At 41.1% G+C, this 115,343-nt stretch carries 98 protein-coding genes and 1 tRNA gene (2 of these 99 running past the window's edge); 39 read left to right on the forward strand and 60 right to left on the reverse strand.

Features of this window, described 5'->3' with window-relative positions:
• Nucleotides 1-146, forward strand: the end of a protein-coding gene (locus ACN20O_RS03220; protein WP_491637164.1) for a hypothetical protein. 454 nt of this gene lie to the left of the window's left edge; the window shows 146 of its 600 coding nt (coding positions 455-600); its start codon lies off the left edge, out of view; its stop codon occupies nucleotides 144-146.
• 34 nt (nucleotides 147-180) lie between these two features.
• Here the strand turns inward: ACN20O_RS03220 and ACN20O_RS03225 are convergent, their stop codons facing one another.
• From ACN20O_RS03225 to ACN20O_RS03235, 3 genes are all read right to left on the reverse strand, one after another.
• Complete coding sequence (locus ACN20O_RS03225) at nucleotides 181-459, reverse strand: Hpt domain-containing protein (protein ID WP_491637166.1); 279 nt, start codon at nucleotides 457-459, stop codon at nucleotides 181-183.
• 92 nt (nucleotides 460-551) lie between these two features.
• Nucleotides 552-881, reverse strand: a complete 330-nt coding sequence (locus tag ACN20O_RS03230) for a CsbD family protein (protein ID WP_491637168.1) — start codon at nucleotides 879-881, stop codon at nucleotides 552-554.
• Between the two features lie 143 nt (nucleotides 882-1,024).
• Nucleotides 1,025-2,428: a sigma-54-dependent transcriptional regulator gene (locus ACN20O_RS03235; protein WP_491637170.1), complete on the reverse strand. Its 1,404-nt coding sequence runs from the start codon at nucleotides 2,426-2,428 to the stop codon at nucleotides 1,025-1,027.
• Between the two features lie 175 nt (nucleotides 2,429-2,603).
• Between ACN20O_RS03235 and ACN20O_RS03240 the strand changes: the two genes are divergently transcribed.
• Nucleotides 2,604-2,786 carry a DUF1328 domain-containing protein gene (locus ACN20O_RS03240; RefSeq protein WP_102244451.1) on the forward strand — a complete coding sequence of 61 codons (183 nt, stop codon included), beginning with the start codon at nucleotides 2,604-2,606 and terminating at the stop codon, nucleotides 2,784-2,786.
• Nucleotides 2,787-2,936: 150 nt separating this feature from the next.
• Complete coding sequence (locus ACN20O_RS03245) at nucleotides 2,937-3,818, forward strand: phospholipase A (protein ID WP_491637172.1); 882 nt, start codon at nucleotides 2,937-2,939, stop codon at nucleotides 3,816-3,818.
• A 67-nt stretch (nucleotides 3,819-3,885) separates the two neighbouring features.
• Here the strand turns inward: ACN20O_RS03245 and ACN20O_RS03250 are convergent, their stop codons facing one another.
• From ACN20O_RS03250 to ACN20O_RS03265, 4 genes are all read right to left on the reverse strand, one after another.
• The gene (locus ACN20O_RS03250) at nucleotides 3,886-5,175 is read right to left on the reverse strand and encodes a hypothetical protein (RefSeq protein ID WP_491637174.1); all 1,290 of its coding nucleotides are present in this window, start codon (nucleotides 5,173-5,175) and stop codon (nucleotides 3,886-3,888) included.
• A gap of 20 nt (nucleotides 5,176-5,195) precedes the next feature.
• Nucleotides 5,196-6,716 (reverse strand): hypothetical protein, encoded by a 1,521-nt coding sequence (locus ACN20O_RS03255; protein WP_491637176.1) that lies wholly within the window; start codon nucleotides 6,714-6,716, stop codon nucleotides 5,196-5,198.
• Between the two features lie 28 nt (nucleotides 6,717-6,744).
• Nucleotides 6,745-7,899 carry a TolC family protein gene (locus tag ACN20O_RS03260; protein WP_491637178.1) on the reverse strand — a complete coding sequence of 385 codons (1,155 nt, stop codon included), beginning with the start codon at nucleotides 7,897-7,899 and terminating at the stop codon, nucleotides 6,745-6,747.
• An 82-nt stretch (nucleotides 7,900-7,981) separates the two neighbouring features.
• Nucleotides 7,982-11,113, reverse strand: coding sequence for a hypothetical protein (locus ACN20O_RS03265; protein WP_491637180.1), 3,132 nt, complete (start codon nucleotides 11,111-11,113; stop codon nucleotides 7,982-7,984).
• A 123-nt stretch (nucleotides 11,114-11,236) separates the two neighbouring features.
• On the opposite strand from ACN20O_RS03265, the gene ACN20O_RS03270 reads away from it, so the two are divergent.
• A complete protein-coding gene (locus ACN20O_RS03270; RefSeq protein ID WP_491637182.1) occupies nucleotides 11,237-12,460 on the forward strand; it encodes a M20/M25/M40 family metallo-hydrolase in 1,224 nt (407 codons plus the stop codon).
• On the opposite strand, the gene ACN20O_RS03275 is transcribed toward ACN20O_RS03270, so the two are convergent.
• The 11 genes from ACN20O_RS03275 to ACN20O_RS03325 all read right to left on the reverse strand — a co-directional run bounded on the left by ACN20O_RS03275 (nucleotide 12,429) and on the right by ACN20O_RS03325 (nucleotide 39,887).
• A complete protein-coding gene (locus tag ACN20O_RS03275) occupies nucleotides 12,429-13,676 on the reverse strand; it encodes a S41 family peptidase (protein ID WP_491637184.1) in 1,248 nt (415 codons plus the stop codon). The genes ACN20O_RS03270 and ACN20O_RS03275 overlap by 32 nt on opposite strands.
• 34 nt (nucleotides 13,677-13,710) lie before the next feature.
• Nucleotides 13,711-16,149 carry a hypothetical protein gene (locus ACN20O_RS03280; protein WP_491637186.1) on the reverse strand — a complete coding sequence of 813 codons (2,439 nt, stop codon included), beginning with the start codon at nucleotides 16,147-16,149 and terminating at the stop codon, nucleotides 13,711-13,713.
• Nucleotides 16,150-16,440: 291 nt separating this feature from the next.
• Entirely contained in the window at nucleotides 16,441-17,130 is a 690-nt protein-coding gene (locus ACN20O_RS03285; RefSeq protein WP_491637188.1) for a sugar transferase, read from the reverse strand.
• 259 nt (nucleotides 17,131-17,389) lie between these two features.
• Entirely contained in the window at nucleotides 17,390-18,355 is a 966-nt protein-coding gene (locus tag ACN20O_RS03290) for a cupin-like domain-containing protein (RefSeq protein WP_491637190.1), read from the reverse strand.
• Between the two features lie 118 nt (nucleotides 18,356-18,473).
• A complete protein-coding gene (locus ACN20O_RS03295) occupies nucleotides 18,474-18,812 on the reverse strand; it encodes a hypothetical protein (protein WP_491637192.1) in 339 nt (112 codons plus the stop codon).
• On the reverse strand, nucleotides 18,754-19,245 hold the full coding sequence (locus ACN20O_RS03300; RefSeq protein ID WP_491637194.1) for a hypothetical protein: 492 nt from the start codon (nucleotides 19,243-19,245) through the stop codon (nucleotides 18,754-18,756). The genes ACN20O_RS03295 and ACN20O_RS03300 overlap by 59 nt, the downstream gene beginning before the upstream one ends.
• Before the next feature lie 10 nt (nucleotides 19,246-19,255).
• The gene (locus tag ACN20O_RS03305) at nucleotides 19,256-22,429 is read right to left on the reverse strand and encodes a hypothetical protein (RefSeq protein WP_491637196.1); all 3,174 of its coding nucleotides are present in this window, start codon (nucleotides 22,427-22,429) and stop codon (nucleotides 19,256-19,258) included.
• A gap of 12 nt (nucleotides 22,430-22,441) precedes the next feature.
• The gene (locus ACN20O_RS03310) at nucleotides 22,442-31,264 is read right to left on the reverse strand and encodes an amino acid adenylation domain-containing protein (RefSeq protein ID WP_491637198.1); all 8,823 of its coding nucleotides are present in this window, start codon (nucleotides 31,262-31,264) and stop codon (nucleotides 22,442-22,444) included.
• Between the two features lie 31 nt (nucleotides 31,265-31,295).
• The gene (locus ACN20O_RS03315; protein WP_491637200.1) at nucleotides 31,296-38,024 is read right to left on the reverse strand and encodes an amino acid adenylation domain-containing protein; all 6,729 of its coding nucleotides are present in this window, start codon (nucleotides 38,022-38,024) and stop codon (nucleotides 31,296-31,298) included.
• A gap of 173 nt (nucleotides 38,025-38,197) precedes the next feature.
• A complete protein-coding gene (locus ACN20O_RS03320; protein ID WP_491637202.1) occupies nucleotides 38,198-38,875 on the reverse strand; it encodes a 4'-phosphopantetheinyl transferase family protein in 678 nt (225 codons plus the stop codon).
• Between the two features lies 1 nt (nucleotide 38,876).
• Complete coding sequence (locus ACN20O_RS03325; protein ID WP_491637203.1) at nucleotides 38,877-39,887, reverse strand: polysaccharide biosynthesis/export family protein; 1,011 nt, start codon at nucleotides 39,885-39,887, stop codon at nucleotides 38,877-38,879.
• Between the two features lie 103 nt (nucleotides 39,888-39,990).
• Between ACN20O_RS03325 and ACN20O_RS03330 the strand changes: the two genes are divergently transcribed.
• The 3 genes from ACN20O_RS03330 to ACN20O_RS03340 are packed head-to-tail and all read left to right on the forward strand — an operon-like array spanning nucleotide 39,991 to nucleotide 43,632.
• Nucleotides 39,991-41,094 (forward strand): glycosyltransferase family 4 protein, encoded by a 1,104-nt coding sequence (locus ACN20O_RS03330; protein ID WP_491637204.1) that lies wholly within the window; start codon nucleotides 39,991-39,993, stop codon nucleotides 41,092-41,094.
• Entirely contained in the window at nucleotides 41,091-42,524 is a 1,434-nt protein-coding gene (locus tag ACN20O_RS03335) for an oligosaccharide flippase family protein (protein WP_491637206.1), read from the forward strand. Before ACN20O_RS03330 ends, ACN20O_RS03335 begins: the two co-directional genes overlap by 4 nt.
• Nucleotides 42,508-43,632 (forward strand): glycosyltransferase family 4 protein, encoded by a 1,125-nt coding sequence (locus tag ACN20O_RS03340; RefSeq protein ID WP_491637208.1) that lies wholly within the window; start codon nucleotides 42,508-42,510, stop codon nucleotides 43,630-43,632. Before ACN20O_RS03335 ends, ACN20O_RS03340 begins: the two co-directional genes overlap by 17 nt.
• Here ACN20O_RS03340 and ACN20O_RS03345 read toward each other — a convergent pair.
• The 8 genes from ACN20O_RS03345 to ACN20O_RS03380 form a co-directional block, all read right to left on the reverse strand.
• The gene (locus tag ACN20O_RS03345; RefSeq protein WP_491637210.1) at nucleotides 43,622-44,827 is read right to left on the reverse strand and encodes a glycosyltransferase; all 1,206 of its coding nucleotides are present in this window, start codon (nucleotides 44,825-44,827) and stop codon (nucleotides 43,622-43,624) included. The genes ACN20O_RS03340 and ACN20O_RS03345 overlap by 11 nt on opposite strands.
• Nucleotides 44,828-44,843: 16 nt before the next feature.
• A complete protein-coding gene (locus ACN20O_RS03350; RefSeq protein ID WP_491637212.1) occupies nucleotides 44,844-45,992 on the reverse strand; it encodes a glycosyltransferase family 2 protein in 1,149 nt (382 codons plus the stop codon).
• On the reverse strand, nucleotides 45,992-47,455 hold the full coding sequence (locus tag ACN20O_RS03355) for an O-antigen ligase family protein (protein WP_491637214.1): 1,464 nt from the start codon (nucleotides 47,453-47,455) through the stop codon (nucleotides 45,992-45,994). The genes ACN20O_RS03350 and ACN20O_RS03355 overlap by 1 nt, the downstream gene beginning before the upstream one ends.
• A gap of 18 nt (nucleotides 47,456-47,473) precedes the next feature.
• Nucleotides 47,474-48,697 carry a GumC domain-containing protein gene (locus ACN20O_RS03360; protein WP_491637216.1) on the reverse strand — a complete coding sequence of 408 codons (1,224 nt, stop codon included), beginning with the start codon at nucleotides 48,695-48,697 and terminating at the stop codon, nucleotides 47,474-47,476.
• A 5-nt stretch (nucleotides 48,698-48,702) separates the two neighbouring features.
• Entirely contained in the window at nucleotides 48,703-49,284 is a 582-nt protein-coding gene (locus ACN20O_RS03365) for a nucleotide-binding protein (RefSeq protein WP_491637218.1), read from the reverse strand.
• A gap of 80 nt (nucleotides 49,285-49,364) precedes the next feature.
• Entirely contained in the window at nucleotides 49,365-50,336 is a 972-nt protein-coding gene (gene galE, locus ACN20O_RS03370) for a UDP-glucose 4-epimerase GalE (protein WP_491637220.1), read from the reverse strand.
• Between the two features lie 114 nt (nucleotides 50,337-50,450).
• Nucleotides 50,451-51,767: a hypothetical protein gene (locus ACN20O_RS03375; protein ID WP_491637222.1), complete on the reverse strand. Its 1,317-nt coding sequence runs from the start codon at nucleotides 51,765-51,767 to the stop codon at nucleotides 50,451-50,453.
• A 62-nt stretch (nucleotides 51,768-51,829) separates the two neighbouring features.
• Nucleotides 51,830-53,551, reverse strand: coding sequence for an extracellular catalytic domain type 1 short-chain-length polyhydroxyalkanoate depolymerase (locus ACN20O_RS03380; protein WP_491637224.1), 1,722 nt, complete (start codon nucleotides 53,549-53,551; stop codon nucleotides 51,830-51,832).
• Between the two features lie 57 nt (nucleotides 53,552-53,608).
• Between ACN20O_RS03380 and ACN20O_RS03385 the strand changes: the two genes are divergently transcribed.
• Nucleotides 53,609-54,532, forward strand: a complete 924-nt coding sequence (locus tag ACN20O_RS03385) for an alpha/beta hydrolase (protein WP_491637226.1) — start codon at nucleotides 53,609-53,611, stop codon at nucleotides 54,530-54,532.
• Here ACN20O_RS03385 and ACN20O_RS03390 read toward each other — a convergent pair.
• From ACN20O_RS03390 to ACN20O_RS03405, 4 genes are all read right to left on the reverse strand, one after another.
• On the reverse strand, nucleotides 54,529-55,533 hold the full coding sequence (locus tag ACN20O_RS03390) for a Ppx/GppA phosphatase family protein (RefSeq protein ID WP_491637228.1): 1,005 nt from the start codon (nucleotides 55,531-55,533) through the stop codon (nucleotides 54,529-54,531). The two genes, ACN20O_RS03385 and ACN20O_RS03390, sit on opposite strands and share 4 nt — an antisense overlap.
• Nucleotides 55,534-55,648: 115 nt before the next feature.
• Nucleotides 55,649-56,041 carry a hypothetical protein gene (locus tag ACN20O_RS03395; protein ID WP_491637230.1) on the reverse strand — a complete coding sequence of 131 codons (393 nt, stop codon included), beginning with the start codon at nucleotides 56,039-56,041 and terminating at the stop codon, nucleotides 55,649-55,651.
• On the reverse strand, nucleotides 56,038-57,198 hold the full coding sequence (locus ACN20O_RS03400; RefSeq protein WP_491637232.1) for a hypothetical protein: 1,161 nt from the start codon (nucleotides 57,196-57,198) through the stop codon (nucleotides 56,038-56,040). Before ACN20O_RS03400 ends, ACN20O_RS03395 begins: the two co-directional genes overlap by 4 nt.
• Complete coding sequence (locus tag ACN20O_RS03405) at nucleotides 57,195-57,989, reverse strand: hypothetical protein (RefSeq protein WP_491637234.1); 795 nt, start codon at nucleotides 57,987-57,989, stop codon at nucleotides 57,195-57,197. The genes ACN20O_RS03400 and ACN20O_RS03405 overlap by 4 nt, the downstream gene beginning before the upstream one ends.
• A 174-nt stretch (nucleotides 57,990-58,163) precedes the next feature.
• Between ACN20O_RS03405 and ACN20O_RS03410 the strand changes: the two genes are divergently transcribed.
• A complete protein-coding gene (locus ACN20O_RS03410; RefSeq protein ID WP_491637236.1) occupies nucleotides 58,164-58,733 on the forward strand; it encodes a hypothetical protein in 570 nt (189 codons plus the stop codon).
• Here ACN20O_RS03410 and ACN20O_RS03415 read toward each other — a convergent pair.
• Nucleotides 58,720-59,694: a hypothetical protein gene (locus ACN20O_RS03415; protein WP_491637238.1), complete on the reverse strand. Its 975-nt coding sequence runs from the start codon at nucleotides 59,692-59,694 to the stop codon at nucleotides 58,720-58,722. The two genes, ACN20O_RS03410 and ACN20O_RS03415, sit on opposite strands and share 14 nt — an antisense overlap.
• A gap of 8 nt (nucleotides 59,695-59,702) precedes the next feature.
• Nucleotides 59,703-60,095 carry a ketosteroid isomerase-related protein gene (locus ACN20O_RS03420; RefSeq protein WP_491637240.1) on the reverse strand — a complete coding sequence of 131 codons (393 nt, stop codon included), beginning with the start codon at nucleotides 60,093-60,095 and terminating at the stop codon, nucleotides 59,703-59,705.
• An 86-nt stretch (nucleotides 60,096-60,181) separates the two neighbouring features.
• Here ACN20O_RS03420 and ACN20O_RS03425 point away from each other — a divergent pair, with 86 nt between their 5' ends.
• Entirely contained in the window at nucleotides 60,182-62,191 is a 2,010-nt protein-coding gene (locus ACN20O_RS03425; protein WP_491637242.1) for an LTA synthase family protein, read from the forward strand.
• A gap of 2 nt (nucleotides 62,192-62,193) precedes the next feature.
• On the opposite strand, the gene ACN20O_RS03430 is transcribed toward ACN20O_RS03425, so the two are convergent.
• Nucleotides 62,194-63,501, reverse strand: a complete 1,308-nt coding sequence (locus ACN20O_RS03430; RefSeq protein WP_491637244.1) for a cytochrome-c peroxidase — start codon at nucleotides 63,499-63,501, stop codon at nucleotides 62,194-62,196.
• 69 nt (nucleotides 63,502-63,570) lie between these two features.
• Nucleotides 63,571-64,284, reverse strand: coding sequence for an SIMPL domain-containing protein (locus ACN20O_RS03435; RefSeq protein ID WP_491637246.1), 714 nt, complete (start codon nucleotides 64,282-64,284; stop codon nucleotides 63,571-63,573).
• 71 nt (nucleotides 64,285-64,355) lie between these two features.
• Between ACN20O_RS03435 and ACN20O_RS03440 the strand changes: the two genes are divergently transcribed.
• Nucleotides 64,356-65,489, forward strand: coding sequence for an agmatinase family protein (locus tag ACN20O_RS03440; protein WP_491637248.1), 1,134 nt, complete (start codon nucleotides 64,356-64,358; stop codon nucleotides 65,487-65,489).
• A 210-nt stretch (nucleotides 65,490-65,699) separates the two neighbouring features.
• On the opposite strand, the gene ACN20O_RS03445 is transcribed toward ACN20O_RS03440, so the two are convergent.
• Nucleotides 65,700-65,948: a hypothetical protein gene (locus ACN20O_RS03445; RefSeq protein ID WP_102244496.1), complete on the reverse strand. Its 249-nt coding sequence runs from the start codon at nucleotides 65,946-65,948 to the stop codon at nucleotides 65,700-65,702.
• Between the two features lie 226 nt (nucleotides 65,949-66,174).
• Here ACN20O_RS03445 and ACN20O_RS03450 point away from each other — a divergent pair, with 226 nt between their 5' ends.
• The gene (locus ACN20O_RS03450; protein ID WP_491637250.1) at nucleotides 66,175-67,092 is read left to right on the forward strand and encodes a hypothetical protein; all 918 of its coding nucleotides are present in this window, start codon (nucleotides 66,175-66,177) and stop codon (nucleotides 67,090-67,092) included.
• A 56-nt stretch (nucleotides 67,093-67,148) separates the two neighbouring features.
• Nucleotides 67,149-67,601, forward strand: coding sequence for a DUF3465 domain-containing protein (locus tag ACN20O_RS03455; protein ID WP_142409105.1), 453 nt, complete (start codon nucleotides 67,149-67,151; stop codon nucleotides 67,599-67,601).
• 28 nt (nucleotides 67,602-67,629) lie between these two features.
• Here the strand turns inward: ACN20O_RS03455 and ACN20O_RS03460 are convergent, their stop codons facing one another.
• Nucleotides 67,630-69,357, reverse strand: coding sequence for a mechanosensitive ion channel family protein (locus tag ACN20O_RS03460; RefSeq protein ID WP_491637252.1), 1,728 nt, complete (start codon nucleotides 69,355-69,357; stop codon nucleotides 67,630-67,632).
• A 185-nt stretch (nucleotides 69,358-69,542) separates the two neighbouring features.
• Here ACN20O_RS03460 and ACN20O_RS03465 point away from each other — a divergent pair, with 185 nt between their 5' ends.
• On the forward strand, nucleotides 69,543-70,637 hold the full coding sequence (locus ACN20O_RS03465; protein ID WP_102244500.1) for a M14 family zinc carboxypeptidase: 1,095 nt from the start codon (nucleotides 69,543-69,545) through the stop codon (nucleotides 70,635-70,637).
• Here the strand turns inward: ACN20O_RS03465 and ACN20O_RS03470 are convergent.
• The 3 genes from ACN20O_RS03470 to ACN20O_RS03480 form a co-directional block, all read right to left on the reverse strand.
• On the reverse strand, nucleotides 70,634-71,332 hold the full coding sequence (locus tag ACN20O_RS03470) for a hypothetical protein (RefSeq protein ID WP_491637255.1): 699 nt from the start codon (nucleotides 71,330-71,332) through the stop codon (nucleotides 70,634-70,636). The two genes, ACN20O_RS03465 and ACN20O_RS03470, sit on opposite strands and share 4 nt — an antisense overlap.
• 113 nt (nucleotides 71,333-71,445) lie before the next feature.
• Complete coding sequence (locus ACN20O_RS03475; protein WP_102244502.1) at nucleotides 71,446-71,949, reverse strand: YkgJ family cysteine cluster protein; 504 nt, start codon at nucleotides 71,947-71,949, stop codon at nucleotides 71,446-71,448.
• On the reverse strand, nucleotides 71,946-73,181 hold the full coding sequence (locus ACN20O_RS03480) for a TolC family protein (protein ID WP_491637257.1): 1,236 nt from the start codon (nucleotides 73,179-73,181) through the stop codon (nucleotides 71,946-71,948). Before ACN20O_RS03480 ends, ACN20O_RS03475 begins: the two co-directional genes overlap by 4 nt.
• 141 nt (nucleotides 73,182-73,322) lie before the next feature.
• Here ACN20O_RS03480 and ACN20O_RS03485 point away from each other — a divergent pair, with 141 nt between their 5' ends.
• From ACN20O_RS03485 to ACN20O_RS03500, 4 genes are read left to right on the forward strand one after another with little or no spacing between them, the layout of a single operon-like run.
• Nucleotides 73,323-74,324 carry a BMP family lipoprotein gene (locus ACN20O_RS03485; RefSeq protein ID WP_102245510.1) on the forward strand — a complete coding sequence of 334 codons (1,002 nt, stop codon included), beginning with the start codon at nucleotides 73,323-73,325 and terminating at the stop codon, nucleotides 74,322-74,324.
• Nucleotides 74,324-75,859, forward strand: coding sequence for an ABC transporter ATP-binding protein (locus ACN20O_RS03490; protein ID WP_142409099.1), 1,536 nt, complete (start codon nucleotides 74,324-74,326; stop codon nucleotides 75,857-75,859). Before ACN20O_RS03485 ends, ACN20O_RS03490 begins: the two co-directional genes overlap by 1 nt.
• Nucleotides 75,856-76,935, forward strand: a complete 1,080-nt coding sequence (locus ACN20O_RS03495; protein ID WP_102244505.1) for an ABC transporter permease — start codon at nucleotides 75,856-75,858, stop codon at nucleotides 76,933-76,935. Before ACN20O_RS03490 ends, ACN20O_RS03495 begins: the two co-directional genes overlap by 4 nt.
• On the forward strand, nucleotides 76,935-77,804 hold the full coding sequence (locus ACN20O_RS03500; protein ID WP_491637260.1) for an ABC transporter permease: 870 nt from the start codon (nucleotides 76,935-76,937) through the stop codon (nucleotides 77,802-77,804). Before ACN20O_RS03495 ends, ACN20O_RS03500 begins: the two co-directional genes overlap by 1 nt.
• Here ACN20O_RS03500 and ACN20O_RS03505 read toward each other — a convergent pair whose 3' ends face one another.
• The 6 genes from ACN20O_RS03505 to ACN20O_RS03530 all read right to left on the reverse strand — a co-directional run bounded on the left by ACN20O_RS03505 (nucleotide 77,805) and on the right by ACN20O_RS03530 (nucleotide 84,168).
• Entirely contained in the window at nucleotides 77,805-79,112 is a 1,308-nt protein-coding gene (locus ACN20O_RS03505; RefSeq protein ID WP_142409097.1) for a sensor histidine kinase, read from the reverse strand.
• A 3-nt stretch (nucleotides 79,113-79,115) separates the two neighbouring features.
• On the reverse strand, nucleotides 79,116-80,447 hold the full coding sequence (locus ACN20O_RS03510; protein WP_142409096.1) for a TldD/PmbA family protein: 1,332 nt from the start codon (nucleotides 80,445-80,447) through the stop codon (nucleotides 79,116-79,118).
• Nucleotides 80,447-81,877 carry a TldD/PmbA family protein gene (locus tag ACN20O_RS03515; protein WP_491637263.1) on the reverse strand — a complete coding sequence of 477 codons (1,431 nt, stop codon included), beginning with the start codon at nucleotides 81,875-81,877 and terminating at the stop codon, nucleotides 80,447-80,449. The genes ACN20O_RS03510 and ACN20O_RS03515 overlap by 1 nt, the downstream gene beginning before the upstream one ends.
• On the reverse strand, nucleotides 81,877-82,686 hold the full coding sequence (locus ACN20O_RS03520; RefSeq protein ID WP_491637265.1) for an SDR family NAD(P)-dependent oxidoreductase: 810 nt from the start codon (nucleotides 82,684-82,686) through the stop codon (nucleotides 81,877-81,879). Before ACN20O_RS03520 ends, ACN20O_RS03515 begins: the two co-directional genes overlap by 1 nt.
• 69 nt (nucleotides 82,687-82,755) lie before the next feature.
• Nucleotides 82,756-83,445: a hypothetical protein gene (locus ACN20O_RS03525; protein WP_491637267.1), complete on the reverse strand. Its 690-nt coding sequence runs from the start codon at nucleotides 83,443-83,445 to the stop codon at nucleotides 82,756-82,758.
• 156 nt (nucleotides 83,446-83,601) lie between these two features.
• Nucleotides 83,602-84,168, reverse strand: coding sequence for an energy transducer TonB (locus ACN20O_RS03530; RefSeq protein WP_491637269.1), 567 nt, complete (start codon nucleotides 84,166-84,168; stop codon nucleotides 83,602-83,604).
• 172 nt (nucleotides 84,169-84,340) lie between these two features.
• Here ACN20O_RS03530 and ACN20O_RS03535 point away from each other — a divergent pair, with 172 nt between their 5' ends.
• Nucleotides 84,341-84,862 carry a lysophospholipid acyltransferase family protein gene (locus ACN20O_RS03535; protein WP_491637271.1) on the forward strand — a complete coding sequence of 174 codons (522 nt, stop codon included), beginning with the start codon at nucleotides 84,341-84,343 and terminating at the stop codon, nucleotides 84,860-84,862.
• Here ACN20O_RS03535 and ACN20O_RS03540 read toward each other — a convergent pair.
• Complete coding sequence (locus ACN20O_RS03540) at nucleotides 84,859-85,149, reverse strand: cytochrome P450 (protein ID WP_491637273.1); 291 nt, start codon at nucleotides 85,147-85,149, stop codon at nucleotides 84,859-84,861. The genes ACN20O_RS03535 and ACN20O_RS03540 overlap by 4 nt on opposite strands.
• Before the next feature lie 451 nt (nucleotides 85,150-85,600).
• Between ACN20O_RS03540 and ACN20O_RS03545 the strand changes: the two genes are divergently transcribed.
• Nucleotides 85,601-87,559 carry a methyl-accepting chemotaxis protein gene (locus tag ACN20O_RS03545; RefSeq protein WP_491637275.1) on the forward strand — a complete coding sequence of 653 codons (1,959 nt, stop codon included), beginning with the start codon at nucleotides 85,601-85,603 and terminating at the stop codon, nucleotides 87,557-87,559.
• 32 nt (nucleotides 87,560-87,591) lie between these two features.
• On the opposite strand, the gene ACN20O_RS03550 is transcribed toward ACN20O_RS03545, so the two are convergent.
• A complete protein-coding gene (locus tag ACN20O_RS03550; protein WP_491637277.1) occupies nucleotides 87,592-87,906 on the reverse strand; it encodes a cupredoxin domain-containing protein in 315 nt (104 codons plus the stop codon).
• Between the two features lie 102 nt (nucleotides 87,907-88,008).
• Between ACN20O_RS03550 and ACN20O_RS03555 the strand changes: the two genes are divergently transcribed.
• The 8 genes from ACN20O_RS03555 to ACN20O_RS03590 all read left to right on the forward strand — a co-directional run bounded on the left by ACN20O_RS03555 (nucleotide 88,009) and on the right by ACN20O_RS03590 (nucleotide 93,873).
• The gene (locus ACN20O_RS03555) at nucleotides 88,009-89,634 is read left to right on the forward strand and encodes a hypothetical protein (protein WP_491637279.1); all 1,626 of its coding nucleotides are present in this window, start codon (nucleotides 88,009-88,011) and stop codon (nucleotides 89,632-89,634) included.
• Between the two features lie 59 nt (nucleotides 89,635-89,693).
• On the forward strand, nucleotides 89,694-90,089 hold the full coding sequence (locus ACN20O_RS03560) for a methylglyoxal synthase (RefSeq protein ID WP_491637281.1): 396 nt from the start codon (nucleotides 89,694-89,696) through the stop codon (nucleotides 90,087-90,089).
• Between the two features lie 2 nt (nucleotides 90,090-90,091).
• A complete protein-coding gene (locus ACN20O_RS03565; RefSeq protein WP_491637283.1) occupies nucleotides 90,092-90,826 on the forward strand; it encodes a methionine ABC transporter ATP-binding protein in 735 nt (244 codons plus the stop codon).
• Complete coding sequence (locus tag ACN20O_RS03570) at nucleotides 90,826-91,485, forward strand: methionine ABC transporter permease (RefSeq protein WP_102244530.1); 660 nt, start codon at nucleotides 90,826-90,828, stop codon at nucleotides 91,483-91,485. The genes ACN20O_RS03565 and ACN20O_RS03570 overlap by 1 nt, the downstream gene beginning before the upstream one ends.
• 9 nt (nucleotides 91,486-91,494) lie before the next feature.
• Complete coding sequence (locus ACN20O_RS03575; protein ID WP_491637285.1) at nucleotides 91,495-92,280, forward strand: MetQ/NlpA family ABC transporter substrate-binding protein; 786 nt, start codon at nucleotides 91,495-91,497, stop codon at nucleotides 92,278-92,280.
• A 131-nt stretch (nucleotides 92,281-92,411) separates the two neighbouring features.
• Nucleotides 92,412-92,696, forward strand: coding sequence for a hypothetical protein (locus tag ACN20O_RS03580; protein ID WP_491637287.1), 285 nt, complete (start codon nucleotides 92,412-92,414; stop codon nucleotides 92,694-92,696).
• 1 nt (nucleotide 92,697) lies between these two features.
• Entirely contained in the window at nucleotides 92,698-93,339 is a 642-nt protein-coding gene (locus ACN20O_RS03585) for a Rossmann-fold NAD(P)-binding domain-containing protein (RefSeq protein ID WP_491637289.1), read from the forward strand.
• Nucleotides 93,340-93,342: 3 nt separating this feature from the next.
• Nucleotides 93,343-93,873, forward strand: coding sequence for a hypothetical protein (locus tag ACN20O_RS03590; RefSeq protein ID WP_491637291.1), 531 nt, complete (start codon nucleotides 93,343-93,345; stop codon nucleotides 93,871-93,873).
• On the opposite strand, the gene ACN20O_RS03595 is transcribed toward ACN20O_RS03590, so the two are convergent.
• The 5 genes from ACN20O_RS03595 to ACN20O_RS03615 all read right to left on the reverse strand — a co-directional run bounded on the left by ACN20O_RS03595 (nucleotide 93,870) and on the right by ACN20O_RS03615 (nucleotide 99,466).
• Complete coding sequence (locus tag ACN20O_RS03595) at nucleotides 93,870-94,589, reverse strand: ABC transporter ATP-binding protein (RefSeq protein WP_102244535.1); 720 nt, start codon at nucleotides 94,587-94,589, stop codon at nucleotides 93,870-93,872. The genes ACN20O_RS03590 and ACN20O_RS03595 overlap by 4 nt on opposite strands.
• Nucleotides 94,582-96,420 (reverse strand): branched-chain amino acid ABC transporter ATP-binding protein/permease, encoded by a 1,839-nt coding sequence (locus ACN20O_RS03600; protein WP_491637294.1) that lies wholly within the window; start codon nucleotides 96,418-96,420, stop codon nucleotides 94,582-94,584. Before ACN20O_RS03600 ends, ACN20O_RS03595 begins: the two co-directional genes overlap by 8 nt.
• A 5-nt stretch (nucleotides 96,421-96,425) precedes the next feature.
• Nucleotides 96,426-97,322, reverse strand: a complete 897-nt coding sequence (locus ACN20O_RS03605) for a branched-chain amino acid ABC transporter permease (RefSeq protein WP_102244537.1) — start codon at nucleotides 97,320-97,322, stop codon at nucleotides 96,426-96,428.
• 3 nt (nucleotides 97,323-97,325) lie between these two features.
• Nucleotides 97,326-98,480 carry an ABC transporter substrate-binding protein gene (locus tag ACN20O_RS03610; protein ID WP_491637296.1) on the reverse strand — a complete coding sequence of 385 codons (1,155 nt, stop codon included), beginning with the start codon at nucleotides 98,478-98,480 and terminating at the stop codon, nucleotides 97,326-97,328.
• Between the two features lie 86 nt (nucleotides 98,481-98,566).
• Complete coding sequence (locus ACN20O_RS03615; protein ID WP_491637298.1) at nucleotides 98,567-99,466, reverse strand: LysR family transcriptional regulator; 900 nt, start codon at nucleotides 99,464-99,466, stop codon at nucleotides 98,567-98,569.
• A gap of 121 nt (nucleotides 99,467-99,587) precedes the next feature.
• On the opposite strand from ACN20O_RS03615, the gene ACN20O_RS03620 reads away from it, so the two are divergent.
• A complete protein-coding gene (locus tag ACN20O_RS03620; protein ID WP_491637300.1) occupies nucleotides 99,588-100,115 on the forward strand; it encodes a YceI family protein in 528 nt (175 codons plus the stop codon).
• 19 nt (nucleotides 100,116-100,134) lie between these two features.
• Here the strand turns inward: ACN20O_RS03620 and ACN20O_RS03625 are convergent, their stop codons facing one another.
• Together ACN20O_RS03625 and ACN20O_RS03630 are read right to left on the reverse strand one after the other, a co-directional pair.
• Nucleotides 100,135-100,872, reverse strand: coding sequence for a PHP domain-containing protein (locus ACN20O_RS03625; protein WP_491637302.1), 738 nt, complete (start codon nucleotides 100,870-100,872; stop codon nucleotides 100,135-100,137).
• 131 nt (nucleotides 100,873-101,003) lie between these two features.
• Complete coding sequence (locus tag ACN20O_RS03630; protein ID WP_491637304.1) at nucleotides 101,004-102,035, reverse strand: BON domain-containing protein; 1,032 nt, start codon at nucleotides 102,033-102,035, stop codon at nucleotides 101,004-101,006.
• Between the two features lie 391 nt (nucleotides 102,036-102,426).
• Here ACN20O_RS03630 and ACN20O_RS03635 point away from each other — a divergent pair, with 391 nt between their 5' ends.
• From ACN20O_RS03635 to ACN20O_RS03650, 4 genes are all read left to right on the forward strand, one after another.
• On the forward strand, nucleotides 102,427-103,413 hold the full coding sequence (locus ACN20O_RS03635; protein ID WP_491637306.1) for a metallophosphoesterase: 987 nt from the start codon (nucleotides 102,427-102,429) through the stop codon (nucleotides 103,411-103,413).
• A gap of 113 nt (nucleotides 103,414-103,526) precedes the next feature.
• Nucleotides 103,527-105,917 carry a S41 family peptidase gene (locus tag ACN20O_RS03640; RefSeq protein ID WP_491637308.1) on the forward strand — a complete coding sequence of 797 codons (2,391 nt, stop codon included), beginning with the start codon at nucleotides 103,527-103,529 and terminating at the stop codon, nucleotides 105,915-105,917.
• Between the two features lie 20 nt (nucleotides 105,918-105,937).
• Complete coding sequence (locus ACN20O_RS03645) at nucleotides 105,938-106,624, forward strand: FAD-dependent oxidoreductase (protein ID WP_491637310.1); 687 nt, start codon at nucleotides 105,938-105,940, stop codon at nucleotides 106,622-106,624.
• Nucleotides 106,625-106,666: 42 nt separating this feature from the next.
• A complete protein-coding gene (locus tag ACN20O_RS03650; protein ID WP_491637312.1) occupies nucleotides 106,667-107,860 on the forward strand; it encodes a MipA/OmpV family protein in 1,194 nt (397 codons plus the stop codon).
• Here the strand turns inward: ACN20O_RS03650 and ACN20O_RS03655 are convergent, their stop codons facing one another.
• Nucleotides 107,861-108,016, reverse strand: coding sequence for a hypothetical protein (locus ACN20O_RS03655; protein WP_491637314.1), 156 nt, complete (start codon nucleotides 108,014-108,016; stop codon nucleotides 107,861-107,863).
• 127 nt (nucleotides 108,017-108,143) lie between these two features.
• On the opposite strand from ACN20O_RS03655, the gene ACN20O_RS03660 reads away from it, so the two are divergent.
• Entirely contained in the window at nucleotides 108,144-109,088 is a 945-nt protein-coding gene (locus ACN20O_RS03660; protein WP_491637316.1) for a hypothetical protein, read from the forward strand.
• A 26-nt stretch (nucleotides 109,089-109,114) separates the two neighbouring features.
• On the opposite strand, the gene ACN20O_RS03665 is transcribed toward ACN20O_RS03660, so the two are convergent.
• Both ACN20O_RS03665 and nrfH read right to left on the reverse strand, forming a co-directional pair.
• Complete coding sequence (locus ACN20O_RS03665; RefSeq protein ID WP_491637318.1) at nucleotides 109,115-110,458, reverse strand: ammonia-forming cytochrome c nitrite reductase subunit c552; 1,344 nt, start codon at nucleotides 110,456-110,458, stop codon at nucleotides 109,115-109,117.
• A 9-nt stretch (nucleotides 110,459-110,467) separates the two neighbouring features.
• The gene (gene nrfH / locus ACN20O_RS03670; protein ID WP_491637320.1) at nucleotides 110,468-110,920 is read right to left on the reverse strand and encodes a cytochrome c nitrite reductase small subunit; all 453 of its coding nucleotides are present in this window, start codon (nucleotides 110,918-110,920) and stop codon (nucleotides 110,468-110,470) included.
• 119 nt (nucleotides 110,921-111,039) lie between these two features.
• Between nrfH and ACN20O_RS03675 the strand changes: the two genes are divergently transcribed.
• On the forward strand, nucleotides 111,040-111,396 hold the full coding sequence (locus tag ACN20O_RS03675) for a hypothetical protein (protein ID WP_491637321.1): 357 nt from the start codon (nucleotides 111,040-111,042) through the stop codon (nucleotides 111,394-111,396).
• Here ACN20O_RS03675 and ACN20O_RS03680 read toward each other — a convergent pair.
• A complete protein-coding gene (locus tag ACN20O_RS03680; RefSeq protein WP_491637322.1) occupies nucleotides 111,387-111,809 on the reverse strand; it encodes a bacteriohemerythrin in 423 nt (140 codons plus the stop codon). The genes ACN20O_RS03675 and ACN20O_RS03680 overlap by 10 nt on opposite strands.
• A 175-nt stretch (nucleotides 111,810-111,984) precedes the next feature.
• Between ACN20O_RS03680 and ACN20O_RS03685 the strand changes: the two genes are divergently transcribed.
• Complete coding sequence (locus ACN20O_RS03685) at nucleotides 111,985-112,113, forward strand: hypothetical protein (RefSeq protein ID WP_491637324.1); 129 nt, start codon at nucleotides 111,985-111,987, stop codon at nucleotides 112,111-112,113.
• 103 nt (nucleotides 112,114-112,216) lie between these two features.
• Complete coding sequence (locus tag ACN20O_RS03690; protein ID WP_491637326.1) at nucleotides 112,217-112,471, forward strand: GNAT family N-acetyltransferase; 255 nt, start codon at nucleotides 112,217-112,219, stop codon at nucleotides 112,469-112,471.
• Between the two features lie 169 nt (nucleotides 112,472-112,640).
• Here ACN20O_RS03690 and ACN20O_RS03695 read toward each other — a convergent pair.
• Nucleotides 112,641-112,717 (reverse strand) — tRNA-Arg (locus ACN20O_RS03695).
• A gap of 137 nt (nucleotides 112,718-112,854) precedes the next feature.
• Here ACN20O_RS03695 and ACN20O_RS03700 point away from each other — a divergent pair.
• Complete coding sequence (locus ACN20O_RS03700; protein ID WP_102244554.1) at nucleotides 112,855-113,733, forward strand: class I SAM-dependent methyltransferase; 879 nt, start codon at nucleotides 112,855-112,857, stop codon at nucleotides 113,731-113,733.
• On the opposite strand, the gene ACN20O_RS03705 is transcribed toward ACN20O_RS03700, so the two are convergent.
• On the reverse strand, nucleotides 113,717-114,340 hold the full coding sequence (locus ACN20O_RS03705) for an RluA family pseudouridine synthase (protein ID WP_491637328.1): 624 nt from the start codon (nucleotides 114,338-114,340) through the stop codon (nucleotides 113,717-113,719). The genes ACN20O_RS03700 and ACN20O_RS03705 overlap by 17 nt on opposite strands.
• A gap of 240 nt (nucleotides 114,341-114,580) precedes the next feature.
• Here ACN20O_RS03705 and ACN20O_RS03710 point away from each other — a divergent pair, with 240 nt between their 5' ends.
• On the forward strand, nucleotides 114,581-115,343 hold the beginning of the coding sequence (locus tag ACN20O_RS03710) for a DUF3943 domain-containing protein (protein ID WP_491637330.1). It continues 1,235 nt past the right edge of the window; only the first 763 of its 1,998 coding nucleotides appear in the window; it begins with the start codon at nucleotides 114,581-114,583; its stop codon lies beyond the right edge, outside the window.

Below are 115,343 nucleotides of genomic sequence, written 5' to 3' on the forward strand. Positions count from 1 at the left end.
ATGAGTTCTTCAGAGGTGATGACTACAAAACGAAAAAAGTTTTTGGTCAGCCTAACGCCGTTCCTGCAGGAACAGAGCTTAATGCCTTTATGAAAGACAAGGCCGGAAAAGCATTAATTATGGTGGATTATTCTGAAGTTGAATAAAAGAAAAAGGGTGGTTTAAAACCACCCTTTTTTTTTACGTATTTGTTAAACGGATATTTTCTTCGACCATGTCATCTAAAGTCTTCACGATTTCCTTAAGCTTTTCCATATTGCGGTCTTTAGCCGCTGTTTCCAGCGATACTCCAAGAGCGCTGATCTGGGGAAAACCAAAGGTATCACCATGTCCCTTAAGCCTGTGGCCGACAACCTGAGAGAACTCGAAATCATCTTTTGCAAGACTCTCCTTAAGCTGAGCAACTTCTGCCTGCCTTCTGGATAAATAGACGAGTTTTTGGTCTTTCATAATTTCCATGAAAAAGAATCTACACCTCTTTTACAAGTAATCAAGGTGCAAAACATTGGGTTCCATCTTAAATTTTCTTAAGACACGTATAACATTTGTTCTTAAAGCTTTTGCTTTGCACTTTCTGTAGCCTCAGCGACTGCTTCTTTAGCTTTTTCTGCTCCTCTGGCAATTCCACTTTTCACGTTGCCCCAGGTATCAGAGAAGTAATCGTTTAGTTTAGTCTGAATGGATTCTTTCGACTCACCATAACGTTTTTGAATAATCCCAGTTAGCGCCGTCAAATCACCTTTTGCCTGCTCCAGTTCATCATCTGTGAGCTTGCCCCACATTTTTCTAATCTCACCTTTGGCCTCAGTCCATCTCCCTTTAATTGTGTCTTCATTTAAGACGAAATCACGTTTTGTTTCTTTGTTTGTGTCAAAATGCATAAAGCCTCCCTATTGTTTTTTCCAATGATTTTCTCCGTTGGAGATCACTAATAAGAGAGCAAATGGCCTGCCAATTTTTTTGATGTAAATTTGAATTGTTAAAAAGAGAAAAAAGAAAGAAGGGGGTAATTTACCCCCTTCTTTTAGTTCAATTCATATGATTCGATTTCTTTTAATTTTCGATAAAGCGTTTTACGATCAATATCTAGTTCTTTCGCTGTTTGCTCTTTGGCAAAATTATTACGCTTAAAAATAAACTCAATGTATTTTTTGCAAACATCTTCCAAAGTCATTAGTGAGTTGATTGAGAAAAGGGCCCCATCAGCAACACCTTCCATTTTCTTTTCTTCGCCAGAATGATCTGTATTTGGCAGATCGTCCGGCTCGATAAAATCCGCCTGCGCTAGAACGACTGCTCTTTCAATCGCATTTTCCAGTTCGCGGACGTTCCCTTGCCATGGTAGCGATTCCAGTTTTTTAATTGCTTCTTTCGTAAATCCTTTAATGTTCACATTGTTCATTAGACTGAATTTTTTCAGGAAGTATTCAGACAGAGGAAGAATGTCTTCTTTTCTATCGCGAAGAGGTGGCATGTAAATCGGAATAACATTCAAACGAAAGTATAAGTCTTCTCTAAATCGCCCAGCTTCCACTTCTTTCTTTAAATTTTTGTGAGTCGCACAGATAATTCTTGCGGTGATATCTCTCGGTTGGTTTTCACCAATACGCTTAATTTTTCTTTCTTGAAGCACTCGCAGAAGTTTTGCTTGTAACGGCAGGGCTAAATCCCCGATCTCATCCAGGAACAATGTTCCGTTATTGGCCTCTTCAAAAAGACCAACTTTACTTCCCATCGCTCCGGTAAAGGCCCCTTTCGCGTAACCGAATAACTCTGACTCCAGCAAGTTTTCCGGAATAGCAGAACAGTTAATAGCAATAAATGGTTGATTTTTTCTCTCACCTAATTCATGAACTGCGCGAGCGACAACTTCCTTACCAGATCCACTTTCTCCGCTGATGATAATATTGGCCTGAGAACTTGAAACTCTTTTTGCCAGCTCCATCGCTTGTTTAAAACCCGGGCTTCTTCCGATCACACCTTTAAGCCCAAGGAAGTCTTGCTCGTTAAAAAGACTCTTCAGGTTACTGTTCTCAGTTTGCACCTGATTTAAGAAAAGAGCCCTTTGAACAGAAATTAATAATTGTGGAAAGTGAAGCGGTTTTAAAACGAAGTCATAGGCTCCGGCCTCAATGGCCTCAAGAGAAACTTCTAAACTTCCTTCTGCCGTCATCAGAATGATTGGCAGAACTAAATTAATTTTTCTAATGCGCTTGATGAAATCCACTCCCGACATTACCGGAAGTTTGAAGTCCGATAGAACAACATCGACTGCTACTTTTGAACTCTCAATATCGTCCAGTGCAAGTCGTGCATCTTCGTACGTAACAACGTTGTAGCCTCTTTGCTTAAAGAACGAGCAAAGCAGGTCTAAAAGGTCTTTATCATCATCGATAATCATGAGTGTTGATAGTTTTTTTGTTTTCATGGGGTTTTTTTTACTCTCTGGGGTTTTTAGTACCGTTAATGTGGCAAGTGTGGCATATTTCCCAAAACCTGTCAACCCCCATCTGCTAAGTGCATGTAATTTAATAATTCAAATATGGCATAAGTCCTGCTTTTAAATAGAATTAGAGTCGTGAACTTCTTAAAAGGAGATAGATATGTTGCGCGCAGCCATTATTTTTTTCGTATTGGGGCTTATTGCCATGCTTTTTGGGGCTTATGGAATCGCCGGGGTTTCAATTGAAGTTGGTAAAGTTCTACTGATGGTATTCATCGTTTTAGCAATCCTAAGCTTTGTTGTTGGCCTAATTAGAGGCGGTGGTGGAAAACACCTCCCTTAACTTTCAAACGACATTGTTTAAATAAGTTTGACGGGTCTTCAATCCTGCAAAATTGAAGGCCCTCATGCTTAAGGAAAAAAAAATCCAAAATGCAGTCACTCTTTTTATCTCTCATTCACTGATAAGAATTTATCACTGGAAGAAAAAAGCATGACTGCTTTTTTTATTTTAGGACACGGAATGTTTAAAGCACTTGTTTTCTATCTGGTCTTCACACTTTCACCTCAGGCCTTTTCGGCCACACCTGTTGAAGGAACCACCAGCAACGAAGAAAAAATTAACGAAGAAATTCAAAAGCACGATCCTCAAAAAGAGATTGAGGAGGCATCATCAGACGTCGTAGGAGTTAATCCAAGAGAGAAATTCTCTCTCTACCAGCCAACCTACTTTATTTTTGGGAAGGACGATTTAAAGCTGCAATTTAGCGGCAAATACAGAGTCGCCAAATCCTACAACCTTTACCTAGGTTATACCCAGACGATGTTCTGGAATATTTACGAGACCTCTGCTCCATTTGGTGACATTAACTACAACCCGGAAGCTTTCTACAGGCTGACGGAAAACGATACAAAGTTTATGCGCTCTTTAGACATTGGTATGCTTCATACATCAAATGGTGAAGATGGTGATACATCCCGCTCCATCAACCGCCTTTTCGCCAAAACAAATTTCGCTTCTCACATTGGACGAAACAATATCCTGGGAGAACTGAAACTTCAGCACATCTACAGTAAAGCAAGCAATAACCGCAATATCGTCGACTACATGGGGTACTGGGAACTCAAGATGATTATCACCCACATCCTGACTGTAGGAAAAGGGCGATTAGACCTGGAGTACAGAGTGTTTGCCGGAAAAAAAGTGATCAACTTCAGCAGCGGTGGACGCGAACTTGGGCTTATCTACCACTTCGGAAGCCCTAATTTTAACCCTTCAATCTATTTTCAATACTTCAGTGGATATGCTGAGAACCTGCTTAGCTACGACAAGAAACAAAGCAATGCCCGTCTTGGACTAATGCTTTTCTTTTAATTTATTCGCCAAAAATAAAAAGGCCACCCGAAGGTGGCCTTTTTTTTAAATCGTAAGTTGGCAGTTATTATTTTGACTGCACGCTTAGAATCTTAGCTTGAGCTGAGTTCAGGAATTGTCCTTTGAATACTGGAGAATTCGAGATGTCAGTTACACCAAGAGTAAGCTTTCTTTCATTCTTAGAGTCAACTAGAGAGATAATCCCTTTAGAAGAATCCAGTGATACTTTTGAGAAAGAGATAAGTGCGTTTTGGTTAACAAGAGCACCTTCATAAGTAGATCTATCGTCAGCTCTCTTGCCGATAACAAGAGTCATGTCGTATCCACCAACGTTTACAGCGTGCTTACCAACAAGTTGGTCGATTGAAAGACCTTCAACGTTGCCCTGTCCGTATACAGAGATATTTGACTGAGCAAGAGTTCCTGTGAAAGTTGATTTTCCGTAACGAGCTGTTGCGAAGTATCCTTTTACAGTTTTTGTTTCTCTATCAAGTTCCATTTTGAAGAATGGAGACTGGATTTCCTGGTTGTTGTCATTGTTGTAAACATCTTCGTTAGAGAAGAATGTGTTTCCAAGAAGACCTGCTTGTTTGAAAGAAACTTTGATGATTCTTGATTGAGATGCAACAAAGTTAACAACTAGAGCGTCACGGTCGTTAGACTCCATAACGATTACGTTGTCGATTCTTAAGTTTTTCGCCATTTCAGCGTTGTCGAAAGTTACTTTGTAAACACCTTCGTGTCCTGGACGTAATTTCATCGCAGCAAGAGTCATATCGCGAACGATAGCAACACCAGCTTGGTATAAGTAGTATTCATCTTTAATCGCACGAGAGTAGTCTTTTGCGAATTCAGCGAATTTTACCATTTCATCCATTTCTGAAACAGTCTTAGCTGTTAGAGCTTTGGTTGAAAGTGTCATAAGTAGGTTGTAACGACCTGACTGAACAGCTTGGGCCTTGTAAAGTGTGATGTATAGGCTTGAGTCGATTGGAGAAATTTTTACGTAACGAACTGATACGTCCCCAAGGAAGATCTTAAGGTCACGGCATGACCACTCAGAACATCCATCAAGTTTTTCATAAACAGGAACCAGGACTTGAAGTTCAGTGTAAAGATTCTTGATAACTGATTCAGTTTCATTTTTATTAACAAGGTCTTTTAAGTAGTAAACGAACTCACCTCTTGCATCAAGACTTACAGTCTTAAGGACTTCAGTGATTTCGCTGTTACATAGAAGAACGCCTTGCTCTGCTAGACACGCTTCTACCATTTTTACAGCTGGTTCAAGTTTCGCGTTTAGAGCGAAGGCCGGAACCGATGCAACAAGTGCCAGGATCAAAAGTAGTTTTTTCATATTATTAACCTCAGTTTATTTTAAAGCTTAAATTTAACGTTAAATTGGTGTCCGTTATTCAATGTCACGATAGCAACCCCTGACACAACTGAAGGCGAATTCTCTCCAGTTTGAAGTGTTACAGCAAAGTTACTGTTCTCATTGTCATTTGATCTGTTCGGGAAGCTCTTGCCTGTGAAGATATAATCAACCTCAGCAACTGCGTCTTTTTTGTCAGTATCAAGTGATAATGTGAATGAAGTGTATCCATCTTTCTTCACGATTCTGAAGTCAGACTCTTCCAATCTATAAAGAGGATTTGTCTCAATTAGAGACTGAGCTGATTTATTAGAAGCCAATTTTGGGTTAGCTGTAAAATCGTAGTTAGAAGCTGTTGCGAAGTCTTCGTATGAAGACCATGCAGAGTAATGGGCCACTACTTTACTTCTGTAATCACGGATAGCACCAAGAGCAGTTTCAATAACTGCGTCTTCGCTCATTTGTCCCATTTGGCTTGCTTCATAAGAGTCAGCAAACATTTGAAGTGAGTCTTCAGAGATTGAGCCGTAGTTAGCAGAAATATCCAGTGATGAATCTAGCTTTTGTAGTTGAAGTAAAACATTTGTCTTCACTTCTTCCCCTACTGATTCTTTTCTTAACTCTGCAATTGTTTCTTCATTCTTAGCTTCTTTAACTCTTCTTTTATAAGAGAAATTCAATCCTGAGAATGAAATGATTGACCACTTAACAGACTTAACGTTTGCCTGAGAAGCGCGCTCCATATTGATCGCCATTTTATGCTTATCACTGTTTAAAAGTGCGTAGCTCTGTAGGCTTCTTTGGTCAAGATCAGATGTTAGACCTTTATTAAGTCTAGCTTCTACTTGAGCAAGTTCATACTTGTTAGCGTCAGTTGTAGAGATCAGAGTTCTGATCGCTGCAAGCTCAGAAGTGTACATGTTGTAGATGTCCACTCTTTCCATGTTCAAACGAAGGATCCACTTCTTAAGGTCAGCGATTCTATCAGCTGAGAACTTTCTTTCGATCCATCTTTCTTGTTGGTAGCTCAGGATCTGAACTTCAAGATCGATTGTCTTAAGGATAACTTCGTGAGTAAGGATATCGTAGTAAAGGTGAGCTAGTTCGTTGTTAAGAACATCACGTGCATCGTATAGGTTATAAAGAGCGGCCTTTTCAAGGTACTTGTTCTTAGAAACGTTATAGATCTTAGTTGGGATTGATAGAACTGCTTCAACGGCAATTGGTGCCCAGAAATAACTCAGCCCCATTGCCATCCCTAATAGGTGACCAGTTGTAATTGGGTTGAATTGAGCTCTTGCTACTGAAACGTTTCTTTTAGCAATAATATAGTTCTCGAAAGCGATATCTACATCAGTGTTTCTGTCGTTAGCGATTTTCTTCATCTCGCTGATCGATTTTCTTCCTTCCGTAGTTTTTAACATTGCTTCAAGATTATCTCTGACATTTGGAAGCGGGTTTACGACGGCGGCGTTAGCCACACTCATCGATAAAACCAGCGCTGCTGCAATTAGTTTTTTCATATAAGTATTTCCTTTTACCTAGCCGTTATTATGAACGAGGGATCTCGTTTGTAATCATGTTTGCACCAATCAGACGCTTAAGCTTGATGTACTTAAGTTCTAGTTCGTACTTAAGTTTTGAAGCTTCTCTCTCTGCGTACATAACGTTTAGTTCCGCTTTTTTAGTCGCGATGAAAGAGTTTAAAAGGTCAGTTTGTGCTGCCTGAGCTTGAGCGTACTCTTCTCTGGCCATGTCTAATAACTGCGCTTGGTAAGCGATTTTTTGTTTTTGAGATTCGATTTGTGAGTATTGAGCTACTACTTGGTTTTTGATTTCGTAGATAGCTTTTTTCTTCATAAGTTCGATTTTGTTAACTTCGTGCTTAGCGATTGACACTCTTGAGAAGTAATCAAATCCTACACCACCCCAAGAGATCCAAGAAAGAGCGACACCTTTCTTTTGCTTGTTAGCAGCTGAGATCATCCAGTCAAATTGCTCAACTTCTTTAGAGTTGTTAACTGCGATTTTAGTTGCTTCTTCTGCTGTAGCTGGGAAGTCAAGGCCTTCGTTGTAAAATTCAAGTTGGTCGATTCCAAGAGCTTCTTGGTTGTCTTTTACTTGAAGGATTAACTTAAGTGCAAATTCTTCAGTCTTAACAAGTTCGTTTCCGTTTACTGATTGAGTCTTTGAAGAAACTACGTTTCTTTGAGTTCTGTAGTACTCAGAGAAGTCGATCGCACCAAGATCGTAAGCTTCTTGTGAACGAGCTGCGATTTCGTTTGTGATCGCTTGTTCTTTCTTGAAAGATTCAAGCATTTCATTGTGGTATTGGAAAAGGAACATTGTGTTTTCTAGATCTTCAAGAAGGTTTTTCTGAACGATTCTTCTGTTAACGTTAGCGGCTTGTGCTAAGTCTTTCTGTGCTGCTGCTTCAAAGAATCTTGATGGTTCTGGTACTAGTGTACGAAGGATTGCATATTGGTAATCGTAAATCAGCATATCTACTGAAAGAGTTGGAAGAAGTTGAAGTGACTTCGTTCTTGCCTGACTTTTTACTAATACGTACTGCTCATACGCAATTGAAACTTTGATGTTTTCATTAACAACTTGCTCTTTCGCCCTTTGAAGAGAGTACTGCTCTCCAGCGAATGATTGGGCAGCAAATAGCCCCATCAGGACCACAAAACCGATAATCTTTTTCATACACACATCTCCAAAATTTTATTAACTATGTTTAGCACGTTTATTTAGGAATCCTTCCAACACTTTAATCACACTGTATTTTTTACTCTGCCTTCTCATCCCACCACAGGCCGATATTCTTTCCAAGGCCAATGAGGAGACCTTTCTGAACATCAAACTCCGCGAAAGTTTGATGCCAACGAAGGTCTAACAAACTTTCTTTGTTTATCCAAGAGTAGTGAGAAAATTGAGGGACTAGTTCATCTTTTGAAGTACTTATCTCGCTTTTCAAAAGACTACCGCCCATACATGAATAATCTCCATAACTTGGACTGAATCTAAAACTAAAGATATCCTCAGTTTTAGTCTGAATTTGGCAAAATTCATTCTCTGGAAGTAAATCTTTAGGCAGCCTGAAACTCTTTGGTTCCCCAAGTACGCTGTTAAGAGTTCGCAGAGTACCAGTTTCATCTGAAGAAAAATAAGCTCCAAGTGAAGTTAAAAATTTCACCTCTGAATTTGGTGTTGGTCCCGGAAGTTCGACGAGCTTCTTACCCCACTCAATTAACTTTGTCTTGGGATTTTGATCCCAGACACCGCCTAGACCATCAATAAAATAAACCGTATCCCCTGAGATTTTAGTTCCCAGTACTAAATTGTTCATTTTTTGAACTTGAAACTGTGAAAACAAATCCCAAGAAACAGCATAAACTTCAGGAAACTCCTGTCTAAACTTGGTCTGAATCAAGGCCTTTTTTAATCTGGCGTCTGACCAGATTAAGCTTGCTGGTTCATCTATTGCCGGAGCAATTTTAGTCCAGGTCTTATTCTCTAAATTCACAATCACAGAGTAATATAAATCCTGGTCCTGATCGCGGTATTCAACGATGGCCTCAGGGTACTGATATGAAGAAATATGAACATGATTCATATCGAAGAAGACTGCACTAGAAGGAACAGTTATATCGACATTTAAAGTGCGGTCCAGGTCAATGAAGCTGATGGTATTTTTATCCAACACTGTCGTCATCAATGTTCCCAGCTGGCGAGTGGCCCCACTGTGTTCTTTGATAAACTCAATTTGATCATTATTGATTCTAAAAATAATTTGTCCGTTTGAAAGAGGCTTTCTAAAAACGGTGTAACCGTCTTGTTCCTGAACATAAACCTGGCGCTCTTTTTCAATGCTTAAAAGTTTATCGCTATCGGCGATTTCAACCCAGTTTGAATCGGCAAGGTTGAAGCGAAAGATCTGTCCTTTTGTATCGTTGATTTTGTACACGACACCTGCATTTGTCAGAATAATTCTCGTGTCGTTATTAGCTGTAAAAAGAATTTTTCCATCTTTTAGGTTCATCAGTTTATTTGAATCTAAAATCGCAAGTGAGTTGCGTGAGACTTTAATTGTATCGAAATAAGGAAGCGCCATTGCTCTGATATTGGCCGGAATCACTCCCCAACGACGGCTAATTTCGGCCCTTGGGTCAGAGTGAAAATAAGGAATGGTTTTGAACCAGGTTTGCAGAGTTTTTGTTTCGCCGTTAAAGCTTAAGGCCTTTTGAGCCTTCGTCTCAAAGAAGGTCTGGCAAGCGCGGACGTCAATCAAAGTACAGTAGGTCGTGATCTCAGTGTAGAGTTGGTTTAACTCCAGGTCGATGTGATAAGTGCTTAGTCCTACCCATAAATTCGTTTTTGGGAAACAGTCTGTGCTGCATGGATTTTCAGGCCTTGCAATAACCGCATCTCTATCTGAAAAAAGTTTCTGAACCTGCCCCATCCACTTCGTCATTAGTTCATCAGCATTTAATCCCCATCTTCTTGCAGGTGTATCAGAACCTAAGCTCGAAAAAAGATTATTTTCCATAATAAAGCGCAGTCCTGTTAATGTCACAGGCACGCCTTCAATCGTAATCTTAGCCGCACGTAAACCTGCAACCCAACGGTCATTAAGTCCCGGCGAGAAATTTCCAAATTCTTTAACCAGCATATCGATGTCGTGGAACTTCTTTAGAAGTTTGGCATCTCTAGCTGGTGTTCCCCAGTCTTCATCACCTGTACTTCCCGGACGGCAGTCATTTCTTTTACAGTATTCGTAACCTTTTGTAACGATTTGGACACGTTGTTGGGCATAGCCAGTAATATCATTAACACCCATTTCAACCAGTTTTAGCGGGTCGTAACTTTCTTTTACACGCGATAGAACAAATTGAATGAAGGCCGGAAATTCATCTTTAATAGATGGATCAAACTGCTCTTCTGAATAAGTAGGTCTGGCGTCCTTTTTTTGTAAAACCCATGTTGAGTTAACAACCACCGGCCATCTGAAGGCCATGATTTCTTTGTTTCCTTTATAAGGCCAGTCTTGGTCTAAAAAAACTTCTTTAGCTAAAACGCGAAGGGCACGCGGGCTCGTTGAGGCCAGAGTGTAAACCGGCAGCTCCGTCGCTTCATCATAATGAGTTTCTGTAATAATTTTGGCGTGACCTGAACCATTATTTTGAGTGATGATAAATGTTCCGGCAATCAGACCTTCTTTATCAATTCTGACAGGGAAACCATCATTCACCACAGTTCTGGTGCTGGTTAAATTCATGACGTAATCAAGGGCCGCCATGAATAGTTCATCATCGTACCAGTTGGTGGCCGTATCATATTTGCGCCACTCTTTTTTCATCGAGTAATGGCCAAAAAGCCCACCAGTATCGGCAACAGTATTGGCGACTGGAAGTGAATTCATGCGGGCGAAAATCCAACGAAGACCAACTAAAGCATCAGCACAGTCTGTTTGAATTTTGTATTTTTTAAAAAATTCCGGCGTCACTTCATTTTGTAACCAGGCCGCATATTTTCTTTCCCACTCATCATTCCATTGGTTTTTTGCCAGCCAAATGTATTGGTTTTTATCTTTTCCAAAAAGCTTATCCTGATCTTTTACAATTTTTGCCTGAATCGGCCATGAGGTAAGCGAAGAGACTTTTTGATAATTAGGAAAGGTTTTTACGATGTAATTTTCTAAGTCAGATTTCTTCTTAAAATTAAATGAACCAATTAAAGTCTGAAACTCTCCTTTTTCCTGAAAGAAGTGATTTAGTTTTAACCCCTCATCAGTTTTTTCAATCGAAAGATAATTCCTGCTTCCCAATTGTGATTTGGTCCACAACTCATCTGCGTGAGAAATATTTAAGAATAAAGACACTGTTCCAAGCGCCTTCAAAAGGTTTTTTAAAGAAATCACGTACAACCCCATCTACTTTATTGAGCATCGGAGTTCTAAGCTTCATTTGACAGATCGGCCACGTCCTCTGTAATTTTTACCCCAATTCTCTTAGCCTATACTTTTTGTACTATAAGGGTGGTTATGAAAAATAAAATTGCATTAACTCTACTTGTTTTAACAACTTGGACAACAGCTGCCAGCGCCCTCGATATGTGGATTGGGATTGAGCCGTTCGTTTTAAAATCGATTACTGATTCAAGACAAAGAGTTTTTGAATATAAAGATGTCATTAAAGGAAGTAAGGAAACTTATTTCAGAGTCGAAGAAAAAGAGACTTATAAAATTTCTCATTTCATTCACCACAACTTCCAAAGATGTGGTGGCTACCGCGTCATTCACAACAAACCAGAAGTTGAAGTAAAACTAATGGATAAGAAGGCCCTCGTCAGAAGCACATTTGGCGAGTACGACTTTCAAAAACTTATTAATCCCGACTACTCAATCAACCAAGCTTCGTTGGTTGAATCATGGCTTCCACAAGTTTCTCGCCAATACACTAATAGTGTTATCACTCACCTTACTTCTTATAAAACGCGCTTTTATAAGTCTGAAGAAGGTGTAGCCGCCCTTAAGTGGATTGGCAGTGAATGGGAGCGTTTAACTGCTTCTCGCAATGACATGAAGGTGGATTATTTTTATTACCAAACTCACGATCAACCATCAGTTATTTTAACGATCGAAGGATCGGACCCGGTATTAAAAGATGAAATTATCGTCATCGGCGGCCACGGTGATTCTATTAACGACACTGAACATAGTGCTGCGGTTGCAGCTCCAGGTGCTGATGACAACGCTGCCGGAATCGCGATCTTAAGTGATCTTACTCGTATCATCGTTGAGCAAAACTACAAGCCAAAACATACAATTCAAATTATTGCTTATGCTGCTGAAGAAGTGGGAATTCAGGGGTCTTACGACCTGGCCCGCGTTTATCGTGACAAACAAGCTAAGGTCATCGGAGTCCTACAACTCGATGGTGTTAACTATAAAGGCAGCCCGGATTACGATTTTGCTTTAATTAGCGACTTCACAAACAATGACCAGAATTTATTCCTGGCCTCTTTGATTGATACATACTTAAAACTGCCGTGGACTTGGGATCAGTGTAATTATGGATGCTCGGACCACGCGGCCTGGAACTATTACGGCTTCCGCGCAAGCTTTCCGGCCGAAGCTTTAATTAAAGAAGAAAATCCTTATATCCATTCTGTGGAAGACACCTTTGACAAGTCGAATTTCGACTCGGTTCATGCGGTGAAGTTTACGAAACTTGCTATTGCTTATCTTTTAGAACTTGATCAATAGCTAATTTTAAAACTGTATCTTCTTTATTCTTCGGGTCCTGCTCAGAGACGATCTGAGGCATAACTCCTTCACCTTCATAGAAGTGATCTTTGTATTGCCATGTAATGCAAGTGGGAAGGTTGATCGAATAAGGTGTCTCCCCCAGAGGGAAAATAACCGGGTCACCGGCCCCACCGTGAGTCTTAGATCCAACCAGCAGAGTTCTCTTTTCTTCTTTTAAAACTGAAGCTATCGACTCACACGAAGAAAAACACCCATGAGAAATCATAGTGATGATTTTAGCATTATAAAAAGTCTTTTTTGGTCTATGAATGGGACGAGTGTAATCATATTCATCCTGCGACCATAGGCTTAGACGAAACGGCCAGAATTTCTCAATCCACTTTCTCTTTCCCGGATGAGTCTTTCTTAGGTATTTGTAGTGATAAAGCATGACCGGTTTTTCAATGAAAGCGTTGACAGTGTACTCCACCTCAAGATCGCCTCCTCCACCGTTTTCTCTTAGGTCAATGACGATTCTATCGTTGTCGGTAATTCCCGCAGTGGCCTCATCGAATTGTCTTTTGAAGTTTTCGTAAACTCCTTCGCGGCTTACATTGTCTTTTCCTTCATCACACCACAGGTTGTGGATATTGAGTTTATAGACATTGTTTTTTAATCTCTCCGAACTCACGCAAGGATTGTACTGCATTTTTGAAGGGGTCCAATTGAGTGTTGTGCTTAAGACTTTTCCAGTCGTTGATTTCAACTTTATGGCCAGAGGTTTAGATGAAGTCGACTCTTCTAAAAGCCTTACCAGACGATAATTTCTTCCCCACTCGGTAGAGCCGGCAACTGTATTGTGATTTTTCTTTAAATACTCAGACAGACTCAGTCCATCGATACCGATGATTTCATACTTGTCTTCTGGTATGGCCGGAGAACACGTCGGACAGCTTCTTAGCTCGTAAGCTCCTTTGACAAAATTTATTCCACTTTGAAAGCGAAGGTTCTTTTCTTTGCGTCCATCAAAAATCACCACGTGCCCGTCATTAATACGGTGTAAGATCTGGCGGATTTCTTCAATGTTATTGTCATCGATTGGTTTTTTCTGAAGATACTCTTCTAGCTCTTTAATGACTTCTCGTTTGTGAGTTTCATTATTGATGTAGAGGTTAGCGTATTTTTCTTCAAGGAGTTTTATGACCTGCTCTTCAGGTTTGCGTGAGCAACTCATAAAACTGCCAAGAAGTAATAAAACTAAAAAAAGATTATTGCGGGCGTGGTCCATAAAGCATCGCACTTCCAAAAAATGTGTAGAACAGTTGAGTTCTGTCGTTTGGATCTATGGTAGCCGATCTTGCATTAGATTGGTATGCAGGAATTGTATTCTTCTTCCAGCTCGCCCCGCCGTTAGAAGTGTAATACATTCCTCCGTTCCCCCAGGTTCCATCAACCGTGTGCAGCCCGCTCACGTAAACTGATGAAGGGTCTTCCTGATCTAGAGTCACCGAAGTTGGGTGGGTAAACTGCATCTGGCGGCTCCATGTCGCTCCTCTATCTGTACTCTTCCAAACTCCTGTCGCCAGCCAGTTTGAGTTGTTTTCGTAGTCTACCAAATAAAGTGTTCCTCTATTGCTTCCATTAGAGAAATCTACAGCAAAGGCCGTCGGGTAATACCAAAGCTTAGTGTTTGTATCCACTCCTGCTGGACGGTAGACTGTCCCTCTTAAAAGCGTCCACGACGATCCACCTGGGGCCAGGTAATAAATCCCGGTGCTCGCCTGATTCGTGAAGCTAGGGGCATTTCCCGTCACCAGAGCGTAGACTCCGCCAGTGTCCGGGTCCACTTCAATTTGTGGAATGATTTTATCTCCGGCCGGAAGACCAGTATTAAAAAAGGACCAAGAAGATCCTCCATCCGTGCTTCTCGCGATACCAGAACCATGAGCTCCAGCATAAATCGTATTTGTATTATCATCATACCCAATTGAAAGAAACTGACGATTAAAAGTTGAGTTATTAGGTGATAACCTCGTCCAACTCACACCTCTGTTGCTCGACTTATAAACTCCTCCTTCATCACCACTGGCCGCGTTTGCATGCCACTCCATTGGATAATCGTGTTGTGATCCTGAAACTGCAAAAACCACTTGGTCATTGTTCGGGTCAAAAGCATAATCGTAGTTGCTGTTATAAGCGACTTTGGTGATTCTATAAGTCTTCCCACCATCTTCTGTCATCATCCCGCCCATATCGGCCATGGCCGCATAACCAATTTGCGAATTAGTCGGGTGAAATTTAAAACGGTAGACACTAGTGACTTCTAATCCTGTAGACTTCCACTTCTTGCCTTTTGCTCTGGTTCCAGTGTCAGCGTATTTGGTAAAAGGAGCATTCCAGAAGTCTCCGCCATTTTTAGATGTGTGAAGGAAGTAATAGCCAGTTCCTCCCATCGTGGCCGCTGATCTTAAGTGCAAATCAAAACTTTCATATCCACTATCATCCCATCCAATATCTAAGGCGGCAGCACTGTATTCCAGTTTGTCTTGTCCCCATGGCGCATACGGAGTGACGTCATAATTGTATTGATTAAGTTTTAGCGTCCAGCTTGCTCCGGCGTCTGTGCTCTTCCAGACTTTTGTACCGTACTGGCGAATCCACTCAGTCGATCCTGTAACAACGATAATGTTGGAATTGTTTTCGGCCATCTTAATATAGTCACCACCTTCTTTATTTGTTCTGGTGAATGACATTGATTCGTTACCAATCCAAACATAACCGCAGTGAGCGTAATGAGCATTCATGCTGGTTGCGCCCCAGTCGTTGGCAAAACCAGCAACTGATGAACAAGCACTTGCACCATTGTTATCGATAAAAGCAAATGTGATTTTGTTCTCATCACGTCCGGCCGTGAACGCTCTGATTTGAGTTGATCCAGAAGGAAGATAAACGCGGCTGAAACTTGATCCCTGGTTAACAGATTTCCAAATCCCAGTTGGAGTTGCGTGATAAATAATGTGACCGTCTGTATGGTAATCAATATATGTTCCGCGCGCCTCTCCCGAAACTCCAGAAAGCTTGGCCCATGTCACTCCGGCATCACGGCTTTGCCAAAGACCAGTCGTTGTTCCAGCGTACATGTAATTGGCTTCGTAACTATTTGCTCGCCAGTACTTAATTTTTTCTCCACTCGTTAAAGCAAAGGCCGTAATGCGAGACCATGTCACACCGGCGTCTTCACTTCTCATCGGCGTTCTTCCGGCCGGAGCATGAAAGACAATGTCAGTATCTGGAGAAAAACCAATTCCGACAGCGCTGTCTAGATCAGATGAATAGGTTGTCTGAAAATGATTCACAGGAATCCATGAGAGACCTCTATTGATACTCCTAAAGAGTGTCCCCATGTCCGTTCCAACAAACCATAATGAACTATAAGGAGAGATGGAAAAACCACTCATCGCTCCACCACCGCCGATCCCGCGCGGTTCATAGATGTGTGTATTAGGATCATCTGGAAATTGATACTCGGAGAGGGTCTTAAAAACAAATCCTGAAGTGTTGGTATGTTCTTCAATGACTCCACCACCACCAGTTGTTTCAGTAGGTGTTGATCCTCCACCATTTCCTGAATCACTTTGTTTACAAGAAAAAATAACAAAGAGAGATAAAAGACAAAGCAATAATTGCTTACGAGGTAAGTACATCATGAACTTCTCCGTTAATTTGCAGGTAAATAAGAGAGACATTTTCAAATTTTATCTGCAAAAGGAGCATGCTTATGAGCATCATAAAAATCTGGCAGATTCTGCCTACATAGGGCATTTATTTAACGGAGTCAGAATGACTCCAAAGTGACAATTTTTTGAGGCATAAATTGGCTGAAGAAATGCGAAGCATTTCTATAGGTTAGTTTTAAGAGTTCAGACAACAAAAAGCCTCCCGAAAGAGAGGCTTTTTCAAGGTCATTTAAAATGTCTGTATTTAAATAGATTACGAAATTAATTTTTTAAGAACTTCATGAATGACACCATTTTGATGGCCGTATAGTAGCTGATCAAAATGTTAAACACGACAGAGTGTCTTTGATCGATGTAATAAACATCGTACTGGATCTTCTCGCTAGCTGTCGCATCGTATGGAAGACAGATTTGTGCAAGACCTGTAATACCAGGTTTTACTTCGCGACGACGAGTGTATTTCACGATTTCTTTTTCATAAATTTCTACGAACTCTGGTCTTTCTGGACGAGGGCCAACAAAAGACATATCGCCTTTAAGAACATTCAACAATTGTGGAAGTTCATCCAAGTGACTCGCACGAAGAAACTTTCCAAGAGTTGTGATTCTTGGGTCGTTCTTTGAAGCAAGAATAGCACCTGTCTCTGCTTCTGCATTTTCAATCATTGTGCGGAATTTATAAATTGAAAAATTCTTTCCGTCTTTTCCGACTCTCGTTTGTGAATAAAGAATTTTTCCACCCATGCTGACTTTGATAGCAGCTGCTACAACGATCATGATTGGTGCAAAAAGTGCCAGAAGAAAAATAGCGAAGGCCGCTTCAAAAATAGTGACTGTCTTCTCTCCCATCGTCAGGTGTTTGAATAAGTAACTTTCCGTATAAAAAAAGTTCTTCATATCAAATTTTTCAATGTCTAAAGTTCCATTGCTTGATACCGCTAAATTACTCATACTCGCTCCAATCAAAGGATTTGCGTACTCATTTTTTATGGCCACTTAAATACCATAATCACTTTCTGAGTGGCCAAATTAATGATCGACCCAGTAATAATTACTAAGGCATGGAGCAAACTTAGTACCATGTGGATAACTTTTAGAGGACGCTCTGCACTCAAAGAACTTATGAACCTTTATAAAATTTAGACAAAGATGGGCTTTAGGGGCACTTAGAAAGTTTGCCCCATATAGCAAAAGGAATACGGATTTTTTTCTACAACAATAGCGTGTCAAGGACCGCAATTGCGTCGATCCCGCAGATATTTAACAGCCCTAGCTGGCCAATAACCACGCTGCCAGAGGCGTAACTTCTAGTGCGGAGTTTCTCTTTAAGAGCATATAATCCATCCATAATAGGAAGACAGACATAGGCCTTCAGGCGGTCAAGGACCGGGTTAGTTCCTACTGCTTTTGGAGTAATTCCAAGTCGTCTCATGCGATGGTTGAACTTCATCGCATTACTCCACATCAATGTTTCATCTGTGTGATAAAAAATTGAAATGGTAATCGAGATATCATCTTGGCCATTTTTTACGTAATGACCTGAAGTAAAAGGGATATGAACGGCTTCACCACTCTTAAAATTATACTTATGTGCAGACTTATCTTTTTCCTCCGTCCATTCCTGAACACTGTTTTTGTGGTCCATGTAGGATTCAAGTTCTTTATGAGGAATAATCCCCTCTACTCTTGGAGGAAATACAGCGAGCTCTTTACTGCCGCGAATTTGGAAAATAAAGTTTGAATAGCGGTCAAAGTGAAAAGGAGTCACTGCTCCTGGCGAAGCAATGAAGAGCCACAACATTGGCTCAAGTGGCTTTGTTCCTGTGCCATTTTTTTTCATTAAAACACCAACATCGTGGCAGATATTTTCAAATAAGCTTTTAAATGAAGGGTGTAACTCTGGATTTCTAACTGCAATATAAGCGCTTCCAGTTCTAATATTTTCGATGACTTCGTTTAAATCAAAACCTTTTTTTCCTTCTCTCAAAATATGTTCGAAATCTGTTTTTAGATTGCTTAGTCCCTTTGAAAACATCACCTTCTCTTCTGGAAGAGAAGTGATCACTTCTGAAAGGTTTTCAAATGTCAGTGCAGGATGATTAGCGAGGTTGTGAGTAAATTCGAAAGACTGTTGATCCAGATTTTTTGGATCAATAGCACCCTTTAAACACTTCATGTCCTTCATCACTATACCTCGGTTAAAAATATGGATGTAGGTTTATAGCGTCCTTCAGGATTGAATGCCAGCCCAAACAAAAAACAGTGTAAAAGTTTACTAGACTAAAGGCCTGAAACTAGAAAAAGAGCACCAGGATCTTCTTGGCCACGATAAACATCCCGTCTACCGCCGGGAAAAGGCCTGCTTTTAGCCTGTCAACAAGGGGTGAGTTCCCCACGGCCTTGGGTTTTAGTCCAAAACGTCTAAGCCTATTATTGAGCTTCATGGCACCTGTCCATTTCATCGTCTCATTTGAGTGGAAGAAAATCGACATAGTAATTGAAATGTCCTCCGGCCCATTTTTTACGTAGTGACCAGAGACAAAAGGAACATGAACGGCATCTCCGGCCTTAAAATTAAATTTGTGAGCAAAACGATCGAGCTCCTCTCGCCAAGGAATTAGAAGAGCGGTCAAAATGAAAAGGAGTTATGGCATTAGGAGAAGCAATAAAGAGCCAGATCATGGGCTCCAATACCTTGTTACCCGTTTTATTTAACTTGAGCAGTTCACTGATATCCGCCAGTAAATCTCCATAAAGTTCTTTAAAAGATGGATGCAGCTCCAGATTTCTGGCGGCAATGTAACAGTTAGAAGTCCTGATGGTTTCAATGATCTCATTTAGATCGAGTTTTTTTGTATCGTTATCCAAGGCATCGTCAAAGTTGACTCCTAAGTCGTTAAGCCCTTTTGAAAACATCACCTTGTCTTTGGGAAGTTCTTGAAGAATTTTAGAAATGCTCTCGATAGTTAGGGCCGGGTGATCCGCCATTGTATGGCGAAACTCAAACGGTCCGCGGTCTAGTTTAAAGTTCTCAAAATCCCCTGCGAAACATTTAAAACTCTTCATTGTCCTTGCCCTATTTTTTCAAAAATATATTTCTTAAATGCCCATTTAACTGCGATTCAAAATCGCGGAAACTATTTTTCTTATTGCTCATAAAAGTCGTCGAAGAATAAAAATAATTCTCGCGTTTAAGAGCATCCAGCCAGGACTTAGCAGAGTTAAGAGCCTCTCTTGGTCCTGAATTATTTGCAATCGCCTCTTCTAAAACTTTAAGTTTTTTAAAAGCATGCAATCCTTCAGTGGCAAGTTCAAATCTAAGAGCAGATAAGAGCTTTCCATCTTTGGTCGGATAGAACATAACCACATCTGCTTCCCTTCCGTCAAAGTCGTAATATGGATAATTGTTAACTGCATTTGCATGCCACTCTAAGTATTGAGATAAGCCGTTTAAGCGGGCGATATATAATCCCAATCCAAAAGAAAAGCGCGGGTCATCTAGGTTGGCTGCCGAAGCATTATAAAATCCCCAGCGAAGACGGTTGTCTTTTAATCTTGAAATATCACCTTTTGAAAGGCTGGAATAAAAGCCATAAGTAAAATAGCTATTCAGTTTTGCCGAGTCTCCACCGTGGAATGATCCAAATCCTCCCAATGGCATAAAAGGGAAATGCTTGTTTAATTTTTTGGCCAGCTCAATATCAGAAGCTATTTTATCCGAATAACCTCCGGCCTCATCACTGAAGGTGTGAACGATTTTTGGCCATTCTTTTTTGCTCATTAACGATTTTAAATCTGAAGCCGATTTGGCGAAATAATCATCGTCTGACATTCCAGCAGGCTTCTTGTTGAGATCAATCATTGATTGAGGAAATTGTCCGCCGTAAGAATAAACTGTATCAATTCCCCACTTGGCACTTTCTTTAAAAAGATCATTTAAATCCGAAATATCTTCAGGAAGACCTGTAAAAGTTGTAAAGCCCGCCTCACCAAGCTTATTTAAGGCCATATGGCGGTACTTCTTTCTGATTTCGTTATAGCCCCCGCGTGGATAATAGCTATACGGCAGAGGATCCAGTCCGAAAAAACCTACTGGAAATTCAATTTTAGGAAGAGAATAACTTAAAACAGCAATTTCCGTTGGAAGACTAATTTGTTCACTGCCTTTATGGATAATAACAGTTCCTTTAAAAATCCCTTTAGGAGTTTTATCGCTCAATTTCACCTGAAGCCATAAGTACTTATTCTGTCCTTTTTTGACCACGACAGAAACATCGCTCATCGGCCTTAAGTATTTTCCGGTTAAAAGATAGGTCTCGTGGTTGATGTCCGGTGATGTGTATTGAAACACCAGATCACTGACACGCACTTCTGAGCCTTTAATTTTTTCACCTTTTCCGTTGGTAAAATCGCTAAAGCTCCAGCTTAATTTTTCATCATTTGCACTTCCGGCCGTTAACTGTAACAGTTGATAAGGAGTATCTCCGGCGCCACCTTGAAACAATAAAGAAGTCCCGGAAGCTTTCTTAACTGCTACTGGATTTAAGTAAAGATCAGGCTCAACAATGACTGCTTGGAATTTTTGTGCAGGATTTACTACCTCATTCTTGGCAATAGAATGAGTCATCCAATCAAATTCCTGCTTGTTTCTTTTTTCCAGAGCACTCTTATAGGCCAGCCCCTGAACATCGGCATTTTTGTTCCAAAGCACCAGTGAGTTTAAAGATACACCTGTCGCATCCCCTTCAAATTCAAGGTCAAGAATTCCATTAGAAACTTCTACTGTTTTATCAATTGTGTGAAACACTTTTGATAAATAAAGGTCGTAAGGATGATCAAACGGCTCAGGAGTGATACTTTCAAAACGCAGCAGATCGCTGACAAAATCAGAAGCAGACCCGCGAGTTTCTTTAAAGACTGGCGCTCCGTTGGCATAGACAGTTCGGTCTGACCAGAAAGGAACATCCCAGTATCCCAGCTTATCAACCACCAGATTCATCTGATATTTTCCGTTTGGAAGTTTCACTCTAAAGTGCCCACCTAAAATTCCAATCGTATGTCTCAACATTTCACTGGCATATTGAGAGTCTTCGACTCGCCAAAACTTAGGCTCAACAAAACCATATCCACGTTGATCATTATAAGCTGTTTGTGTCGTTACCTGAGTCAGATTAGTGTTGTTATTGGCCTTGTGAGAAGTAAAGTCGAAGGACTTTACACCTTCTGGAATGGCCGGCATAGGATTTGAGACCAATGAAATATTATCAATTAAAAAATCTTTCTTCTCAAAAGTGCTTTTTGAATCCGGGTCAATGACGATAAATATCTTTTCCAGCTTGCTTAAATTTACCGAACGGTTGAAACGATGAGACCCTCTCTCTCCTACAAATTGCGTGAGTGAAAAATTGAGTTTGTTCCAGCCCGGAGCAAGCGTTGACTTATGATTAACCTGAGACCAGTAATTTGTCGTCTGATTATCGGCCAACGTCAGGTAGAAGTCAGTGTAATTGTCATTTGGATTAAAGACATCCATTTCAATGCGATCGTAAGCTGACCAGTCTTTAACCGGCATTTTATCAACTTTAAAATTAAAAAACTTTTGCGGAGTAAATGTCCCCGCTTTATTCTTTAAATCAAAAGGATGTCCGGATTCACTTTTGTCAAAATTATAAAGAGTTTTTTTTGCCTGAGTTTTGGAGATGTATCTTTTTTCCTGCCCCAGAACTAAAGGTACAGGTGCTTCAACAGAAACCTTATCACTGCCGCTTTCAACTTTCTCAAGGTAGAAGTCGTCTACCCAAATCTGCCCGGGAGATTTCAAACGAAACCAGACCGTCAGGTCTGATGCTTTAACTTTTATAGTGTATTCGATTTTCCTCCAGTCGTAGTCTCCACTTAAATCCATAAATGGTGACACTGTACCGAAGCCGCCGTCGTAAAAATGCCAGAAAGAAGCTCCTTCTGCGCCTTTTTGTACATCTTTTGCTCTGACATATGTAATGACTTTATAAATGCCCGGCGAAAGGTCATTCCAGGTAAAATACGCTGTTTCGCTTTCTCCCCAATCTGTCGAAAGCCAAAGACTACCTGTCTCTTTGCCGCGTCCCTGGTCTGTGACATAAGCGCCGGAACCTTCCCCATAAAAACTCCACTGCGGCTCCTTAGGAGTGAAGCTGAAGCTTTTAGAGTAAGCGCATCCGACTAAAAGAGAAAAACTCAAAACCGATGAGAGTAAATACTTTGTTTTCATAGTATATGTAGATTAAATTAATTTTTTTAAGACTTCAATCAGCTCCGGGCTCTCGATGAATTTTTCATGTGAGGCCGAAATTTCATAAGTGCGAATTTCTCCTTTCACAATACCATCCCATCCAAGTAGAGGATCGCTATACCATCCCACATTCTCGACATTAGCGCGAATCAGGTCAATATCACCTTCGTAGCGTTTTTTAGGATAATACTTCCAAAGGGCCCTATAGTTCGTTGACTCAATTTCATGCAGTAAAGCAGGCAGAGGCGGAAGCTTTCCAAAAAATCTCCAAACAGCTATTTGAGAATTTAGGAAGAACTTCTTTGACTTTATCAGCAATGCACTTTTTACTTTTTCAAGAAAAGTGCGCTCGTCTTTTGCGACATAGTTTTGCAGATCTAAATTAGGTCCAAAAGTATCGAACATAATAAGCTTTTCAATTTTTTCACCGGCATCCATCAACTGAATCGCTGCTTCAAAGGCCACCATGCCCCCCATTGATCCACCTGCAAGTAGATAAGGTCCTTCTGGCTGAATAAGCCTGATTTCTCTAACGTAAGCACGGGCCATCTCTTCAATGGTCTGCAATGGAAGATCATTAGCATTTAGAAGACCTACCGACTGCAAGGCCATTAAAGGTCTGTCATTTTTTGCTGCCGGCATTAAGGTAATATAATTCAGAACATTCCCACCCACTCCGTGAAAACAGAAGAATGGATTTTTCTTTCCTGAAGCTTTAATGATGACCAATGACTTATAAATTTGAAGCGTCTGAGGCATTACATTGGCCGCTGACTCATAGACAGGCACAGTTGTCTTTTCAATTTTACTGTAAACACTTGTTTTAAATTTTTCAAAACTAGAAGCTTCAATCAACAAGGCCAGTGGAAGATCAAGGTTATATTTCTCAGAAATCTTAGCGTACATTTGAACGGCAAGAAGCGAGTTTCCGCCGACATCAAAGAAGTTATCATTCGCCTTTAAATCACTAATGCCCAAGACATCCATCCAGGTCTTTTTCATAAATGTATCAAACTCATCCTGAACGCTCGCGCCTTCACTCACTTTAGTTTGAGCTAATGGCTGCATTTCAACCGGAGTATTTTCTGCGATCTTGACTGCGTTCATTTTCGTTAAGGTCTTTTTATCAATCTTTCCATTTAAGGTCTTAGGAAGATCGTCAATCGCAATAAAATGCGATGGAATCATATAGGCCGGAAGAACTTTAACTAACTGCTCTCTTAATTTTCTTTCTTCTAGTGCCTGCTTGCTCTTAATGTAAGCCACAATTCTCACGTCACCAGCTCTGTACTCGCTAGTGATCGCTGCTGCTTCTAAAACTCCATCAAGTTTTGCAATCTGAGCTTCAATTTCTCCAAGCTCAATTCTGTAACCGCGAACCTTTACTTGTCCGTCGTTTCTGCCCAGGCATTCTAATTCTCCGTTTGCTCTAAAGCGCGCCAGGTCTCCGGTCGCGTACATTTTAGCACCCGGGATAAAAGGGTCTGCAACAAAACGCTCTTCAGTTAAATCACTTCTGCCGAAGTATCCTTTAGCCAGGCCAATTCCTCCAATGAAAAGCTCTCCACTCGCTCCAATCGGGCGGTGTTTATGGTTTTCATCAAGGACGTATAAAGTTGTGTTGTCAATTCCACTTCCAATCGTGATCACTTCATCAGTTGGAAGAAGGCGCTTACAAGAGGACCATACAGTCGTTTCTGTCGGCCCGTACATATTCCAGACTTCAAGACAGATTGACGTTAATGTTTTTGCCAGGTCAATTGGGAAGGCCTCGCCTCCGCATAGGATCTTAAGCGATTTATCCCCTTTCCAGCCTGAAGCAAGAAGCAATCTCCATGTCGATGGAGTCGCTTGCATCACTGAAATCTTTTTGGTTTCCAGAATCTTCTTTAGAGCTTGTCCGTCCATTGCTTCCGAACTAGTTGCCAGATAGACAGTTCCTCCAGAAATTAGTGGAAGATAAAGTTCCAAAACGGCGATATCAAAACTTAGGGTTGTGACGGCCAGAAGTTTGTCGTCATTTTTCATCAAGTTCTTATGTTTCATTCCCAATAGGAAATTGATGACTGATAAATGTCCTAGTTCAACACCTTTTGGTTTTCCGGTTGAACCTGAAGTATAGATAACGTAGGCCGTATCTTCGAGTGAACTTCCAACATCTTTTAATTCATAATCGTATTTAGGATCGGTGATGAATTCTAATGTTAAAAGATTTTGTTTTATTAAAAAGCGCGACGCCAGTGAACTTTCTGTAATAAGAGCTTTTGGATTAGAGCTCTCAATCATGTAATCCAGGCGTTCCTGAGGGAAGGCCGGGTCTAGAGGAACATAGCCAGCTCCTGCTTTAAGAGCTCCGAAGATGGCAATTAATAAATGAAAATCGCGTGTAAGAGAAATACCGACCAGGTCTCCTCTTTTTACACCTGACTCAATCAGCTTATTTGCACAGCGAGTGGATAATTTATCCAACTCCCCATAAGTCATCTGACCTTTAGAAGTCTCAATTGCAACCTTTTCCGGATTTCGTTTTGCATTTTCCATAAACAGCTTATGGAAAGGAACAAAAGTCGACATATCGTTGGCAGTGTTGTTCCACTCTTTTAGGATAAGTTCCTGTTGTTTTACCGGAATTGAATCAACATGCTTTAAGGGCATATTTTGATTTTTAAACAATCCATCTAAAACATGGAAGAAACAATCTGCAAATCTCTCAATCGTTTCCTGCTTGAAAAGATCGATGCGGTATTCGAAGCCACCTTCAATTTTATCAGTTCCGGCATTGATCCATAAATCTAAATCAGTATGAGTCGAAGCGCGGTCAATCTCGACGAATGAATAAGGTGATCCATTTAATAAAGGCACTCTCTCTGTAATGTCTTTATATGAGAAGAATGTCTGGAAAACCGGAGAACGGCTGGCATCTTTAATTTGCGGTATCTGGTTTAAAATAACCTGAAATGGCACAAGCTGATGATCCAGAGACTCCGTCGTATTTTTAGAAACAATTTTTAAGTTTTCCTCAAATGATTTTGAATGATCAATCACTGACCTTAAGGCCAGCGTGTTCACAAAATAACCGATCGTCTGCATGACTTGCTCGTGTTGGCGTCCTCTCACCGGAATCCCCACGATCACATCACTTGCTCCGTCTTCTTGATCCATATAGCGGGCAATGGTTGTCTTAAACGCCGTTAGTATGACGTTAAAAACAGATGTCTGATGGTTTCGAGCGTAATCGCGAACCAACTTTGCTCTTTCTCCCGAAAGAGTAAATGGAATACTTGCCCCATTATGTGAGGCCACTAAAGGTCGCTTGAAATCCGCCGGCAATTCTAAAACAGGCAGCGGAAGAGAAAGTTTCTCTTTCCAGAAATTGACTTCATGATTTAAACCGCCGCTGGCAATTAAATTTTCCAGCCACACAGTGTAATCAATATAAGTGTTTTCAGGATCTTTATTAAAACGTGGCACTTCACCTTTTGCCAAGGCCGAATACGCTGTATTTAGCTCTTCAAAGAAGATTTCAAAACTCCAGCCATCCCAGATTGCATGGTGAACCACAAAAGAGAAAATATAATCATCATGCCCCAGCTCATAAAGCTTTGCTTTAAAGAGAGGTGCTTCTGAAATATCAAAGAGGACTTTAGCGTCTTTTTTAATTTGATTGATGGCCTCATCTTCACGGGCCTTCACGACCTCAAGGCGAGGTTTAAATATCGCTTCGTTTTCACCCAGGACTTTTTGCATCAACATCCCTGACTCCATCTTTAAAACAGTTCTAAAAGACGGGTGTCTGGCGATCAGGCAATGAAGGGTTTTCTCCAGCGCATTTTTATCGAGTTTTGACTTCACTCGCATTGCCGCTGGAAGATTGTGCATAATAGTCGATTTATTAACGCCTTCTAAAAACCAAATTTGCAGCTGGTTTCTGCTGACGCTAAAGCTACTTAAATCAGACTTGGCGATCACTGGGAGGTGCACTTCACTTGTGGCCGCTGCCTTCTCCAAATGACTGGCAAGAGTCATGATTGTCGGGTAATCGTTAATATCTTTAATTGAAACAGGTCTCTTTAAAAGATTTTTTAACTGGAAGACCACTTCAATGACATAGAAAGAGTGTCCACCGATGGCAAAAAAGTTATCTTCAACACTGATGTCATTTTTATGAAGAATTTTTGACCAAACTTCCTTGATCACTTTTTCTGTTTCTAAGTTTCTCTTAAGATTTTGTGCCGGCTCTACTTTTTGAGTTGAGTTGACTTCTACAACAGAGTTGCCAGAAGCGATCTTGGCCGCATTCATTTTCGTTAAGGTCTTTTTATCAATCTTTCCATTTAAGGTCTTAGGAAGATCGTCAATCGCAATAAAATGCGATGGAATCATATAGGCCGGAAGAACTTTAACTAACTGCTCTCTTAATTTTCTTTCTTCTAGTGCCTGCTTGCTCTTAATGTAAGCCACAATTCTCACGTCACCAGCTCTGTACTCGCTAGTGATCGCTGCTGCTTCTAAAACTCCATCAAGTTTTGCAATCTGAGCTTCAATTTCTCCAAGCTCAATTCTGTAACCGCGAACCTTTACTTGCCCGTCATTTCTGCCCAGGCATTCTAATTCACCGTTTGCTCTAAAGCGCGCCAGGTCTCCGGTCGCGTACATTTTAGCACCCGGGATAAAAGGGTCTGCAACAAAACGCTCTTCAGTTAAATCACTTCTGCCAAAGTATCCTTTCGCCAGGCCAATTCCTCCAATGAAAAGCTCTCCACTCGCTCCAATCGGGCGGTGTTTATGGTTTTCATCAAGGACGTATAAGGTAGTGTTGTCAATTCCACTACCAATCGTGATCACTTCATCAGTTGGAAGAAGGCGCTTACAAGACGACCATACAGTCGTCTCTGTCGGCCCGTACATATTCCAGACTTCAAGACAGATTGGCGTTAATGTTTTTGCCAGGTCAATTGGGAAGGCCTCGCCTCCGCATAGGATCTTAAGCGATTTATCCCCTTTCCAGCCTGAAGCAAGAAGCAATCTCCATGTCGATGGAGTCGCTTGCATCACTGAAATATTTTTGGTTTCCAGAATCTTCTTTAGACCTTGTCCATCCATCGCTTCTGAACTGGTTGCAAGATAGATGCTTCCGCCGGAGATTAGTGGAAGATAAAGTTCCAAAACGGCGATATCAAAACTTAGTGTTGTGACGGCCAGAAGTTTATCATGAGGGGCCATGAGATTTTTATTCTTCATCGCCAGTAGGAAATTGACCACTGATAAATGCCCTAACTCTACTCCTTTTGGGTTTCCAGTTGATCCAGAAGTGTAAATGACATAGGCCGTATCATTAAGGGATGATTTTACATCTTTCAGCTCGTAATCAAGTGCAGTGTTATTAATAAAATCAGAAACTAGGTGCACTTTTGTATTTAAGAAACGAGGGGCAAGACTTTCTTCTGAAAGAAGAGCTTTTGGGCGGGCACTTTCAATCATGTAATCTAGTCGCTCTTGTGGGAAGGCCGGGTCTAATGGAACATAGCCAGCTCCCGCTTTTAAGGCACCAAAGATAGCAACTAATAAATGAAAATCTCGGGTCAGAGAAATACCTACCAGGTCTCCTCTGCCAACGCCCAACTCCATCAATTTATTTGCACAGCGAGTGGATAACTTATCCAGCTCACCATAAGTCATCTGGCCTTGCGATGTCTCAATCGCCACCTTCTCAGGGGTGATTCTCGCATTTTCCATAAAAAGTTTATGGAAAGGAACAAATCCTGACATATCGCTCGCTGTATTATTCCACTCTCTTAAGATGAGAGTTTCTTGCTGGCGAGGAATCGGTGAAAGATTTTTTAGAGCAGTGCCCTTATTATCAAAAAGCGCATTTAAAACATGGAAGAAACACTCTTCAACTCTTTCGATTGTTTCTTTCTTAAAAAGATCTACACGGTACTCAAATCCCCCTTCAATCTTTTTATCACTTGCTTTAATCCATAGGTCTAAATCAGTATGAACGCCTTCTTTATCAATATTGATTTGAGTGTAAGCCGTGTTGTTTAACATCGCTCCACGGTTACTTACGTCTTGGTAAGAAAAGAATGTCTGGAATAAACCAGGGTGACCGTTTTCTCTAATCGGCGCCACTTTATTAAGCACCATCTGAAAAGGTGCAAGCTGATTATCAAATGCTTCAAGAGCGGTTTGAGTGACAGTTTTTAAGTTTTCTTCAAACGAATGACCTAGATGCAGGGCCGATCTAAGAGTTAAGGTATTAACAAAATACCCAATCGTCTGCATGACTTCATCAGCAGGTCTTCCGCGCACAGGAATCCCTACGATAATATCTTTGATATCTGACTCTTGATCAACATATCTAGCGAGAGTCACTTTAAAGGCCGTCAAAAAGACATTAAAGAGCGATGAGTTCTGCTCTTTAGCGTATCTTCTGAGTTTCGCTGACTGATCTGCTGTTAGGGTAAAGAAAATACTTTTCCCGTGATTATTTGCCACCAGCGGTCGTTTGTAATCGAGTGGTAGCTCTAAAACGGGAAGAGTTCCCCTTAGTTTATTTTCCCAAAAAGAGAGCTGAGAAGAGATTTTCTCCTGAACAATATGGTTATTTAACCAGCTCGTATAATCAATATAAGAGACTTCAGGATTTTTTTCAAAAACAGGATTTTCCCCTCTGACCAAGGCCGAGTAAACAACATTGAGCTCTTCAAAGAAAATATCAAAGCTCCACCCATCCCAAATCGCATGATGAATCATAAAATAGAAGACAAAATCTTCATGCCCAAGCTGATACAACTTAGCCCTGAACATTGGGGCTTCTTCTTTATTAAAGACATACTTTGACTCTTTATCTAAAAGAGCATGAATGTTTTCTTCTGTGGCATGCAGAAGCTCAAGCTTAAAATGAGAGACTAAGTGAGCATCATAAACTTTTTGATTGAGCACTCCATTTTCAGAAACGATGGCCGTTCTAAGCGATGGGTGCCTATTCATTAAGAATTGAATTGTTTTTTCCAGAACTTTTACATTCAGTGCACTCTTAACCCTGATTGAGGCAGGAAGATTGTGCATGGTCGTATGAGAATCAAGCTCCTCTATATACCAAATCTGTTTTTGATTATGACTCACCGGAAAAGTCGTAAGCCCGGTTGGAGTGATTTTAGGAAGCAGAACCTCTCTCGATTTCTCCAGAGTTCCTGCGATATACTGACCCAACTCCAGTATTGTTGGGTGTTCAAAAATATGGCGGATATTAATCGGTGTTTGAAACTCGCCTTCCAGCAGTGCCGCCACTTCGATGGCCAGGAGTGAATGCCCTCCAATGGCAAAAAAGTTATCGTCTACGGTAATGGCGTTGTCTAAAAGAACCTGAGTCCAGATGCGCTTAATTTTATCTTCTATATCAGGATGGCGCTTAGTGACCTTCTCTGCCTTTTTCTCTGAAACTTCTTCAGTTTTATCTGACGGAATTTTTAAATTAGGCAAGTTAAAATCCAAAATCCCTTTAGTTGAATTGTGAATCACTAGATTCATCAAATCAATGTAAGACGAAAGCCAGTTTTCAATCGTTGCTAAACTAAAAAGATTCGTATTGTACTGGCACTCTAAAATTAATTTATCACCGGTGCTTACAGCATTGATGAAAATTTCAAAGTTATCATACTCTCTGGCAATAGTTGTATATGAAGCTTTTACGTCCTCAAACTTGAGCCCCTGATCTGGAGCTTGTTGATCAATATTGAACACCACATTTAAAAGCGGCATTTGAGAAGGATCACGTTCAAGATTTAAATCTTTAACCAGAGGTCCATATGAATAGAACTGATGATCAAAAGCATCCAGCATTTTTGATCTGGTCGATTTCATATATTGGTTAAACGGAGTGTTTTCTTTAATCGTCGTTCTCAGAGGAAGAAGATTAACCATGTGACCGATTAACTCATTTTGCTCCAGCGCCGGCTGAGAGGCCGAGGCCATACCAACCACGATATCTTCAGATTTTGAAAGTTTAAAAAGTAAAAGATTAAAGACCGAGATCAAAGTGCTGTAGAAACTGCACCCTTGAGAGTTCCCAAGCTTTTTCATTCCTCTGACTGTGTCCACTGGAATAACCATGTCGTAGCGGGCGCTATTAAATGTCCTGAAGCTTGGTCTTTTATAGTCGATTGGAAAATTATTTGTTTTTAACGGCGTTTTGAATTCATTAAGCCAATAAGACTTATGTTCGCTATTTAATCCATTTCTATATTCATAAACAGCAAAGTCAGCAAACTGAGGTGTTGTTTCAGGGACAACTATCTGCCCTTTACAAAGGGCCACATAAAACTGACTTAACTCAGTTAATAGAATCGCCAGTGACCAGCCATCACAAACAATGTGGTGAGCGGAGAAAAGAAGTGTGTAACTTGATGATGATGTCTTAACGAGAGTCGCGCGGTAACAAGGCCCGCGAACCAGGTCGTATTTAAATTGAACTTCAGCTCTTTTTAAAGTCTCCAGCTCACTTCTATTTCTACCGGTATAATCAAGATACTTGATGGGCGTGTCTTGGTAGGCCTTAACAAAAAAAGTTTTACCGTCTGCGCTGAAAGCAGCTCTTAAGGCATCGTGTTTTTTTATCAATTCCTGATAAGCAAGATTTAAAACGTCACAACGAAGGTTTCCGTCAAAATCAATAGCAAGCGATTCGTTATAACATAACGTCGCCTGCCCATCCATTACGATTGAAGCCCAAATTTCTCTTTGAGCTTCAGTTGATGGCACGGCCTTGATTAAAGGCCCTGATTCGAATGGATCATAAGTGACTTTTTTCATTCCATCACCGTTCAAGTCCTTATACACCATTCTATCCTTTTAACTTGAAGTACTCTCCTGCATTTTCTGGATCTTCAACGAACCAGGCAGGGTTTCCTTTTTCATCTCTACCAATCTTTGCTCCGACCATCGGTGCTCCCTTTTGATCGAAAATTTTTGAATCTAGATTGATATCAATATTTGCATTATTCGATGGGAATAGTCCCATCGCCTGCATTTCTTTTACTGACTCTTTAAACGCATTTAAAACTTCTGCCAGCTCCGCATCTGTATGCGCTAGGTTTACGAACCAAGGGAATCCATCATAGACGTGAACACCTTTATATCTTAAAAGAGCAAAAAGGATTTCACCACCGTTAATATCCGACTTCCACTTTGGTTTCATGAGCGATCCAAAGTTATCCATCTTGATTGGTGCTTGTTCTGTCAGTAAGAACAAATTTAAATCGTCTACAAATTTTTGGGCCTTTTTATTCAATTGATCAAGACGCTCTACTCCACCTTCTTTTAGAATTTCCAGTGCACCTTTTGCTGCTGCAAGTGCTAATGGATGACGAACGAATGTACCTGCGAAATAAGTTACTCCGACAGTTGGAGTTGACTCATCTCCGTATTGCCAGTGTCCACCATCAAGGGCATCCATGTACTCTGTCTTTCCTGAAACGATACCGATTGGCATTCCACCACCGACAATCTTTCCATATGTACAAAGGTCTGCACGGATTCCGAAATACCCTTGAGCTCCAGCTGGGTGAACTCTAAAACCTGTGATGATTTCATCAAAGATTAAACATGTATTAGATTCAAGCGTGATCTTTCTCACTTCTTTTAAGAACTCTTGCGGGTGGAAATCTGAACGACGGCTTTGTACTGGTTCAACTAGAACAGCTGCAACTTCGTGGGCCATTTTTCTGATAGTCTCTAGGGCTTCTGGTGTTCCGTAATCTAACACTATCATGTTAGAAACCGCTTCACCGTTAATTCCCGGCGCAGCTGGATAAGACTTTCCGTTTTTAGCTCCCCTTAAAATAACTTCGTCGTTAATCCCGTGGTACGAACCACTAAAGACGATAATCTTCTCTCTTCCTGTTACCGTTCTGGCAATTCTCATTGCCCCTAATACGGCTTCAGAACCTGTGTTACAGAAAGCTGTTCTTTCGTTTCCAGTTAATTCATTAACAAGGTTAGATACTTCAGCAACTAACGGATGCTGAGGTCCAAGCTCGATACCTTCTTCGATCTGGCGGAGAACGTATTTTTTAATTCTTTCGTTTCCGTTACCAAAGAAGTTAGAACCAAAACCACAAGTCATATCGATGTACTTGTTGTCATCTAAATCCCAAAGAGTCTGAAGGTAGGATTTCTTCACAACGATTGGATAAACGATTTCTTTACTCTCTGGCTTAAAACCCGTTACAACACGTGGATCAGCGTGATTGACACGGTTGTCCTGCGTGAATTTCTTTGAGCCTTTTGTTTTAGCAATATATTGATTAAAGAAATTTTTAACTTTTGGATTCTCTAGAAGTTTTAGCTCTGAGTTTTTCTCTGCAATGATCCTTGCTTGAGCACCGAACGCTTCTTTAACATTCGTTACACTCACCTTTCCTTTTTTAGGAGCTTCTTCTTTGGCGGCCGGGGCCTGAGGAGGCATTGCCTGTGAAGCTGTAGGCGCAGGGATTTGGATTTGCGCTTGAGGTGTGATTGTCTGCGCTGCTGGAGAAAGTGCAGCCATTGGTTGACCACTTAAAAGCATAATCTGTTGAGACATTAACTCAAGCTGACGGTTGATGATCGATTCTAATCCTGTTGATGTTGCCGCTGGACTTAAAGTTGGAATGAGCACAGTGTTTTGTGCTGGCATTGGTGCAGGCATGGCCACTTGTTGCTGAATCGGAGCTGGCGCCGCCGGAGCTGGAGCAATACTTGCTGCAGAAGCAGGCGCCTGGATTGACGGAATCTGAACTTCAGAAACTGGAGCGGCCGCTGCTGGAGCATCAACCTTAATGTCCACTTTATCAACTAAGTGATTAGCTAAAAGATTAATTGATGCGTAATCTTCCATCAATTGCCTGAAAGTGATACTCACTTTTAATTCTTTCTTTAATAGAAGTGCAACCTGAGTAAGAAACAATGAATCCATTCCCATTTCTAAAAAGGTAACATCATTGCCGTAGCTTCCGACTTCCATTCCAGAAGATCTTTCGAAAATCTCGACAAGCGTGTTTTGAAGAGCGGTTAATTTTGCGTTCATAGGCTTTTCCTCAGTGCGGGGTTCTGATTTTGTATATAACGTTTTAGTAAGAACTTTTTTCTTGTGATCAAGCCACAGTCTGTTTTCTTCAAAGATATAAACAGGAGCGATCACTTTTCTTCTGTCGCTTTCTTGAAATTGAATCGATGGATCGCTTACCTTGAGTCCTGATAACCACAGGTCTCCAAGGGCCTTATTAAACGACGCCATTTCTACTTCAGTCTTAGCACCCATAAGAGTGACGATCTTAGCATCTGAGCCTGAGACAAAACTCATCTCTTTCTTTGCCAAATTCGTCAGGATATTTTTTGTTCCTGCTTCTAGAAGCAGGATATTCTTTTGTCCTAAAATCTTATTAATGGTACGGGCAAACTGCACCGTATCCACAATATGATTTGCCCAGTACGAAGCTTCCCCAAACAGATCTGACTCAAGATTAGTCGTCACCGTTGAGTACATGCTCGTTGTTGGTTTATTGAGAGTCAGTCCTTTTAAGAAAGTCTCAAACATTTCAACCGCTGGCTTCATCATGCGCGAGTGGAAGGCGTGCGATGTTTTAAGCTCAATCGCTGCAATTCCTTCCAAGGCCAGCATTTCTTTAAATGCCAGGACCTTTGCCGTTTCTCCGGCCACGACACATGAAGCTGATCCATTAACGGCAGCAATGTCCAGCTCCAAAGTCTCCAGACGCTTTTGCAATTCACTTTCAGGCAATCCCACCGAAAGCATCATTCCTGTTGGAAGTGACTGCATGATCTCTGCTCTCTTGGCGATAGCACGGAGACCATCTTCTAATGAAAACACGCCGTTCATTGTCGCCGCTACGAACTCTCCAATACTGTGACCGATAAACCCTTTAGGGTTAAGGCCTAAAGCTTTTAGAGTCATCGCCAGTGAGTACTCGACGATAAAAATCGCTGGCTGCGAGTAGAAAGTGTTATTTAAGTTCTCTTCAGAGCTCTCGCTCAGAATAATGTCTTTAATATTGTACGAAAGATGCTTATTAATCAGCGTGCAACACTGATCGAATAAATCTCTAAAGATTGCGTTGGCCTCATAAAGACCTTTTCCCATTTGCTTATAATGTGATCCCTGTCCCGGGAACATAAAATAAAGCTCTGGAGTTTTTGTGAACTCTCCACTCCCTGAGTTTGTCCCGTTGATTTTGGCCAGGTCATTATGTGTGCTTGCCGAAATAAAAGACCTGAACTTGTAGTCCCTTCTTCCCGTCTCAAGCGTGTAAGCAATTTTCTTCCACTCGGTGATGTCTGATTTTTGTAAGAAGGCCAGAAGCTCTTCTCTCATTAGTCTCATTTGTTTTTCAGTTTTAGCTGAAATCTTAAAGAGTGTTGGGCTCTGATCATGAATAGAGTTTGAGCTCTCTGCTTTATACTCTTCAATAATCACGTGAGCGTTTGTTCCCCCAACACCAAACGAAGAAACCCCCGCTCTTCTTGGCCCCTGCGTTTCAGGGAAAGGACGAGTTTCATTCGTAATGATAAAAGGAGAATTATCTAAATCTAATAGAGGGTTTGGTTTGTGGAAATGAACCGTTCCCGGAATCATTCCCGTCTTCACCGCCTTTACAGCTTTCATAAAGCTCGCCACACCAGCTGATCCTGTTAAGTGACCAAGGTTGGATTTTAGTGAGCCAAGATAGCAGTAATTTTTAGCTGCCGTTGATTTTCTAAAAGCTTTAGTTAAGGCCTCTACTTCAATTGGGTCTCCAACTGGAGTGGCTGTTCCGTGAGCTTCAATAAAGCCAATTGTGTCAGCTGTAATATTGGCGTCTTTTTGCGCGCGAAGAATGGCTTCAGCTTGCCCCATTACACTTGGAGCAGTGAAACTCATCTTATTTGATCCATCGTTATTAATCCCAACACCTTTAATGACAGCTAAAATATTATCGCCGTCTTTTTGAGCATCAGAGAGTCTCTTTAAAACAACAACCCCACCGCCGTCAGTAAAGACTGTTCCTGTCGCCTCGCTATCAAATGAGCGGCACTCACCATTTTTGGTTAAGATCCCGCCTTCCTGGAATAAATGTCCAGTATGAGGAGCTCCAGAAATTGAGATCCCTCCGGCCAGGGCCATGTCACAGTTTTTCAGGCGCAAGCTCTTTACTGCTTCAATGATAGCAACCAGTGAAGTTGAGCAAGCTGTATGAATTGAAAGCGCAGGTCCTCTAAGGTTTAGTTTAAAGGCCACACGTGTAGCGATATAATCTTTTTCCAGACCAAGCATAACGTTGAAGTCACCAATCATGGCCACTTTTTCCGGATACTGATCTACCAGACGGTTGTATTTCGAGTTCCCCATTCCGGCAAATACACCGATAGAACCCTGGAAGTTTTCTGAGGTATAACCCGCAAGCTCCAGACCTTCGTGAGTAAGTTCCAGAAACTTTCTTTGTTGAGGGTCCATCAACTCTGCTTCACGCGGAGTCATCCCAAAAAATTTGTTATCAAATGACTCTTGCCCCGGATAAACACCTTCGGCAAAAACGTAGCTTGGATCGTTGCAGATTTCTTCTGGGACATCCGGATTGATTTCATCTTTTGAGAAGATTTCAATGCTGCTCTTTACATTGATCAGGTTCGTCCAGAACTCATCAATGTTTTTGGCCCCCGGGAACCTTCCGGCCATACCGATAACAGCAATATCATTTGAGATAAAGCCAGTGTTCAGGTCATCTCTTTCAAACAGAGCATCGAGCTCATCTCTTTCATTGTTCATGAAAGCGGCAACCTTTCTAATGGTTGGCAATTGGAAAAGATCGACGACTGTCAGTTGTTTTTCAGAAACAAGATTGATGTCGATTAAAATCTTAATGGCCATCAGCGAGTTACCGCCAAGGTCAAAAAAGTTGTCATCAATACCGATTCCCTGAATTTTTAAGTATTTCGTCCAAAGCTTTAAAAGCTTCGCATGAGTTTCATTTTCAACTGCCGCATACTCCACTGAAAGATCTGGTCTCTCATTGCTTGGAAGCGGAAGGTTTTTATAATCCACCTTCCCCGATGGAGTCAGAGGAATAGTTTTGAGTTTAATGAAATGAGACGGCACCATATACTCAGGAAGTTCCTGGCGAAGCTTCTCGCGAAGTTCACCGATTTGAGCATTGCCCGTGATGTAAGCACAGATCACATTTTCTTCGTTAAGTTCGACGACCTTAACCACACCACCATCAACATGTTTTTGCTTTAGAAGAGACACTTCAATCTCTCCAAGCTCAATGCGATAGCCTCTGATTTTAACTTGTCCGTCTTTTCTTCCAAGGAAAACGATGTTGCCTTCCGGGTTTACAAAACCAATGTCACCCGTTTTATAAATGCGCCCTAATTTTTCATCGTCTAAGAAACGCTCACTCGTCAGTTCCGGTGAATGAAGATAGCCGTTCGCTAAGCATGTTCCTGCGAGATATAAATCCCCTTCCACTCCGTCTGCGACAGGGTTTAGGTTTTCATCAAGGATATGCACCTGTGAGTTTTTAATCGCTTTTCCGATTGTGGGAAGTCCAGGCCACGCGTCAGGGTTTCCCTCAAGAGTTAAGCTTGTAACAACGTGAGACTCACTCGGTCCGTAGTGATTGTATAAAAAAGCTCCATTTAATTTTTTAAAGAAGCTTCTGATGCTTGATGTGACTTTTAACTGCTCACCTGCTGTTGTCACTTCCTTTAAACTCAAAGGAATCAAGTTGTGAGCAACGGCCACTTCAGAAAGATGGTTGAGAGCGACGTATGGAAGAAAGAGTCGATTGACGTTTTTCTTGATAAGCTCTTTTAAAAGCGCATGAGTGTCTAGGCGCATTTCTTCGCTGATTAACACCAGCTCTCCTCCCATTGAAAGCGTCGAGAACATTTCCTGGAAATGAACATCAAAACTTAACGGAGTAAACTGCAGCGTAATCGTCTCTTTGTTGATCGTCTGCTCGTTTTGCCATTCGATTAAATTCACCAGAGCTCGGTGGTTCATCGAAACACCTTTTGGGTTTCCGGTAGAACCGCTAGTGTAAATAACGTAAGCAAGATCAATGTTTTTGGCATCAACAATCACTCGCTCCTCAGAAGCGGTATCGAGACTCATTTTTTCAAAACATAAAACATCTGCGCGAGAGTCAGCAAAGATACTGGTGAATGTTTCATGAGCAATGATTTGTGAAACGCGCGAATGCGCTACCATGTATTTTAAACGTTCTACTGGATATTCAGGATCAAGAGGAAGATAAGCAGCTCCGTTTTTTAAAATAGCAATCACTGTGGCCACTAATTCAAACGAGCGCTTCATCGAGACACCAACAACATCACCAGGCTGAACACCATTGTCTCTTAAAACACGAGCAATCTTGTTGGATAATTTTTCTAATTCAAGATAAGTGCACGCACGATCCCCCATCGACAGTGCAATGGCATTCTCTTTTTGATCAGCTGTTTTTTCGAATAACGAATGGATGAACAAGCCTGGGGTCCTGGTTAACATTGCACGAATGACTAAACAATTAATCATTAAATCATAACACTAAGCATCACTCCCTTATCGGTAAAGTGTGGAAAATGTAAAATTTTCATAGCAAAATTGTCAGAAATTATCAGGCTAAGTCACTGATTTTTAAAATGCCCAAATGGGGGACAAAAAATCTTTTGAACTAGTCCGGAAAAATCCAACCAGAATCAGGTTTTCTAGCGAGACAATTCCAATACAGTTAAACAGGTTTTATTGTCCAATGTAAAGCGGCCATCGAATGAAAAGCGGGATTTTGGGCCAAAATTGAGGTTAAGATCTCTGATTAAATTGATAACAAATCTTCCGTTATCCGAATCAATTTCTGTAACAGAAGCATCTTCGAAACCAAAAAATTTTTTTACTTGAGGATAGAGAGCTTTATAAAGAGATTCTTTTGCGGAAAAAATAAGCGTGAGCAATTCTTCATCGGAGAATTGAGGATGTGAAAGAAGATCTCCTCCACTCCTGATTTGTTTGGCGAGTTCCAGTTTTGTTCTTCCCATGACTTCAAAATCCATTCCCACTCCTAAGAGGTCGGTGTCTTTGGCAACAGCAGCTCCAACCCAAAATTCATTGTGAGAAATAGTCCCCACAACTCCTCGAGGCCATGCAGGTGAGCGGTCTGGATTATTTTTTAAATCGTAAAGAGGTTGTTTAGTACACTCGTAGAATGCTTTTGCAGCACAAAGTCTTCCGAGAAGAAATTCGTCTTTTCTCTTCGGATGAAATCCATCAACAGCGCTGTCGTATTGAAGTTTTGAATGTTCGATTTTTAAAGAAGCATCCAGATCCTCTTCTTTTTTAAGAGCAAAAAAAGAGGATCTGAGAAAAAGATGAGACCAAGGATTTTTCATTCTATAGGGCGATAATTAATAAGGCCGCAGTTGAAATAATACCGGCAATCTGTCCAAAACGGTTTAACCAAGTATCACCTTCTGTTTCGATTTTAGAGTTCATATAAATCGTATCATTCGGGAAAATCACAGGTATTGTTTCTGGCTTATCAAAAGAGAAATTGATTCTCTTTACACCGTCTTTTGTGTTTCTGAAAACGTAACACTCGTTGTAACCAAGGCCCTGAACTAGACCACCTGATTTTTCGATGTAGTAGTAAAGACCTGCATCTTTTTGGTGAAGAACTTTACCTGGCTTTTGGACACCACCAAGCATTGTGACGAATGGAATTTCACGGCTAGCTCCCGCAAGACTGTCTAGTTTTGCAACGAAAACACTGTCGCCACCAAGCCATCTGATTTTATCTACACTATCAGATGATTCGAAGTAACGGTTTAATAAAACTTGATACTCAAAAGTCGATTGTTTTAAAGAAGCTGTGAAGTAATCTACGCTGATATCTCCCTGCACTCCACCAGCTCCATCAACAACAAGATCCAGAGTGTCTGTAGGTCGTACTAAATAGCGACCTGGTTTTTTTACCAGACCTCTTACTTCTACCCAATAATCTTTTGAAGTAAGAGTGAAATTTACGCTCTCAACACCTTTTTGGAAAAATTTTCTATAAGCATTAAGAACTGTCTCTTTGACTTCGGCAAAAGTTTTGTTCGTTACATCAACATTTACATTGTATGGCAGTTGTAGAATTCCGTTGAAATCAGCTCTAAACTTTCCGCTTAGCTTGCTGTCACTCGAGTGAGACATTGTGAATAAATGTCCTGGGGCCATATACTGGGGGATTTTTGACATATCTGGGACTTCAGAGTTTAATGCGCTCGCAGGGTTGTTGGCCTCTTGGTTTTCCATCACCTTTGCCACGTGCTGAGTGTAGCGAGGGTAATCAGAAATCGAATTACTTGAGCATCCTGATAAGAAAACAACAGCACTCAAAAGAAAAAATAAATATTTCACGTCCGTCCCCTAATTCGAAGTATATTTAATATATAAAGTATATATTGATTTTTGAGAATAACACTAATTTCTTTAAAGGCATATTGCCTGGATGACTTTTAAGATGAGAATTGTTCACGTGGCCCAGTTCCTAGGAATCGGGGGGCTGGAAAAAATTGTCTATCACCTTGCCCTTGAGCAACAAAAGCGCGGTCACACTGTAGACATTTACATCTACGATCACGAACGCACATGGGTTGATTTCTTCAGGAAAAGTGGTCTCAATGTCATCACACCTGAACTTAAAAAACCCGGTTATGATTTTTCGCTCATAAAGCGCATGGAACATGACTTTCAAGGTTACGACGTCATTCACTCTCACGATCTCAATCCCTTGATGTATCTTGGACCTTTGCGCCTTTGGAAGAAACTCACTTTCAAAAAATGGGGCAAACTGATCCACACCACACACGGTCTGGATCACATTGATAATTACCCACGCGGCAAACTTTACCAACAAATCTTCTCTCGCTTAGCTGACAAGATGATTGCCGTCAGCGAAAAGATCGGACTCTTTTATACGCGCGACATAGGCCTTGCTGCAAAAAAAGTAGCCGTTATCCAAAATGGTATCTCTACATACGAAGGTGAGATCACTCAAGAGATGCGCGCTGAAAAAAAGGCATGGCTGGCCGCCCGTCATGGACTGGATGTCACTCGCCCTATTATTCTTTCACTATCGCGAGTGGTTCCCTTAAAAGATCAAAAGTTTCTTATTGAAGCTTTAAAGAAGAGACCTTTTTATCAACTCATCGTTGCCGGTCCTCCAAGTGAACAGGCCTATTTCGATGAATTAAAAAAAATGGAAGATCAAAATATCAAGATGGTCGGCTCACAGGAATTGGTGGCCGATTACAATATGGGCTCTGATATGTATGTCAGTGCTTCGACTCACGAAGGAATCCCGGTAGCAGTTCTTGAAGCGATGGCGGTTGAAACCCCCTGCCTGGTCAGCAAAATTCCTGGTCACATGACTCTTTTAAAATACGGCGACTACGTGGAGCTTTTTAAACTTCACGATCAAGACGACTTCTTAAACAAGTTCGACGAAATGTTTGCCCGTATCTATCAAACACAAAAAAATGCGCAAAAGGCACGAGGCCTGGTTGAAGATCACTATTCAGTCAAAACGATGGTGAATAATTATTTCAAGGAATATGAAGCATGATTGGTCTTCACAAACTCAAGACCGGGCATTGGCCGGTTTTTCTCATCTCAATGGTGTCGGCAATCACCAATTTGTTTTTACCCGTTGTCCTGGTTCGTATTCTTGATCCACTTGATATCGGAATCTACAAGATCTTTTTTCTTTATGCTCAGTCGATCACTTTTCTCTCTCTAACCGGTGGACCGCTTTACAGCGTTTACTTTTGGATTGGAAAAAAAGAAAACTCGGTTCGTTATGTTGAACACGCCTGGATCTTGAGTTTTGTTCTCAGCGTAGTTTGTGCGGTTATCGGACTGCTTTTTTCAGTCCCTCTCTCTCATGTTATTTCGATTACTGAAACACAAACGATCCTTCTGCTTCTTTCGGCCATCACCGCTGCTCCGGCCTCTTTTTATGGTGAGTACCTGATTGCCAGAGGAAGACGCATCAATGGAAGCTTATTCAACAGCGGTTTTGAAATTATTAAAGGGATTGTTATCATCGCTTTAGTTTATGTCACAAGACACATCAATGCTGCTTTCTGGGGATTTACGGTCCTCTTCTTGATTAAACTTGCCCTTGCGGCCTATCTTGGAAAAAAAGAAAAAGTCCTGACTTTCGAAGTTGATAAAGAAAAATTAAAAGATGTTTGGCGTTACTGTGCCCCCATTTCCATTGCCGGTGTTCTTGGTTTCTTCCTGGAAAAAGTAGATATGATTCTACTTTCTTCTCAATTGACTCCCGAAAGCTTTGCTTTCTACTCGATGGGATGTTTAGCTGTACCACCACTTTATATTCTGGAAATGTCGGTGCAGAAAGTTCTGATTCCTGCTGTTTCTGGAGCTTTTCACGCTGGTGATAAACTGAGTATGATTCAGCATTACAGGAAAGCTCAAAGCGATATTGCTTATCTCATGATCCCTGCCGTTTTTGGCCTGATTATCTTTAACCGCCCGATCATTGAGATTCTTTTCACTGATCAGTATATGCAGTCGGCAGTTTACTTAAAAGTTTTCGCTTTAACATATCTTGCCTACATCATTCCTCACGATGCAATTCCAAGAGCGACCGGACAAACGAGTTGGGTTTTAAAAATGTATTTAATCCTGACGCCACTTTCAATTGTTGTGGTTTATTTCTGTGCCGGGATCTGGGGGGCAATGGGGGCGCTTATCTCCAGTATGGTCTTCTTCTACTTGCCAAAAATTCCAGGGCTTATTTACTCATCCCAAATTACCGGCTACCCCATTAGAAATCTGATCGCCTGGAAGTCTCTTGCTCTTTACGTTGGCATGAATGCTATTTTAATGATTGCTTGTTATGCTTTAAAAAATGTTTTTTCATCTGAGAAAATGTGGTTTTTAGTATTAAGTCCGATTTACGCCGCTCTTTATTTAGGAGTGGTGAACTACTTAAGACACTTAAAAGGAAAACATGAACTCAAAGCCTAAGGCGTATAGACCTGTTCTCGTTCTTGCTCCCGGTGTCCTTGCCGGTGCTGAAAAAGTTGTCCTTACAGGACTTACGGCCTTATCCGCTATTGGCCTTAATCCTTTGATGGTCATTATAAGAGAAACGAGAATCCCTCACCTGGCCCACGACTTTGAAAAAATGATTCCTTCTCACATTGATTACCTCATTATCGATTCGACGAAAGCTTTAGATATTGAGCTGCCAAAAAGACTTAGAGAATCACTGCAAGACCAGACTCTCCCTTTAGTTCTTCATAGCCATGGTTTTAAAGCGCTTATCGCTTGTTACATGAGCAAAGGAAAACATCCGCACATTCACACTCACCACGGGAACACGGCCCATACATTAAAAGTACGCATCTATGAAAAGATCGCCATGATGACAATGAAATCTTGTCGTGCGGTGGTTGCTGTTTCTTATAAGATGAAAGATGAATTGGAAAAATCACTACGCCCCTTTAACCGTATCGTAGTCATTGAGAATATGCTTTCATTAAAAAATGCCGCAAAGATCAGAGGTGAAAGAAAAAATCTTGCAGCAGAAAGTGAAATCATTAAACTTATCTACGTCGGTCGCATTAGCCCCGAAAAAGGACTGCTTCCTTTTTTAACAGCATGGTCGATGAGTCCTGAGAGAAAACGCTTTCACCTTACTGTACTGGGAGATGGTGTTGACAGGGCCAAAGCTGAAGCTTTTGCCCGAGACAACGGACTTCTTGAACAGATGACTTTTCACGGCTTCGTAAGCGATCCTTCAAGCTACTTCACTTCACCAGATGTTCTCATTATGCCAAGTCTGCGAGAAGGCCTGCCAATGACACTCATAGAGGCCCTGGCCTCTGGCCTGCCAGTCATTGCCAATAACGTAGGTGCCATTGCCAGTATGGTCACTCATAATCATAACGGTTTTTTTGCAGATGATTTTTCACCTGAGAGCTGGGTGAAGGTTCTAAGAGAAACATTACAGAATGTCTCTCGCTGGAAAAAACAGGCAGAAGGTGAAGCCCAGGAAATTGAGGAGCGCTTCAGCGCTGATTCATGGGCACAAAAAACCCGTGAGCTTTATCAAAAAGAAATCAATTCATAACAGAGTCGAAGGCCTTTGCCCCAATGGCCTTCGGTGAATACACCGACTCCAATTCTTTAAAAGCAGCAGCGGCCATGGCCTTACCCATTTGGCGGTCAAGTTTATTAAGAGTTGAAATCCACTCTTCTTTAGTCTCTGCTTTAAAATAATCGTTAAGCCCACTTCCCTGCACTCCCATGTCTGTTGCAACAATTGGCATGCCCTTTGAGATGCTTTCAATAACTTTAATTCTCGTCCCAGATCCATAACGGATAGGGATAATACTGTAGTCGCAGTCGCGGTAAACAGCATCTAGGTCTTTAACGAAACCAAAGAACTTTACCCCAGGCTGTTTAAACAATTCAGTTCCCCAGCCAGAGTCGCCACTGCCCACGATGTGCAGTTCAAGTTTTTTCTGATCAACTTTCGGCCAGACTTCTTCCAAAAACCACTTAAGCCCATCTTTATTTGGGGCCCAGTCCATTTTTCCTAAAAAAAGAAGTTTTAAAGGAGAAGCTTCATTGATGTCATTTTTCTCTTCAATTTTTTTAAAATCTAATCCTACCGGGATGAGTGATAGTTTTTCTTTTTCTTTCGGATTTAAATCTTCAAAACGTTTTAAATCTTCAGGAGCAATACACCAGACTTTTTTAGCTCTTTTAATCAGACTTGATTCCAGAGCACTCATCTTTTGTCCTTGCCATAATAAGAGCTTGCTGATGATTGCATTATTTGTTTTAGAAGCAGCTGTCGACCAAAGATCCCCTTCCACGTTATGAGCGCGGTAGACGACTTGAGTGTTTTTAAAAGCAGGGATGTCTTTAAAAGTTGTGTAAGGGTGAAGGCCATCAAACACAACCAGGTCATAGGCCCTGTGGGTTAAAACCTGATTCACTTCTCTTTTAAGTTTTGATGTCAGGAAGTATCCTGTTGTCACTGGCAGTCCAGGAGATTTTAAAAAGCTTGTTCCTAAAAAAAGAAGTTTTTCTAGCTTCCCAGGAGCTGAAGCTTTTTTGAAAAAATAAACATTCGTTGGATTGAATTCTTTGTTGTAATCGCTTAAATGAAGCTCATCCGAGTCCTCTTCATTAAAAAGCATAATATCAAGTTCATTAAAATGTGGCCTGACAGATTTCAATAAGGCCTGATTCGCTACGCGTGCACCATCGCGGACAGGAAAGATTCCTTTGGGTACAACCCACAAACACCTTTTCATTTTATTATCCAAAAATTTAATAGACGTTGGTTTCCCAAGTCGCTTCTAAGTCTGTTGTTAATGTTAAATAAAGCGCTTTCAAGCTGGCCGCGTTGACGATCACAAAATAAGTTGGAATAGAAGCAATCTTCCCCAGGATTCCCGGAGGTCTCCACAACATTCCCAACAAGGCCATCGAGTAACATAAAAACTGCGCCACCATTAATATATCAACCAGCGTATTATGCCCCCAAATAAAGGCCGCCAGGTTGACGATAAAAAGCGTAATCAAAAATACGGGAACTAGCCATCTAAGAACTTTGTGTCCAAAGAGTTGTAGTAAAACAAAAGTGTGGTCTTTAAAATTCAGTCTTCTAAAAGCGTATAAAAAACCTTTCATCCCGCCGCGGATAACACGCACGCGCATGTTAAACTCCTGCGAAGGTTTTTGGGTTGTTCTCTCGTATGAAACCGCCTCTTCTTCATAGGCAATGCGGTGACCTTGGGCCACGATCATCAGAGGTTCAGTAAAGTCTTCAATGATATTTGGTGGAAGAACGTGGTAAAGCTTTCTTCTAAAAGCATTGATACACCCAATCGCCCCTGTCAATGTGTGCATGCGGCTTTGGGCCCTTTTAATCGCCAGCTCATAGTTCCAGTAAATCTTAGTTGCCAGCCCCATTGAGCTTTGGCCTTTTTCAAAATATGTCAGGTTTCCGCTCACCATTCCCACAGATGGATCCGCAAAATTTCGGACCATTTTTCTAATCGCATCTTTTTTATAAACTGCTGTCGCGTCTGAAAACACGATAATCTCTTTTCTCATCGCCAGCACGGCCTGGTTTCTTGCTTCTGTCTTTCCCACTCGGCCTTCCACTCTAAAAAGCCTGATGCCGTCTTTTTCGAAACTCTTCACGATTTCATCCGTGCGGTCAGTTGATCCGTCAGAGACAACGACAATTTCCAGTTTGTCTTTTGGGTAATCCAACTCCAATGAGTTTTTAATCTTGTCAGCGATTCCCTCTTCCTCGTTGTAAGCGGCAATCAATAGCGAAACTTCCGGAAGAAAGTTGTCATCTTTTTTAACTTTGCTATTTGAAAAGAGAGAGAGGAAAAGAATAGTTAGAGGGTAACCGGCATAAGAATAGAAAATAATGAAAAGTAAAAAGACAATCAGATAGTTCATCAATGTAACCCTTTAGCAAGCACCGCGGCCTCAAGCCCTTTGGTCGGCACTTTCACTTCATCCTTGAGATAAAACTGGCCAGAGGCCACCGTTAACCCTAACAGGATATAAGGATACAACATATACGTGTGAGATAAAAATGTTATTGCAGTTCCATAAGAGAGCATGGCGAGAATAAACTCGGGGTGCTCCTTTCTCATAACCCACGCTGACCTTAGTGAAAAAATCCAAATCCCCACATAAAAACAGAATCCGACAATTCCAGTTTCTGCCAAGGCCAAAAGCCAGGTCGAGTGCGCTGTTTTATGTTTTCCTTCTGTCCCAACGTGACCGTCAGTATAAGTTAAGAGGTTAAGAGGATATCCGTCATAACCAACACCTAAAAGCGGGTGTCTGATTCCCATATTAAGGGCCGCAGTCCAATAGATCTTTCTATTGTTAGTTGAGCCTTCAACGTCTTCGGCATTTCTTTTAATCATCGACATCGCACCAACACTTAGAAGCATTCCAATTGCGACGATGATTGTTGCCATTTTTTTGTTCTGAGCTTTAAGCCAAAACCACCCAACAATCAGTGTCCCTACTCCCAAAACGGCTCCGCGGGATTTTGACTGCCAGATTAGGTAGGCATAAAAAGAGAAAATAATCAGACCCAGAAGGTATCTGAAAAAAGAAACCGTAATCCCTTTTAAGAAGGCCAGTGTAAATGGGATCACGAGAATCATGATTGCCGCAATGTCGTTTGAGTTTTCCAAGATACCAACGCTGGTTAAACGCTCACCATCGGCCACTTTCCCCAGGAAAAATGAATTGTAAAAAGACATTGCTGCTTTTTCAGTAATCCCTAAAACCAAGGCCGACTGAACAGGGAGAATGTATTCTTTTTTATCAACAACGTTAACGATCAAGAAATAAACGATAATCCCTTTAATAAAGATTTCGTTATAGTTAATTAAAGCTCCCACCAGCTGGAAAGATGGAATGATCGAAAAGAATGTCCAGATGGCAAAAAAGAGAACGAAAGCACTCGCCAGGTTCCATTGGAAATAATATCTTTTTCTGATGATCTTGTGACCAATGAAACTTAAAAAACACAGGATGAAGATATCCCTTGGCATCCCCGCCATCATTTGATCGTTCTTAAAAATCTCCCACGGTCTTGAGATCAGAAGAAATATAAAAAATGATACCGCGTATTTTGGATCAAAAATAGAAAACGTAATCAGGAAGGCAAAAGCAAATCCCAGGACAATCCCCAGGCTTCCCCATTCGTTTAACAACAAACCATAAACTCCCAGGAAAATCCCAATGAGTAAAGGCCCGATAAATTTAAGATTGACGTGTTCAAGACGGTCGAAAGTGCCTGCGGCCTGATCTCTCCAGGCAAAATACATAAAGAACACACATAGTGAGGTTATGATAAACTGATGAAGCGTGAATAAAAAGTCATCTCCAGCTATCATAACCAGCGCCTCTCGCTATTAATTGTCCATGGCGATTCTGTTAGAGATATTGCTTTCAAGAAGTTTTCTTTCTTCCCAAATGATCGCTTGATTGGTCATTAGACCTGCTTCTTCAATGTGAGGCAGAAATCCAAAGTATTCGCCTTTTAAATCGCGTGCCATTACACGCGCTCTCTCAGATGGAGAAAGTTGCATAATTTCATTGTAAAAAACGTACCCGAAACAAAGAACCAGACCGATCATGAAACCAAGGCTGGCAAAAAGTCTTTTCTTAGGAAACAGTGGTGAAGACGGGATTTGAGGAGCGATGATAACTCCAATGTATCCCGGTAAGCTTTTTCTTTCGATATCAAGAGCTACGTTGATGTCGTTAAACTTTGTATAAAGTTTTGAAGCGATATTTTGAGAAATTTCTTTATCTCCGGCCATTAGAAGAGGAGCATCTGAATACTCTTTCGCTCCATCTTCATTAATTGCTTTTTCTGTTTTTTCCGCTTTGGCTTCAATTTCTTCTAACCAGTTTTGAATCGTAGCTTTTCTTTGCTCTAATTTTACGATGCGCGGGTGGTGCACGTTAAACTGCATTTTTAAAGCGCTTAGGTCTGAGTTGATTTTTGCAATTTCTGATCTTAAAACATCCGGGTTCTTTGAGGCCAGAGCGTTTGCAGAGATTGAGTCTTCAGTAATTTGTTTTGTCACATTTACTGACTCAAGCTTTTGCTGGATTGTTTTCTTTGCGTTTTCGATCGTCTCAATTCTTGAATTGATAAATGTCGCTTTTACTGCGTCCATAACTTTTTTTGTCACTTCATAAGTAACAGTCGGATCACCGTAAGAGAATGAAACGTGGTAAGACTGTCCACCAGTTGAAAACAGCTCAAATCTGTCTCTTAACTGCTCGCGAGCTTTTGAAAGTTGCTGTGGAGTCATGTTTGGGGCATAGATTTTAAATTCATTACCGATCTGGTCGATGAATTCGTCATTTAATGTTTCTTTTACCATTGAATCAGTTGTCTGAGTCATTTCGGCAATTGAGTTCATTCCTGGGATAACTTCACTGATCAGGGCATTCTTAAAATATTTTGAATAAATATTAAGCTCGAATTCCGAGCGGTATGTTTTTGGTAGAATGAAACTTAACTGCACCAGACACAGAACGCTGGCAAGCATGATAATCGCCAGTGGTTTTTTATAGAAAACCAGAAGGCTAAAAAAATCTCTGATGTAAATTTTTTCTTTCATATATTCTACTTGTTGAAAAGGACACCTAGAACATCCTTGCGGTTTTGCTCTAGTTCTTTTTGTAGTTTATTTACGCTTCTTCCGAACGACTTCTCAGTACTCACAATAATGTTTGAATGAGTGCTTACGCGCACAGAGTGGTCATTTGTTCCACTCGTCATCGTATCAACAATCACGAGGTCATACTCAGTTGAGAATGAGTTAACCAACTGGTTTGTATAAAGACCATCGTAAGCATTTTTAAGCCAGTTCATATCGATGTTCTTAAGTCTGAAAATTTGGAAGTCAAACGGGTGGCCTTGAACCATACCGTCTTGTGTTTTTTCTTTTTCGTAAGCTTTTAAGTATTGGTTTAAAAGCGGGTCTCCATCTGGATTTAAATCAATCAGAAGGATCTTAAATTTATAAACTTCAGAAAGACCACGAGCTAAAAGCATCGACACAGTCGTCTTTCCTTCTGAACGCTTCTCACTCAAAACGCTGATTGAACGCAACCCTTTCGTTGTGTGCTTATAGTGAATACGTTGAATCATTGAACTGATCGGTCCTACGTCCCAAACAGTCGTTGCATGCGTTTCATTCATCATGAGTCACCTTAAAAAAATACACCTATTATTTAGTTCACAATACCAAAGCCCAACGGTCCTTAATAGGGACCTTGTAATAGTTACTTAAGCTTCTTTTCCCACTCAATCGCCGACTTCACGATGTAGTCAAGGTCGTTGTATTTAGGTTGCCACCCTAAGACAGTCTTAATTTTTTCTGCCTTTGAGATTAATTCCACGGCATCCCCTGCACGTCTCGGGCCCATTTCAACATTCAGTTTTTGCCCGATATAAGATTCAACAGCTCCAATAACCTCTTTAACGGTAAAGCCGTGACCATATCCACAATTTAATACTTGTGACTTACCTCCTTTATCCAGGTAAGACAGAGCGTCTAAATGGGCCTGGGCCAGGTCGTCAACGTGAATATAGTCGCGGACACATGTCCCATCTTTGGTCTTATAATCTGTCCCAAAAATGGACATTCCCGTTCTCTTTTTCGTTACAACTTCCGCCGCTGTTTTTAGCAAGTGAGTCGCTCGAGGTGTCGACTGCCCGATTTTCCCTGTTTTGCTAGCACCTGCAACGTTGAAGTAGCGAAGGGCCACGTAAGAGAAATCGTGGGCATTAGAAACGTCTTCCAGCATCCACTCTGTCATCAGCTTTGAGCGTCCGTAGGGATTGATTGGATTCGTCGGTGTTTCTTCAGAGGCCACACCACTTTCCGGCATTCCGTACACAGCAGCAGTCGAAGAGAAAATAAATTTCTTCACTCCGTGCTTTAGGCAAGTCTTAATAAGCGCCGCTGAGTTTTCTGTGTTGTTTTGGTAGTAAAGCGTAGGATTCGTTACACTCTCAGGAACCACAATGCTTCCTGCGAAGTGAAGAACAGCTTCAATGTTATGATCTGTAAAAACCTGGTCAAGCAAAGCTTGATTGCGAAGGTCTCCGATAATTAATTTTCCGTAGAGAATATTCTCTGGTCTTCCAGTTGTAAGGTTGTCGAGAATGATAATATCTTTTCCCGCCTCACCTAAAAGACTCACTACATGGGAACCAATGTAACCAGCTCCACCTGTCACTAAAACGCTCATAATCCTCTTCCTGTGGTCTAAATTAGAGTTGGGCCATAATATCACTAAATTAAAAGCCCCATAGCAATTTTTGTATTAATTACACGATAGGTTGTCTTGAACTTCTCTGAAGTTTTACTGGTTAATCGCTTTTTCGCGGTAGCCGTAGAGCCCCTGATTAACGATAAAGTTCGTAGACACGTTGAAGATTACCGCTTTGGTGAAAGATAGTTTCGCATTATCTTGACCCATGCAAAGCATTTTGTAGGTAATGAAATTCTGCGCGATACTCTTTGGTATCTGAACAGCATAAAACACTGTATTAAATGCGTAGCGGTCGAGTCCGGCGTCACCAGTGTCAATCCACTGGCCTTTACCTTCCTCGTAAACCTGGGCCATGGCCGCAAGAACCAGGATCTCTTGAACTTCTGGGCGATCTAAATCTGCGTGGCTCAGGTTATTCCAGTCCACATTGTTTTCGTCGACAGAATTTCCTTTCACTCCCAGGCTAATTCCCTCTGGAAGACTCTTAAGTGCGCTGATAACTTCTGCTTTATATTTGCGGTAGAGCCCGCGCTCGTTATAGCTCTTTAAAAGTTTTTCAATTTCAGCTTTGTTTTCTGGATTCTTTTTTAACTCTTCAATACGAGCTTCAGCTTTTTCTCTTTCTTTGTTGAACATTGGATCGTAGATGGCCACATCAGTAAGACCCATCACTCGTCCCATCAAGTAACTCTTAAGCGATTTAACAATCTGAGTGTCCGTCGCTTTTGTCTGGATACTTCCACCGACGTAAGAAAACAGCAGGGTAATCCCAACATCATAACCAAGCTTAGCGAACCATTCACCATTGATGTCTTTATCCATGTTGTAGAAAGCGTAACTCGCTCCCAATGTCCCCAGGTTTAGGGCCAGGTTAAAGCGTTTAAAGTCGCGGGCAGCGTTCTTATTCACATCGTTTGGACGAAGCGCTCGACAGCCATAATAAAGCTCCTGATAACGTCTTTCTTGCTCAGGGCTAAATTTCTTTGCCAGCGATTCTTCCTGAATTTTCTTTTCGTGCTGAATGAATTTTTTAATGTGTTTTGAATTGATTTCTCTGGCGTCCAGTTGAGCAATATCAAGAATCGCCACCTTTTGCTCTTTATCACTCAAACTTAAAACGTAAGTCAGGTAGTTTTTCACGCGGGCAAGACTCACTTCTTGAGTCTGCATATTAAGGCCTTCAATTAAAAGCTTGATGTCCGAATCAGAAAAGCCAAGCGACTTAGCTTCGTCTAAGAATTTCTTTTTTTCACTGGCCTTCCAGTTATTCTTTAGAAGCGAGACGTTTTCTTTCTTATCCGCCTTCGCGATAAAATCGAGCATGATTGAGCGGCAGTCACTTGGTGAGGCTGCCATAGCATGGGATGTGATCCCGAAAAAAAGGATAAATAACAACGTTTTATACATACCCAGATTTTAACTAAAAACCCGGGCACGATGGTGAAAGCATGAAAAAATGACAGGGACTTTTAGAGGTTTTTCTCTCTCCAAATCCCATCAGTTCCAAGGACTAAAGTAAATCTACTATAACCGTATTTTAGGTACCAGAAGCCATATTCGTCCCAATTCAAGCGCTTAGCTTCCATATGCTCCTGAAGAGTCGATGTCGCCGTGTTTGGCCCTACCGTAAAAGAGAATTGTTGAGCTGAACTTAGAAGACCTGATTCATTTTCAGCGACGACCACTGCTTCGTGAGCACCCTCTGCCAGATTGCATGTCTTAAAGTCCCACATCGTATTTTCAACGGGCACAGAATAATTATCTTCTCCATCGATGGTGATGTGAATGCTAGTGACTTTATCTCCACCGTTACTCACCGCCTGACCTTCAATTGAAAAACATCCAATCACACTTTGGTAGCGAGTGTTGAAGATCTGAGGAAGGTTTACACCGGCCACTTCTCCCAACCACGATGAACGTTTAAAAGTGCGTTTTGTTCCCAGAGCATTGATGACATGGAAATCAAAGTAGTACTCGCCATCTGGAAGAACTTTTGAAAAGCCACTGAATCGGCTGTCTCTTCCCACAACGGCCTTTACCGTATCAACAACTTCCTGTGTGTCTTTTTTCTTCACCTGGATATCAATCGTTTTTACCCATTCTTTTGGAATCGTCAGAGTTCCCGAGACGATGAATTTTGATTCCTTCGTTTCAATCGGGTCAATCATCACTTCCGGAAGGCTTACCATTTGCGAGCGACGGTTGTTCGTAAAGAAAAACTTCGCCAGGTAGTCTGGGTAATTGATGCTTTTTTTATTGATGAACGCTCCCCCATTTCCACCTTGACCGGCCGGCCAGTTGTGTCCCAGATTGGTGTTCATAATTAAAGAAACGCGAGGGCCTTTATCATCTGACCAAAGAGAACCTGTGCCATCAGTGTTTGTTCCCGCTAATTTTTTTGTATCAAAAGTGGACTTATTATTAGCGCCATAAATTGTACGCATGATCTCAGCGTTGTTGGTATTAAAAGCTGTATTAACAATAAAGTCGTTGTTGCCGTAAATAATCGACGTCAGCTGATTTTTAAAAAACTCTTCTTTTCCACTCCCTAATTTTTTACAAGCGGCCAGCATCGATTCATAAGATGTTTTAGGACGAGAGATTTCATTTGATGATGTTCCCGTTGAAGGGCCGGCATTGATGCCAATTCCTGCAAACATTTCAGGGACCATACAGCCAAGAACCATCGTCTCTCCTCCACCAGATGAAAGACCTGATAGGTAAACTTGAGCAGCATCAATGTTTAATTCTGTTTTTGTCAGCAAGGCCTGAACTAATTTAATCAAAGGGGCGTTGTGACGGTTATTCATTGTATGGTCAGCTCCATAGTAATCCCAACAACCAGCAATCACGCCGCCGTTTGGAACTTTGGGAAGAGCGACAATCATATTGTAATCATCTGCTGTGTTTTCCCAGTTGCCATCTTTCTTTAAGTCTTCTGCTTTTTGTGAGCATCCATGAAGATTGACCATCAAGGCCCTCTTCTGTGCTTTTGCAACCAATGGAGTTGTCGTCTTTGGAAGATAGTAATGGACTTGAACGCCTTCAATCGTTTCAAACTTCCATTCTGCAAAGACAGGAGCGCTTACTAAAAGAGATAAAAGAACAAGCATGTTTTTCATGATAACTCGCACGATCAGGTTGAATTGAGCACTTAAAAAAACGATACATTCGCCACAACAGTTCGTCATATTAAAACATGGTTAAAATTCTTTCTTTTCCCTTTAATATCTGTATATACTGATCCCATGAAAACACTCATCCTAAGTACCCTTGTGGCCCTGACATTTTCCTTCAACGCTTTTTCAAGTTGCGAGCAAACCAATCGCGAAAAATTCCTAGCGATGAACGAATCCCTTTATCAGGAATACAGTAAAATTGATCCAAATCAGAGCGTAACTGCTGAAAAACGTGCCCTATGGTTAGAAGGTGATCCCAAGGTCAACAAGGCCATTTTTTTGGCCCACGGCTATATGGGAAGCCCGGGCGAAATGATGTTTTTAGCGAAACCTTTTATCCAAAAAGGATACTCGGTGATCGGATTCTTAATTCCTGGACATGGCTCAACTTATAAAGTGGCCAATGAATATAAAAATACGCGCTGGATTAAGGAGATTAAAGAGCAACTGAATCTTGTGATTGAATGTTTCTCTGAAGTGCGCGTGGTTGGTTTCTCTACAGGTGGACTTCTTCTTCACCACTATCTTTTAACAGAGCCGACTCCGGCCAATTTAAAAAGTGTACATTTAGTTTCACCTTATTTCATTCAACGCTTCGGCGGATTTTTCGATCGCATCCTGGGATTTTTCGTCAATGGGATTTCAGTGGATACCGCTTATTTTGTCACTCGCTTTAGAGACTTAAAACCGATGACGATTGACCGCGAGTACTACCACCAGAATCTACCAATAGACTCCGCTTTTCAAGTTAAAGACCTTGGCCTGAAAGTGTACGACATGAGAGGAAGCTCTCAAATTAAAGTCCCTGTGCAGTTATTCTTATCTGAAGGAGATTGGACGGTTGATACAGATGCAACAAAAGAAGTTGTTAACCGCGAGTATGAAAAAGTTCAGCTGGTTTGGTACAAAGGTGAAGAACCTCACCACTTAATGGTCCCTTCGGTAAGTAAAGTGGCCAGTGAGGTTCAGCACCTGATTTTTTCTGCTAACTAGTTTTTAAGAACAACACCCTGAAGAAGAGTCGCATTAACGACTTTGACTTCCTTTATGCCTAGGGCTTCCATAAAGCCCTGAACAAGAAGCAGGTTGGTTACATCTGTTGAACGGTAGTCGCCTGTTAATTCAGCATCGCTTTTTTTCGCTTGAAGCTTGCTTGCCTTATCCAGTTCTTCCAAAGTGTATTTCATTTCTTTTGTCCCGATCTGCCCTCTGATTGAATGCGAGTGCACACCACCAACTCCAACAACTGTACGCTCGTGGATATCAGCTTTCAAATCTGCCGGTACGTGAATACGAGCATAAGATCTTGCTAGAGCAAGGGCCTGATCGCGCTTATCCCCAATAGGGTTAGGCGATGATGTCGTCTCAAGGCTTTTTCCTTCTAGAACTTCAATTACCATATTCTTAAAGGTCACAGAAGCTAAGTCACCAAGGTACTTCTGCGCCTTCTTCCCTTCGTCCTGGCTGAACATCTGCATTGAGCCTCCGCCGATATCCCACACCACCATGTTTTTTGGCCCAAGAGTTTTTTCATCCATTAAAGACATCACTGATAAATACCCTAGTGTCGCTTCTTCTTCCTGGTCGATAACTTCCAGGCGGATTTTTAATTTCTTGGCGAAACCTTTGATCACATCTTTTCCATTTTTTGATTTTCTAAAAACAGAAGTCGCGACACCATAAGATTTTTTTGGCCTGAATGTTTTGGCCTTCGCCTGCATTTCAGTCAAGGCCGCTAAGCCTTTTTCAATGATCGCCGGACTTAGGTTTCCATCCGTGCTTTTTTCGAGGTCTTCGTTATAAGAAATAGGCCTACTTTCATTGAGTAAAACCTCTAAGACTTTCTTGTGACAATAATCCACTTTGGCCACCATCATTTTAGTAGAGCCTGAACCAATATCAAATCCTAGACGAACTTCCTGACAGTTTTTTGCAAAGGTGGAAGTCGAAATTGTAAAAGTAAACGCAAGAATTAAGTACAAGTAATGTTTCAAAAGACACTCCGGGATAGTTAGATAGTCAAAGCAGTATTTTAACGGCAAAGCTGAAAAAAATACACTTCTTTCAGTACTAGTCTTTTTTTCTGCTATGGTTTGCCCACAACACACTTTATTTGGAGGATTTGTATGAAATCTGTATTAATGTCGGCCAAAGCAAAAAGGCTAGTTCCAAATCCGCGGACTCCAGGTGCATAAGCTCGTTTTTGGACTCTTTAGCGTCCTGATTTTTTTTGAGCTTGCGAGGAGTGATCATTTCACAATCATCCACGCAAAGCTCTTCTATTTTTTTCAGGTTTTCATAAAAGGCATTTTTATCTTTTGTTTCTTTCTTGATAACCTGAGCATGCTTTTCAACAACTTCTTTTTTAAATAAGTCGTATTGCTCCAGACTCTTTTCTGTCAAGAAAATGGTCTCTGGGTTTCGCTGAGAAAGATCATGAGAAAACCAGAGGCTAAAGATTCCGGCGACAGATAAAAGAATTATCAGAATTTTTTTCTTCAAAGCGTATAACTCCAGATTTTAGCCTGCTCTTCAGAATTTGCTTTCACATCTTCATCAGTGATGCATTCTTTGAACTTCTTTCCAGCCTCAGGGTTTTGTGCACGGAAGTCTTTGATGTCGGATGACTGGTAGGGGTCAGAAATAACATAACCTGCCTTATCCACACATCCCTTCTCTCCACATTCTTCCCAATAGGCCCCATAGACAATACGCCCATCGTTAGTGAATCCAGGGTAGCTGTCTGCTCGCACCTTTCTCTCCGGATCATCCAAAGTAAAACTCTTTCTTACGTCGCGGTCAAAAAAATAAATCCCATTGCCTTTTGATCCCATTGAACCGCTGGCATAAAAAAGTACAGAGTTTAATTCAGGACGAGAAAAAATAACTTTTGCCGCCATTACTTTTAAGTCATCGCGCTTTTCACACGACTTATTATCTGTACCAAACTTATAAATTCTCATCGAAGGGTCTGATCCACGAGGATTTTGTGGCATAGAAGCGAACTCACTTCCGTCTAATGAAATCATCGGAAGGCTCATGATCTGACCATCTGTCGAACTCAAGTTTTTACACATATAGTTCGTTGAACCACTGTCGATTTTTTCTGCAATTCCATTTTGATCGAGACTGGCCGTGATCACTCGGTTAGAAAGCACTCCTACCCCTTGATTGTCACTATTGTCTGTCGGCCATGAAAGAGACCTGATTTTGTGATTTTTTGGTGTCCCGCCAGCAAGTTCGGCGGCCACAGTATAAAAACCACTGATACCTCCCTTAAACTGCTTTTTGGCATCTTTTTGTCTTTTTAAAATGTCGGTGATTTTGTAATGATCGCCGTCGACGTCAACTAAATATCTCCACGTTCCCTGAACCGGAAAGGCTTCATTTTTTAATGGCGTTTCATAAGGCTTAACTGAATTCGTTTCCCCTTTCACTAATTCCATTAACGTCACCTGACTTAATCCTTTACCGGAGTAAGATCTTAAAACATATTTTCCATCCGGGCTTACACGCGAGTACATTCCCAGGACAACATCGCCGTTATCATTTTTAGAAACCCACTTTCCTTCAAAAGGAAAATACTCATGGGGAGGAACACATGTGGCGGCTGTGAGAACTTGAGAAGCAAAAAAGCTTAAGAGCAAAACTTTTTTCATTTTAATTCTCCTGACATTTCGTTGGCCATAGTACGAAGACCATTGTCTTTCATCACACCAGTAATCCAGCGAGGGTGAATCATCTGATGATTGTAAACATACACAACCGGGAAGTGATTAAACCCTCCACGCATATGGATATCCATCGCTAGGTTGCGGTTAAAAGATTTGTTACTTGCAACTCCTCTAACTTTAGCGGGGTTGTGTTTTTTCATCACTTCCAAAGCACCTTCCACCTCTTCTTTGCTGGCGCGAGGATCGACAACTGAAGTGAATTCATAACCAAATTTTCTCGCCAGTTTTTCTACTCGTGGCAAATCATAGACTGAATATGTGAATTTTGGAGACCAATAATAGATCATCCCTCTTTTCCCAGAGCTCACTAAATTTCTTAAATCATCATTAGTCCAATCTTCAGCGGTTTTTTTGTTGAAAATTTTATCCAAGTCCCAGGGAAGATTTTCATTTTTTACTTGAGCATCACAACTGCTATTAAACGTGACACGAGTCAGAGTCGTGTCTTTTATCAGCATTACTTCCGCAGAAGCTTTTGGTTTTAAATGCACTTCAACCCACTCTCCAATTGTGTGGGAAAGGTTGCGATAGACCGTTTCGTTGTAAGAGCTCACCTGCTCTCGGAACATTTCTTTGTCCCAAAATTTTTCAGCGGCCATCTTCTGGAACTCTTTCTGGCATTTCATGTCGGTAAACGTTCTCCATGGCATACTTTCACTGGCACTCACTGTGCTCGTAGCCGTCGAGAGGAGAAGAATCAGAGATTGAATAAACATAGATTGATCCTCAAGGTTAAGGGATGATAAAATATTCTTTATTTTCGCAGAGAGGGCTCCCCCCTTCAATCCCTCAAAGTATGCCTACTTAAATGTCTGACAAAAACACTCTGCAAAACAAATGGTATCTTTTTCTCCAGAGAAACTAAGCCTGATATGCTTTATACTCAACTTATGAAAAAACTCCACGCCGCAACCTTTTTCTTTCTTTTCGTTCTGGCACTGATGATCAGTGGACTGGTTCAGGCCAGGTCTGGTTATGAAATGTGCGGAGCTAAACCAGGACTTCTCGATCGCCTCTTGAGCGATGCTGAGAAGATCAGGATTAAGTGTATTGAAGACGTTTATGCCGCCAATCAGGAAGCTATCAGAAAAGAAGTAGCAGAACTTCAGGCGACAAGCGAAAAGCTTAATGCTGAATTAAAGAAAGTGGCCATTAAAGTTGAATATAATATGGTTCATTGCTCTCCTCGCTCTGGAGAAAGCCGCGATCCTAAATTAGTAGCAAAATGTCAGGAGCTTGTGAGGGCACAAAACGTAGTGATCTCGCGCATTGATGAACTGATGGGGTGGAACGAAAGACCGAAACCAAAACCAACAGACACAACGGCGACAATAACTTCGACTCCTCCATGCCCTTCAAAACAAAAACTTGAAGAGATGAAAGTGGCGCGCATGTTTAATCGCAAACTTTTTCAAACTTATGAAAGATGTGTGAACTTAGGCACTGCTATGTATGAGTAACAAAAGCGTGAAAGCGCTCATTTCCTCGCTTCCAGATAATGGCATCGTAGATAAAATGTGAAATAAGTGGCGTAGTTAAAAGCGCCCATGCCATAGAATCAAAAGGCTCCATCAAGTCCACAATATCTGTCTGATAATAATCAATCACTCCACCAATCGCAAAAATCACTAATAGAAACAACCAGGCATATCGCTGCATAAAATTGAGTTTATGAGTCACCCCTAATCTCTTCTCCATCAAAAAATAGTACGGAATAGCATGAGAGAAAATAAGAAGCGCATAACTTTTCATTTCATTAGTTGAAATTAAAAAAGCGTAAGCGTAGACCGCCATAAAAAAGAGCATCGATAAAAAGCCTCTGGCATTCTTTTTATAAATTAAATAAGCACCAATAAGCACGGCCCCGACGATGTAAAGGATCACCCCTGCTTTAAAAGCATTCTCAAGGGATTGCGCTGAAAAAACTTGATAAAGATCGATTGGCTTAATAATGGCTTCGCCCAATTTTCCTTCCGTCATCTGAGGCTTCTTATGAAAAAGAATAAAAGGCAGCATCGTCAGGAAGTAATAACCCCACTTCACCACAAAAACCGCACGCTTTTCACCAATGCGATAAAGGAAAGTGACACCCAGGCCCTGTCTCATGTTGTGATAAATGGTGAAATAGAAAATGTAATAGAAAAAATAATCAGTAAAAAGAAAGTGAACTAAAAAATTAAGAAAAAAGGATCCCAAAAGAACAATCCAAACATACCTTTTTCTCACTTCTTCCGGGTCCCCTAACACTTCAAGTAGTGTTGAGTAAACGTGCCCTCCGTCCAGGAAATAAATCGTCACCAAAAGGAAGGCCGTCGAAGTCATGACATCTGTCATCATCATGAAAAAGAAAACCAGGAACGTCGCCAAAAATATCTTGGCAAAATCCTCCAGCCTGCTTGAAAAAATCAAGTTCTTTTCCATAAGATTTTTTATTTAACCATCTCAATCCAAAGTGGAAGGTTGTAATAAGTTGTCACGCGAGTGATCTTATTGTTTTTCACTTCAAAGAAGCTTCCAGCACGAATAACGTACTTTTGGTTTCTCGCCTCAGGAAGAGAGCCGTCAGTTTTTAAATAGGTTCCATGGACCATAAACTCCGCAGAAGCGTTTTTCCCGTTTTCTGAAACCATGATTGTCAGATCTTTAAGATCCTCTTTGTAACATTCATTCATATGGTGAAGGAATGCCTCAAATTTCGCTTTTCCAACCTGAGTTTTTCCCTGGTTGATATCGTGTTCAATATTATCGTCCACTAGGGCCAGCATCGCTGCTGCATCGCCTTTGTTGAAAACTTCAAAATAACGTGTAATTAAATCTTTCATAAAACTCCTTGGGCACAGTCAAAAATAGTCCTTTAACTCTATCTTTATTGTTTTATTTTTCCAAGCCTAAGCGTATAAATAGGGTTATGAAAAATAATTATTTTGGCACTCCGAAACTGAAGTTTCTTTACTCGTTATTACTCTTTCAAGTCGTTCTTTACACAATTTTTAGAATTGGCTTCCTGATTTACTTCAAAGACAACATCACGCCTGGCACCACTCACTTGGTGCTTCAAAACTTATGGCTTGGGTTCCGCTTTGATGTCCGCCTGGCAATGACCCTTCTTCTGCCAGCAATGATCTTGATCAACCTCCCGCTAAACCCGGCGTTTAAAGTCCGTCTGATGAACATTCTTTACACCATTTTCTTCGGGCTTATCAGTTTCCTTTATGTCACTGACGTTGGTTACTTTGCTTACCTAAAGTCACGTTTGAATGCGACCGTGATCCAATTCTTAAAAAACCCGATCATCTCATTTGAAATGGTCCGCGAATCTTACCCATGGCCAGCACTTCTAGCGTTAATTGTAGTAATGACAGCGGTTTTTAGTTTTATCATCGTCAAGTTCATCACACCAAAACTGATGGGCTCTCCGCTTAATGGCAACAACAAGACGCGCTTTTTAGGTGGCTTCATTTTTCTGGTGCTTTTTGGATGGGGTCTTTACGGCAGTGTTCAAATGTACCCACTTAGATGGTCAGAAGCTTTTTCCACTCCAGACACCTTTACTTCTAACCTTTCGCTTAACCCAATTCTTTATGTGGCCGACACTTACACGTTTAGAAACGCGGAGTATGAAAAAGATAAAGCACTTGCTTCATACGATGTCGTGGCCAAGTTTTTAGGTGTAGACCAACCCGACAGTAAAAACCTGAATTTTGTCCGTTCGTTTCCTGGTGATACAGCAAAGAGCTCTCAGCAACCAAACATCGTTGTCATCGTTATGGAGTCAATGGCCTGGTATAAAACAGGTGTGGGTGGATCGGAAGTTAACCCGACTCCTTACCTGGACCAACTGGCAAATGAGTCTATCCTCTTCTCTAATTTTTATACTCCAACTGTCGCAACTGCTCGTTCAATCTTTGCAGCGGTGACCAGTCTTCCCGATACCTCGCGAGTAAAAACAGGATCGAGAAACCCATTCATCGTTAACCAACACGCTATCATGGGTGAATTTAAAGGTTACGAAAAATACTACTTCCTGGGCGGAAGCGCGAACTGGGGAAATATCCGCGGAGTCTTCAGCTACAACATTCCTAACCTGCATATCTTCGAAGAAGGTTCATATAAAGCTCCACGCGTAGACGTATGGGGTATTTCAGATCTTAACCTGTTTAAAGAATCAGCTGCTACACTAAACAGTGAGTACACTGAAAAGAAAAAACCATTCTTTGCTTTCATTCAATCAGCAGGCTTCCACCGTCCTTACACTATCCCTGAAGACAGCGATGGGTTTGTAATCAAAACACCGAAAGATATTTCTGAAGCTCAGATAAAAGAATACGGCTTCGAGTCTTTTGAAGAATACAACGCCATGAGACTGCAAGATTACTCTCTAGGAAAATTCTTTGAGATGGCCAAAAAAGAAGACTGGTACGACAACACAATCTTCATTGTTTTCGGTGACCACGGTCTTCCACACAACAATGCGAAGAATGTTCCAGACTGGCAAAAAAGTTTAGCTAATGGATTCCACGTTCCAATGATTATCCACTCTCCAAAGCGTTTTGCTCCAGCTGTGGAAACAAAAATTGCTTCTGAAATGGATGTTATGCCAACAGTTGCCGGTCTTGCGGGAATCCCATACAAAACAAGAGGACTCGGGCGCGATCTATTCAATCCTCGTTTTGACGAATACCGTGCAGCTTTCTCATACAACTGGTACGCACCTTTCAACATCAGTTTAGTAGACAAAGATTTTTACTTTGAATACATCCCTTCAAGAGAAACCGGGAAACTAGTTAAATGGAGTGAGAATCCTTCTGATGAGAACGTAAAAGACAAATACCCAGAGAAGTACAAAGAAATGGAAACTCTGACAAAAGGTTTGTACGAATCGGCAAGATACCTGCTTCACCACAACCCTAGAATGTAATTTTATTTTTTAGACTTTGGCCCTCGCGGATCCCATTTTGGATCTGTCAGGGCCCCGGTTAAAAAGGCTTCCAGATCATCCAGTTCCGCGCTTGATAATCCCAGACCATTTCTCAAGAATCCTGCCTCAATAGAAGCAAATAATTCACTAAGATCTTTTTGCGAGTTTCTCACTTCGACTTCTACTGGAAAGAGTTTTCTTCTTTCATCAGTAATAGTGTAAGTGTTGAGAGACTTTTCAATATTGTTGTAGTGATTGAGCACTTCTCTAATTGTGCTAAAAGCTCCGTTATGAAAATAAGGTGCAGTTAAAGCAACGTTAATTAAGCTTGGCGTTTTAAAGAAGAAGGCCCTGAATCTTTCGTTGTTGATTTCCCCCCTTCCAATATCCATTTCAAACGGCTTGGCCCCGTAACTTGGAACTCCAACTGAAGCAAAAAAAGTATTGAGTCCCAGAAGATTCCCCTGATGACAGGCAATACATCTTCCTCGGTCCATGAACACCACAAAACCTCTCTTTTCTTGCTCCGTCATTGCTGAGTTATCTCCAGCAACGTAGCGGTGAAAGCCAGAAGTGTTTGATTGAAACTGGTAGCGCTCAAACGTTGCAATCGCCTCTCCAACGTGACCGATGTTCATTTTGGGCTGGCCAGGGAAAGCACGGTTAAAGAGATTGATGTATCTTGCACCGTTTGTTTCTTGAGTGATTCTTTTAATGATTAAATCCCACGCTTCAAGATTTGTTTTAGCGTCGGCAATTTCGTTCTCACCTTTTTTTCCACTCATCTCTTCATGAGAAACCAGTGGGAAGATGGCCTGAGCAGCAAGCGCACTTGTCATCGCTTTGGCAATCTCTGCGGCCAGTGGTGTGGGCCCGTTTAGCACAGGCTCAGGAGTTGTAAAAACTTTTTTCGTTGGATGAAAATGAACTCTTCCATCCCAAAACATAAATGTGCTGAATTTATCGCCGACGTTGTAAAGCCCTGGTGAATTTCTTTTTAAAACACCTTTGCCATCAACCGTCTGGGACAATGGAAGTCCATCACTCGTCCCTTTCATCGGGTGGTGACAAACCATACAGCTAATATTCCTATTTCCAGAAAGATTAGTGTCCATAAAGAGCATGCGTCCAAGTCTCATTTTAGATTGGAACTCGTCAGTCTGCTCTAAGGATTGAGCTTGGTAGGGAGTGATATCAAAAAGCTCCATACGGTTACGGATAAAATTATCTAAACTGCTTGCATGCACAGATACAGATGTGCAGAAGAGGCCTAGGGCCAGGCCAAGAAATGTAGGGTGTGTGAATTTCATGGGCAGATGGTATTGAAAGTCAGAAAGTTTGACCACTCAAACTTTCTGACAATTGACTTAAAAACCTTACTACTCGATTAAGTAATCGACTGACACAATGCCTTCAATCTTCACTTCACCATTCATAAACTGAGTTGGAGCAGACATACGCTTTGCAGAAACCATTTCCATGGCCGCACCACCATCCATCATCGGAATAGGGCGATTTCCCGATTGAGGACTCAGGCGATAAACACCTTTTAGTTTTACCTTTGCTGCCTTTGCCAGGTTTTCAGCTTGGGCCTCAGCCGCTCTTACAGCATCTCCCAGGAGAGCTCTCTCCTCTTCTGCACGCTTATCAATATCAAAGCCCAGAGAAACGACATTCACTCCACCAGTGTTACTTTTAGAAGCTGCATTGAGTGAATCAACAAAGGCCCCCGCCTCATCAACTTTTCTTAAAGTGATTGAGAGCCCCTGGTTCGCTGTATAACCAGTGATATTGTTCTTATTTGTTTTTGGATCGTAAACATATTCCGGATTAAGTTCATAAGTCGTCGTGCGAACATCTTCTTTTTTCACTTTGTAAGTCTCAATACTCTTCTTAAAAACATCAAAGGATTTTTGGTTATTCTCCTGAGCGTTTTTTGCTGACGCTCCCTTGCCCCACACCGTGATATTTAAACGGACGATATCCGGTTGAAATGACTTTTCCACCTGGCCACTTACCGAGATTAATCTGACGTTATCTGCCAGAAGTGCGCTTGAATAAATAAAGGCCAAAAAAAGAAAAACATTTCGCATAAAATTCTCCCTGTGATAGTCTACGCCTGAAAAATTCTCACCTAAAAAACCTTAAATTGGAAGCGATTCTTATGACGAAAAAAGTAACTGCAAAAAAGAAAATAACACCGAAATCAAAGGCCAAAACAAAAGCAAAGCCAGTAGCTGAAGGTAGAACAGTGATTGACCCAAACGCTAAAGCATCAAGCAAAGACGGCATCTACGGTCTTCCCTTTAAAGAGCACGAAGCAAAAGTCGTCTACCTTCCCATTCCTTGGGATGTAACAACATCATACCAGGCAGGAACATCAAAAGGCCCTGAAGCAATTTTAATGGCGAGCGAGCAAATCGATTTCTTCGACCTGGATTACATCGATGCTTACCAAGCTGGTCTTTTCATGAAAAAAGAAAGCGCAAAAATTAAGAAGCTAAACCGCGAAGGTCGCGCCCTGGCAAAAAAAATTATCGACGCTGACGATGCTGCGATGGCAAAAAACAAAACACTTCAAGCGGCCCTTAAAAAAGTAAACTCACTTTGTAACGATCTTAACAATGAAGTTTACAAAGAAACAAAAGCGCTTTTAGACAACGACCAAATTTCAGTTGTTGTTGGTGGGGATCACGCCACTCCGTTTGGAGCGATCAAAGCTTACGCTGAAAAATACGAAGGACTAGGAGTGCTTCACTTCGACGCGCACTCAGACACTCGCGACGCTTACATGGGCTTTGAAAACTCTCACGCTTCAATCATGCACAACGTGATGGAAAAAATCCCTCAAGTTAGAAAATTAGTTCAAGTTGGTATCCGCGACTTCTGCCAACAAGAATACGAATACACACAAACAAACCCAAAAGTTGAAGTGTACTTCGACCAAAACCTGACAAGAAGAAAACTAGCTGGTGAATCTTTCGAAAAGATCGCCCGCGAGATCGTCTCTCACCTGCCAAAAAACGTTTACATCTCTTTTGATATTGACGGACTCGACCCTAGATACTGCCCACACACAGGAACCCCAGTTCCCGGGGGCCTGGACTACTCTGAGGTCGTCTTCATCATCAATGAACTTATCAGATCTAAGCGCACTCTGGTTGGATTTGACCTGGTTGAAGTTGCTCCATCGGCAAAAGACAAGGCCGATGAATGGGACGCAAACGTAGGCATGAGACTGCTTTATAAAATGACTTCAGCAGCACTTGCGAGCCAAGGTCTGATCAAACTTAGATAATCTTCCCTCCATAATCCTTAAAATGGTTTATGGATGCCAGATACTAGGCGCAGAGTAAGTGAGGAAGGAGACGTACGACCGTACGTCGCACGCCCGAACGCCGAGGCAACGACGTAGATGGCATTCAGAAACCATTTTCACACTATAAAAATAAAAAGGGCTGTCCTTTAAGCAGCCCTTTTAAACATCCCTGAAAATTTCATGCAGTCGTCATAATTTGTGGCGTGAGCACGCGCGAACGAACTTCAGCCCAGGCGGAGACTCTTTGGCGAAAACTCCAAGAGTGGCAATTACAAAGGCAAACGTCACTGCATATTCTGTCTGATTCCTCACGACAGACTCTCTCACTAGACCTCCAGTCAACACATCAGCTATCGCAAAGAACGTCACCATTGCGATACAGGCACTCCAGAATGAGTAGCCGTTTGGTGTCTCACTGTTTTCATTTGTCATATGCATAGACTTAACTCCTATCGCTGACCTGCCTGATGGTTTGGGTGGCAGATGCGATGTGATCATTATAGGTGTCATTGGGGAAATTCTAAAATTTTCTTGGGGGCGCATCAGAAATCACCGAGTTAATCCAAAATAGTACGAACTTTTTATTACTTAAAATGCCCATTTTTTGAGGTTTTTTCGCCACCCAAATGATAAGGTTACATAAAACTTTACGAGGCCCAGGAATATGAAAAAAACCCTTCTTCTTATTGCCGTTCTTTTAATCACTCTGTCTTGTTCTCACTCTCCTTCTCAGTCTAAAAGCACTAGAAACATCTCGGCACACACCCCGGGCGAAGACCAATTCTGGAATGAATTATCTATGGAAGCGATTGAAGAAAAAGAATCATTCTTTGATGTCCTTGAAGAAAACCACCCTGCTCTTTATAACCAAATCATCACTGATGCCAAAGATCCATACCTTCCGATGTTTTGGGGCCAAAGTTTTAACTTCGATTCGGGAGCTAAAAAAATCATCGTCGATCCAAAAATCATCGGTGAGCTTCAGGCCCGCTTTAATATTAAAAACGATAACAACATCGTTCATGCGGGAATTATCCACACTTACGGGTATCTCTTTAGCGTGATCAACACTCCATATGGCTACAAAAGAAAAAGATGGATTGCTCCCACTTTAAATTTTGCTTTTAATATGGAGGCCAACAGTCTTTCACCGGAAGCGATTGAAGGTGGAATGTTTTCCAACATCACTTTTTTTGCGGGCTCACTGGCCTTCAAAGATAAAACTCAATTGAGCCTGCTAAAAAACGTGGCCAATGAAGTCTTCACTTTTGATTATTCAAAACTAGACGTCACTCGCGTAGAAGAAATCCTGCCGGAATACACTTTGGTAACAACACTGGTGAAGCTTCCAAGAAAAAAAGCAGGAGAAGAAAACGACTATCTTCTGATTTATTCAACCATCAGCAAGAAGCTAAACAAAGAACTCTTAGTAACGGCTTTTCCTGTCAATCAAGATAGCTATAACAAGATTGTGGCAAGTGAAACTCTTGGTCCTAACCAAAAAATAACCCTGAGATACAACGCTTATTTACAGGACCTGGGAAAAGATTTAAAAGGTATTAGAAAACTAATAAAGAACTAGACGCCCTGATCATGGTTCACGTATTTTAATGACAAATTTTTTTTTAGTGAGGTTTCATGAAAGCACTTCTAGTGGGCTTGAGTCTAGTTCTCTCAATCGGTGCATCTGCATCTGAATTTCTTCCTGACTGTAGAAACAGAAACGGAGAAATCCTAAAAACTGACGTTAGCCAGTTAAGATCAATTATGGGTAACCGTCGCGCTAATAAGCCTCAGGTTTATGTAGCGGGCATCATCAGCGAAATTAAAAGCGAAGACCATTCAGGACTTCCACACCAAAAATTCTTCATCAAAGTTGATAAAGACATTGAACTTCAAATCGTAAGCAATCTGGACTTCGGAAGAATTCCTCTAGTGGTTGGTAAAAAGATTTCTGTTTGTGGTGAATTCTTAAGAGTTGGTGACGGAATGGTACACTGGACTCATTTCGATCCACGCGGAAGCCACCCAGATGGATTCTCAATCATCGATGGACAACTTTACGGCGAACACGAAGTACCAGTTAAGTAATTACTAAACGCCAGGCCCGGCAAACTTCTTAAAGAAGACTGTCGGGCTTAGCTGCTTCGAGCTTTGGCAATTCTGCATTCTGATTCATAAGTAGAGTCGTGCTCGTTGAAACAAACTTCACATCCATTTCTTTGGCAATCTTTAGCACTTCAACAATAAATTTATGTCTCTCATCAAGCTCAACACTTCCCTCTCTCGTTTTAAAGAAAACGTTAACCAGAATGTTCACTGATTTATCAGTGATGTCATTGATGTAAATTTGCGCATTAGATGTCTCAATCAATTGGTGAATCTGACAGATGTACCTTAAGCGCTCACAGTACTCTTCCAGCTTATCCATCGGGTTAGATAAATCCATCACCAAAAAAGTCCTGTAGCGTCTCATCCCTCTCATGCCGTAGTTATCAATCGCCATGTTCGCCAGGACGTTATTGGGAAGACTCACAAGAGACTGCAGTGGAGTCCTGATGCGCGTACTTCTAAAGCCTACTTCTTCGACTGTCCCTTCAAGACCTTTATCGAGGATAACGTAGTCTCCAATTAAAAATGGTCTATCCATAATAACTGTGACTGATCCAAAGAGATTTGAAATCGTGTCTTTTGCTGCAAGGGCAACGGCCACCCCCCCGATCCCAAGCCCGGCAAGGATGCTGCCGATATCGAAGGTTAAACTGTGGGCCACCAGAATAGTCCCGAAGGCCACAACCAAAACCTTGGCGGTTTTAGAGAGCATCGGCACAAGAACATCATCAAACTTATTAGCAGTGTCTTTAGCGATTTTTGCAAAGTGCATACTGATAATATCGACGATCTTTAACGAAGACCAGACAGAAGAAAGCGCAATCAAGATATAAAACGCGCGCACTAAGATATCGTAAGTCTCAGTGTCGAGCTCCATTGTTTTCACTCCGGCCATACACACTAGTGAGAAGGCCAGCAGTCCAAATGAAAGAGTCGATTTATATTGGTCATTTTCCTTAAAATCCAGCGATTCTTTTTTCACCAGGTCGCGAATATAAAGAGTCGTCAGAAAACGCATCATGCTAAGAGCAATAATCGCCACTACAAAAATGGCCAGGAAGCCAAGCCATTGTCCTTTGGTGAACATTAGAAGCTCTTCACTCGCCCATGCCGGCATGTGATCTTTGAGTCTCGTCTTCCAGTTTTTGTATTCCACAACTCCGGCCACAACTGGTAAGTGAGAAACTGAATTATACAGGGCCCCAATAGTGTTTACCGTCTCAGGTGTGAATCTCCATGCCCCATCAATATTTTTTTCAATCGCAATCTCTGCTTCGATCACCTGATTGTCTTCAGTGATTGATTGTTTTCTGAAGTACCATTTCGTGCCGTTGGGATCGACTGGAATGTGCGTGAAATCTATTTTAGTAATGCGATCGAGAGTATTGATAAGCTTTTCAGCGGCCTTTCTTCCCGTCTTCTCTCTTAAGTTTTCATCTACCTTTGAAAGGTTGAATGTTCTTACCGCTTGATCAAAATAAGCGCGGGACTGACCATTGCCTTTTTTAACTTCATCCATGGCCTCGACAAAAGTGCGCATGGTTTCTTGTGGGTTCTTAAGTTTTTCCAGCTCTTCATATTTTAAATAGGCCTGCGAACTTTCTTCCGGGGCCGCTTCTTTCTTAGCTGGTTTAGTTTTTTCAATGGCGTCTCTCACTACCGATGTCGGTATTTGTGCCTGGGCAGTGATAGTCAAAAGTGAGAGTAAAATAATTGATAAGTAACGCGTTAACATAGCAAGTTCCTTCGAGTTTTAAGCCTTAAAAATTTACCTTGAAGGGTCATTATGGTCAAGGAACTATGCCTGATCTTTTAAGTCATATAATCTTAATAAATCCAACACTTCATTCTTTCGTTGGGAAAGTCATATTTGGAGGAGTAAGCTTTCCTTCAATACATAATTTCTCAAGGATGAGATAAATGAAAAAAACGCTTACTGCTCTTACAGTTTCTTTTATGGCCTTCCTGTGCCTTTCAACACTACAGGCGAAAATCGTCGAAGAATCTTTTTACATCCAAAGCTCTGACCAACACATTTTTGAACTTTTAAAATCAAGACCAGAGTTAACTATCGATCACATTGAAAAAGGTGGATTTGAACTTTACGGACCAAAAGGACTGAAAGAATTCCTGGTTACAAATAACATCCCACACTTCTCGATGAAAATCGCAGCAGGTGCACAGAAGGCGAAGGGTCAATACCCGACTCCGGAAGAAATCGAAAAAGAGCTCAAAGGAGTCGTTTCAAAATATCCTGAAATCGCCCGCATGTTCTCAATCGGAAAAAGTGTTAAAAACCGCGACCTATGGGTGATTAAACTCTCAAGCAACGTAAATGTTAATGACGAGCGCCCGGAGTTTAAGTACATCGCCAACATGCATGGAGATGAAATCGTCGGTCGTGAAATGATGGTTAGACTAGTTAAAGACCTGGCCATGAATTACGGAAAAGACCCGCAAATCACCAACCTCCTTGACCGCGTTCAAATCTACATCATGCCTTCAATGAACCCGGATGGGGCCGCTGCCAGCACTCGCGGTAATGCAAAATATGTCGATCTTAACCGCGACTTCCCGGATTTCTCAACGTCAGATAACAAAGACACAACAGAAGGGAGACAACCGGAAACAAAAGCAGTGATGGACTGGCAAAAGACAAGAAACTTTGTTCTTTCTGCTAATTTCCACGGTGGGGCCGAAGTCGTAAACTACCCTTGGGATACAAAAGCGGACAAATTCCCGCAAGAAGCTTTCATTAAAGAACTATGTCTTGAATACGCAGGTCTTACTCCATACATCAGTACATCGACAGCTTTCCAAAACGGTATCACTAACGGCTATGCTTGGTATGAAGTGAACGGTGGGATGCAGGACTGGAGTATTTACTACAGAAAGGATATGCAGATCACGATTGAAGTTTCCAACAATAAATGGCCGGAATACTCTCGAGTTGATTACTACTATCAACAAAACAAAGCTGCTCTTCTAAGATTTATCGAAAGAGCTATTCCTTAATCTTCAACCATCTTATTTAATCCCAGTTTTTCCAATTCACTGACCGTGATTGGAGAGCTGGGATGAATAAGCCCTCTTAGAACAAAAGAATGATCCGGTTTTGGCGCCACTAAAATCTTTTCCTTTAATTCCTTATCAAGCTCAAATATACGTTTTAAATAAAGAGAGTTCACATAAGTGATATCGATTTTCTTATCCAAAAGATCCATCACATTTTCATGATAGTTTCTTCCCTGCTCAATTCCCTTTTTTAGAATTCGATCCTGATCAGTCTTCATATCCGTGAACTGATAATGAAAGCCCAGAATAATTCTGACTTTCTTTTTATCTAAATTATCAAAGTAAGACTGATCGCGGTCGTACTTAAGGGCAATGGCCATCTCTTCCCCTTGTGTGAGAATCCCAGTGCGAGCGTAGTTGATCTTTCTATCTTTCCAGCCCCATGATTCATCTTCAAAGAAAATCATATCAAACTTTCTAAGTTTAAAATCTTTGTATCTTCTATTGGGACTCGTATAAACAAATTCGAAATGGTATTTTTTTTGGGTGTTATTGAGCTTGGCAATCAATTCACGTACGACTCCTTCACTCCCTTCTTTTTCTACAAAAGGAGCAAAGTCATAACCTCCCACTCGGACAACAATGCTTTTGTCAGTCGCTTTGGCCTGTGCGTTTAATGACAGGAGAATAAGCAAACTATAAAAAATGTTTTTTAATATTCCTAGAGGCATCGGACGATTATGTAAAAAATGTTCTGCTTACACAATAATGAATTTTTCAGGAATTGATTAAGATTAGTGGGGTCTAATCATTTTAGAGTACTTAAAAGTTTAGTCTTAAGCTTTTTGAGCCTGATACGCTGGTCCTTTTTCGTTGTCGTTGCAGCAAATGACAAGAGTGTGTTCATTCGCTCTAAGTTAAGCCAATCCTCTTTCGGTGGGTCACCATCTTTAAAATTCAGCGGGCAGTAATCTAGAACATTTTCGGTGGCCACATAGAGAGGAAGCCCTTGTGTACGGCAAATAAGCGGACGCCCTTCATACACTGTACATTGGTCGTTGTATAAAAATGTACAATAGCTTTCCTGATGAGGAGTCTTCCAAAGCTCCAAGAGCCTCGTTTGCTCCTCTGGAGATTGAGAGGCAAACCAATCGCTGATTCGGTCAGCTTCAATTTCAAAAACACTTATGTCGGTCTGACAACATTTAGAACACCCCTTCTTGCACTCCATCTGTGTGGCGTGTTTCGCGTGGATTTTATCAAAAAATCCCGAGGCGTTTTCCTGTAATGTGATAACCGGATTTGAACTCATACTTCTGGAATAATCCCTGCAGTTGCTTCCAGTAGTTTTTGATTCATGACCGACTGGATTTTTGTTTTTTCTGCGTCTCGTTTGCTGCTCAGGTATAAGTTAAGAGATGACAACACGTCAAGGTTTGTCACAAGTCCTAAACGATAATCTCTTACCGTTTCTTCATAACTTCTCTTTGCTTTATCAAGCGCTACTTCAAATTTTTTGATCTGATCGTGGTAACGGCGGAACATTTCATATCTTGTTGTCACTGCGATTTTAACGCTTTTTTGGTAGTCAGTTAGCTGGTACTCTGCTGTCTTTTTTCTCTCTAAATCTTCTCTTACAAGTGCTTGAGAAACTCCCCCTTCATAAAGTGGAATTGAAAGATTCAGGCCAATGTCCCAGTCAGAATTTCTTGAGGCACTCGAGCCACCTTCTTTAAGCGCATAGTAGTTCGATAGTAAATCGAGCTTTGGCGTATAGTGAGCTTTTGAAATATTTAGTTGTCCATTTAAGCGGTCAATTTCTAATTGTCTGTTTTTTACATCTTCACGTTTTAGAGCAAGACTCAGGTATTCATCCAGAGTTTTTTCCTCTTTCACTTCATCGAAGGCCAGCTCTACTTTTTCATTTTTTGCCATCCCCGTAAGAATGTAAAACTTCGCTTCGTTTTGTTGTAAAAGCCCCTGTCCATCGGACGTCTGGGCATCAACTGAAGCGAGCTGGGCTTCGGCCTGAAGAAGCTCTCCTCTTCTTGATCTTCCGATCTGCACACGCTTTTTAATTTCATCAGCGCGCTCCTGACTTTGTTTTTTTAGAAGGTCCAGGTTCTTTAAATCGTTCCAGCTTAAAACGTAATTATAGTAGGCCTCAACCACTTCCATATACAGGTTCACGCGGTCGATTTGTCTCTGGTTTTTAGCAATTTGAACATTTGTCTCAGAGTTCTCAATCAATTGCTTGTCTCGTCCTCCGTTATAGAGGCTCGTCGTCAGGTTCAATCCCAATGTCTTTTGATCATCGTAATTTTCCTGCTTTAAGTAAGTTCCTCTGATCGATAAAGTCGGAAGGTATGTCCCCTGTCCTTGTCTTTTTTCTTCAAAGCTTTGACGAAGGCGTGACTCATTGATGTTGTCGGCCTGGTTATTTAAAAGAGCGCTATTGAAACTCTCCCCAAGTGTGATGGCCTGGGCATTTGAAAGTGTAATGAAAGTCAGGAATGAAGCTAAAATCATTGGTCTATTAGGCATGGGTCCTCTCGGGGGTGTAAATAGTGCAAACTTATTAAAACAAAGGGCGAAAGGAGTGTAAATCTTTCTACCAATATTCATTGATAAGTGCTAAAAGTGTCTAACTTAAAAAGTTATACGGTCAATATTGAAGAGGGTTTCATGAGAATTAAAAATGTCGTTTTCTCACTTGTCTTACTTTGTTCACTAAACACAGTTAATGCTGCGCCACTCAAAGTTGGAATGGTCACCGATGTCGGGGGCGTAAATGATCAATCTTTCAACCAATCAGCTTGGGAAGGCCTACAAAAAACAAAAAAAGAACTGGGAATCAAAGTAAGTTACCAGGAATCTAAGCAAGATGCAGATTATCCTGCGAATCTTGAAACTCTATACGATGCTAAAAATGACCTGATCTGGGGTATCGGTTTTAAGATGGCCGACGCAATCCTAATCGCAGCCAAACAAAATCCTAAACAAAAGTACGCAGTCATCGATTACTCTTACGGCACTAAAACTCCAGCGAACGTTATCGGTGTAATGTTCAAGGTTGAAGAAGGCTCTTTCCTTGCCGGCTACATCGCTGCCAAAATGAGCAAGACCGGAACAATTGGATTCATCGGTGGGATGAGTGTTCCTATCATCCATAGCTTCCAGTATGGCTTTAAGGCCGGAGCGAAATTCGCCAACAAAAAAATTAACATCATCGAACAATTTGCTGAATCTTTTACTGATGCAGCTAAAGGAAAAGCGATCGCAAACCAAATGATCGGAAAAGGCGCTGACGTTGTCTTCCACGCTGCTGGTGCAGTTGGTGACGGGGTTATTGAAGCCGTTAAAGAAAAAAACAAAATGGCCGTTGGTGTTGACCGCGATCAAAACTACCTTGCTCCAAAGAACGTTATCACTTCAAGCATGAAGAGAGTTGATTCGGCCATCTTCAACGTTGTGGCCGATTTAAACAAAGGGACATTCAAAGGTGGAACAACTATCGAGTACGGTCTAAAAGACGGTGCTGTTGATATCGCTCCAACAACTTCGAAGATGGTTCCAGCTGTTCTTCTGGAAGAAGTAGCAAAAATCAAAAAACAAATCATCGACGGAAAAATCAAAGTTCCATCGACTGAGAAAAATTTCGTAAGCTTTGCCAAGACTGTTAAATAATGCTGGCACTAGAGCTTAAGAACCTCACAAAAAGTTTCGGGGACTGTATCTCCTATCACAACATGTACCTCTCGGTGGAAACCGGCGAGGTACACGCAATTCTCGGCGAAAATGGTGCCGGTAAATCAACGTTGATGAAAACCATCTACGGCGAACACCAACCTGATCCGGGTGAAGGCGAAATGTTCGTGCGCGGGCAAAAGATTAAGATCGAATCCCCTGCTCACGCCATCTCTCTGGGAATCGGAATGGTTCATCAGCACTTCAGGTTAGTGCGTCCTTTTACAATTCTTCAAAACATTATTCTGGGGATTGAACCAAGAAACTTCCTGGGCATGATTGATTACAAAACGGCCCGCAAAAAAATCGAAGAGATCATCAAGACCTACAGCTTCGATTTAGACCTCGACCAAAAAATTGAAAACGTCAGTGTGGGAACTCAACAAAGAGTTGAGATTATCAAGACGCTTTATAGAAACGCAGAGATCATCATCCTGGATGAACCAACGGCCGTTTTAACTCCTCAGGAGATTAAAGATTTTTACCGTATCATTAATAATCTTAAGGCCCTGGGAAAGACGATCATTATTATCACTCACAAGCTTCATGAGATTAAAGTAATCGCCGACCGCTGCACGATAATCAGAAAAGGTGCTTACATTGAAACTGTAAATGTAAAAGTGACCAGCGAAGAAGAACTCGCTTCTAAAATGGTTGGAAGAAAAGTCGACTTAAAAGTCCCTAAGACTGATGCAATCCCAACAGATGACATCGTCTTCTCAATTGAAAACCTAAACGTGGTCAACACGAAAAACTTCCCGGTGGTTTCAAACTTTAGTTTTAAACTTCGCCGTGGAGAGATTACCGGTCTTGCCGGAATCGACGGCAACGGACAAAGTGAACTGGTTGAAGCTTTAACCGGACTTCGCAAAATCCAAAGCGGAAAAGTCATGATCAACGGTGAAGACATCACCGGGCTTAGTCCTAAAAAAATCTATCATAAAAAACTTGGAACTATTCCAGAAGACCGCCAGCGCGTGGGTCTGGTTATGGATTTCAAAGTGAAAGAAAACTGTGTGCTTCAACGTATTGATGAAAAACCATTTTCAAACTGGGGTTTTATTGTTGGCAGTGAACTCACTCGTTTTTCTAATGAACTGATTGCCCGCTTCGATATCAGGCCAGCGGACTGTGAAGCAAAAGCAGTTAACCTTTCAGGTGGAAACCAGCAAAAGATCATCCTGGCCCGTGAAATCGTCCACAATCCGGATGTCCTGATTGCTTTTCAGCCAACCAGAGGTCTGGACGTTGGAGCGATTGAATACGTCCATCTGGAGTTGATTAAACTTAGAGACGCTGGAAAAGCTGTTCTTCTGATTTCTTATGAGCTTGATGAAATCATCAACCTTTCTGATCGCATCGGGGTTATCCACAAAGGAAAACTATGGGCAGAAGTTTCTGGCGAGAAACTTAAGAACAATCCACACTTAAAAGAAGACATCGGACTCTATATGGCAGGAGGAAAACCTGTATGAAAAACTTTATCATCAGCATCCTTTCTGTTGTCTTAGGACTTTTAGTTGGTGGACTTGTCTTAAAACTATCGGGCATCTCGCCTCTTGAAGCTTATCAGGTTATGTGGGAAGGCGCTTTCTCACAACCAAACTACATTTCATACATCATTATCCGTTCAACTCCCCTGATCCTGACTGGTCTTTCTGTGGCCTTTGCTTTTAGAACAGGACTATTCAATATTGGAGCTGAAGGGCAATTTGTTATTGGTGCATTGTCGGCGACTTATTTTGGTTACCACTTTGATTTTTCACCATGGATCCAAGTTCCCCTGGTGATGATGCTTGCAACAATGATCGCTTCACTTTACGGAGGCCTTAGTGGATTTTTAAAAGCGCGCTTTGGTGTGCATGAAGTTCTTTCAACGATCATGCTTAACTGGATCGCTCTTTATCTTTCAAACTACGCTGTCTTCATTCCAGGCTTCAGGCGTCCGGATACTGAAACGACAGAGTTCATTAAAGACTCAAGTAGCATCGGGATCTTAGATAAATGGAAAATGAGTGACGCAGGAATGGAATGGCTAGCTAACCACGAGTTCTGGCATTCTTTCATGAGACCACCTGTTAATGCCGGTATTTTCATCGCGCTTATTTGTGTGGTCTTAGTTTGGGTCATCCTGAATAAAACTGCCTTTGGATATAAACTTAAGGCCGTGGGTTTTAGCCCGAACGCTGCCGAATACGCTGGTATCAGTACAAAATTAAAAGTCACTCAATCAATGATGATCGCCGGAGCTCTTTCAGGGCTTGCAGGTGCCACTCACGTGATGGGAGTTTCAAAAAACGTTGCGGTTCTTGCGGCTCATGAAGGATATGGTTTTGACGGAATTGCCGTTGCCTTAATCGGATCAAACCATCCGGTGGGCGTTCTTTTCTCTGGATTTTTCCTCGGGGCCTTAAAGTACTCAGGACAAAAAATCCAATCAACTCTTGAAGCTCCTTCAGAAGTTATCGGCATCATGATTGGTGCGATTATCTTTTTTATTGCGATTCCAAGCATCTTTAACTTTGTGACTAAAGCGTGGAGGAAAAACTAATGAGTGATCTTCTGTTTCTTTTTTCAACAACGTTAATGTATTCGACTCCGCTCATTTTTACGGCCTTAGGTGGTGTGCTTTCTGAAAAATCAGGAGTGATAAACATCGGTCTTGAGGGAATGATGACCTTTGGAGCTTTTGCCGCTTCATGGGTCGCGATCACAACAGGAAACCCTTGGCTGGGTCTTATTGCCGGTGGAATTGCTGGACTTCTTTTAAGTATTCTCCATGCAGTTGCTTCCATTCGTTTCCAGGCCAACCAAGTTGTCTCAGGAATGGCGATTAACTTCTTAGGAAGTGGGCTTGCTGTGTTCTTCTGTCGCATTTTCTTTGATGGAACAAGCATGACTCCGCCGCTTGATCTGGAAAAAAAGATCCCTGTGTTTTTTGGCCAATACGCGACTGTTTACCTGGCATTTTTAGCGACGGCCCTTATCTGGTTCACCTTTAATAAAACGACATTGGGACTAAGACTTATTAGCGCTGGTGAACACCCAAAGGCCGCTGGTGCTGCCGGGATTAAGGTTTCATACTATCGCAATATCGGAGTTCTGGCTTCAGGACTTCTTGCTGGAATCGGCGGAGGAAGTCTTTCAATCGCTATCGTTTCCAACTTCCGACCGACACTTATTTCCGGACAAGGATTCATTGCTCTAGCGGCGATGATCTTCGGGAAATGGAATCCGGTAGGAACTTTATTTGCATGTTTGTTTTTTGGATTCTCTCAGGCCCTGGTGGTTTACATCGGTGGACGTCCTGAAATCCACATCTCTTCTCAGCTTCTGGCAACTCTGCCATACATCCTGACTCTGATTGTACTCGTGGGACTAATGAAGAAGACAACAGCTCCAAGTGCTCTTGGAAAATAATTAAGAAATCGGAAAAAGAAGTTTAAAGCGCGTGCCAGATGGACCTTCACTGGCCGTGCGGCTTTCAAAAGAAATTTTCCCTCCAAGCCTATCCACACAACCTTTGACAATCGGAAGACCAAAACCTGTTCCGATTTCACCATCTGTTCCCATTGATGAACGCGAAAGATTGGCCTCAAACACCGTCTCACGCATATCAGAAGGAATACCCAGGCCACTGTCCTCGATAATAAACTGAATAAAGTTTTCTACACGAGAAACACGCAATCTAATTTCGTTATCTCGCTCAGAGAACTTCACTGCATTGGAAAGTAAATTACCTAAGATCTGGTGTAAAAGAAGGCTTTTACTCGAATAGAATGAATACACTTCACTTCCGGCCGACCAATGGAATTTTAAATTTTTATGCTCAAGTTTCTCTGAGAACATGTCTTTTAATTCTAAAATCAATTCGCGGATGATGACTTCACTGTAAGTGATTTCTTTTTTCCCCATTTCCGTCAAACGCAGCTCTTTAATCGAATCAGTTATTTCCTGGACTCTCTCAGAAGCTTTCAGGGCCTTACTGGTCGCACTCAACTGAGCTTCATTTAAAGGAGATTTAACTAATTGATTAAGCTTTACGATAATAACTGAAAGAGGAGTTGAAATATCATGACTTAATACGTTTACCAGGTTTTGTGTCCTCTGTTTAGCTGCTTCCAGCATGCTGGCATTCTGTTCAACTAAAAAGATGTGAACCCAGATAACGATTGAAGCGATAAAAACCCATCCAAAAAGAATCAATGCCTGAGCAACAACGAGTCCCATCTCTGAAATCATAAATGGAAATTTATAACCGCTTAGTTTTAGCAACATAAAAACAAAAATAGACAATGTCGTGACAATTGCCCAAAGAGTCGCTCCTTTTCTTCCGGCCATAACTCCTGCAAGCATCGGCAGAATTCCCAACCAGATTAAAACATTGCTGTCAAAACCACCGGTGAAATAGGCAAAAGTCATTTGGTGGATGATTCCTGCGCCAATCATGACGTTGGTGTTAAACATATAATTATTGTTTCTTAAATAAAGAAACGGAGAGAGAAGATGAATAGAGCTGGCGATAATTCCCACAATCCCAGGGATAGGATTTGAAATAGTAAAACAAGCAACAAAGGCGTACGACCACATAAGCACACCTGTGGTCAACATCGACACCAGGTGTGCGTGAATATATCTTTCAGAGATATCTTTTTTCTGAATTCTCTTATGAGCGATCAGCTCATAAAAACTCAGGTAGAAATCGAGGACGTACTTTTTTAAACTCATACCTTATAAAGTAAATTTAAAGTTTGAAAGCAGAAGCCCCGGAGTTCTTGTTCCACCAACATCGCGCTGGAAGTATGAACCTGTCGAAGGGCTGATCTCTGAGAAGTTCGTAATTCTCTCAAGAGCGTCTCCAAACATTGAGTAATAACTTTCATCAAAACGTAAATCTTCAATCGGACTTGCGATCTCTCCATTTTCTACCCAGAAACAAGCGTATCTTGTCATTCCGGTTACACGAGCTGTCTCGCGGTCAGACCAGTTTAGGTAGTGCAGGTCAGAAAGGTAGAGACCTGTGCCCAGCTCTTTATAGATATCATCACGTGATAAATCACCTGTTGAAATAACCGGAGATCTCATCGACTCCCAATCAGAAGCGAAGTTTGATTCAAGTTTGTATTCATTCGCCGTTCTCGTTGAAACCAGGAAATTTTTAAACTCACCTTTTTCAATAAGCATCAATTCTGCCGGGCTCACCTCTCCAGCGTCGTTAAAACGTGGAGCAAGACCAAGTGAATAGTCTTCTTTTAGTGTAAACTTTGGAGACATCTTTTTCTTTGCTTGCCACAGGTCTTTTAAAGAGCCATTCCCTTGCTGGTGAGCAGACATCGAAACGCCTCCCCATGAAAGAGTCCCAAGCAGTTCGTTGACCGCTGAAGGAGCAAGGTAAACACGGTAATCACCACGTGCGACTTTCTTTGAATCGCGGTTCATTAATGAGAGCTTATGTTCAGCATCTTTAATATTACGTTTTAGTTCAGTACTATCCCAGTCTGAACCAGCATAAAGCGACTTCACCGCTTTTTGTTTGTCATTATAAAGCGAGTAATCCAGGTAGAAGTTTCTTGTTTTAAACCAGTGGAATTGTCCTTCAGAGTTAATAGTGGCTCGAACAACGTCTCCACTTGAGAAAACTCCCGCCAGGTCTACGTTACCAGCGATATCTAAAACCTGCCCCATCATCTCTTCATTTTTTGGAAGCTGGTTTAGGTTTTCTTCTTTAGTCACTCCGTAAAATTTTGGACGCACAAGATAAGGGTCTTCCGGCAGGGCCGCAATCCATTCGCGAGATTGGTTTAATTTTTTTATCGCTAAAGTGACGTCACTTTCGTTTGCTCTAAAAGGCATATTGAAAGTCAGGACTTTGTTTCCTTTAACAAAAACAAAATCAATAAAGGCCTGCTGAAGATTCGTCACCTGGCGCACTTTGGCTTTTGAGAGTCTCGAGAAAAGTGTTTCCTCTCCCGTGAAGTTTAATGTTAATGCTTCATCGCTTTTTAGATCGTTGAAAATTTGTTTGGCAAAAATCTCTAAATATGAGGATTCAAGAGCTTTCATTATTTCCCTCCTCCAAAAACTTCGATGTTAGTAAATAGACAAACTGGACTTGCGTGCCCTACGAAGATCACCTGATTTGGTTCTCCCTTTCCACAGTTTCCAAGACCACCAACTTCGAACGTTGATTTGTCTCCTACCATTTTTAGCTGGTTCCAGAATGGAGCTGTAATTCCGCGGTAATTAGGATTCTTCACTAGTTTTGTTAGTTTTCCATCTTCAATCAGACGGCCGTATTCACAACCAAACTGGAATTTATTGCGGTAGTCATCAATTGACCACGATCTGTTTGTTTGCATGAAAATCCCACGTTTCACAGACTTGATCATTTCTTCAAGTGACGATGTTCCCGGCTCAAGGTTAACGTTGGCCATACGGTCAATCGGCGCTCTATTCCACGATGTGGCCCTCTGGCTGGCGACACCTGGAAGATTCAGTCTCTTTTGAGACTCTAAACTTCCCAGTCCTCTTAAAAGAACTCCATCTTTAATCAAAAATTCGCGAGTTGCTTTGTTTCCAATATCGTCAGCAAAATAACTTGCAAACTGTCCGTGAACAGTTGGATCAAATGTAACGTTCATTAGAGGTGAACCATATTTTAATGTTCCAAAGTCAGCAGGTTTTACAAAACTCCATCCAGCATAATTTCTTTCGTCACCCAGGATGCGGTCAAGCTCTAACGGGTGACCGATACTTTCGTGAATCTGAAGGTATAATTGGTCTGGAGCTAAAAGCAGGTCCATCGTCTCAGTTGGACACTCTTCTGCATTGAGAAGCTCAAGAGCTTCATCAGCAATTCTCTTCGCGTGAGTCAGAAGTCTTGCTTTGTTCCAGTTTTCCATTCCCAGCTGAGTGCTTTGGTCATCACCAAAACTTCTTCTCTGGTTTCCTAATTCACTTGAGGCCACAGCACTCATCGCCACCGCTGAACGGTTGATGTTTTGCTTAATGTCTGCGCCGTTAGTAGCCACAAAGTGAGTCTGCATATCGCTTACTTGCATATAAGCGATTCTATTGATGATGTGTTCATGCACTTTCATCGTCTTTGAGATTTCCATTAAAAGCTCTGTGGCCTCTTTTGGATTAAAACTCTCTAGTCCTTTTTTACCCGGGCTATTGTATTCACCAACAGTCGCTGGGCGTTCATCGAGAGTGAACTTTGAAAGACTAAAACGGCTGGCTTCAAGAGCAGCGTTTTTAGCTTTTAGTGCGCATTCTCTAATGTCTTCCAGTTCAAATGAGTTTGTCGCCCCATAAGCAAACTGGCCATTCATCATCACTTCCACCATGAGACCATGGTCTTCAGATGTGCTTAGTCCTTCGAGGACTTCATTGCGCACGCTCATTGATAAATTTTTAGTGTGAACTTCACGAAGCGAAATATAATCCGCTTTTAATTCCGAAAGATTTTTTAAAATCTCTTGCAGTTTCATTAAGCTCTCCCTTTCCAGTGAGTCATACTTGTCGAGACTCCCAGAAGTTTATTAACAAATGTAAAAATTTTAAGAGGTAAAATCCCCTTTAATAAGTCCACCCACTTCACCACGAAGGGCTCCTTGATAAAGGCGCAGTCTTTCTCAATTCCATGAATGATTTTTTCAACGATCGCTTCCGGCTTAAGCCATGGAAGAAGTATAGGAGCTTTCACTCCGGCAAACATTCCTGTGCTGATATAACTAGGGCACACCGTTGTCACGTGAACATTTTCAATTCCTCTCTCCAAAAACTCCAGGCGAAGAGATTCAGAAAAACCAATCACCGCCCACTTTGAAGAAGCATAAGTCGTTCCATAAGGAAGACCGATGAGGCCTGAAGCACTTGCCAGGTTGACGATATTGGAGTCTTTGCTTTTTCTCAGGTCATCAAAGAACAAATAAGTCATGGCCACCAGACCATCGACATTCACTCGGTATGTGGCCAGGTGTTTTTCCAAAGGAAGTTTTTCAAACTCTCCACCAAAGACCACTCCGGCATTGTTAACCAGGACATCAAGCCCTAGTCCTAAAGCAGAGATATCGCTTTTAAGTTTTTTAAGACTCTCAAGGTTTGAGACATCTGCATAAAAGGCATGGGCCTTACCGCCGCTTGATTTAATTGAGCTCACTACGGTTTGAGCAGCTTCAAGATTCATATCGACGACAAAAACAACAGCACCTCTTTTGGCCAGTTTTTCGGCCATAAGCTTTCCAATTCCGGAAGCTGCACCTGTAATAAGAACTTTTTTGTTTTCAAAATTTTTCATCAGATCTTGGTCTCTTTGAAAAAAAAGGCGAGACTAAGTCTCGCCTGTTTATGATCCCTGATAAAGGAATTATGGGTTTAGTAATTGCATTGTCCCTGCGCCATCAACATAGAAGCTCTCTGAGTTTCTCATTTCGTTTAAAAGCCCTTTGGCCTTGTATGAAATTTGAATGATCGCAGAGGCCACTGGGTTTTCTTCACTACCAACGTTTGCCACGTTGATTAACTCAGAAGTTGCATCAAAGTTAAATCCCCAGGCAGCATAGACCTGGCTTGCTTGAACCTTAAGACTTGTGATGTATTTTCCGTTTCCTTTATACGAACCGTTGTATTGGAAAAAAACAGTATAAGTGAAGCCAATCACTTCGCTTCCGTATAGGTTTTTGTAAGATACGCGGTAGCTGACAGCTTTAGGAGCTGACCAGTCGGCCATCTGATAAAGTTCAGTCTTAGCTGCATTTCCTTCAATGTGCGGAAGAACGCTTAAAGAGGGAATCAGTCCATTAGTTGTAATAACCGGTCTTCCAGCTTCGATGATCGGCCAGATTTTTTTTCCGATAGCAATCAGACCATCAAGGTACATTGCCACTTCATCAATTGGGTTTGTTGGAACTTTAGGAAGCTCTACAGTTGCTTTGTCATCTGGTGTTTCAACTTCGTGAACTTCTACACTAGAGATCACAAGAGCTGGATCTACTTCTTGTGCGAAAGAAACAGTGCTTAGTAATAAAAAGCTCGCAATGAAAAACGACTTAAACATTGAGTACCTCCCTAGAATTTGATGCGTGCAATATCTCTGCTGGAGAGCTTTTTGTCTAATAAATCTTTTGTTAAGAGAGAGCTGTAAGAAGAAGTTAATTCTGCCTAGGGTGACGCGCAAAGTCTCACACTAATAAATGACTGAAATCTAGTTTGGTTATCCACGAAGTTTAAAGACGATATTTTTCTCTACAGCGTAAGGGTAACCCTTCTTTTGGAATCTCCACTTTTTCGTGCCCTCAACTGCTGCGCGGTCAAGGATGTCATGGCCACTGCTTTCGATAACGACGGTGCTTTCGGGAAGGCCTTCTGAAGAGACATTCACTCTAAGTTTAACCTGACCTTCAAGGCTTCTTTTCACGGCCAATCGTGGGTAATCCGGCTCGCTGAAACTAGTGACTGATTCATTAAAACCTCCGCCTGATCCTGGGCCTTCGGCGCTTCCATGAGCTTCATTTTTTACGGCCGAAGCTCCATTTGAAGCAGCGGACGCAGAAGCACTCTCTTGCCCAAGAGAAATCGGCTTTTCTGTTTTTACGCCCGTCGCTTTTTTCACGACAGGTTGATCAGGAAAAAGCCTTGATCCACCACCTGAAGAAGTAAATTGAATATCTATCAGGTTGCGCTCGCGCCAGGAATCCTTACTTAAGAATAAACCCGATAAGAGCAGGACGATAATATGAATTCCCACCGCCAGAATGATGGAATAAGTTATTTTTGGCATGGAGGATTGATACCAATATTGTGCTAAACTGTAAAACGATGATGAAGCGTTACTTGAAGTACACCGTTCACTTTTTTCTTTTTAAGATTGTTTTAAAAAACTTTCTTCGTTTATTTGTTGGAATCTCATTCCCCCATTCAAAAAAATTTCCCCATTATGAACAATGTATTTTGTGGCCAATCACAACAGCCACCTCGATACCGCGGCCTTTTTATCTATGGTTCCGATGAAACATCACCTGGACTCTCACCCGATTGCCGCCAACGACTATTTCGGCAAAAGCCCATGGGCCAGAGGTTTCTTTGAATTTTTCTTCAATACAATTCTTATTGAGCGCAAGGGGCTTAAAAATTTTGAAAAGTCGATGGATGCGATTCATTTAGCTCTGTCTCAAAAAAAGTCGATTCTACTTTTTCCGGAAGGCTCTCGTGGAGAACCTGAAATCATGGGGCAATTTAAAAATGGAATTGCCTACATTTTAAAAACACACCCGCATGTTCCTTTTGTACCGATCTATATGCAAGGATTAGGGAAGGCCATGCCAAAAGGTGACTCAGTGATTATTCCTTACGACTCTAAAGTTATTGTGGGGCAACCCATTCTTATTCCTAACGTCGCTGAACTCTCACTCTCTCAAATCACATCAATTGTCCGCCAAAGCGTTCTCGATTTAGAAAACTCCGAAAACACTTAGCGCTTAATGAGTCTTCCTTTCACTGCTGTTTGCGGTCTCAATGAAACCTGCGCATTCATTTCAATATGCAGCTTAGGCTCAAGGGCCTCAATTTTAAATTTCGACAGGACTTTTAAAAACATCGTCGCCATTTCTAAATTGGCCAGTCTCTCCCCCATGCACACTCTCTGTCCTGCTCCGTAAGGAATAAAGGTCAGCGGTTTTGGCTCCTCTTGGAAACGGTAAGGGTTAAATTCTTCTGGTTTCTCCCAATAGTCTGGATGATGCTGAATCAAATTCTTCTTCACTATGAAATGTGTCTTTTTTCTTTACTGCTTCCATCTAGTCTCCCAAAGATGTGGAATATATGTGTTTCAATAAATTTCCCAAATTAATTATTTCGCAAGTTCCATATCGAATAAGCAGTAATAAACTTAATCAACTTTAAAATGCTCGTATGACTTCTTGCTTTGATTTCTTTAATGAACTAAAAAAGACTTACCTCGTAACATTTTAAAATATATGAGAAAAATTCGATGCTGAAAAAAAGTAAAGACTAATTGAGGAAAATTAAATTTTACTTTAAGAAGATATTAAGGATTCCGACAAAAACAATTCGAAATCTTTAGAAACCTTCGCAATTCAAGTCACTTCAGAGGCCAGCTTTAAGTTTGCAGTAATTTACTTTTTACTTATAAATTAATTCTCTTAATTTTACGAACAGACACCATCTAACGATTATCTCTCTAAGGATGGTACATGAAAAAATCGCTAAATTTTAGATTATTGGCCTGGGCCGCTGCCAGTATCTTTGTAGTCTCTATCGCTCTAACTGCTTACAGTGCTTACTCTCTTCAAAATGAACTTTTCGAAAAAGCTGAACTTGAATCAAAGAAGTACGCTGAAGATGTTGCATCTGAAATTGAATTCAAAATTTCACAGGCCTTCGAAGTGACTCGTTCATTTGCCAGAAACCTTGCGCAGACAAAAGATAAAAATCACCCTCTAAAAGTGACACGAGAAGGAGTCATAGAAATGATGAAAGCTCAATTCCTGGCAAATCCTACAATTTTTGGATTCAACACTGGTTGGGAACCAAATGCTTTTGATGGGAAAGACGCTGAGTACGCAGGCAAAGTCCCTTACGATGCTTCAGGAAGATTCGTTCCTTACATGACGAGAAAATCTTCTAATGAAATTTTACTGGAAGCACTGGTTGACTACGATAAAGAAGGGCCAGGTGACTACTATCAATTGCCTAAAAAAATGCAGAAAGATGTCATTATTGCCCCTTACGCTTACCCGGTTAATGGTAAAACGGTTCTACTTATTACTCTTGCCTCTCCCGTTATTAGCGGTGGCAAATTCTACGGAGAAGTTGGTTCAGATGTTGACCTGACTTTCTTCCAGACTTTAACTGATACAAAAAACCTTCCTAAAGGATCGCGCATCATCATCTACGATAAGGCCGGATCAATCATTGGATTTACTGGAGATGAAAGCAGACTGCTAAAAAATATCTTCACTGAGAAGATTGATAATTATGTCCCATATACGGCATCACGCCTTCAGGATAAAAACAAACACATCATTCTTGATGAACACAACATGAGTATTTTGACCGAAATCAACATGAATAACGAATCATGGTTTATTGAAGTGACCATACCTAAAACGGCCATCGTTGGTCCAATCTATAAACAAGTAGGAATTCTGTCTGCTATCGGTTTAACTCTGGCCTTTTCAGCTCTACTTATCGGTTACTTCTTGATTGGAAAAATCACCGGAAAAATCATTGTCCTTGCCGATCGTTTAAAAGAGTCTGCAGATGTCACAAGAAATGGAAGTAACACTGTAAAAGATGCTTCTTTCCAGGTTTCAAGCGCCACTCAGGAGCAGGCTTCAGCTATTCAGGAAACAGCGACAACTCTTGAAGAGATTAGTGCCATGGTTGTCAAAAGTGTGGACAACGCTAAAAACTCTTCTGAGCAGGCCAATAACAGTTTTGAAATCGCTACAGAAGGAAAACGCACAGTTGAACAAATGCGCCAGTCAATGGATGATATCAGAAAAAGTAATCATGACATCGTTCTTCAAATCGAAAACAGTAATAAAGAAATCGAAGGAATTATCCGCGTTATCCAGGATATTTCTGAAAAGACAAAAGTTATCAACGATATCGTTTTCCAGACAAAACTTCTGTCTTTCAACGCTTCTGTTGAAGCGGCCCGTGCCGGAGATATGGGGAAAGGCTTTGCCGTTGTTGCGGAAGAAGTTGGTAACCTGGCCGCAATGAGTGGTAACTCTTCTAAAGAGATCAATGAACTTTTAGAGAAGTCTATTTCCAGTGTATCTGGAATCATCGCCGAAACAAAGAAGCGCGTAGAGACTCTAGTTCATGAAGGAAAGGCCAAAGTAGACCACGGGACAAAAGTAGCACAAAGATGCGAAGAGATCCTGGATCAGATCGTTCACAACGTTTCATCAGTAAAACATCTGATGGGTGATGTGACTGTTGCTGCTGAAGAGCAGTCTAAAGGTGTAAAAAATATTTCAGATGCTATGAACATGCTGGATATCACTACTCAGGACAATACGAAGACAGTTCATCAAACTGCCAACCAGTCAGAGCTTCTATTTAAAGAAGCTGACAACTTGTCTGACATTATCCTAATGCTTGAAGAAGAAGTTTACGGATCTAAGAATAAAGCTGCTTAATAAAGAAAGGGGCAGAGAGGAAACTCTCTGCCTTATTCTGCGATCATGACTCCGCCAATCATCATATCCATTGCACAACCAAATTTAATCTCGCCTTTTTGAAGTGCTGCTACTTTAACTGTCACTTCTTTATCTAATGGAAGATCCACTTTTAACTTCTGAGAAGGAACTGTGATTTCTCTGGCACAAGTGGCATTGGTCTTTCTAGTGATCTTTAATGTCACCGGCTCACCCGCTTTTACTTTTAGAGAGCTTGGCTCATACCCTTTTTCAGTCACCAGCATCTTGTATTCCTTGGCAAAGGCACTCGTGTTTAAAAGTAAAAGAGCTAAAATCAAAGTTTTCATGTTTACTCCTGTTGTATTGATTACCAAAAAGATTATACGCCAATGCTTCCAAAAACGTGACAACTCTTAATAAAAGAGATTGACGCTCCGATACTATAGAAGATGAAAACCTTAATCACATACTCAATCATTTTTATCTACCTTTTCTCCCAATCTGCCATTGCAGGTTCAAACCCTGTCTCTGAAAAAGTCACGGGAAAAACCAAGGTTGTCTCCTATGACTACAACGATGATAAAAAAATCGACCTGATTGAAACCTATGAAAGTGGTGAGCTGGTCAAAAAAGAGCAGGACCTCGACTTCGACGGAGTGATGGATGAAACTCGCGAGATTAAAGCCTATGTCAGTGACACTGAACCGGTAGAGACCATCACGAAAAAAGATCGAAAACTAAAAGTTTACCGCAATGAAAAGTTAAAACTCTATATCACCACCACTGAGATTGATACCGATAGTGATGGCAAATACGATAAAACAATTACCGATCATGAAGCTATTGGACAAAAAAAAGGCGAAGCTTGTGATCCTGCCATCTCCCCTTTTCTCAACGCTGCAACGGTGCTTGAAGCAGATATCACCAAGGCGATGGGGAAACTTAACAATGGTTTTATTGAGACAGATTTTGGTTACAAAATCCACCAATCCTGCTTTAGCAGTTGGGGAGTAAAAACCTTTTCGTCTATTATGTCTCAATCCATGGGGCAAGGCCTTAGTTGTTTAAGCGATCTTGCCCAAAAAAATACCAAGGCCAATCCTAAGGCCCCCAATGGTGCTCTCAACAATCTTATGGGACTTAAAAGATTAATTGAAAAAGACCACGTCAGTATCCTCTGTAATGAAGCTGGATACGACTGGAAAGGAACAGCGGGGCATGCTTCTACTTCTAAAAAAGATAAAATCACTAATCCGAAAGCAAACCACCCCTTTATTTCACTCTCGCCTGCTTATCCGAAAAAGCCAGGAAAAGGGACAGAGGAAGAAGTGGCCGAACTTACAAAAACAATCTTTCATGAACAGCTTCACAACTTAGGAATCCGCCACGGCGAAGGAATCGAATACCCATACTCATGTGAGACATGTTGCCTTCCAACCAAAGATGATTCTAAAGAAGCCGTCACTGCCGCTTGCAAAATTTGCTCTGGACAATATGAGTCCAATAAGGCCGGTGCAGAAAGCTATGTAAAAGATGCTGTTGTCTGGGGTGAAGTCACTTACAACAGCAACCAGTCACTTAAGGCCGTTGTTAATTACATTAAAGAGAATCCAAAAAGCCAAAGCGGGATCATTCTCTTTGCCCGTGCTAATGCAGGGATCATGGCACCTGTTGGAACAGAGATGGCAAAAATCCTAAAATCAAAGTTCCCAAAACTTTCTAAAGATGAGCAAACTAACCTTGATATGGCCCTGCAATATAAAGACTCGGCCCATATCAGTGCCCAGGCAAGTAAGGCCCGGGTATTAGCTGAAGCTAATATCGCTCTTTACTATGACAATAATCCGGCCAAAGCTTTAAGCGTGTTAGAGAGTAATAAAGAGATCTTAAAGAGCATTGTGGCCCAGTCAAAAAAGAAGCCTGCCAATACAGCTGAAAAGTATACTTTCCAACAGATGTTTACCGACAGCAAGAAAGCTTTAGTGGACATTTGGCTACAGAACTACCCGAAAAATGTAGACGATGCCAAGAGTGATAAGGCCTACACAATTCTTAAAGAAGTGGGTCTCATTTAATTGTCAGAAAGCCTCTTCAGGCGTTATACTGCTTCTAACAACTCTAGAAGCAGGTCCCTATGGCATCCCCTAAGAAAAAAACTCTCGCCCTTATTGCTCACGATGGAAAAAAAGCTGACATGATCAGCTTTGTAAAAGATAACATTGAATTCCTAAAAACATTTAATCTCGTCGCTACTTCTACAACTGGAAAGATGGTGATGCAGACTGGACTTAAAGTAAAACGTTACTTATCTGGACCATTAGGTGGTGATGCTCAAATCACTGCTTTAGTGGCAACTGGAAAATGCCATGCTGTGATTTTTATGCGCGATCCACTAGGAATGCACCCACATGAACCGGATATCTCTTCACTTCTAAGAATTTGTGAAGTTCACGATGTTCCGCTAGCAACGAACCTTTCTTCAGCTCAATTAATTGTAAAAGGGCTACATAAAAATCTTTTAAAAGAATAATTATGATCGTTGTTGATTCTGTTTCTAAAACTTACAGTGCAAAACACGGAGCAACTAAAGCTCTGGATAATATCAGCTTCAATGTCAAAAGCGGTGAAGTCTACGGTCTTATAGGTTTATCAGGAGCGGGAAAATCAACAGCGCTTAGAACCCTCAACCTGCTTGAAGTCCCTACCAGCGGACACATCTTCCTGGAAGGTGTTGACCTGGTAAAAAAGAATGCTGGCGAACTTCGCTTGGTCAGACAAAAAGTAGGAATGATTTTTCAACACTTCAACTTACTTGCCAATAGAACTGTCGCCGACAACGTCGCTCTTCCTCTGGAAATTGCCGGCTGGAAAAAAAACGATATTGAAAAACGCGTTTTAGAATGTCTTGATCTTGTAGGTCTCAGAGAGAAAAAGGACGCCTACCCCGCCCTTTTATCAGGCGGACAAAAACAAAGAGTGGCCATCGCCAGAAGCATTGCCAATCACCCAAAAGTTCTTCTTGCCGACGAACCAACCAGTGCTCTTGACCCTTTAACGAAAGGGGAAATCCTGGATTGTTTAATCGACTTAAATAAAAAATTAAATCTCACCATCGTTATTGCAACTCACGAGATGACCGTTGTTAAAAGGCTTTGTCATCGCGTTTCGCTTTTTAAAGATGGAAAGATTCAGGAAACGTTAGAAGTTAAAAATGGTTTAATCTCTCCGGAAACTGAATACGGTAAAGCACTAGTGAGGGATTTCTAATGGAAAATATCATCTCACTTTTGCCTGAATTGCAAAAAGCCGTTCTGGAAACTTTTTATATGTTGGTTCTCGGTCTCACGACTTCTACCCTCTTTGGTGGTGTAATCGGGATTTACTTATACCTATGGAAACAAGAGCGCCTGCTAAAAAATAACACTCTTCATTTTATCGTTGGTGGATTAGTTAACATTGTCCGCTCATTTCCTTTTGTTATCTTAATGATTGCCGCAGGTCCTCTGGCCCGCGTAGTGGTTGGAACGACAATCGGTCCAATTGCTGCCACTGTTCCTCTTTCAATCGCTGGTATCGCTTATTTTGCCAGATTAGTCGAACTTGCCCTGCTGGAAGTTCCTCGTGGGACGATTGAAGCTGCCCAATCAATGGGGGCCACTCTCCCTAAAATCGTGTTTAGTGTGCTTTTAAGAGAAGCAAGATCTCCACTTATTTTAGGGTTCACTACTTTAACGATCAGCTACCTTTCATACTCTGCTGCTGCCGGAATTATCGGAGGCGGTGGTGTTGGAGACCTGGCGATTCGTTACGGATACTACCGCTTTCAGACAGACATTATGATTGTTACTGTTTTGGGACTGGTTCTTTTTGTTCAAATTATTCAAATGATCGGAAACTATATTTCACGAAAATTAGATAAACGTTAGGAGTTAGTGATGAAGAAATTGTTACTTTTGTCTTTAATGAGTTTATTAAGTGTCACACCTGCAATGAGCGCCACTGAAAAAGTTATTGGTGCCACTGTTGGTGACTTTGCTGAATTATCCAGAGAGAGCTTAAAACCTCTTTTGGAAAAGAAAGGGTTTAAAATCCGCGTTGTGGAGTTTACTGACTATGTTCAACCCAACATCGCTTTGGCCGAAGGGTCACTCGACTTAAATATTTTTCAGCACAAACCATATCTTGATCAATTTGCAAAAGAGAAGGGCCTGGAGCTGACTCCTGTTGCTCAAGTTCCAACGGCACCTCTGGGAATTTACCCTGGAAAATTAAAGCAGCTCTCTGAAGTAAAAAATGGCAGCACAGTCGCTATGCCAAATGACCCGACAAACCTGGCACGCGCTCTTTTAATCTTAGCTGATTTAAAATGGATTGAACTTCCAGCTAAATTCGACCCGTTTAAAATTGCACCGAAAGACATTGTAAAAAATCCAAAGAACATCAAGATTGTTCAACTTGAAGCGGCCCAAATTCCAAGGGCCACTCAAGATGTAGACTTCGCGATCATCAATGGTAACTATGTAGTTAGCTCAGGTATGTCGCTAACTTCAAAACTAATGGCCGAAAAAAGTGACGCTTATGTAAACTGGGCTGTCGTGAGAACTAAGGATATTAACAGTGACTTTGCTAGAGCTGTTAAAGAAGCATTGAATTCAAAAGAATTTCAAACTTATGCCAAGAACAAATTTAAAGGTTATAAATATCCATCATCATGGAAGTAAGAAAGGCCTTCGCAAGAGGGCCTTTTTTTGTAAGGAAAAGATTGAAATCTCCCCTAACCTAATGCTTCAACTGCGCTATCCTATGAGAGGACTTTTTTAAGAAAAAGAAAAAAACAACTCGGAGGTTTTTCATGCGTAAATTTATGCTTCTTTCTCTTGCTCTTATCAGCTTCAACGCTTTTGCTGAAGCGCCATCTGTAAAAATCACTTCATATGTTTATATCAATCAAGAACGTAAAGTGGCTGAGCTTTGTGGTGTTGTTTCAAACAACACAACAACTCCAACATTCGTTCAAATCACTGTCGATGAAACAAGCAAACGTCCGGCAACTTACAATACATGGGCCGGAGCTGACGGAAAATTCTGTACAGTAGTTGTTTCTTACTACGGTACAGCTATAGCGAAAGCACAATAATTTGATTGCCGTTATTGCAGGATCAACAGGGCTCACAGGGGCCCTGCTTTTATCCAAACTTCTTAAAGACCAGGCCATAACAAAAGTGATTGCTGTCACTAGAAGACCTCTCGATTTCAATCACACTAAATTAGAAAATATTCTCGTCTCAGACTTTGCCGATCTGATGAATCGCAAAGAGGAAATGAAAGGTGAACTTTATTTCTGCTGTTTGGGGACCACGATTAAAATCGCCGGCACACAAGAGAATTTTAGAAAAGTAGACTTTGATGCCGTTGTTAATTTTGGAAGGCTTGCTGAGTATCATAAGTCTCAATCACTGGTGGTGATTTCTGCAGCAGGTGCTAATCCTCACTCTTCTATCTTCTATAATAAAGTTAAAGGTGAAGCTGAAGAGGCCCTTTTAAAACTTTCTTTGAACCGTTTGATCCTACTGAGACCAGGTCTTTTGATAGGTGAGAGAAAAGCTCACCGTCCTCTGGAGAAGGCGACAATCAAACTAACCCAAGTTCTCTCAAGTATACTTCCGGAAAGAATTGAAAAAAGCTTCGCTACTACTATTGAAGCCCTGAGCGAAAGAATGTTAAAAGAAGGAAAGAATACGGCCAACAAAATAAAGATCATCAATGCCGTTGATATTTAAATTATGCTGAAACAATCCTTCACTCTGCTTTTGCTTTTTTCTCTTTCATCATGCGCTCTTTTAAGCCCGAACCCACTTCGTCAAAATGAACATCTAAGTGAAAGTCCAGTTCTGGTTCCTTTTACAACGGATTACTGTTCTGAATGGCCTGATGGCAAAAAAGAGAATCCGGACCAATGGGCGGGCTGTTGCTTTACTCATGACCTTCATTATTGGATTGGTGGCACAGAAGATGAGAGAGAAAATTCTGACCAAAAACTAAAAGAATGTGTGAAAATGACTGGCTCATCATTGAGTGCTTTTTTAATGTACATTGGAGTGCGTTTTGGCGGACGCCCTGGAGATGCCTCTTATTCATGGGGCTACGGTTGGACTAAAGGCCGTCAATACACTCCGATCAGCAAAGAAGAAGCAGAAAAAGCACGCGGACTTCTGCTGAAATCCGAGCGCAACAAAAATGAAAAAGAAAAAAAATTGATTGATGACTTTGTTAAAAATTCTCTCGATGTCAAAATCCAGAACGAAGAATCTTAGTGCCCACCCAAGTAAGCACTTTTAACTTCCGGACTATCCTGGAGCTCTTTTCCAGTTCCTTCAATACGAACTACACCCTGCTCTAAAACGTAGGCGCGGTCAGCAAGCTGAAGTGCGCGGTAAGCAAGCTGTTCAACTAAAAGAATAGATGTCGTTCTCGTTTCTTTGATTCTTCCAACAACGTTGAAAACTTCATCAATAATAACCGGAGCAAGCCCCATTGATGGCTCATCTAAAATAAGAATCTTTGGTTTTAACATTAAAGCTCTTCCGATTGCCAGCATCTGCTGCTCTCCACCTGACATTGTTCCCGCCTGTTGATTCTGGCGGTCTCTTAGTTTTGGGAAGATATTAAAAACCTCTTCAATCGTTTGATTGATTTCGCTCTTCTTCTCTTTTTTAAAGCGCAGGAAAGCCCCTAGAAGAAGGTTATCCATTACACTTTGTTGCCCGAAAATCTTTCTGGCCTCTGGGCAATGAGCGAGACCCATTTTCACGCGGTCATGAGCACTGATTCCCGAAAGATCCTTTCCGTCGATTGAAATACTTCCCTGGTCGATATCAACCAGACCTGAAATAGCTCTAAGAAGCGACGTTTTCCCTGAACCGTTTGAACCAATCAGAGACACCAGCTCTCCTGGTTTTAATTCGATGGACACACCTCTAACAGCTTTAATCCCACCGTAACTTACACCAACATTATCTACCTTAAGCATGGCTTGCCCCTTCAGACCCTAAGTACGCTTTAACAACGTTTGGATCTTTTTGAACGTCTAAAGGTTTCCCTTCAGCAATTTTCTTTCCGAAATCTAGTACTGTAATTTCATCCGAGATTTTCATCATCATATCCATATGATGCTCAATCAGAAGAACAGCGATTCCCGCAGCTTTAATCTTTAAAATAATTTCATTGAACTCGTTGATTTCCAGAGTCGTTAGTCCAGCTGCTGGCTCATCAAGAAGAATCAGTTTTGGTCTTAGGGCCATTGCACGGGCAATTTCCAGACGTCTCGACTGACCGTAAGCTAAGTTCTTTGCTTGCTCATTGGCCAGGCTATCAAGACCCACGAATTCAAGCAGACGGTAAGCTTCAATTTGTTTTTGCTCTTCTTCACGGGCGACTGAAGGAAGTCCAAGAAGAACGGCAAAGAAAGAAGACTTATAATGTTTATGTAAACCAACTTGAACATTTTCTAAAACAGTCAGGTCACCAAAGAGCTGAAGGTTTTGGAATGTTCTGGCGATTCCCATCTCTGCTCTTTCATGGGGCTTTAGTTTACCGATTGATTTACCAAAAGCATTGACGTCACCAGTTGTCTGGTTATAGAGACCAGTTATAACGTTAACAGTTGTCGACTTTCCAGAACCATTTGGACCCATTAGTCCGTGGATTGATCCTGGTTTTACTTTTAGGTCAAGTTGGTTAACCGCCACCAGACCACCAAAGCGCATCTCTACTTTATCTAGCGATAAAGGAGTGTGATCATCTTCACACTTTTCAATCTGGAATTCGATTTTCGATTTATCACTTGCCGTGAAAATCGGAAGCCTTTTAGCAAAAAGGTTCGGGAAGAATTTCTTCATTAATCCCGCAAGACCATTTGGCAGGAAGAAAAGAGTTAAAAGAAGTAAAAGACCAAACACCATCAGACGGTAGTCTTTGAACCATGTGAATAAGTCTGGAAGAATTACAACCAGTGCCATCCCAATCACGTTACCAAAAGTTGAGCGAACTCCACCGAAGATAAGGGCCATTAGAGCAAGAACTGAGAAGTCCATGCTGAATGTGTTGGGAGCAATGTAGCTATCCAGGTGAGAAAAAAGTGCGCCGGCAAGACCAGCGATACAGGCCGACATAATAAAGGCCGTAAGTTTATAACGTACTTTTGAAATCCCAGAGCTTTCAGCGGCAATCGGGCTGAACTTAATCGCCTCAAATGCTCTCCCCCAAAAACTTTTTGAAAGGTTGCTCTTAAAGTACATAACGAGAAGAAGAAATGGATAAACCAACCATATAAATTTGTTGTCGTTAAAAGATGTGCCAAAAAACTTTAAAGGGGCCATTTGAATCCCTTTAGTTCCATTAGTTAAAGTTTCTTGCTCGTTAATGAAAGTGTAAATGATAAGCCCGTAAGCAATAGTTGTTACGGCCAGGTATGGACCCGAAGTTCTAAGCGACGGGAAACCTAGAAGGAAACCGAAGAATCCGGTGACAATCACAGAAGCTATAAGCGCGGGGAAAAATGGCCACTCTAAAAAGAGAGTCATCGTTGAGCCCATGTTGGCCGCCGCTGTTGAGTTAAGAACACCCATCGTGTAAGCACCAACTGCAAAAAGGCCGGCGTGACCGATAGAAATGTCTCCGATGTATCCGACAACAAGGTCAAGAGATACAACGAGAATAGTATAAATAAAGATTCGTCCTAAGATACTGTGAACGTAGTATTCGTTTTGAACCCACAACGGCAATGTGAAAGGAACAAGAATCAAAAGAAGCTGAAGGAGTTTAATGGTTCTCTGCGAACCTGTCAGTTTTGCTTTTTCCATTTCGACTACACCTTCTTGATGATCTTTTTCCCAAACAATCCGTTTGGTTTAAATAAAATAACAATGATTAAGAAAATAAATCCAGGCATCTCTTTATATCCTGTCGAGATGTATCTCGCCGTGAAGGCTTCTGAAATTCCAAGAATCAATCCTCCGACTAACGGACCAAAACCTGATTCAAGACCACCAATGATGGAAACTGAATAAGCTTTAATCCCTAAAACCGTTCCCATTGAAGCGGAAACGAAAGTGAGTGGAGCAACTAAAAGACCGGCGATGGCAGCAATACAGGCAGACATCATGAAAGAGACAGTGATCACAAACTTCTCAGGAATTCCCATTAAGCTTGCTGTCGCTTTATCTTCACTCACTGCCTGGATCGCTTTACCGTAAATTGTTCTGCGTTTAAAGATTTCCACTCCACAAACAATTCCCAGAGAGACAATAACAATTAAAATCTCCTGAGCGTAAACCCCGATTCCACCAAATCTTAAAATGTCATCCCCTAATGGAGAGAGCATTTTATAATCCCCTGTCGACCAAAGCTGCTCTACACCGTTTTTCATAATGATCCCCATCGCGAGGGTCGCAAGAATCCAGGTGTATTCTGACTTAAATTTTAAAGAAGGTTCAACAGCACTCTTGTGCACTAGTGCACCCGAGAGCATCCCCATCAGTAAAACGGCAATAAGTGGAACGATGAAAGGGATACCAGAGTGCTGGCCGCTTTGCATGTTCACATAAAGAATGTAGCCCACAACACCTCCGAGCATTACGATTTGCCCGAGAGAGAAGTTAATGGTTTTTGAAGTAGAGAACGTCAGGTTGTATCCAAATGCAATCAGGGCATAGATCATGCCCTGAATTGAACCTGAAATTAAAAGTTGTAGAACTTCAGTCATTTTTTATTTTTCCGATGAAATGATTTTTCCGTCTTGAACCATACCAAGAAGAACATTAGCTTCTTTTACTGCTTCGTGATCTGTTGATGAATACGGCTTTGTGTATGTTCCAGTTAGTCCTTCATAAGTAGTATTTAGGTTTTCAAGAGCTTCTCTGATTTTTGGTCCTTCAGTGGTTCCAGCTTGCTCGATTGCAAGTTTTAGAAGGTAAACTGAATCGTATCCTTGTGCAGCTGAAACTGCTGAAGAGATTGGAGATTCTTTAAACTTATCTGCATAAGTCTTAAGGAAAGTTTGTTGCTTTGGTGAAGTCGCATTAGATTCAATGAATGTTTGTGGCATCATTGTTCCGTTTCCGTTTTTACCAGCATTTGTTGTGTAGTTTGACATAGAAAGAGTCCATGATCCGATCATTGGAACTTTCCATGAAATTCTATCCATTGAGTTAGAAACAGCTGCTAACTCAGGCCCGATTCCGTAAGCAAGGATAACGTCTGCACCAGCAGCTTTTGCTTCTTGAAGTTGAGCTGTCATGTCAGTGTCTTTAATTTTGAATTTACCAACGTAAACTGGCTTTACACCAGCAGCAGCAAGGGCCGCTTCCATTTTTTCACGTCCATTTTGTCCGTAGTTAGTGTCATCACAAAGTAGAGCTGGTTTTTTAGCTCCTCTTTTTAGTGCCTGGTTAACAATAACTTTTGACTGAACATCGTCACCAGCTGCAAGTCTGAAAATATAGTTTTCAGGATTTGTAGCGAAGAATTCATTTACCTTTGCTCCAGCAGCAAGGTTGATGATTTGAGGGATTTTCTTTTGTTGTGTGTACTGAGTTGAAGCATTCGCTACACCTGTGTTAGCAGGTCCAAGAACTGCGACAACATTTTCTTTATCAAGAAGCTCTTGCATGATTTGTCCACCACGCTCGTTTTTTGCTTCATCATCACGATCGATCATAACGATTTTTTTACCAAGAACACCGCCAGCAGCGTTGATCTCTTCAATCGCAATCTTTACACCGTTTCTCATTGAAACACCCATCGGTGCAGATCCACCTGAGAATGGTCCATAAACACCAATTTTAATCTCGTCTGATTTTTTGTTACAACCAAACATGGTTGCTAAGCAAAGTAGCCCCACTAAAATAACATTACGCTTCATCAGTTACACTCCTTGTGAATTAATAAGGAAAAGAGAAAGAACTAATAAAAGTCTAAAGAAGCTGACAGTATTTGAACAGAATTTTTTTAAATCTCGTAATCTTCAAAACTACGCTTGATGATGTCTGTTGCAAGAGTAATGAAGGCACTAAGTTTTGGCGTCACGAATCTCTGTGCTGGATAAACAAAGTGTATCGGAGTTAAGTGTGATCTCCACTCTGGTAAAATCCTTATAAGCTTATTGGACTTTACCTCTTGATAACAATAATAGGTAGGAAGAAAAACAATACCATCATCCATCAAGGCCATTTTTTTTAAAGCAAACATATCGTTAATAAGGATGCGGCCTGGTATAGGAACATTTAAAGAACCTTTGGCACTTGTCATCTTCCATTCATCCACACCAACAGGTGTGAACTGAAGACAGCTATGATTGCGAAGCTCACGTGGATGAGTCGGCGTTCCTTTTGTCTTTAAGTATTTTGGTGACGCAAACGGAGCAAAGTAAAGAGTCCCAATTCTTTTGGCAATCAAACTGGAATCTTTAAGCTCTCCTGCGCGAATCGCAAGATCAACATTTTCGCTAAGCAAGTCTACTCTTCTATCAGTTAAGAGAACTTCAATGCGCGCCTTAGGGTATTTTTTAATGTATTGAGAAACAATGCCAGGAAGGATACTGCTTCCCAATTCATTAGGTGCAGTAATGCGCAAGAGTCCTTGAGGCTCACCTTGGACAGCAGCGATTTCTGATTCAGCGGCCTTGATTTCTTCTAGTCCTTGAATACATCTTTTGAAATAGGCCTGGCCTGCCGGAGTGATATTTAACTTTCTGGTCGTTCTTTGAATCAGTGTTACTCCCAATCTCTTTTCAAGATTAGAGACTTTTGCACTTACCGTTGAGTTGGGCATGCCCAGCTTTTTAGCCGCCTGACTAAAGCTTCCCTCTTGTACTACGCTGATAAATATCGCTACTTCATTGAAATCCATGAAAAAGATTATACATTAGGCTGAATTATAATTCTAGTTATTCCTATCTAATAAAATATCTCAATCTCCGATAATGTAGACACAAGAGAGAAACAAACCTCACTTACAAAAAGGAGACTATATGAATACTTACAACATCGACCCTTCTCACTCTTCAGCTAACTTTTCTATTAAGCATATGATGATCGCTCAAGTTCACGGTGGATTTGAAAAAATGAGCGGCAAGTTTCAATACGACACAGCTAATTTGGGCAACTCGTCTGTCGACGTAACCATTGAAGCTGCAAGCATTAATACTCGCGAAGCACAAAGAGATGCTCACTTAAAAAGTGCAGACTTTTTTGATGTGGAAAAATTCCCAACGATTACTTTTAAATCGACTCGCTTTGAAAAATCAGGCGGGGATTTAAAAATCATCGGAGACCTGACTATCCACGGTGTAACAAATACTGTCACTCTGGAAGTCGATGGCCCGACAGAAGAATTAAAAGACCCATGGGGAAATGCTAAAGTTGGCGCGAGCGCAACCGCTAAGATTAAACGCAAAGACTTCGGTTTGACCTGGAATGCGGCCTTAGAAGCTGGCGGATTACTCGTCGGAGACGATGTGAATATTTCGATTGACGTGCAATTTGTAAAAGCAGTTTAAGAAAAAACTCCAGCAAGGTTTAAATGTGTACACCTTCGAACACAAAACCTTGCTGGAGCCTGACGGATTTCGAATTGAACTCGGAGTAGTTTATAAATTCAATTCTTTGCTCTCTGATGGCCTTCGCCATTGATTCAAAATTAAGTTCACAGTCAATCATGGTCTTCCACGAATTGATTTGCTTAGGATGATGAAAATCTGAACTAGCAATCATAGGAAGACCACTTTCAAACACTTCATCAAAAAAATGTGCACCACTTGCGACTTCCCAGGCATCGAATTTATCACGTAAATTTTCGCGGTTATCCCAGAGATGGAAAGTCTGATGTTCTACCACTCTTGTAGATACGGGATGGGCAGCAATCGATACAGCACCTTGCTTTTTGATTTCATCCAAGAGTTCAATAATCGTTCTGTCGGCCGGCACATACTCTTTAATACCTAAAGCAAGAACATGGGCCGAGCGCTTAAAGAACAGTGAGTTTTTAGTGAACTCTACACCTGGTATCACCAGCATCCCATACATCTCCATCGCTCTCTTAGCTTCAAGCTCGATTTCTTTTAAGTATGAGGAAAAAGTTTCTTTTGTCAGGGTTTTATCCAGGAAATTAGATGCTTTCCCTAAAAAAGATTCCTCTTCACAAAGATGGTCTGTGATCGCAATGATCTTGAACTTACGTTTGCCATACAAGTCGACAATTTCAGGGATGGTTAGCTTCCCATCACTGTATGTCGAATGAATGTGCAAATCTGTCATCTTCATTGACTAAAGATTGCGAGAAAAATTCTGTCTTGTCTCGTTAAGATTCAGTCAACTCGTTCTTGATAAAATCCTAATAAAAAAGCCCCGGACTTTCTCCGAGGCTTCTTTAAATTTTACGTTATAGATTAAAGGTGGCCAGAACCTTTTGTCTGTGAAGTTGATGATTTATTGCTTGATGTAGCATTTTTTCCACCAGTTGAAGAAGCAAACATTGAATCGTCTGCTTTTTTTACTCTGATTTCGTTTTTAACATCCTCTACTCCTGAAAGGTTTTCAATCGCCATTTCAGCAGCACGTTTTACTTCTTTGCTCTCAACTGTTCCAGAAAGTGTGACACAAGCTTCTTCGACTTTTACTTCAATATCACTTGCATCGATTCTTGGGTTTCTTGCCAGCGTTTCACACACTTCTTCTTTGATGCGATCATCAGAACGCTTGTAGCCTTTTGGCCCTTTTCCAAAAAAGCTTGAATTTCTCATTCCGATTTGTGAATCGTAATTGCTCTCTGATGAAGTGTCGCGCTCAGACCCCATCCATCCAGACTGAGCAGGGCGACCGATTCCTGAATTGTATTGGTAACGATCGTATTGACCTTGATGTCCCCAAGAGTCCATGCTCGATGGGTATCCAAATCTTTCAGAAGATGAAGCTGATCTTTCAAGACCTCTGTTTGAAAAATTTCTTTCCGATGGTCTATCAAAAGATCTATCCCAAGATCTTTCTCTGTCATGAGCTAGACCTCTTTCTAATCTGTTGCCGATCATTGATCTTCCACTAGAAATTCTGTCATCATCTAGTGACGAAAATCTTGATGATGTTCTATTGCGGTCGTTCGTTTCATATGAATCATAAGAAGAACTCATTCCTCTTTGATGTCTGTCTGGACGATCGTAAGTAGCTCCGTCCATGTCATAATCTGTGTCTCTGAAGCTTGGAGCCCTTCCGGCCTCATAAGCATCGTCTCCCCACGAACTAGTTGTGCCTGAGTAGTTTGCTCTGTTTTCATTGCGGTATTGTCCACTTGTTTCGTAGTCTTGGTCTTGATCATAATTTTGTCCGTATGATGAAGTTGCATTGAATTGGCCTCCTCTTTGTCTGTTAAGTGACGAAGTGCTGGCATTCCTAGTGGGTTGTTGTCCTTGGTGTCTACGGTTCATAAAAGTCCTCCATGTTTTAAGTTCTACGACGTGTAGAAATGTTCTTAGATTTTTTAAGAAACATAAGCTCACTCTTAAAAGCAGTTTGCATGCCAAATTCGAGGAGCATAAAACGCGGTGCTCGTAATCAGGAATGGACATTATTCCAAACAGAAAGGGGCAAAAACGGAAGTCACATGAAAGTAAGCATAGAGTTATTCACAATTTTACATTTGCATACAGAAGACGTTTTCGTATGATGAGAGGCAGTGAGAAATACATGATCCCATTTTTATTTGTCCTCTCTTCATTATTTGCCTACACCTGTTTTAAAGGATTACAGATCGCTCCTACGCACCCCTATATCATGTTCGCTGGAACCTCCGTTTTTTTTGCACTCATGATTTCTTCCATGTTTATTTCGCGCAACAAACCTGATGCCTTTGAGGCCAAATGGTTTATGGTATTGACGTGGATTGGCTCACTCTTTATGGGATGGTGGGGAACATTTATTATGATTTCTATTCCCATCGATATTGTTCATTTTGTTTTTTCAATGTTTAGAGATGGTGATTTTTTTATCGGTCCTCGCGGTTACACAGTCATTCTTAGTCTTTCTGCATTTATCACTCTGCTTGGTTTTCTCGAAGTTCTTCGCGGTCCAAAAGTTGTTGAAGTAGATTTGCCGATCAAAGATCTTCCGGCCGATTTAGAAAATTTAAAAATCGCTCAGATCAGCGATTTGCATATTGGACCAACGATTCAAAGCCGCTATGTAAATAGGGTTATCAAAAAAACAAATGAGACTCATGCTGACCTCGTCGTCATCACGGGTGACCTTGCCGATGCCCATACAGAGCCGATCAAAAAACATTTACAACCGCTCTCAGGACTGCAATCGCGCTTTGGAACTTTTTATGTGACAGGCAATCACGAATATTACTGGGGAGTCGAAACGTTATTGCCGGAATTAAAAAAACTTGGGTTTGAACTTTTAATCAATACCAACCGTATCCTCAATGTAGGTTCTGCTAAATTATTAATCGCAGGAGTTCCCGATCCTGTCGGCAGATCTTTTTCAGAAGAGCACCGCCCGGATTTAAAAAAAGCACGTGAAACACAAATGCAAACAGATTTTAATATTCTACTTGCTCACAGACCAGACCCATATGTGAAGGCTGAAAAATACGGTTTTAATTTGCAATTTTCCGGGCACACTCACGCCGGACAATTTTTTCCTTTTAGCTTACTCATCCCTATCGCTCACCGCTACTACCGCGGACTCAACCGCCACGGCAAACTCTGGCTTTACGTCAACCCGGGAACAGGCTATTGGGGTCCGGCCAACCGTTTTGGGATTGCTTCCGAAATCACTCTTCTAAAACTGTCTAAAGTTTAGACACTGACTATTTCTTTATCTTTATCTCCCTTTCAGCCTCTTGAATTCAAAAGCCTTTCCTCGGCATAAGCTTTGCTCTTTTAATCACATCTATTCTTAATAAAGGATGTTTAATGAAGTCATTACTTTGCCTTCTATTGGTTTTTTCTGCAAATACTTTTGCTGCAGATCTTCAGTACAAACCACTTAAAGAAATTCGCGACCAGATTGTGTTTAAACCACTCTCTGACGAAGATAAAGAGCTCATCATCTCTTACACTAGAACTTTATTTTCTAAGGTTTATGTCAATCTTGAACACAAGATGTCGATTTATCCGGCCAATCCTCTGGCAGATTTAAAAATTATTGAAGACCGCTACCACGAGATGGATGAAGTTGAATTCCATACCAGAATGCTGGCCATTTATACCAGCGTTCGTGACTTCCACGTTAACTATAACCTACCTAAGCCTTATGCTTGTTACAGTTCACTAACTGGTTTTTCTCTTCAGAAAATGAAGGCCAATAAAATTATCGTCACTTCAGTTAACCCTAATTTAAAAACACTTTCGCCAGATCTTCAAATGATGACTCCTGGAGATGAATTAGTGAGTTATCAAAATGTCTCTCCATTAAACTATATCAAATCCCGCGCAGCTGCGGTTGGAGCTTCTACTCCTGATGCAGTTATTTTTCAGGGAACAATTGATCTTTACTTTCGTGGTCATTACGGAACTATCTTACAGAAGGATGATCAAATCGTTGCCTCATTTAAAAGACCTAATGGTGAAATGTATTCGATTACTGCACCGTGGATTGCCCGCCTTGACCCTGAGTGCTTAAAGGAAAAAACAGAAGAAAAAGCACCTCAATCTGGAAAAACAGATGTGAACTTAAGAGAAGTAAAACTAAAAGAACGTAAGACATTCTTCTTAAACTGGAAGAATAAATTCATCACGTTCTTTAAGAATAAACTTCCACTCCTTAAGAAAAAATCTCTTACAGCAGACTCTAGTCTTGTTAGCTTGGTTGATTTACATACGACAAAGCACCCTAATCTTTTCTGGAAAGAAATCCCATTTCAGGGACAACGTTTTGGGTACTTAAAACTAGACAGCTTTGATACCCCAGAAGGTCCAAACGCCGCAGTGGCCGAAGTCAAAAAAGTCTTAACTCAAAACCTGGCAGATACCAGTGCGCTTGTTATCGATCTTCGCGGAAACTATGGCGGGCAAATCAGTTTTGCTGAAAAAATGGCCGCTCTTTTTGGAGCTATGCCTGTAAAAAACATTCCTTTTTATGTCAGAGCAAATGACTTTATGTCATTTATGTTTAAAGACGATCCATCATGGTTAAAACTAATGCTTCCTCAAGTCGATAACAATACTCTTGTTGGACCAGGAAACCTGACAACAATCTCAGATCTTTCACGCGTTTCTCAAAGTTATTTTGGTAAAGTTGTTCTTCTAACTAACAGTGAGTGTTTTTCATCTTGTGACCTTTTCTCTGCTGTCATGAAAGACTATGCGCGAGTGAAAATCTACGGGACTGACCACTCGACTTTTGGTGGAGGGGCCAACGTATGGGCCACGGGATATTTAAAACCAGCTTTTGATGCTGTTGAAATGCCAGTTCCACCACAAAATATCTCAATGCGAGTGACTGCAAGACATGCTCACCGCATGATCGACAATTCTCTGATTGAAGACCGCGGAGTTGCAAGTGATATCGTCCTGGAAGAAGAAGCTGAAGACCTTTTAACTTCAAATTCAACTGTTGTTGCTAGAATTTATAATGATTTCCTAAAAGACCAATCATTAAAGAAATCTTCTGACACATTTGTCAACTTTGACCAAAATTCAATTCAGGTTCACGGCGATACAGTGGTTAACCTAGAAGCAGCAGTTGGAAATGTTGATTATATTTCAGTCTTTAAGAATAAAAAGTTTGTTCAGCGCTTTGAAAAAAATGAGCAGGATAAAATTGCTATTGTTTTAAGCTCTAAAAACACACCTTATGGAACTGAAACTGTCGAAGTCTACGGTTTTGACCGTAGTGCTTCATCACGCCTTCCGGTTTTAAGAACTTCACTCCTTCTTGAAACACTTCCAGCATTTAAAAAGTTACAAGACATCAATATTATCGGTGATACAGTTACAACTGTTTATCCACAAAATGCAGATTGCGGCTGGAAAAAATCAGCAAACTCTATTGTACTTGAAGGCTATTGCCCGGAATCAGTAACTGAGGCGACTCTTTCAGTTGAACTTCCAAAGATAGAGGCCATGCTTTCGTTTGACCTGACAATGGATACAGAGCCTGATTATGACTTCTTTGAGATTGTGGCCATTGTTGATGGAAAAGAAACAAAACTGATGGAACCGAACTCTAAACCAATCAATGACAGCTTTCATATCAGTCTAGCTGCCTTTGCTGGTAAGAAAATAGATCTAAAATTCAAAGTCATCAGTGATGAAGTTTTCTCTGGAAAAGGCGGAAGCATTTCTAATATTCAAATTCAATAAACTTGTGTTAGGTTGATTGTATGAACAATCAACCTGACCTTTTTAAAGCAACCATTACTGAAATCAAGCAAGTCACGGCTAGAATTAAGGCCTTCAAACTAGAATATGGTTCCCGCTCTTTTGACTTCAAGCCTGGCCAATGGATAGACCTTTATGCCCCGATTGAAGGCAAAAATATCGGAGGCTATACCATTACCTCGGCCATTCAGGAGAAAGGCTTTATAACCCTTGCTGTGCGCGAGTCAAGCACACACCCGGTGACTCAGTTCCTTCACCAAATCACTCCCGGCCAGGAAGTCATGATCACTGAAGGGCAGGGAAAATTCTTTTTAAAAGAAGAATACATGTCATCCCCTTTGGTTTTTATTGCCGGAGGCATTGGGGTCACTCCACTTCTTTCAATGTTCAGAAGTGTTGATAAGATCAAAAACTCTCTGAAGCATTTTTATTCTGTGTCTTACGAAGAAGACATTCTCTTTCGCGAAGAACTTGCTCCTTACAGCATTTTCACGGCTACCAAAGGTCACACCACGAATTGGTCAGGCGAAACCACACGAGTAAACCTTGCCATGCTAAAAAAATATGAAACGGATTTGGGATCACATTTTTTTATCTGCGGCCCACGACCAATGATTGATTCTATGGTTAATGAACTTAAAGAAGCTGGCGTTCCCCTCGATCACATTCATTATGAAAAATGGTGGTAAGAGATTTGCAAACGAAAACACTAGGACAAGGTGTTTTCATTCATGCTCAAGCTATACACTCTTTTATTTTTTCTTTTTTCCTGGTCACTTAGGGCAGAACTCCCTGCGGTTGTCCTTTTAACGCTACCTTTGAGTGACAATACCGATTTTACCTACAGCATTGTCCCAAAAAAGGAATGTTCTTTTGAAGGTGTCGAACGCATTATAATCGCCCCTATCAGTCAGACTAACAATAGAAACTTGATTGTTGACCTGGCCTCTTATTTACAAAAGAAAATTAACCTGGAGATTGATCAGGAAGAAGTCACTCCTGAGCACATCACCTTTTCACTAAAAGGATCACAAAATCTTTTTTTTGAATTTTTTTATAAGCAATCTGAAACATCTCCTAGTTGCCAACTAGTGAGGGCCCTGCATTTTGATGACAAGGTTTATAACTTAAGCCATATCAAAATTGACTACGGCACAGCTTTAAAGTCTGCCGTTATAGAAAGAATCCAGATCTTGGATGAAGAAAATAAAGATCAAAACCTATTCATCTATCCATGGCAACTTAAAGGGCAGATGTCTTTTTATGAATTTAATATTGGGCCGGCACTTAATATTCATACAAATGTTAGAGTAAGGGACCAAAAAACTTTTCAGAAAAAAGATCCAGTCATTGAACCAGTACCTGCTTTCTTTTTTCGTTATGGGCCTCTTTTTCTCAATAAGAACGGGCTGGGCTCACTGCTCTTTCATTACAAAGATGTCAGTTTAATTGGGATGGGACTACTTGAAGGCGAGCCATATCAAGGACCAGGGTTAAAAAATAGGTCCATGGGATTATTCTTTGGGTCTATTTTGAAGTTCAATTTGTTTGAGCTAACTTTTTACAACGATTTTTTTAAAGATAAAGGTTATGTTCTCAAGGCCAATCTTGCTCCTGAATTTCGTTACCGCCTTTCCTGGAAATTCTCACCACAGGTCTTTCTCCAATTCTGGGATAAAGAGTATGTACGATACTATTTTGGAGTCAAACCAGAAGAAGCGACAAGAAGTGCTTTTAGCGAATACAAACCTTCTTATACTTTTAATTATGGTGCTATGCTGGAAACAAATTATTTTGTAGACCGTTGGACTTACGTGTTTGCGACTGGAATAAAAATGTATGGGAAAGAAGTTTATCAATCTCCTACCGTCAATAAACAGCAGGAGCTAAGATTTATTTTTAGTGTTCTCTATAAAGTCTTTTAATTAATTTACAATACACTCATAACTAACAGTGGCCAGAGCCCCTGAAGTGTATTCATATTGACCTTCCAGGCTATTAAAGAGATTTTCAGCTTCTTTACCCGTAATTCTCGTTTCAGCAAAAACAGAAAAAGACATTAAAAGAAGGGCGTAGGCCATAAACTCTTTTATAAGGACACCATTATTTATTTAGCTTGATTATGTCTGAGCCCGGGAAGCTCTAAAGGGGCAGAGTATTTTTTACATAAACCCCCCAGCACTCCTTTATTAGTTCTACAATAAGCCCATGAAAACAATCCCAACACTTGCTCTGCTTTTAGGTAGCTTTATTACGACTTCAGCTTTTGCCGGCGACTGCCCTTTAAAGGAGAAAAGTCCGGTTATTGAAGCGTATGCCATTTCCAGCTCAGGACAAATGGACTGTCGGTATGTAACCAATGTCGAAGACATGATTATTGGTGTTCAAAAATTTAGTGAAGAGAAGGTTCCTGTTAATCTTTTTGTTCAGCATATTTTCGACAACGCAAGCTTTGATGGTGGAACTATTATTCAGGTACCAGAACGCTTAATTTTCACCAGCGAGTTTGGTCAGGAGTATCCAACGACAGTTGTGGCCAACCTGGCAACTGTCGCCCATGAATACGGCCATGCCCTCTTAGAGAAAAAACTTGAGAATGAACTTTTAAAACAATTCCCTCAATACGCAGGATTTATTCCTCTTAGTCAGGAAATTTCCGCGCTTAAAATTGCGGCCCTGAAAAATCCTGATTCAAAAGATATTCAACAAGAACTGGAAGTAAAAAACAAAGAGCTTCTAGCAAACAAAAATTTTATCCTTTTTGCCCGTTTAACAACTAGCTACTCTGAATTGTACGCTGATGTTGTGGCCAATTATCACCTTGATGATAAAAGTGCGATCTTTAGTGCCCTTTATTACGACGAAATGAACGACAGGGCCTTTAAAATGGTTCAGACCCGTGACTTCAATACAGAATTCACTGACCGCCATAAAGTGTTTATGACAGAAGAGCACGGCTACTTTGCTTATACTAGAACTTATATTGGCAAGAATTTATGGCCAAAGAATCTCAATGAGAAAAAAGTGATGTTAAAGAAAATTGGCGATGCCATCGTCGAAGAAGTCAGAAGCCTGCTGACAAAAGGATCAGATCTGCCTGATTACGAAACGGCCAACAAACTTTTAATTGAAAGACTAAAAAAGATTAAATAAAAAAGGCCGCATCGAGCGGCCCTTTTTTATCTTAGAATTAACTGTCCTTCCCTGATTTTATCCAAGGCCTGCACCATTAAACGAGCTGCCTCCTGTGGAGCATGGAAACCTGCTGAGTTTTCTGCTTCTACAAAGTCGATTAAGAACTGTGCTTCTCTTTGAAGATTTTGGGCCTTCTTAATTTTTGCCGGATCAAAATTTTTGGCCTGTGCATTTTTCAGATCAGTAATAAAGGCCATCAGTGCATCTAGCGCTCTATCGCGCATTTCAAGATGTCTTGATTGAATCAACTCTACTTTGTTTAAAAGCTCTGACTCTGGTGAATGGTGGCAAGTCTGACATGACTTATTGATATTAAGAAGTGGGCTTCTCGCTTGGTGATCTGTGATTTTCATCGCACCAACACGCTGGTAAGGCATGTGACAGTCAACACATGAAACTCCTGACTTTGCATGAACACCCTGGCTATACATTTCAAACTCCGGGTGTTGTGCTTTAAGAACCGGTGCTTTTGTCTCAGCATGAATCCAGTCTTTGTGACCATTTTCCTGATACTCTTTTAAGATCTCGTCGCCCTTAATTCCTTTATCCCAAGGAAAGGTTAAGCGCTTTTCAGGTCCCTTGAAATAGTATTCAACATGGCATTGAGCACACACAAATGTGCGCATCTCCTGGCGTGTGGCCATTTTGTTAACTTCATACTTTTGAACACCAAGAGTTGCCTTGTACTTTGCAATCCCCTCCATAAAAGCAGGGCGAGTGACTCTTAACTGCATGCTCTGTGAATCGTGACAGTCGATACAACTCACCGGATGTTTCACACCTTTAACTGCTTCGTGGTAAGGCATCTTATTCATAAGATCAAACCCTTTTTGAATATCTCCATTACCAAGTTTATACATCATCGGATAAGTTGAAGCGTGACAGTTTAAACAAGCTCCCGGTTGCGGTACTTGCTGGCGCCCTGTGAAGAGTTGATCTTCCAGCATGTAGGCGTGCCCTCTTTCTTCACGGAAGTCTTTACTAAAAGCGTATCCTAACCACATCATCTTTAAACGCGGGTCTTCTTTTAATTTGTCCTGGGCCACATTATCGCGAGGATCCGCACTCGTAGGCATACGTGGAATAGATTCAGATCCACCATGTTTAGTGCGAACTTGATCAACTGTTTTTAAATAAGAGTCATACTGTAGAGGAAAATTCTTTCCCCAAACTGCCGGGTCGTCTTCTAATGGAGAGATTTCGACCACGCGAAAGAATGGATTTTTCTGCTCGCTCTTTTTCACTGCAATGTCAGTAGCAAGAAAACCAATTCCCGCACCCACAATGGTAAAGACAACAACGATTAAGGCCAATTGCTTTTTATTCATTTTCCCCTCTTAATGACTGTGACCAACATCCCTATGGCATTGCACGCATGAGCGCCCTTCTAATAAAGGCTTCTCGTGCGGGGCCGAATTCATTAAATCTCCATGACAGTGCAGACATGACTTCATGGCAATATCAAAATTATGTTCTCTGATTCTAATGGGGTCGCGGTATTTACCGCTAGTGAATTTCCATCCGTGGTTAAACCCATTTTCTGCTTTATTGAGGTATTTAAGATAAAACTCTTGAGGAGAATGACATGAATTACAAGTCGCCACACTTTTATGCGACGATTTGGACCAACTATCATATTGGTCTTTCATAATGTGGCAGTTTACGCAGGCCTTTGGATCATCCTGCAAATACGAATAACCTTTCCCGTAGATGAAGGTAAAAGACCCCAATCCTAAAGAGAGACCAATCACTGCGCAAAGAATAACGAAGATGGTTATCTTGCTTTTCAAGAACTCTCCTTTCGTGAGAAGTATAGCAAGAAGAAAATTTTTTACAAAACAATTTTTATGATGATGAATGTCAGTAAATCTGAATTGCTCAACTATAAAAGACGTTCTACTATTGCTGCATGCTAAAATTAATTTCTCTTTTACTTCTCTTGAATTCGTCTGCTTCATTTGCCAATGAAGAGGAAAATTTTGTCTGCTCGGCTTTTTACGTGAAGCCCCTTGTTACCAAGGTCAACGCACCTAATGCACGCGACAAATTCAAGCACTGTTCAGTCTCTTGTATGCTGACACTTCGATGCGGAACACTGGATGCTTACAGTGCCGGTCTTCTCAAAGAATTGCTAGATATAATGGGAATGGGAAATCCTGAAACGGCCGACATTCGTGCGAACGTGGCCGGGATTGCTTTTGCTAAAAAGAAAGAAGCGACTAATGACGAAGAATGTATGGATCTTTGTGGAAAACTTTATCCCTGAGTTGCCGCAGCCTGCTTCATAAAAGCTTCAGGATCTTTTAGATAAGCTCCCGTCACCATATCCATCGTCAAGATGTGATTTTCAATCCATGACTTGAATTCGAATTCAAAATAAAATTTTAGCAGACTCACGTCTTTAGTTAAAGCGTACTCTTGAAAGAGTTGATACATAATTTTCTGGACGCGCTTATGCTCATTAGAGTGACATCCTAAAATCGGACAATTCGTTTCTGCCATCATGTCTTCTTCAAAGAGAAAATGATCTCTCAAGTGAAAAGCAAACTCTTCCAGCATTTTTTCGATGCGAGCGTGGTCATAGTCTTTGGTTGATGTGAGGTATTCGTAGATAGTATTGGCCAGTTCAAGCTCTTCAGCGTGAACTTCGTTCATGTCTTCGAATGGGACTTTATTCATTTTTTGGGTATCAAATAGCATAGGCTCCTCTTTACTTTAAAAAACCATAATTGCCAAAAAGAAACCATGACTTAGGTCGCTTTTTCACCATTAGTGAAAAGATAATAATAGCTTAACTTGCACCCCTCGTCATAATTCTGCTATCTCTGACCCAACAATTTATATGGAGGTCACTATGAAACTCGCTCTTGCGGCCCTTCTGATTTCTTTTATATCACAATCAAAAAAGACAATTGTGAAATCATCGAGATTGGCAGTGGTGATAGTGATGGTGAATGTGAGTAAATACAGAATCGTAAGATAAGACAAGATCATCCTAACCGATGGTCTTTTTTATTTTCACTATCCCATTTAATTGAAGTTTCAAGGTCGACTCGACGAAGTTTCTTTGCACCGAGAAGTAGCATTTGTTAAAATTTTACTATGGAAATCCAGACAGCAAATCTAATTTTAAGACCTTTTCAAATGTCCGAGTCACTCTGAAATCTTCTGGAACTGTTATCGGTAGCTCTAGCGTGTGGATCAGAAGTGATATCCATAAGCACGGTGGATTAGGCTACATTCTTAACAAACAACTTTGGCGCAAAGGATACGGTACTGAGCTTGCTGCAGCCTTGGTTAAATTTGGATTTGAGACAATTACTCGAAAAAGTAGGATTTAAGCAGGAAGGATATTTGCGTGAAGAGCTCTTATCACGAGGGGGTTTTTATTAGTGCTGGCTTATGTTGTTATTGGCCCAAATGCTGAAGCAATTCTTTTTTTATATTCAGATATCAATCCTGAATTTTTTTTTAAAAACTATTTTTTGAAATTGTTTACAAAAGTAAAGATGGCGCACCCTGAGGGATTCGAACCCCCGACCAACTGGTTCGAAGCCAGCTACTCTATCCAGCTGAGCTAAAGGTGCGCATTGGAACCCTTAGTATAAAAATGAAAGCACGATTTAACAACTTTTGCCCTCAAAATTGCCCTCTAAACCCCTAAAAATGCCTCCTTTTTACACAAAAGCTTGCGAGTTTTGACCTCTATCGCTATAAACCTCCCATGACAAATTTAGTTTCTGAAAATATCCCAGGCTACACTCTGCTCGATTCTGGTTTTGGTAAAAAACTCGAAATCATCGCAGGGGTTACTGTTGAACGTCCCTCTCCTCAGGCCATCTGGGCCCCGCGCTTATCTGAAGGTGAATGGAAAAAAGCAACGTCAGTTTGTATTAGAAAGTCTGATGGTGGCGGAACTTGGCAACACAAAAATAAAGAGCCACAAGACTTAGTGCTTGAATGGGAAAAACTAAAATTCAAATTAAAGTTCACTTCTTTTGGCCATTGCGGAGTCTTCTTTGAACAGCAAGCTGTTTGGAACACACTTGTTCGTGAAACAGAAGCACTTCAAAAAGAACTGGGACGTCCAATTAAGTTTTTAAACTTGTTTGGATACACTGGATGCGCCAGCCTTGCTGTTCTTTCAACAGGGGCAGAAGTTTTTCATGTGGATTCAAGTAAAGGAGTTCTGACTTGGGGAAGAGAAAACGCTGAACTCTCTAAGTTAGACACTAAAAAAATTAAATTCGTTCAAGAAGACGTGAGAGGGTTTATTAAACATTCTCTAAGAAAAGGTTTCAAATACGATGCAATCCTGGCCGATCCACCGAGCTGGGGTCACGGGGCCAATAAAGAAGTCTGGGAATTTGAACAGATGATTCATGAGATGGTTACGGATTGCTACAACATCCTAAACCGCGAAAAGAGTTTCTTCTTTCTTTCTTCTCACACTCATGGTGTGCAGTCGGAAGCTTTAAGAAACATCATGAACGATCACAAATCAAAAAAGGAAATCGTGGTTGGAGAGCTAGGTGTTCGCCACTCAAATGACCCGAGAATTCTTCCAGCTGGAATCTATTCTCTTGCTAAAAATATCGTTTAAATTCTTCCGGCAATGGAGCGGTGACTGAAATCAGTCGCCCTTGGAATTGAAACTCCAAGTGATGAGAGTGCAAAAACAAGCGCTCAGCCTTATCAGGTTTGCCATAAAAAGCATCGCCCATCAGAGGGTGATTGCGAAGTGCAGATTGGACTCGGATCTGGTGCATACGTCCTGTTTCCAGTGTAAAGCTCATGAGTGATACACCGTTTTTATATTCTTTCTTTTCAAAATATGTAATGGCCTTCTGTCCACCTTTTAAAACCTTCACCATCTTTTCTTTATTCTTCACTTTCTCTTTTTTAAGAAAGTCTTCCATCATCCCCTTCTCACCTTCCCATTCACCGTGAACTAAAGCGATATAGGTTTTCTCAATCGTCCTTTCATCAAATATGGCCTGGATGTCTTTATTTATTTCTGGATTTTTAGAAAAGAGCATGGCGCCAGATGTGTCTTTGTCCAGGCGGTGAAGAATCGCCAGCTCCGGATGATCTTTTTTTAGAATGTCGTAGAGGTTTTCGCGCGACTTATCCACCGTCGCGTGAACGATTAAACCAGAAGGTTTATTGAAGATTAGAAAGTCAGAATCCTCATATAAGACTTGAATCATGCTTGATATGTTAGCAAAATGACCGAAGTCATGAAACAGAAATAAGACCTTAAAACCTGTATAAGACCTGCTCTTCATATGAACGGGGCCTTTTGTTTGTAATTTGTTAAGAAATCTGCACCTGTCTAAATCTTAGACACTCTCTTTTTCCTATCCCATGGAATTTTAAGCCTAAATCCTCGGCCCCCTTCTTGCTCTCTATGCTCTGTAATCAATGTCATTTCTGTGGGAGATCTTTTTATGAAGACTTACTCATTATTTGCTCTTTTACTGCTTGCAGTCTCTTTTGGAGCTTCTGCGGGTTTCATCCCACAGAAGAAGATCTTAGTTTCTGTTGGTGATTTAAAAGACAACAAAAGCAAAGATTGGAAAAGAAGCACATGTCTTCAGGTCTACACCATCGCTAACCAAATTACAGAAAACGGAACAAACATCACTTGTCGTGAATTCGACACTGATAACTTTATGGATGCCGATTTGGGAAAACTCTCTAAGTCGTATGACTACCACTTACGTATTACTAAAAATAGTGACTCTTCTCTGGCCATGGATATCACAAACTGGTCGCGCGTTCACGACTCTGACTTTAAAGCAGTTGGATGGAACTTCCAGGATAGCCCGACATCAAAAGCTTCTAAAGAAGACGCTTTTGCCAAAGTTCTAGGTAACATCTTCTTATACGCTGACAACGAACTTGCCTATAAGGCCGGAGTTCTTGCTAACGGTGCATTTGAATCTAACCAGATTTCATACGATGAGAAAAAAGGTGTATTCTTAGACAACATGACGATGGAGCCCATCTCTATCAACAAAGCAATCACACTTTATGAAAATGAATCACCAAGAAAGAAGAACTATTTAAGAACTGGTATTGAAATCGGAGTTCAGCTTTCAGCGGCCATGGCAATCTATTACAAGAACCTGGTCTTCAACCAGGTTGACTTCGACTACTCTCTTTCATCAGGTCTAAAAGGAAAATACGTCACAGGTGACGCTATCCTTT

It is taken from the genome of Bacteriovorax sp. As-1 (assembly GCF_058446905.1).

Coding starts and splice junctions, on each gene's coding strand:
- ACN20O_RS03235 (WP_491637170.1), bottom strand. CDS start 2,428: ATGAAAACAAAAAAACTATCAACACTCATGATTATCGATGATGATAAA.
- ACN20O_RS03620 (WP_491637300.1), top strand. CDS start 99,588: ATGAATACTTACAACATCGACCCTTCTCACTCTTCAGCTAACTTTTCT.
- ACN20O_RS03560 (WP_491637281.1), top strand. CDS start 89,694: ATGGCATCCCCTAAGAAAAAAACTCTCGCCCTTATTGCTCACGATGGA.
- ACN20O_RS03460 (WP_491637252.1), bottom strand. CDS start 69,357: ATGTTAACGCGTTACTTATCAATTATTTTACTCTCACTTTTGACTATC.
- ACN20O_RS03480 (WP_491637257.1), bottom strand. CDS start 73,181: ATGCCTAATAGACCAATGATTTTAGCTTCATTCCTGACTTTCATTACA.
- ACN20O_RS03565 (WP_491637283.1), top strand. CDS start 90,092: ATGATCGTTGTTGATTCTGTTTCTAAAACTTACAGTGCAAAACACGGA.
- ACN20O_RS03485 (WP_102245510.1), top strand. CDS start 73,323: ATGAGAATTAAAAATGTCGTTTTCTCACTTGTCTTACTTTGTTCACTA.
- ACN20O_RS03430 (WP_491637244.1), bottom strand. CDS start 63,501: ATGAAATTCACACACCCTACATTTCTTGGCCTGGCCCTAGGCCTCTTC.
- ACN20O_RS03580 (WP_491637287.1), top strand. CDS start 92,412: ATGCGTAAATTTATGCTTCTTTCTCTTGCTCTTATCAGCTTCAACGCT.
- ACN20O_RS03365 (WP_491637218.1), bottom strand. CDS start 49,284: ATGATGAATGAAACGCATGCAACGACTGTTTGGGACGTAGGACCGATC.
- ACN20O_RS03655 (WP_491637314.1), bottom strand. CDS start 108,016: ATGGCCTACGCCCTTCTTTTAATGTCTTTTTCTGTTTTTGCTGAAACG.
- ACN20O_RS03230 (WP_491637168.1), bottom strand. CDS start 881: ATGCATTTTGACACAAACAAAGAAACAAAACGTGATTTCGTCTTAAAT.
- ACN20O_RS03495 (WP_102244505.1), top strand. CDS start 75,856: ATGAAAAACTTTATCATCAGCATCCTTTCTGTTGTCTTAGGACTTTTA.
- ACN20O_RS03575 (WP_491637285.1), top strand. CDS start 91,495: ATGAAGAAATTGTTACTTTTGTCTTTAATGAGTTTATTAAGTGTCACA.
- ACN20O_RS03450 (WP_491637250.1), top strand. CDS start 66,175: ATGAAAAAAACCCTTCTTCTTATTGCCGTTCTTTTAATCACTCTGTCT.
- ACN20O_RS03425 (WP_491637242.1), top strand. CDS start 60,182: ATGAAAAATAATTATTTTGGCACTCCGAAACTGAAGTTTCTTTACTCG.
- ACN20O_RS03255 (WP_491637176.1), bottom strand. CDS start 6,716: ATGAAAAAACTAATTGCAGCAGCGCTGGTTTTATCGATGAGTGTGGCT.
- ACN20O_RS03400 (WP_491637232.1), bottom strand. CDS start 57,198: ATGAAAAAAGTTTTGCTCTTAAGCTTTTTTGCTTCTCAAGTTCTCACA.
- ACN20O_RS03245 (WP_491637172.1), top strand. CDS start 2,937: ATGACTGCTTTTTTTATTTTAGGACACGGAATGTTTAAAGCACTTGTT.
- ACN20O_RS03225 (WP_491637166.1), bottom strand. CDS start 459: ATGGAAATTATGAAAGACCAAAAACTCGTCTATTTATCCAGAAGGCAG.
- ACN20O_RS03555 (WP_491637279.1), top strand. CDS start 88,009: ATGAAAACCTTAATCACATACTCAATCATTTTTATCTACCTTTTCTCC.
- ACN20O_RS03250 (WP_491637174.1), bottom strand. CDS start 5,175: ATGAAAAAACTACTTTTGATCCTGGCACTTGTTGCATCGGTTCCGGCC.
- ACN20O_RS03660 (WP_491637316.1), top strand. CDS start 108,144: ATGAAAACAATCCCAACACTTGCTCTGCTTTTAGGTAGCTTTATTACG.
- ACN20O_RS03510 (WP_142409096.1), bottom strand. CDS start 80,447: ATGAAAGCTCTTGAATCCTCATATTTAGAGATTTTTGCCAAACAAATT.
- ACN20O_RS03290 (WP_491637190.1), bottom strand. CDS start 18,355: ATGAAGTGTTTAAAGGGTGCTATTGATCCAAAAAATCTGGATCAACAG.
- ACN20O_RS03320 (WP_491637202.1), bottom strand. CDS start 38,875: ATGAAAAATCCTTGGTCTCATCTTTTTCTCAGATCCTCTTTTTTTGCT.
- ACN20O_RS03520 (WP_491637265.1), bottom strand. CDS start 82,686: ATGAAAAATTTTGAAAACAAAAAAGTTCTTATTACAGGTGCAGCTTCC.
- ACN20O_RS03380 (WP_491637224.1), bottom strand. CDS start 53,551: ATGACGAACTGTTGTGGCGAATGTATCGTTTTTTTAAGTGCTCAATTC.
- ACN20O_RS03595 (WP_102244535.1), bottom strand. CDS start 94,589: ATGCTTAAGGTAGATAATGTTGGTGTAAGTTACGGTGGGATTAAAGCT.
- ACN20O_RS03635 (WP_491637306.1), top strand. CDS start 102,427: ATGTTTATTTCGCGCAACAAACCTGATGCCTTTGAGGCCAAATGGTTT.
- ACN20O_RS03645 (WP_491637310.1), top strand. CDS start 105,938: ATGAACAATCAACCTGACCTTTTTAAAGCAACCATTACTGAAATCAAG.
- ACN20O_RS03315 (WP_491637200.1), bottom strand. CDS start 38,024: ATGATTAATTGTTTAGTCATTCGTGCAATGTTAACCAGGACCCCAGGC.
- ACN20O_RS03305 (WP_491637196.1), bottom strand. CDS start 22,429: ATGAAAACAAAGTATTTACTCTCATCGGTTTTGAGTTTTTCTCTTTTA.
- ACN20O_RS03300 (WP_491637194.1), bottom strand. CDS start 19,245: ATGAAGAGTTTTAAATGTTTCGCAGGGGATTTTGAGAACTTTAAACTA.
- ACN20O_RS03455 (WP_142409105.1), top strand. CDS start 67,149: ATGAAAGCACTTCTAGTGGGCTTGAGTCTAGTTCTCTCAATCGGTGCA.
- ACN20O_RS03615 (WP_491637298.1), bottom strand. CDS start 99,466: ATGGATTTCAATGAAGTAGCGATATTTATCAGCGTAGTACAAGAGGGA.
- ACN20O_RS03505 (WP_142409097.1), bottom strand. CDS start 79,112: ATGAGTTTAAAAAAGTACGTCCTCGATTTCTACCTGAGTTTTTATGAG.
- ACN20O_RS03705 (WP_491637328.1), bottom strand. CDS start 114,340: ATGATTCAAGTCTTATATGAGGATTCTGACTTTCTAATCTTCAATAAA.
- ACN20O_RS03440 (WP_491637248.1), top strand. CDS start 64,356: ATGACGAAAAAAGTAACTGCAAAAAAGAAAATAACACCGAAATCAAAG.
- ACN20O_RS03590 (WP_491637291.1), top strand. CDS start 93,343: ATGCTGAAACAATCCTTCACTCTGCTTTTGCTTTTTTCTCTTTCATCA.
- ACN20O_RS03285 (WP_491637188.1), bottom strand. CDS start 17,130: ATGAGTAATTTAGCGGTATCAAGCAATGGAACTTTAGACATTGAAAAA.
- ACN20O_RS03420 (WP_491637240.1), bottom strand. CDS start 60,095: ATGAAAGATTTAATTACACGTTATTTTGAAGTTTTCAACAAAGGCGAT.
- ACN20O_RS03260 (WP_491637178.1), bottom strand. CDS start 7,899: ATGAAAAAGATTATCGGTTTTGTGGTCCTGATGGGGCTATTTGCTGCC.
- ACN20O_RS03630 (WP_491637304.1), bottom strand. CDS start 102,035: ATGAACCGTAGACACCAAGGACAACAACCCACTAGGAATGCCAGCACT.
- ACN20O_RS03685 (WP_491637324.1), top strand. CDS start 111,985: ATGAAACTCGCTCTTGCGGCCCTTCTGATTTCTTTTATATCACAATCA.
- ACN20O_RS03665 (WP_491637318.1), bottom strand. CDS start 110,458: ATGAATAAAAAGCAATTGGCCTTAATCGTTGTTGTCTTTACCATTGTG.
- ACN20O_RS03330 (WP_491637204.1), top strand. CDS start 39,991: ATGAGAATTGTTCACGTGGCCCAGTTCCTAGGAATCGGGGGGCTGGAA.
- ACN20O_RS03680 (WP_491637322.1), bottom strand. CDS start 111,809: ATGAATAAAGTCCCATTCGAAGACATGAACGAAGTTCACGCTGAAGAG.
- ACN20O_RS03605 (WP_102244537.1), bottom strand. CDS start 97,322: ATGACTGAAGTTCTACAACTTTTAATTTCAGGTTCAATTCAGGGCATG.
- ACN20O_RS03385 (WP_491637226.1), top strand. CDS start 53,609: ATGAAAACACTCATCCTAAGTACCCTTGTGGCCCTGACATTTTCCTTC.
- ACN20O_RS03350 (WP_491637212.1), bottom strand. CDS start 45,992: ATGAACTATCTGATTGTCTTTTTACTTTTCATTATTTTCTATTCTTAT.
- ACN20O_RS03275 (WP_491637184.1), bottom strand. CDS start 13,676: ATGAGTTGCTCACGCAAACCTGAAGAGCAGGTCATAAAACTCCTTGAA.
- ACN20O_RS03270 (WP_491637182.1), top strand. CDS start 11,237: ATGAAAAATAAAATTGCATTAACTCTACTTGTTTTAACAACTTGGACA.
- ACN20O_RS03410 (WP_491637236.1), top strand. CDS start 58,164: ATGAAAAAACTCCACGCCGCAACCTTTTTCTTTCTTTTCGTTCTGGCA.
- ACN20O_RS03600 (WP_491637294.1), bottom strand. CDS start 96,420: ATGGAAAAAGCAAAACTGACAGGTTCGCAGAGAACCATTAAACTCCTT.
- ACN20O_RS03310 (WP_491637198.1), bottom strand. CDS start 31,264: ATGAAAAAAGTCACTTATGATCCATTCGAATCAGGGCCTTTAATCAAG.
- ACN20O_RS03335 (WP_491637206.1), top strand. CDS start 41,091: ATGATTGGTCTTCACAAACTCAAGACCGGGCATTGGCCGGTTTTTCTC.
- galE (WP_491637220.1), bottom strand. CDS start 50,336: ATGAGCGTTTTAGTGACAGGTGGAGCTGGTTACATTGGTTCCCATGTA.
- ACN20O_RS03570 (WP_102244530.1), top strand. CDS start 90,826: ATGGAAAATATCATCTCACTTTTGCCTGAATTGCAAAAAGCCGTTCTG.
- ACN20O_RS03280 (WP_491637186.1), bottom strand. CDS start 16,149: ATGATGTACTTACCTCGTAAGCAATTATTGCTTTGTCTTTTATCTCTC.
- ACN20O_RS03405 (WP_491637234.1), bottom strand. CDS start 57,989: ATGTTTATTCAATCTCTGATTCTTCTCCTCTCGACGGCTACGAGCACA.
- ACN20O_RS03435 (WP_491637246.1), bottom strand. CDS start 64,284: ATGCGAAATGTTTTTCTTTTTTTGGCCTTTATTTATTCAAGCGCACTT.
- ACN20O_RS03445 (WP_102244496.1), bottom strand. CDS start 65,948: ATGCATATGACAAATGAAAACAGTGAGACACCAAACGGCTACTCATTC.
- ACN20O_RS03240 (WP_102244451.1), top strand. CDS start 2,604: ATGTTGCGCGCAGCCATTATTTTTTTCGTATTGGGGCTTATTGCCATG.
- ACN20O_RS03415 (WP_491637238.1), bottom strand. CDS start 59,694: ATGGAAAAGAACTTGATTTTTTCAAGCAGGCTGGAGGATTTTGCCAAG.
- ACN20O_RS03550 (WP_491637277.1), bottom strand. CDS start 87,906: ATGAAAACTTTGATTTTAGCTCTTTTACTTTTAAACACGAGTGCCTTT.
- ACN20O_RS03610 (WP_491637296.1), bottom strand. CDS start 98,480: ATGAAGCGTAATGTTATTTTAGTGGGGCTACTTTGCTTAGCAACCATG.
- ACN20O_RS03525 (WP_491637267.1), bottom strand. CDS start 83,445: ATGTTTAAGTCGTTTTTCATTGCGAGCTTTTTATTACTAAGCACTGTT.
- ACN20O_RS03375 (WP_491637222.1), bottom strand. CDS start 51,767: ATGTATAAAACGTTGTTATTTATCCTTTTTTTCGGGATCACATCCCAT.
- ACN20O_RS03515 (WP_491637263.1), bottom strand. CDS start 81,877: ATGAAACTGCAAGAGATTTTAAAAAATCTTTCGGAATTAAAAGCGGAT.
- ACN20O_RS03500 (WP_491637260.1), top strand. CDS start 76,935: ATGAGTGATCTTCTGTTTCTTTTTTCAACAACGTTAATGTATTCGACT.
- ACN20O_RS03675 (WP_491637321.1), top strand. CDS start 111,040: ATGCTAAAATTAATTTCTCTTTTACTTCTCTTGAATTCGTCTGCTTCA.
- ACN20O_RS03545 (WP_491637275.1), top strand. CDS start 85,601: ATGAAAAAATCGCTAAATTTTAGATTATTGGCCTGGGCCGCTGCCAGT.
- ACN20O_RS03465 (WP_102244500.1), top strand. CDS start 69,543: ATGAAAAAAACGCTTACTGCTCTTACAGTTTCTTTTATGGCCTTCCTG.
- ACN20O_RS03640 (WP_491637308.1), top strand. CDS start 103,527: ATGAAGTCATTACTTTGCCTTCTATTGGTTTTTTCTGCAAATACTTTT.
- ACN20O_RS03650 (WP_491637312.1), top strand. CDS start 106,667: ATGCTCAAGCTATACACTCTTTTATTTTTTCTTTTTTCCTGGTCACTT.
- ACN20O_RS03530 (WP_491637269.1), bottom strand. CDS start 84,168: ATGCCAAAAATAACTTATTCCATCATTCTGGCGGTGGGAATTCATATT.
- ACN20O_RS03700 (WP_102244554.1), top strand. CDS start 112,855: ATGACAAATTTAGTTTCTGAAAATATCCCAGGCTACACTCTGCTCGAT.
- ACN20O_RS03345 (WP_491637210.1), bottom strand. CDS start 44,827: ATGAAAAGGTGTTTGTGGGTTGTACCCAAAGGAATCTTTCCTGTCCGC.
- ACN20O_RS03625 (WP_491637302.1), bottom strand. CDS start 100,872: ATGACAGATTTGCACATTCATTCGACATACAGTGATGGGAAGCTAACC.
- ACN20O_RS03355 (WP_491637214.1), bottom strand. CDS start 47,455: ATGATAGCTGGAGATGACTTTTTATTCACGCTTCATCAGTTTATCATA.
- ACN20O_RS03340 (WP_491637208.1), top strand. CDS start 42,508: ATGAACTCAAAGCCTAAGGCGTATAGACCTGTTCTCGTTCTTGCTCCC.
- ACN20O_RS03490 (WP_142409099.1), top strand. CDS start 74,324: ATGCTGGCACTAGAGCTTAAGAACCTCACAAAAAGTTTCGGGGACTGT.
- ACN20O_RS03475 (WP_102244502.1), bottom strand. CDS start 71,949: ATGAGTTCAAATCCGGTTATCACATTACAGGAAAACGCCTCGGGATTT.
- ACN20O_RS03360 (WP_491637216.1), bottom strand. CDS start 48,697: ATGAAAGAAAAAATTTACATCAGAGATTTTTTTAGCCTTCTGGTTTTC.